Here is a 113,439-nt window from a genome sequence, read left to right on the forward strand (position 1 = left end):
ACCGAATGCGGCACATCTCGCCAACGTCGAGCAACCGGACGTCGTGGGCCGGCTGATCATGGATCATGTCACGGACTGATAGATCGCCACGGTACGGTCGGCGACGGCGGCCCAGGAGAAGTGCTCCACGGCCCGGCGCCGCCCGGCCCGGCCCAGCTCGGCGGCCCGGGCCGGATCCTCCAGCAGGGCGGTCATCGCGCCGGCCAGGTCGGCGACGAACCTCGCCTCGTCCAGCGGGGTGCCGGAGCCGTCGGTGAGCTGCTCGATCGGGACCAGCAGGCCGGTCTCCCGGTCGGCGACCACCTCGGGGATGCCGCCGGTCGCGGTCGCCACGACCGCGGTCCGGCAGGCCATCGCCTCCAGGTTGACGATGCCCATCGGCTCGTAGATCGACGGGCAGACGAACAGCGTGGCGTGGGTGAGGACCTGGATGACCTCGCGTTTGGGCAGCATCTCCTGGACCCAGACCACGCCGGAGCGGGTGGCCCGCAGCTCGCCGGCCAGCGCGGTGACCTCGGCGGCGATCTCGGGGGTGTCGGGTGCGCCGGCGAGCAGCACCAGCTGGGTGTCGGGCGGCAGGCCGCGGGCGGCGCGCAGCAGATACGGCAGGCCCTTCTGCCGCGTGATCCGCCCGACGTAGACGACGCTGGGCCGGTCCGGGTCGATGCCGAGGCGCTGCAGGACGTCGGTCCCGGGGTCGGGCGAATACTGCTCCGTGTCGATGCCGTTGTAGACGACGTGCACCTTGTCCGGATCGACGGACGGATAGGCCCGCAGCACGTCGGCCTTCATGCCGGCGGAGACGGCGATGACCGCGTCGGCGGCCTCGATCGCCGTGCGCTCGCACCACGAGGACAGCGCGTAGCCGCCGCCGAGCTGCTCGGCCTTCCACGGGCGCAGCGGCTCCAGGCTGTGGCTGGTCACCACGTGCGGGACGCCGTAGAGCAACTTGGCGGTGTGGCCGGCGAGGTTGGCGTACCACGTGTGACTGTGCACGACGTCCGTCCCCGAGCAGCCGGCGGCCATCTCCAGGTCGACGCCCATCGTGCGCAGCGCCGCGTTGGCGCCGGCCAGCCCGGGCGGGTCCGGATAGCCGGTGACCCCGGGCTCGTCGCGAGGCCCCCCGAAGCAGTGCACGCGCACGTCGACCAGGGCCCGAAGCTCCCGGGCCAGGTACTCCAGGTGCACGCCCGCGCCGCCGTACACATCCGGCGGGTACTCTCGACTGAGCAGGTCTACTCGCACGTCCCAACCCTAATTGCCGTTCGTCTGGCGCAACACGCCGGACACGTTTAGCGTCTGCGCCATGGCTGCCAAGAAGGTCCTCGCGATCGTCCTCGCCGGAGGCGAGGGCAAGCGGCTCATGCCCTTGACCACCGACCGGGCGAAGCCGGCGGTGCCGTTCGGCGGCATCTACCGGCTGATCGACTTCGTGCTGTCCAACCTGGCCAACGGCGGCTATCTGAAGATGGTCGTGCTGACCCAGTACAAGTCGCACTCGCTGGACCGGCACGTGACGAAGACCTGGCGGATGTCCACGCTGCTCGGCAACTACGTGACGCCGGTCCCCGCGCAGCAGCGCCTCGGGCCGCGCTGGTTCGCCGGCTCCGCGGACGCCATCTACCAGAGCCTCAACCTGATCAACGACGAGCGGCCGGACTACGTCATCGTGTTCGGCGCCGACCACATCTACCGCATGGACCCCGAGCAGATGGTCCGCCAGCACATCGAGTCGGGGGCGGGTGCGACGGTGGCCGGCATCCGCCAGCCGCTGGCCCTCGCCGACCAGTTCGGGGTGATCGAGGTCGGCGACGACGGGCAGCAGATCAGTGCCTTCCGGGAGAAGCCGAAGGACGCCAAGGGCCTGCCGGACGCCCCCGGCGAGATCTTCGCCTCGATGGGCAACTACGTGTTCACCGCCGACGCGCTCATCGACGCCGTGACCCGCGACGCGCAGGACGCTGCCAGCAAGCACGACATGGGCGGCAACATCATTCCGTACTTCGTGGAGAAGAACGACGCCGCCGTGTACGACTTCGCGAAGAACGTGGTGCCGGGCAGCTCCGAACGCGACCGCGGCTACTGGCGCGACGTAGGGACGCTCGACTCCTACTACGAGGCGAACATGGACCTCATCGCCGTGCAGCCGGTCTTCAACCTGTACAACTTCGAATGGCCGATCTTCACCGGCAACAGCCCCTGGCCGCCGGCCAAGTTCGTGCACGGCTGGGGCGAGCGGGTCGGCCGGGCGGTCGGCTCGATGATCTCCCCCGGCGCGGTCATCTCCGGCTCGCTGGTGGAGAACTCGGTGGTGTCGCCGAACGTCAAGGTGCACTCCTGGGCCCACGTCGAGGGCTCGGTGCTCATGGAGGGCGTCGACATCGGGCGGCACGCCGTGGTGCGCAACGCCATCCTGGACAAGAACGTGATCGTCCCCGAGGGTGCCGAGATCGGCGTCGACCTCGAGCGTGACCGGCGCCGCTTCACCGTGTCCGACGCCGGCGTGGTCGTCGTCGGCAAGGGCCAGCGCGTCGAGCCCTGAGCAGTCCGGAACTACCCAAAAGGCCCTGATCGGGCAACGCGGATTCGATACGGTGAGGATCATGGGTAACCCCGTGGAGCAGCACGCCCCCGAAGCCCTGAAGACCGAGATCGCCACCACGGCGCAGACCGAGACGGAGCTGGCACTGGCCGCGGACCCGGTGGAACCCCAGGAGAGCCCCGACTCGCCGGCGGCGGCGTTCAGCGCCCCGGCGGACGGTGTCGGCCAGCGGTTCCCGATCGAGAGCGTGACCCCGCAGATCGAGGGCGGCCGCTTCCCGGCCAAGGCGGTCGCCGGCGAGCTGGTGCCGGTCTCCGCCGTGTCCTACCGCGAGGGCCACGCGATGATGGGCGCCAACGTGGTGCTCACCGGCCCCGACGGGCGGGAGGGGCCGTTCAACCGGCTGCGCCCGGGCCCGCCCGGCACCGACCGCTGGTTCGGCGAGATCCGGCCGGACGCGGTCGGCGCGTGGACGTTCGCCGTCGAGGCGTTCAGCGACCCGTACCTGACCTGGCACAGCGCCGTGTCGAAGAAGATCGCGGCCGGGCAGGGGCTGGAGGACCTGGCCAACGACCTCACCGAGGGCGCGGCGCTGCTGCGGGACGCGGCGGCCGGGGTACCGGACGATGACGAGCGCCGGCGCGTGCTCGGCGCGGCCGGGGCCCTCGCGGACGCCGCCATCCCGCTGTTCGCCCGGGTGTCGCCGGCGCTGGGGCTGACCGACGTGCTGTGGCGGCACCCGCTGCGCCAGCAGGTGACCCGCGGCGAGGCGCTGCCGCTGTGGTGCGACCGGGAGCGGGCGCTGTTCTCCGCCTGGTACGAGTTCTTCCCCCGCTCCGAGGGCGCGGTCGTCGACGAGAACGGCCGGCCGGTCAAGCACGGCACGTTCGCGTCCGCCGCGCCGCGCCTGGCCCAGGTCGCCGAGATGGGCTTCGACGTGGTGTACCTCCCGCCGATCCACCCGATCGGCCGGGTCAACCGCAAGGGCCCGAACAACACGCTGGTCGCCGGCCCCGACGACGTCGGCTCGCCGTGGGCGATCGGCGCCGCCGAGGGCGGCCACGACGCCATCCACCCGGAGCTGGGCACGCTGGAGGACTTCCGGGCGTTCGTCGCCGAGGGCCGCCGGGTCGGCGTGGAGATCGCGCTGGACCTGGCGCTGCAGTGCGCGCCGGACCATCCGTGGGTCACCGAGCACCCGGAGTGGTTCACCACCCGCGCCGACGGCAGCATCGCCTACGCCGAGAACCCGCCCAAGAAGTACCAGGACATCTATCCGCTGAACTTCGACAACGACCCCGAGGGCATCCGGGCCGAGGTGCTGCGGATCGTGCTGCACTGGGTGGCTCAGGGCGTCAAGGCGTTCCGGGTGGACAACCCGCACACCAAGCCGGTCGGCTTCTGGCACTGGCTGATCGGCGAGGTCAAGGCGGTCGACCCCGACGTGCTGTTCCTGGCCGAGGCGTTCACCCGCCCGGCGATGATGCACGGGCTGGCCAAGGCCGGCTTCACCCAGTCGTACACCTACTTCACCTGGCGCGTGCAGGGCTGGGAACTGCGCGAATACGTGCAGGAGCTGATCGCCGCGGCCGACTACATGCGGCCCAACTTCTGGCCCAACACCCCGGACATCCTGCCCGAGCACCTGCAGCACGGCGGCCCGCCGATGTTCAAGATCCGCGCGGTGCTGGCGTCGATGCTCAGCCCGTCCTGGGGCATGTACGCGGGCTACGAGCTCTACGAGCACCTGCCGCGGCCGGGCTCCGAGGAATACCTGGACAACGAGAAGTACCAGTTGCGCCCCCGCGACTGGGCCGCGGCGGAGGCGGCCGGCGAGTCGCTCGCCCCGCTCCTGCGCAAGCTCAACACCACGCGGCGCGAGCACCCGGCGCTGCAGCGGCTGCGCAACACGGTCTTCCACGGCATCGACAACGAACAGATCCTGTGCTTCTCCAAGCGCGACCCGCAGACCGACGACACCGTGCTGGTGGTGGTGTCGCTGGATTCGCACAACGTGCAGTGGGGTAACACGACGCTGGACATGCCCGCGCTGGGTTTCGACTGGCACGAGCGGTTCACGGTGCGCGACGAGATCACCGGTGCGATGTTCGACTGGGGACAGCACAACGCGGTACGGCTCGACCCCTACTACGAGCCGGCTCACGTGTTCACGGTGCATCGCCACCGGTGAGGCAAGGCAGGCAGGTGGGTAGAGCATGAGCGAAACGGTCCAGCCGGCGGGTGCCGAGCACGCAGCCGTCGAGCACCCGTCCTCGAGCGACTTCGGCCAGGCCCGGGTACTACCCGCGGAGGAGCGCTGGTTCCAGCGGGCCGTGTTCTACGAGGTGCTGGTGCGCGCGTTCGCCGACTCCAACGCCGACGGCTCGGGCGACCTGAAGGGCCTCATCGGCCAGCTGGACTATCTGCAGTGGCTCGGCGTCGACTGCCTGTGGCTGCCGCCGTTCTACGACTCCCCGCTGCGTGACGGGGGGTACGACATCCGGGACTTCTACAAGGTGCTGCCCGACTTCGGCACGGTCGAGGACTTCGTCGACCTGCTCGACGCGGCACACAAGCGCGGCATCCGGGTGATCACGGACCTGGTCATGAACCACACCTCCGACTCGCACCTGTGGTTCCAGGAGTCGCGGCGGGATCCGGCCGGGCCGTACGGCGACTACTACGTGTGGTCCGACAGCGACAAGGCCTACGCCGACGCGCGGGTCATCTTCGTCGACACCGAGGAGTCGAACTGGACCTTCGACCCGGTGCGGCGGCAGTTCTACTGGCACCGGTTCTTCTCCCACCAGCCGGACCTCAACTACGCCAACCCCGAGGTCCAGCGCGAGATGATCGATGTGCTGCGGTTCTGGCTGGACCTGGGCATCGACGGGTTCCGGCTGGACGCGGTGCCGTACCTCTTTGAGTCCGAGGGCACCAACTGCGAGAACCTGCCGGAGACGCACGAGTTCCTGCGCCGCTGCCGCAAGGTGATCGACGACGAGTTCCCGGGCCGGGTCCTGCTCGCCGAGGCCAACCAGTGGCCGGCCGACGTGGTGGAGTACTTCGGCGACGGCGACGAGTGCCACATGGCCTTCCACTTCCCGCTCATGCCGCGCATCTTCATGGCGGTCCGCCGCGAGTCGCGCTTCCCGATCTCGGAGATCCTGGCGCACACCCCGCAGATCCCGGCGAACTGCCAGTGGGGCATCTTCCTGCGCAACCACGACGAGCTGACCCTGGAGATGGTCACCGACGAGGAGCGCGACTACATGTACGCGGAGTACGCCAAGGACCCGCGTATGCGCGCCAACGTCGGCATCCGCCGCCGGCTCGCCCCGCTGCTGGAGAACGACCGCAACCAGATCGAGCTGTTCACCGCGTTACTGCTGTCGCTGCCCGGCTCGCCGGTGCTGTACTACGGCGACGAGATCGGCATGGGCGACAACATCTGGCTCGGCGACCGCGACGGGGTGCGCACCCCGATGCAGTGGACGCCGGACCGCAACGCCGGCTTCTCCCAGTCCAACCCCGGCCGGCTGTATCTGCCGGTCATCCAGGACCATGTGTACGGGTACCAGTCGGTCAACGTGGAGGCGCAGAAGGAGAGCTCCACGTCGGTGCTCAACTGGACCCGCACGATGCTGCAGGTGCGCCGCCGGCACGAGGCGTTCGCCGCCGGCGAGCTGCGCGAGCTGGGCGGTTCCAACCCGTCGATCCTGGCGTTCGTGCGCGTCCACGAAGAGGACGTGGTGCTGTGCGTGAACAACCTGTCCCGCTTCCCGCAGCCGATCGAGCTCAACCTGCAGCAGTGGGCGGGGTACACCCCGATCGAGCTGACCGGGCACGTGCAGTTCCCCGCCATCGGCCAGCTGCCCTACCTGCTGACCCTGCCGGGGCACGGTTTCTACTGGTTCCAGCTGAGCGGATCCCAGCCTGGCGGGCAACCAGAGCAGAGCTGAGGAGTGCCATGACGTCCCTGCCGTTCACCGAGTGGCTGCCGCATCAGCGGTGGTACGCGGGGCGCACCCGCGCCCTGACCCACGTCGAGCCGGCGGCGGTGACGCACCTGCCCGACAACCTGGACCACGTGCTGCTCGACGCGCACTACGCCGACGGCGGCACCGAGCGGTACCAGGTCTTCGTCGGCTGGAACCTCAACATCGCCGCCGAGCTGTCGGCGGCGGCGCTGATCGGCGCCGACGGGGACGGGGCCGCCTCCGACGCGCTCTACGACGAGCACTCCGCGCAGCGGCTGCTGGCGCTGATCGACACCGGCGCCGTCGTCGACGGGGTGCGGTTCTCCCCCGAGCCGGGGGTGGCGCTGCCGGTCGACGCGCCGGCCCGCATCAGCGGAGCGGAGCAGAGCAACACCAGCGTGGTGTTCGACACCTCGGCGATCCTCAAGGTGTTCCGCCGGATCCACGCCGGCATCAACGCCGACCTGGAGCTCAACCGGGTGCTGGCCCGGGCCGGCTGCCCCAACGTGGCCCGCCTGCTCGGCGCCGTGGAGAGCGAGACGCCGGACGGGGAGCACCTGGACCTGGCGATGGTGACCGAGTACGCGCAGAACTCGGCCGAGGGCTGGGCGATGGCCGCCACCAGCGCCCGGGACCTGTTCGCCGAGCACGACCTCAACCCCGACGAGGTCGGCGGGGACCTCGCCGCGGAGTCGGCGCGGCTGGGCGAGGCGGTCGCGCAGGTGCACCGCACGCTCGCCGCCGAGCTCGGCACGCAGACCGCCGCCGCGCCCGTGGCCGCCATGCTCGGCCGGCTCGACGCGGCGGTCGCCACCGTTCCCGAGCTGGCGGAGGCATCGGACGGGATCGCCGCGGTGTTCCGCGCGGCCGGCGACGAACCGATCCAGAGCCAGCGCATCCACGGCGACCTGCACCTCGGCCAGGTGCTGCGCACCCCGGAGGCGTGGCTGCTGATCGACTTCGAGGGCGAGCCCGGCGCGCCCTTCGAGGACCGGCGCAAGCCCGATTCGGTACTGCGGGACGTCGCCGGCATGCTGCGCTCCTACGAGTACGCCGCCTACCAGCTGCTGCTCGATCAGGACGACGCGGACCTGGCCCGGCGGGCCCGGCAGTGGGCGGAGCGTAACCGGGACGCCTTCTGCGAGGGCTATGCTGCGGCCGCCGGTTACGACCCGCGGAAGGACCCGGCGCTGCTGCGGGCGTATGAGCTGGACAAGGCGGTCTACGAGGCCACGTACGAGGCGCGCTACCGGCCGGGCTGGCTGCGGATCCCCCTGCAGTCGATCGAGCGCATCGTGAACGGTTCGGACCTGACGACAAGGTGAGCAGCCACATGAATCTCGACGACCTCATCGCCGGTCGGTCACACGACCCGCACGGCATCCTGGGTGCCCATCCGCAGCCGCGGAAGGACACCGACACCACCCTCATCCGGGTGCTGCGCCGCGGCGCGCGCGAGGTGGCGGCGGTGGCCGGGGGCGAGCGCCACCCGATGACCCAGGTGCACGGTGACGGCGTGTTCGAGGTCGAGGTGCCCGGCATCGTCACCGACTACCGCGTCGACGCCGACGGGACCCTCACCGACGACCCCTACCGGCACCTGCCCACCCTCGGCGACCTGGACCTGCACCTCATCCGGGAGGGCCGGCACGAGCGGCTGTGGACCGTCCTGGGCGCGCAGGTGCGCGCCGACGGCGTCGCCTTCGCCGTGTGGGCGCCCAACGCCCGCGGGGTGCGGGTGGTCGGCGACTTCACCGGCTGGGGCGCGCACGACGGCTGGCCGATGCGGTCGCTGGGCGGCAGCGGCGTCTGGGAGCTGTACGTGCCGGGGGCCAAGGCCGGGCAGAAGTACAAGTTCCGCCTCCTGACTCCGGACAACGACTGGGTGGAGAAGGCCGATCCGCTCGCCCAGCACACCGAGAAGCCGCCGGCGACCGCCAGCGTGATCTACGCCTCCGGCCACGACTGGAAGGACGCGGACTGGATCGCCGCCCGGGCCGACCGGCGGCCGCACGAGGAGCCGATGAGCATCTACGAGGTGCACCTCGGCTCGTGGCGGCCCGGACTGTCCTATGTGGAGCTGGCCGACCAGCTGACCGAGTACGTCACCGAGCTCGGCTTCACCCACGTGGAGTTCCTGCCGGTCATGGAGCACCCGTTCGGCGGCTCGTGGGGCTACCAGGTCACCGGCTACTACGCCCCGACCGCGCGCTTCGGCTCCCCCGACGAGTTCCGCTACCTGGTCGACCGGCTCCACCAGGCCGACATCGGGGTGATCCTGGACTGGGTGCCGGCCCACTTCCCCAAGGACTCCTGGGCCCTGGCCCGCTTCGACGGCACGCCGCTCTACGAGCACGGCGACTGGCGCCGCGGCGAGCACCCCGACTGGGGCACGCTCATCTTCGACTTCGGCCGCAAGGAGGTGCGCAACTTCCTGGTGGCCAACGCGCTCTACTGGTGCGACGAGTTCCACGCCGACGCGCTGCGGGTCGACGCCGTCGCCTCGATGCTGTATCTGGACTACTCGCGCGAGCAGGGCGAGTGGACGCCGAACCAGTACGGCGGCCGGGAGAACCTCGACGCGATCTCCTTCCTGCAGGAGGCCAACGCCACCGTCTACAAGTACCACCCCGGCATCATGATGATCGCCGAGGAGTCCACCGCCTGGCTGGGCGTGACCCGCCCCACCGACTCCGGCGGCCTGGGCTTCGGCTTCAAGTGGAACATGGGCTGGATGCACGACACGCTCACCTACGTGGGCAAGGATCCCATTTATCGCCAGTACCACCACAACCAGATGACGTTCGCCACGGTGTACGCCTGGAGCGAGAACTACGTCCTGCCGATCAGCCACGACGAGGTCGTGCACGGCAAGGGCTCGCTGGTCGGCAAGATGCCCGGCGACCTGTGGAAGAAGGTGGCCAACGCCCGCGCGCTGCTGGGCTACATGTGGTCGTTCCCCGGCAAGCAGCTGCTGTTCATGGGCTGCGAGCTCGGCGACGAGCAGGAGTGGAGCGAGGAGCGCGGGCTGAACTGGGGCCTGCTGGAGGACCCGTTCCGCTCCGGGCTGCAGCGGCTGGTCCACGACCTCAACGCGGTCTACCGGCGCACCCCGGCCCTGTGGAGCCAGGACACCACGCCGGACGGGTTCCGCTGGATCAACAACGAGGACTCCGGCGGCAACGTGTTCTCGTACCTGCGCTGGGGTGCCGACGGCTCGGTGGTCGCGGTGGTGGTCAACTTCAACAGCCACCCGCACGAGGGTTATCGGATCGGCCTGCCCTTCACCGGCCGCTGGTCGGAGGTCGTCAACACCGACGCCGAGGTCTACGGCGGCTCGGGCGTGGGCAACTTCGGCACGGTCGAGGCGGTCGGCGAGGGTTACAACGGCCTGCCCGCCTCCGCGGTGCTGCGGGTCCCCCCGCTCGGCGCCCTCTGGCTCCGCCTCGGCTAGCTTCTTCGGCATGACCGTGCGGTTTCGCGACACGATCACGATCGCCGCTCCGGCGGCCGTGGCCGGCGACGTCATGAAGGCGGTCCGGGAGTGGCCCTCCTGGACCGCCTCCGTGTCCACCGTGGACCGCCCGGCGACCGGCCCGCTCACCCCGGGCGAGACGATCGTCGTCACCCAGCCGAAGCTGCGCCCCGCGACCTGGACCGTCACCCGGGTCGACGCCAACGGCTTCGAGTGGACCTCGGCCTCCACCCCCGGCGTGCGCAACGTGGCCGGCCACTGGGCCATCGACAACGGCGACGGCACCTGCACCGCGGAGCTGACCCTGTCCTTCGCCGGCCCCCTCGCCCGCGTCGTGACCCTGTTCTACGCCGGCCTGATCCGCCGCTACATCCGCACCGAGGCCGAGGGCCTGCGCCGGGCCGCCGAGGCCCGCGCCGCCGGTTGAGCTTCTTCGACGGTGTCCCGGCCGACCTGGCGCTGAGCCCGCCGCCGGGCATTTACCGATTGGCCGGTGCGCGCCGGGAACAGGGGGCCCGGGTGCGGGCAGTCATCGGTATGTTGCACACCATGGCCGACCCGCCGCGGCGGCCGCCCGACGTGGCGGACCTGTTCGACCGCTACGGGGGCGAGCTGTATCGCTACTGCGCCGCCCGGGTCGGCCCGGTGGTCGCGGAGGACATCGTGGCCGACACGTTCCTGGTCGCGCACCGGCGGCGGGACCGGCTGGCGGAGGGGCCGGAGCGCGCGTGGCTGTACGGGGTCGCGACGAACCTGGTGCGCCGGCACCACCGTAGCGAGACGCGTGCGCTGCGGGCGCTCGCCCGGACCGGCGAGGACCCGTTCCTGGCCGACATCGCCGAGCGGGCGGTCGACCGCGCCGACGCGGCGGTGCTCCAGCGCCGCCTGGCCGCGGCCCTGGCGGCCCTGCCGGCCCGGCAGCGCGACGTGCTGCTGCTGTTCGCGCTCGCCGACCTCGACTACGACACGATCGGCCGCACGCTGGGCATCCCGCTCGGCTCGGTGCAGTCGTCGCTGCACCGGGCGCGCGCCAAGGTCCGCGCCGCCCTGGCCGACGTCCGGGCGGATCTTCCGGGGACGGAGGCACAGCGATGAGCGACGATCTGCGCGCCGTGCGGGACTTCATGAACGGGCGGGTGGCCACGGTACCGTCGCCGCGGCTGCGGAACCGGGTGCTCGCCGGCCCTCGGCCCCGCCGGCGGTGGTACCTCTGGGCGGTCCCGCTCACCGCCGCCGCGGTCGCCCTCGCCACGATCGCCGCCGTGGGGCTGCTCGCCCGGCACGACGAACCGCCGCCGGCCGGCTTCACCCGCGGACCGGAGCTCGACGTCGCCGCGGTCTTCGCCGAGCTGGAGGCGGCGGCGCCGAAGACGCGGGTGCCGCGCCTGCCCGCCGGCGGCTACCTGTACTCCCGGCGGGAGACGGTGGACGAGCCCGGCCCTCGGGTGTTCGAGTACTGGGAGGAGCTCAACGGCCTCGTCCCGGTCAAGCAGCGCGTGGACGGCCAGGATGTCGACAGCCGGCCCAGCATTGCCGAGATCGCCCGGTCCGCGCGCGAGCGGCTGGCCCAGGAGGGGCCGGACCTGCTGCACCCCACGCCGGCGTGGCTGGCCGCCCTGCCCACGGACCCGGACCGGCTGGTCGCGGTGCTGCGGGCCGGCGTCCCGGAGTCCGACCCGACGGCCTCCCGGTGCGCCGCCGTGTTCTCCCTCGCGGATCCGCTGCTGCCGGGGCCGCTCCGGCTCGCGCTGCTCAAGATCCTCGCGGCCACCCCCGGCGTGCGCGCGAGCGAGGTCACGATCGGCGGCAAGCGGCAGTACGCCGTGCGCTATGCCGGCGTCAGCGGCCCCACGGAACTGTTCTTCGACCCCGCGACCGCGCACGCCGTCGGCTACGCGGCGCTGCTCTCGCAGTCGGATCCCGGGCCGTCGGCGGGGCCGCAGCCCGACAGCGTGCGCCTGTGGACGTTCAAGGTCGTGTCGAAGCTGCCCTGATCAACCGTGTTCGTCCGCTGTCGCCGGGTGGCGTGGCCAGACCGTGACCGCGCCGACCTGGTCGCGGATGGCGATGTCGAGGTCGGTGGCGGTCGGGTGGTGTCCGGCCTGCGGGTCCCAACGCGCTGGACGGGGCGCGGTCGGCGAGCACGTCCCACCCGCCGGGCGCCGGGCCGCCACGAAGCACGGCGCAGTGACCGGAAGTCTCCGCGATCATGCACAACCCGGTGTCGACACCAACGGTTTTTCATGATCACGGAGTGGTGATGTACCCCTGTGTACCGAAAGGTTCCGGGATCATGGCAAACCCGTGGTGCGGCCACCGCACGCTCACAGATCACGGAGACATACGGCCGCCTCCGCCCCGGCGCAGGTCGCATGGTGCGCCCGGCGGGTGCGACAGCCGCACCGTCCGCCCTGCCGCGCCGCCCCGGGGTCGGCGCCGATGATCGCCGTGCCCCCGACCGGCGGCCATCGACGGCCCTGCTCGCGGCGGCCGCCCGGCATGGACCACCACGAGCAGGCGCTGCGTGCCGCGGCGGACCTCCGCCGCGGCCCCGAGCCGGTGGAGCGCCCTCATTCCGTAAGGCGGTCGAGCCATTCCAGCTCCCCGGCGTTGTCCACGGCCGCCCAGACGCGGGTGTCGTGGGTGAAGCCGAGGGCCCGGCGCCGGTCGGTGTAGTCGGCCAGGGCGGGTCCGCCTGACTCCAGGGCGCCGGCGATGTCGGCGAGCATCACGGCGACGCTGCGCCAGCGCGGTGCGTCCAGGAAGCCCTGCTCGTGGTCCCACTCGCTGACGCAGCCGTGCCACGGGCCCGGCCGGAGGTCGACGAAGAGGACCTGGCCGCAGTTGTCCGTGGAGATCGGTACGAAGGCCGGTTGGTACCCATGGCTGAAGCGGCCGGCCTCGGCGTCGTGGGGCTGGGCGGCGGTGGACGAGATGGCCAGCCGGGACCGGAGCTCCGCGGGGACCGCGGCGGTGGTCAGCGGCGTGTGGAGGGCCGGGATCAGCGCCTCGACCGTCCCCGGCGGGAAACCGTCGGTGCAGGCCCACCAGGCGCGCAGGTCGGCCGGCAGCGGGGTACCGACGTCACGTTCGACGGCGTCGACCGCCGCGGCGCCGGCCGGACCGCGGATCAGCGCCGCGGTGGCCGGCGCGTGGCCGTGCAACCACCGGGTGATCCGCTGCCACGTGTGGCCGACCGGGTCGCGCATGTCCCCATCATGCGACGGCGGCGGGGTAATGCTGGGATTACCCGGAAGTCTCGCTCCAGCGTCATGGTTCGCGCCGGCCGGCGGCGCCAGGCTCTGGGCCTATGAAATCAACCCGTGCGCTCGCCGCCATCGCCGCAGCGCTCGTCGTCGCCTTCGTCGTCGCACCGGGGCCGCTGGCGGCGATCCCCGCCACCGGCGACCTCGCCGATGAGCGGCGGCTCAACGCCGCCTTCCGCAAGGGCTTCGTCGAGTACTGGAACTCCGGCGGCGACCGGTTCCCCGCGGACCTGCAGCGGGTCGTCGACTACTGGCTTCGCTACCACGTGGTCAAGGCCGCGATCAGCGCGATCCTGCTGATCGTCCTGATCGCGCTGATCGTCCGGCTGTGCCGGGCCTTCCTGGGCGCCGGCGGGGCGGGCCGGCGGGTCGCCCTCGCGGCGGCGGGCGGCGCGGTCACGATGCTCGCGGTGCTGTCGCTGGTCACGGCGATGGCCAACGCCCACGGCGCGGTGGCGCCCTTCGCGTCGCTGGGGCCGATGCTGATGGACGGGCCGGCCGACGGAGCGCTCGCCGGCACGCTGGCGCAGATCAGGGACCAGCTGGCGGGCGGCGGGACCGAGCCGGCCCTCACGGCGATGATCGACGACTTCGCGGTGTACCACCTGGCCCTGGCCGTGATCGCGACGATCGTGGCGGTCGCCCTCGCCGGCCTGAGCGTGGTGCTGTGGCGGAGGTTCGCCGGCGCCGCGAAGGCCGGCGGGGCCCGGGCGGTGTTCGGGTCCTACGGCGTGCTGTCGGCGGTGCTGGCGCTGGCCGTGACGGTCGTCGCGCTGGCGAACGCGAGCACCGCGGCCGACCCGGCGCCGGCGCTGCTGGCCTTCTACGACGGCGGATGGTGATCCCCCGGCAGCGTCATCGGTTCGAGGGTGTACCCGTCCAGCGGCTCCGTGTGGGCGGGCGCGGGGCGGTGGGAGCTCGCCGCGTGCGAGTGCACGCGGGCGCCGGACGGCCCGCGGCGGGAGATGACCGGGAACGGCACCAGGCGGACCGGGGCCGGCGGCGCGGTCAGGCGGCCGGCGCCCCAGCGGACCCACAGCGCCACCCGGCCCGCGGCGGCCTCGGCGGCCAGCTTGTCCAGGGTGCGGCGGCGGTCGGCGTGGTCGATCTCGACCACGACCGGGGCGAGGCCGGGGCGGGCGATGCCGACGTCGACGACGGAGAACTGCGCCTCATACGGCGCCGGCAGCGGCACCACGCTCGCCGCCCGGCGGTAGGCCCGCCAGCCCGAACCGACCGCCCAGTCGACGACGGCGGCGATGAGCAGCTCGGTGACGTCGTCGGTGCCGCGGTCGGCGAACGCGAGCCGGTCCAGGTGCGCGCCGAGGGCCGCGGCGAGGTGTTCGCCATCCATGCCGCAGGACTCTAGTTCTGGCGCGGGAGCAGCTCGGTGACGAACCGGTCGATGAACTCGATCGGTGCGGGGCCGGCCACAGTGCGGATGACGAACTTCGACAGGCCCGCGGCGATGTACTCGTCGAGGAGCCGGTGCAGGTGCGGCCAGTCGCGGGCGACGAGCTCGGCCGGGTCGAGGTCCGGGCGGCGCTGGCGCAGCGTCGCGGCGAGGGCGTCGGGGAGGTCGCCGCCGGCGACGACGAGGCTGATGCCGTAGTGGTCCGGCTCGATCTCCCGCCCGGCGTCGGCGGCGGCCGCGCGGATGGTGTCCACGGCCGCGCGGGCCTCGGCCGGGGTGACGAAGCTGCCGAGCCACCCGTCGCCGAGCCGGCCGATGCGGCGCAGCCCGGCGGGGGCGCTGCCGCCCAGCCAGATGTCCAGCGGCCGGGCCGGCCGCGGGCCGATCCGCGCGCCCTGCACGGTGAAGAACTCGCCGGAGAAGCTGACCTCGTCCTCGGTGAGCAGGCGGCGCAGCAGGACGAGCGACTCGTCGAAGACCGCCGCCCGGCGCCCCTCCGGCACGGCGAACAGCGCGACCTCGCCGCTGCGGGCCGGGCGCAGGCCGAACACCGGCAGCACCCGCCGGGGCGCGAGCGCCGCCAGCGAGGCGAGCTGCTTGGCGACGAGGGCCGGGTGCCGGCCGGGCAGCACCGCGACCGACGTGCCGACCTTGAGCCGGCGGGTGCGGGCGAGGGCGTAGGCCAGGCCGACGACCGGTTCGACGGCGCTCGAATACACCTGCTCCGACAGCCACAGCGAGTCGACGCCCGAGGCCTCCAGGTGCTCGACGATCTCCGCCAGCTCCGCCGGAGCGGTGTCCGCGCCGAGCCCGACGCCGAACCTGATTTTCAGCACCCCTCAACCGTAGCCGGGGTAGCGTGGGCCCGTTGAGCGCGAAGCTGTCACCCGTCACGCGGATCCGCCGGGCGTACTCGCGGCACACCGCCCGGGCCGGCGGTGACTGGCACGGCCTGGTGACCCTCGCCGGGCACGGTGTCGTCGTCGAGGACGACGCCGACCGCCTCGTCAAGGCGTACAGCATCCAAAAACTGGCGATCGCCGTCGCCGTGCTCGACAAGGTCGACCGCGGCGAACTGGACCTGGCCCGGCGGGTGCGGCTGGCGGCCGGGGACGTGCTCGGCGGCAGCGGCACCTACCACCTGCAGCCGGTGCACGGCGACGAGCTGACCGTGGCCGGCGTGCTCACCGCGCTGCTGCTGGTGTCGGACAACACGGCGGTGCGGCTGTGCGGGCGGCTCGTGCCGGCCGCCGAGATCAACGCGACCCTCGCCGCGAAGGGGTTCGCGCGCACCCGGGTGGAGCCCGCCGCCGACCCGGCCCGGTTCTGGCTCGGCGACACCACCCCGCGCGAGACGCACGACCTGCTGTCCCGGCTGGCCGGCGGCACCCTGCTCGCCCCGGCGTCGGGCGCGTTCCTGCTCGGCGTGCTGCGCGCCGCCGCCGGTCATCACGATGGGGTACGCCGTGATCTGACCTCCGCGCAGCGCGCCCGGGTCGCCACGAAGCACGGCGCCGACCGCGACGAGCGCGGCGCGGCCCGGCACGAGGCCGGCGTGATGTTCGCCCCCGGCGGCGCGCCCGCGCTCGTCTACAGCCTGTTCGCCGACGGGCTCGGCCACGCCGAGGACTACGCCGGCACGCACCCGGCAAATTTGGCGTATGCGGCGCTCGGCCGGAGCATGCTGGACGCCACCGAATGTTGCTAGGTTCGATGAATGATGCAGCGGTACCGCGAGCAGACCCGCTTCAGCACTCCCGGCCCGTTGGCGGCGCTCCTCGACGATCTGCCCGAGGACCTGCCGTCGCTGATGGCGACGGTGCGTAACGTGGTCGTGCCCTTCCGGGCCGCCGGCATCACGTTCGCCGGCCCGCGCCTGGCCGAGATCGACTCCCGCTGGCTGACCCGCATCCTGCAGCTGGACCAGGAGCGCTTCCCGGCGCCGCTGGCCGAGCCCCGCCCCGAGGCCGAGCGGGTCGTCGGCTGCTGCCGCGACTTCACGCTGCTGACCATCGCCGCGCTGCGCCACCGCGGAGTGCCGGCCCGCAGCCGGGTGGGGTTCGCGCCGTATTTCGCCGAGGACTGGAACTACGACCACGTCGTCGCCGAGTATTGGAACGGCCGCCGCTGGGTGTTCGCCGACGCCCAGCTCGACCCGGCGCAGTATCCGTTCGACACCGCCGACGTCCCCCAGTTCATCACCGCCGCCCAGGCCTGGACGGCGCACCGCCGCGGCCTGATCGACGCCGACCGCTACGGCTTCGACCCGGCCCTGCCGTTCCACGGCCACCAGTTCCTGCTCGACGAGGTCCTGCTGGAGCTCGCCCACCGCCAGGGCGACGAGGTCCTGCTGTGGGACCAGTGGGGCGCCATCACCGACCGCACCGCCGACGAGCTGGCCGAGCTGCTGCTCTCCGCCGACCGCGGCGACTTCGACGCCGAGCGCGAGCTGACCAAGCGCTACGAGTCCGACCCGTCCCTGCGCCTCGGCGGCCGCGTGCGCTGCATGTCGCCGAGCGGCTTCGACGGCTGGGTCGCCGTCTGATCCGGTTTTGCGGTCCTGGCAAAGAACGTTGCCCGCTCGGCGCCGTTGGGGGAGGTTGACCCCATGGACACCGAGTTCTGGGAGACGAGGTACCGCGGCAGCGAGCGGTTGTTCAGCGGCAACCCCAACGGGGTGCTGGTCACCGAGGTCGCGGACCTGCCGCCCGGCCGGGCCCTCGACGTGGGCTGCGGCGAGGGCGGCGACGCGCTGTGGCTGGCCCGGCGCGGCTGGGAGGTCACCGCGATGGACATCTCCGCGACCGCCCTGGAGCGCGGCGCCGCCGCCGGCCCCGACGTCGCCGGCCGGGTGAGGTGGACCCGGGCCGACCTGTCGGTCACGCCGCCGCCGGCCGGCGCCTTCGACCTGGTGTCGGCGCAGTACTTCCCGCTGCTACGCCGGCCCGGCCACGCCGCGCTGCGCGGCCTGCTGGCCGCCGTCGCCCCCGGCGGCACCCTGCTCGTCGCCGGCCACGACCTCGCCGACCTCCCGCCGGGCGGCGTGCACGACCTCGACCCGAACGACTTCTACCGGCCCGCCGAGATCGCCGCCCTCCTCGGCGACGGCTGGACGGTCCTGATCGACGAGACCCGCCCCCGCACGGCCCCGGCTCCGCCCGGTACCCACCACAGCCACGACACCGTCCTGCGGGCACGACGTTCCGCCGAGGCGGGTCCGCCGATGCTGTAGATACTCGCGCTCGGCGTGGTCGTGGGTCAGGCCGATGGCGGTGTCATAGGCGGCTACGGCCTCGTCGCCGCGGCCGAGCCGCTCCAGCAGGTGCGCGCGGGTCGCGGCGGCGGGCTGGAAGCGGCGGGCCGGCTCACCGGCATCGGCCAGCACGGCGTCGAGCCGGGCGAGCCCGGCCGCCGGACCGTCGACCTCGGCGGTGACCGCGGCGAGCGCGACGTCGCCGCCGAGCGACGGCGCGACCGAGCGCAGCAGCCGGTGCAGGTCCAGCAGCGTCGGCCAGTCGGTCGTGCCGGTCCGGGCCCGGGCGCCGTGTACCGCCTGAATGGCCGCCTCGATCTGGAAGCGCCCCAGCCGTCCGCGGGCGTGCGCGGCCCGCAGGTGCTCGTGCGCCCGGGCGATCAGGCGCTGATCCCACGCCGCCGGGTCCTGCTCGCTCAGCGGCACGAACCGCCCCCGCGCGTCGGTGCCCGCCCCGGCCCGGGCCGCCGAGAGCTGGACCAGGGCGGCGAGCCCGTGCGCTTCGGGATCGTCGGGCACCAGCGTCGTGAGCAGCTCGGCGAGCTGCAGACCTGCGGAGGGCAGGCGGCCCCGGTCGATGGCATGGACGCCGTAGACCGCCTCGAGTACCGCCACCATCCGGGCCGGCAGGTCGGCCCGGTCCGGGAGGCGGAACGGGATGCCGGCGATCTTGATCCGCCGCTTGGCCCGGACCAGCCGGGTGGCCATCGTCGAGGCCGGCGTCGAGAAGGCCCGGCCGATCTGCTCGGCGGTGCGGCCCAGCACGGTGTTGAGCATCAGCGGCGTGTGCATCGCCCGGTCGATCGCCGGGTGCACACAGACGAGCATCAGCTCCAGCCGCCGGTCCGGGATCGCGTCCACGTCGACGTCGTCGACGTGGACCGGCGCGTCCCGCTCGACGTCGAGGACGACGGTCCGGCGGAATTCGGCCGACCGCCACCGGTCCCGCAGCCGGTTGCGCGCCACCGTCAGCAGCCAGGCGTCGGGATTGGCCGGCACGCCCTCGTCCGGCCAGGTCCGCACGGCCCGCTCGAACGCGTCGGCCAGCGCGTCCTCGGCGGCGGCGAGGTCGCTGGTCGCCGCGGACAGCAGGGCGAGCAGCTTGCCGTAGCTGTCGCGGGCGGCGTCGGTCAGCGCCGCCATGCGCCGTCGATGAAGGCCGTCGCGACCGGGCGGATCTCCACCGCGCCCCATTGGGCGCCGGGGCACCGCTCGGCCCAGCCGATGGCCGCGTCCAGATCCGCCACGTCGACCAGGAACACCCCGGCCAGCGCCTCCTTGGTCTCGGCGAAGGGACCGTCCTGCACGCGCGGCGCCCCTTCCCGGCGGGTCACGGTGGTCGTCGCCTCCGTCGGGTGCAGCACGTCCGCCGACAGCAGCACCCCGGCCCGCTCCAGCGCCTTGGCGTACGTGTCGAACGCCAGCATCGCGTCGGCGATCACCTCCTCGCTCAGCTCTCCCTCGCCCGGCTCGCGGTAGTGCATCAGCAGTGCGTAGCGCATCGCTCTCTCCTTCGCTCCCAGTGTGACGCCCCGGCGGCGTCGTCACCGGGATGACGAACCAGGCGGCGCCGAATCGTCACGCGCACAATGGGTGCTCGGCTCTCAGCCTTTGGAAGGTGCGTGTTCCAGGTGGGCGGTCGCCGGGGCCGTCGCACTCGGCGCCTCGGTCGCGACCCACCAGCCGCAGGACAACGTCCGGGTCCTGTTCGACCCGGCCGGCCACCCCTTCTGCCTCTGCCGCGACGACGGCTGACCGCGCGATCGCTCACCGGCAGGCCGCGCGCCGGGCCGCCGGCGACGCCGTCACCCCCCGGTCCGCCAGCCGAGGAGGATCGCGCCGAGCGCCTGCTCGGCCAGGCGTTGTGCGCGCTCGGTCCCGACCGTGCCGAGGTAGCCGATCGAGGCCATGCCGTAGAGCGTGCCCCACACGATCTCGCAGGCCTCGGCGCGGTCGGCCAGAACCACGCCGTGCGCGTCCGACCAGGTCGTGAGCAGCTCCTTCAGGACGTCGATGGCCGGCTCGGCGGCGCGCCGGCGCTCGTCCGCGTCGACCTCGGTGCCGTTCATGGCCTCGAAGAGGTACGGGTGCTCGCGGGCGAACCGCACGTACTCGGACGCGACCCGCAGCATGCGCCGGTCGATGTCCGGCTCCTCGGCGACCCGCTTGAGCTCGGCCAGCATCAGGCCGTAGCCGTGTGCGACCAACTCCAGCACGAGCGCGTCCTTGTTGGCGAAGTGCTGGTAGACGACCGGCGCCGTGTACTCCACGTCGGCCGCGATGCGCCGGATCGTCAACGCAGCGGCGCCCTCGGTCTCGAGGACGCGCAACGCGGCCTCGATGATCCGCTCGCGCGTGCTCGCCCGCTCGCGGGCGCGTCGTGTGCTGCTCGGCATGTCCCGTCACTTCGCTTCCATGGTGTCCCCGGACACTAGCCGCCCCCTCTTGACAGCGCCGTCACGGTGTAGCTAACTTAACGGCGTTAGAAAATCTAACAACGTTATGAACTGGGGTGCAAGGCATGATCTACCACATCAATCGCGCCACCATGAAGGCGAGCGCGAGCCCGGAGCAGATCGAGGCGGCGCTGGAGAGCTGGCGTAACCAGGGCCGGTCGATTCCCGCGGTGAAGTCCTTCATCGTCGGCCGCGACCACGGGGGCGACTTCGAGTACAGCTCGGTGTTCGCCGTCGAGGACCTCGACGGCCTCTTCGAGTACCTGACGCACCCGACAACCTTCGAGACCGACCACCTCGGGCTGAACCTGGTCCAGGATCTCACCATCTTCGACGTCAGCGACGACGACGATCCCGAGCTGAACGCGAAGATCCAGGAACTGCACCGCCGCCGCAACGAGCTCAACCCCGGCGTGGCCGCGATGCTGGCCGAGGTACCCACCTACTCCGGCGCCGGCGTGGACGACTGACGGCATCCGGCCGGCCTGCGGCGCCGAGCGGTGAGACAGGCCGGCCCGGCCGCTCAGGCGGCGGACGAATGCGGTCGATCAGGGCAGCTTCGACACGACCTTGAAACGTCCGCAGGCGCACGCTGTCGGGCTGTGGCCCCGCCGACGGCCCGACGCCCTGGAGCCAGGCGGACCCACCCTGACCGACTACACCGACCGGCGCCGGGCCCTCGGCCTCACTCACGGCACCCGCGTCTGGGCCGCCGTGGACAACGCGGCCGCCGCGGGCAGGGTGTCGATGGCCGCCGGTCGGGGGCGCGGCGATCATCGGCGCCGGCCCCGGGGCGGCGCGACGGGGCGAATGGTGCGGCTGTCGCACCCGCCGGGCGCACCATGCGATCTGCGCGGGGGCGGGGGCGGCCGTATGTCTCCGTGATCATGAGCGTGCGGTGGCCGCACCACGGGTTTGCCATGATCCCGGAACCTTTCGGTACACGGGGGTACATCACCACTCCGTGATCATGAAAAACCGTTGGTGTCGACGCCGGGTTGTGCATGATCGCGGAGACTTCCGGTCGCTGCGCCGTGCTTCGTGGCGGCCCGGCGCCCGGCGGGTGGGACGTGCTCGCCGACCGCGCCCCGCCCAGCGCGTCGGGACCCGCGGCCGGGCACCACTCGACCGCCATACCCACCGGCGGCCGGCGGTGCCGGATCCCGGGTGACACCGGGCGATGCGGGGCTCGGCGGTGCCTCCGCCGACCGCGCCCGCACATCCGGGCCCGGACCCTCCACCAGGTCCCGCGGTGCCGGCGGGATACCGGCGCGGTCACGGTCTGGCCGCGCCACCCGGTGACGGCGGACGAACACGGTTGATCAGGGCAGCTGGAATGGCTCGACCGCCTTACGGAATGAGGGCGTTGCACCAGCTGGCGGCCGCGGCGGAGATCCGCCGCAGCACGCGCCCCTCGCCCAGCACCGCGAACCCGTCATTGCCACCCGGCCAGAACAGCGCGACACGGCGGCTGCTTCCGGCCGCTTCCAGCAGGCGGTTCACCTCGGCGGCGGGCCGGACGGAGCAGTCCATCCACGGGTCTTCGGTCGCCGGACGTGCGGGCTCGCCCTCGACGAACGTGTACAGATCGAGCGTCGTGCCGTTCACACACACCGAGTAGCCCGCCGAGCCGGCATCCCAGGGACCGATGACCGTAGCGACTCGCAGGTCCACGCCGCAGTCGTGCAGGGGGCCGGCCATGCTGCCCAGCCAGGCCTCGACGTCTCCCTCGGCCAGGTCCTCGCCGTCCGCCCGCCAGGCGCCGCCGGCGGGCCACGTCACGCCGTCGCCGGACGCCAGGGCCCGCTGCGCCGCGCGCTTGTGATCTTCGGGGAGGTGCGACCACAGCCCGGCGTCGTCGAGCGCGTCAAGGAGGTCCTCGAACGCCGTCATGGCGGCCATGGTGACACGCAAAGGGCTAGGCGCCGAGGGGGGCGTGGACGACGCGGCCCTTGCCGCCGGTCTTGGCGGCGTACATGGCCTGGTCGGCGTCGTGCATCAGGGCGTCGATCGGGATCTCGCCGTCCCACAGGCTCACGCCGATGCTCGCCCGCGGGGTGATCACGGCGCCGCGGAACTCCGTTGGCTGCTGCAGAGCGGCGAGCAGGCGGTCGGCGACCGTGTAGACGTCGTCGGCGGCGTCCATGCCGTCCAGGAGTACCGCGAACTCGTCACCGCCGAGGCGGGCCACCGTGTCGTCGGCGCGCACGCCGGCCAGCAGGCGGCCGGCGACGACGGTCAGCAGGTGGTCGCCGGCGGCGTGGCCGTGGGCGTCGTTGACCGCCTTGAAGCCGTCGAGGTCGATGAGCAGCATCGCGACCGGGGCGCCGGCGTTGGCGTTGGGGCGGGCGGCGGCGATCCGTTCGCGCAGCAGGGCGCGGTTGGCCAGGCCGGTGAGGCCGTCGTGGGAGGCCCTGTGGTGTACCTCCTCGAAAGCGTGGCGCAGCACGCCCAGCGTGTCGTTGAGCGACCGGCTCATCTGGCCGAGCTCGTCGCCCCGGTCGAGCTCCACGCGCCGGCTCAGGTCGCCGCGGGCCACCCGGGCGAGCACGTCGACGACCTCGCGCAGCGGGCGGGAGATGGCCCGGGCGGTGAGCCCCGACAGCAGCACGGCGGTGAGCACGCCCGCGGCCAGCAGGGCCTCGGTGAGCTGGGCGGTGCGGGCGCTGTTGGCCTTGGCCCGGCGGGCGCCGTCGCGCACCGCCTCGACCAGCTGCTCGAGGAACGAGTCGGCGCGGTCCTTCACGGCGCGGGCGATCGACTCGGAGCGGACCAGCACGACCGAGGCGGCCTTCTGCTGGTCGCCGGCCTTGGCCGCGTCCAGGGCCGAGTCGCGGGCGGTGCGCCACATGGTGATGGTGGCCGCGAACGCGCGCAGGCCGGTCTGCTCGCTCTGCGGCAGGCCGATGGTGCGCAGCTGCTCGATCTGGGCGTCGATCTGGCGGTCCGACTCGGAGATGACCTGGGTGTAGGTGTCGCGGTAGAAGCCGGGGTCGGACAGGATGTAGGCGAGCACGGCCTCCAGCTGGTTGCTCACGGCCGAGCGGACGCTGGTCATGCGGTCCAGGGCGACGATGTTGACGCGGTACTCGCGGTCCTGCTCGGCCACGAGCAGGCGCAGGTTGATCAGGCCGGCGACGCCGGAGGCGGTGAAGATCGCGGTGACGACGAGCGACACGCTGATGATCTTCGTGGCGATCCGCAGATCCGCCAGCCAGCGCCGCACCCGCTTGTACACGGTTCGAACATCGGCACTTCGCGAAGCGGATCAAGCGGGCCAGCCCGTCTCGATGCGGTGCAAGACAGTAGCGGTGTCGGCGCGCTTGATCCAGCCGGTCATGCCGGCCCAGAACGTGCCGGCGCCGACGGACGCCGGCATCATGTCGGAGCCGTCGAAGCGCAGCGTGACGGTCGGATCGGTGAGGATCGTCGTCTGGAAGGCGTCCCAGGCCTTGATCAGCCGGTCGGCCTCGACGTCGCGGATCGACGAGGAGATGGTCACGCTCGCGCCGTCGTGGCCGCGGTACGCCGCATATCGGGCACAGGACGGGTCGGCGGCGGGCCCTGCGCATCGGTCGCGGCACATGCGCACAGCAGTGCCACGGTCACGCACAGCACGGCAATGCGCGGTACCCACGCAAAACCCATGAACGCAGCATATGCGCTCAAAATCCCTCGAATTGCCCGCCGGAAAAATGGCGCACCGGGACGTCCTAACGGCCAGAAAAGGTTGTCCGGGTGGGATGGACATATCGGTCGATACCCGCACAGTTGCGGGTGAGATGGCTGGTGAGGAACGTCACGACCCTCGGCAGCCGGCTTGCATCCGGCCTAACGTCGCCGACGGCCCCCTCGCGGGGCCGGAAAGCGAGATTGTCCGTTTCGCCCGGTACTTCGGGTCAGCTCCGGCCTCCACGGCGGTGCTCCCACCCGAGACACGCGTGAGAGCACCGGGCCGACCGTGGAGCCGACCTGAACGCACGCCAGCCGCTGCACCGGATCGCAGCAGGCACCGCAGCCCTTGCCATCTCCGCCGTCTGGCTCGGCCCCTCCGCCGCCGCGGCCCAACCACAACCCGCGACACCGCCCGCGAACGCCGAAGGCTCGCCCGCCCTGTCGCTCTCCGAGCAGGAGGCCCTGCTCACCGCCTACGAACACGCCGATCGCGCCTACCGCGAGCACCGGTTCGCGTTCGTGGCGAGATCCCGGCCCGACGCGGCGGTCGCTCCGGCGCCGCCGGCGCCACCGGCCCCCGCCCAGCCGAAGGCGGCGTCGAAGCCGGCCGCGAAGAAGACCACCACGTCGGGCAAGACCACGAAGTCCACCACGAAGAGCACGTCGGGCAAGGCCCCGGCGACCAATGTCGCTCCCCCGTCCGGAGCCGCGGGCACGGTGGTGAACTTCGCGCTGGCGCAGGTGGGCAAGCCGTACGTGTACGCCAAGTCCGGCCCGAACGCCTACGACTGCAGCGGCCTGGTGATGGCCGCCTACGCCCGGGTCGGCATCAGCCTGCCGCACCAGAGCGAGCAGATCGCGGCCCGCGGCCGGCAGGTGCCGTCCGGGCAGTGGATGCCCGGCGATGTCATCCACACCTCGGGCCACGTCGCGATCTACATCGGCGGCGGCAAGATGGTCGAGGCGGCCAACCCGTCGGCCGGGGTGCGCGTCGCACCGGTGCGCGGCGGCACGGCGTACCGGTTCCTGTAGCGAGTTCCCTCAGCAACTCCCGATCGGCCCGGGCGAGGCCCAAATTCCTCAGGTTGGTACCCGCCCGGGTCGATCAGCCCGATATGAGCGGATCCCGGCGTCCCGCGCTGCTCGTTCCGGTCCTGTGGCTGGCCGACCGGATGCGCACGAGCACGCGGCTCGCGGTACTGGTCGTCGTCCTGCTGGTGCCGGGGCTGGGCGCGACCTACGCGTACAGCAGCTCCATCGGCGGCCAGGTGGACTTCACCGGCGCCGAGCGCGACGGCAACGACGTGGTGCGCCCGGCCCTCGCCGCGATGGCCGACGCGGCGGCCGGGCGGTCGCCCGACCTGACCGACCTGCGCGCCGCGGTCGGCCGGCATCCGGGGCTGGGCCTGCGCGACCGGCTGGCCGCGGTGCCGTCCGGCGGCGGGGCGGGCACCACGACCGCGCTCGCGGCGCTGATCACCGACGCCGGCAACAACTCCAACCTGATCCTCGACCCCGACCTGGACTCCTTCTACGTGATGGACATCCTGATCGTGGAGCTGCCCAAGGCGCTCACCTCGGCGGCCGAGGCGGCGGCCCCGGACGCGTCGGCGCCGCTGCCGAAGCGGGTCGCCGCCCAGGCCGTCGACGCCGGCCTGCTGGACAGCGCCGCCGCGGCCATCCGCACCGGCGTGCAGACCGCGGTCGCGCACACCGCCGACACCCGGCTCAGTGGCGACCTGTCGGTGCTCGGGGGTACCGCCGACGCGCTCTCCGCGCTCGCCGGCAAGCTCACCGACACCCTGGACAGCCCCGGCCCGGCCGACGTGAGCGTCGCGACCGATGCGGTACGCCAGGCGGCCGGGCCGGCCGGGGCGGTGCTGCAGCGGCTCCTCGACGCGCGGTACCACCGGCTCTCCCGGGACCGCGCGACCAACCTCACCGTCACCGCGGTCACCGCGATCGCCGCGATCTGGTTCGCCGCCGCCGTGTGGTGGCGCACCCGCCACGACGTGCGGCTCGCCGTCGCCGCGGTGACCGCCGCCGCGGCCGGCGACCTCGCCGAGCGGGAGGTGCCCGCCGGCCGCGACGAGCTCGGCGACATCGGCCGGGCCCTCGAACGGTCCCGGCGGCGCCTGGCCGAGCAGGACGACCAGCTGCGCGACGGCCAGCGGATCCGCGAGGAGCAGCTGCACGCGAGCTTCGAGCAGCAGCGGGAGGGCCAGCGGCAGCTGCGCGAGCGGGCCCAGGGCGTGGTCGACGAGTCCATCGGCGCCATCTCCGCCGAGCTGCACGACGTCGTGGCCCAGGTCGGCGAGGTGCGCGAGGCCGCCCGGACCATCGAGGAGCGGGTCACCGAGGCCGACCGGGCCACCGCGTCCGTGGTCGAGCGGGCGGGCGAGGCCGAGCGGGTCGTCGCCGCCCTCGGCGACAGCCTCCGCCAGGTCGACGGGACCACCCAGCTCATCGCCGGCATCGCCGCGCAGACCCGGCTGCTGGCGCTCAACGCGACCATCGAGGCGGCCCGGGCCGGCGAGGCCGGGCGCGGCTTCACCGTCGTGGCCAACGAGGTGAAGGATCTGGCCGGCAGTACCGCCGAATCGACCGAACGGATCGCCGCGACCATCGCCGAGCTGGAGCGCACGGCCGCGCAGATGACCGGCACCATCCGGGCCATGGTGGCCGGGGTCGGCGGCATCGGCGAGGCCACCACGGTGCTGCACACCGTCGCGCAGGACCAGCACGCCACGGTCGAGCGGCTCACCGGCCGGGTCGGGCAGACGATGGAGCGGATCAACGGCATGTCGGCGCTGGCCGAGAAGCTGGAGCGGCGCCACACCGAGCGGATCGCCGCGACCGGCCCGGTGCGCTTCAGCGACGGCGACGGCGCCGAGCTCGCCGTCGGCTCGCTGATGGACCTCAGCGCGGGCGGGCTGCGCTGCGAGGCCGAGGGCGAGGCGCCGATCCGCGCCGGCGACACCGTGACGGTGGATCTCACCCTGGACGCCGCGCCGCTGCGGCTGCGCGGCCAGGTCGTGCACAGCGTCCAGCGGGCCGGGCTGACCGAGATCGGGGTGCAGTTCCTGGCCCCGCCCCCGGCCGCCGTCGAGCGGATCGGGCGGTTCGTCAGCGCCGCCGCCTGAGCGGGTACGTTGCAAGACATGCGTCGATCAGCGTTCCTCGCCGCCGCGCTGCTGGCAGGGCTCACCGCGTGCACCCACGCCCCGGCGCCGGTGCCCACGCCGACGCAGACCGTCACCGACGGGGACTGGCCGACGTACCATCGCGACAACCGGCGAACCGGCAACGGCTCCGCGCAGCCCACGGCCACCACGCTGACCAAGGCGTGGTCGGCCGACCTCGGCGGCGCCGTCTACGGCCAGCCGCTCGTCATCGGCGACCGGGTGCTCGCCGCGACCGAGCGGGACACCATCCACGCCCTCGACGCCCGCACCGGCGCGCCGCTGTGGAAGGTGGACGCCGGCGATCCGGTGCCGCGCTCGGACCTGCCCTGCGGCAACATCGACCCGCTCGGCATCACCGGCACGATGGCCTACGACGAGCAGACCGGCCTGGTCTTCGCCGTCGCCGAGACCACCGGCGGCGCGCACACCCTCCTCGGCGTCGACGTCGCGACCGGCACGGTGAAGCTGCGCCGGGCGGTGGAGCCGCCGCTCGGCGACCCGATCGCCCACCAGCAGCGGGCCGCGCTGACCGTGTACGCCGGGCGGGTCTACATCGCCTACGGCGGGCTGGCCGGGGACTGCGCGAAGTACATCGGATCGGTCGTGTCGGCCCCGACCTCCGGCGACGGGCCGCTGCAGAGCTACGCCGTGCCCACCCCGCGCGAGGGCGGCATCTGGTCACCGGCCGGCGGCATGGTCGTGGGCCAGCAGCTGTACTTCGCGGTCGGCAACGGCGAGTCCACGAGCGGCTTCGACGGCAGCGACACGGTGATCGCGCTGGACCACAACCTGCAGCGCACCGGCTTCTTCGCCCCCTCCACCTGGGCCGACGACAACGCCCGCGACCTCGACCTCGGCTCGATGACCCCGGCCGAGGTGGGCGACCGGCTGTTCATCGCCGGCAAGCGCGGCGTCGGCTACGTCCTCGACCCGGCCAACCTCGGCGGCATCGGCGGGCAGCGGGCCCAGGCCGACGTGTGCAAGCCGTTCGGCGGCGCCGCGACCGCCGGCACGACGCTGTACCTACCGTGCGGCGACGGCATCCGGGCCGCCGTCGTCGACCCGGCGTCGGGCAAGATCACCATCGGCTGGCACGGGCCACGCGGCGCCACCGGCTCCCCCGTCCTGGCCGGCGGCGCGGTCTGGGTCGTCGACGTCGAGTCCGGTGTGCTCTACCTGCTCGACCCGGCCGACGGCCACGAGCGAGCCCGCCTCGGCATCGGCCGCTCACCGCACTTCGCCTCGCCCACCGTCGCCCGCGGCCGCGGCTACGTCGGCACCCTCACGGGGGTCACCGCCGTCGGCTACTGAACCGTCTTCGCACTTCGGGGGTACCGCAAGACATGACCGTACATCGACGCGTGACAGTCGTGCTGACCCTGGCCGCCGCGATCACGGCCACGCTGCTGGCCACCCCGGCCGCGGCATCGGCTTCGGGCCCCGGCCGCCCGCTGCCCACCACCCTGCGGTTGCCCGACGGCTTCCAGCCCGAGGGCATCGCCATCGGCCCCGGCGCGTTCGCCTACTTCGGCTCCCGGGCCGACGGCCGGATCTGGCGGATCAACCTGATCAGCGGCAAAGGCACCCAGCTCAGCCCGCCGGTCGGCACGGCGTCGCTGGGCCTGAAGGTCGACCACCACGGCCGCCTGTTCGTCGCCGGCGGTGGCGGCGGCGACGGCCGGGTGATCGACACCCGCAACGGCAAGGTCCTCGCCTCCTACAAGTTCACCACCGACACCACGTTCGTCAATGACGTGGTACTGCTCGACGGCGCCGCGTACTTCACCGACTCCCGCCGCGCGGTGCTCTACAAGGTCGCCAGCGGCCTGCCCCGCACGTTCACCACACTGCCGCTGACCGGCGACTTCGTCCTCACGCCGGGCGTGAACAACCTCAACGGCATCGCCGCCACACCCGACGGCCGGGCGCTGATCGCCGTGCAGTCCAACACCGGGTTCCTGTTCCGCATCGACCCGGCGACGGGCGCCACCAAGCGCCTCGACACCGCCGGCCGCACCTTCGTCAACGGCGACGGCCTGTGGCCGAGCGGCCGCACGCTCTACGTGGTGCAGAACCGCGACAACACCGTGGTCGCGCTCCGGCTCGACCGCGCCGGCACCGCGGGCGAGGTCCGGGCCACCCGCACCGACCCGCGCTTCGACGTGCCGACGACGATCGCGCAGTTCGGACACCGGCTGTACCTGCCCAACGCCCGCTTCACCACGACGCCGGCCCCGGACACGCCCTACACGGCCGTGGCCATCCCGGCGTTCTGATCCTCGGCGGCGGGCAGCCGGGCGGCATGGCGGACGGGACGCGGTTCGGCGAGGTGGCCGAGGTCTACGAGCACGTGCCGCCCGGCTACCCGCCGGAGCTGGCCGGGGAGATCGCCGCCTGCACCGGCAAGGGCATCGCGGTGCTGCGGTGCTGCGGCTCCTCGGCGGGACCCTGACCTGCGTCGAGCCCGACCCGCGGATGGCGGCCGTGCTGCGGTCGCGGTTACCCGGACGCCACCGTGGCCGGGTGCGCGATGGCCTGGCACTGGCTGGACCCGGCACGTCTTGGCCGGCGAGCGGGGATGGCCGCGGGGTCCGACAATTGACGTATGTATGTCATCAAGGAGCGCTTCTTCGACATCGGCGACGACTTCGACGTCACCGACGACCACGGCCGCAAGGTGCTGCACGTGGACGGCAAGGTGCTGAGCCTGCGCGACCGCCTCGTGATCGAGGACCCTTCGGGCAACGAGGTAGCGTCGGTGCACCGGCGGCTGGTGTCGCTCCGCCCGACGTACGAGATCGAGATCGGCGGCGAGGAGGCCGCGACGGTCCGCAAGAAGCTGTTCACGCCGTTCCACGACAAGTTCACCATCGACGTGCCGGGCCCGGACGACCTGGAGATGTCCGGCAACCTCTTCGACCGCGAGTTCACCGTCGAGCGAGGCGGCCGCGAGGTCGCGACGGTGTCGAAGCGCTGGCTGAGCATCCGCGACAGCTACGCCGTCAACATCGCCGACGGCGAGAACCACCTCCTGATCCTGTGCGCCGTCCTCGCCCTGGAACTGGCCCTCCAACGCGAACACAACCACGACTGACGCCGCCGGCCCGCCCCGACGCGAGACGGCGCTCCGTAGTCCCGCCCGCTCACCGCACATCGAAAAGTCGGGCGCTCCGCGCCACGACTTTTCGGACTTATACCCCGACAGGCGAAAAATCCGTTACGGGCGAACTTCAATCGGCTCATTTGCACCGTCGGGTGGTCGGCCGGCCGTGTGTCCGTGCTGCTACTGAGGCCGAAACGTCGAGGTGAGTCGATGTTGGCTCGGCGTGTCGGCGTGACCCAGGCCTGGCGGGGATCTATACCGACAGTGTGAGGTACGCCGATGGCGGCGGGCTGAGCGCGAAGGGCCGGGCCCGCCGCGAGATGGTACGGATGCAGGCTGTTGACCTGTTCGAGGAGCAGGTGCCGGCCGGTCGGGTCGCCTCGGTGTTGCGGGTGTCGGCGAAGTCGGCCTACCAGTGGCAGCAGACCTGGCGGCGGGCCGGGCGCGATGGGTTGCGGTCCAAGGGGCCCAGCGGGAGCCGGTGCCGGCTGGACCCGGTCCGGCTGGCCAGGTTGCAGGCCGAGCTGGACCTGGGGCCGGCCGCGCACGGCTGGGTCGAGGACCAGCGGTGGACGCTGCCGCGGATCACCGTGCTGGTCGGCCGGCTGTTCCATGTGCGCTACACCGAGCGGGGCGTGTCGTATCTGCTGCACCGCATCGGCTGGACCCCGCAGGTGCCGGTCCATCGGGCCGTCGAACGCGATGAGCGAGCGGTCGCCGTGTGGCGGGAGGAGACGTGGTCGCGGGTCAGATGACGGCCCGGGCCCTCGGGGCGTGGGTGTGCTTCGAGGACGAGGCCGGGCAGTCGTTGCGGCCGCCGAAGGCCAGCACCTGGTCGCGGTGCGGGGTGACCCCGGTGGTGCCGGTGTCGGGTAAGGGATCGGGCCGGGTGTCGATGGCCGGGCTGATCGCCGCCCGGCCGGGGCTGCGCACCCGGCTGTTCTTCCGCATCCGCGTGTATCACGGCCGCAAACGTGAGCCGAAGGGCCTGGCCGAGGCCGACTACATCCGGCTGCTCGGCGCGGTCCACGCCCAGCTGCGCGCGCCGGTCGTGCTCATCTGGGACAACCTCAATCACCATGTCAGCGCGGCGATGCGGGCATTCGTCGAGGCCCACGACTGGCTGACTGTGGTCCAACTGCCCGCGTACACACCGGAACTGAACCCGACCGAGGGAGTGTGGTCGAACCTCAAGCGCGGGCTGGGCAACCTCGCCGCCTGCAGCACCGACCAACTCGCCACGATCGTGCGCACGCGGCTCAAGAGCATGCAGTATCGGCCGCGACTCCTCGACGCCTTCATCGCTGAAACGGGCCTCGCTCTGCAACCCCAACCGCCGTGATCACCCCGACCTTTCAGCCTCGGTAGTCGGCCATCGCGACCAAAAGTCTCCGCGATCATGCACGAATCGCCTTGCACACCACGGGTTTTTCATGATCGCGGAAAGGCGATGTACCCCGGGGTACCTTAAGGTTCCGCGATCATGAGAAACCCGCTGCGCGTCGGTGGGAGCCGCATGATCACGGAGAGATTCGTTCGCTCCGGCCGCAGCCGGGCCGACGCGGCATTGCCCGCGGCCGCCGCGGGCCGGTAGCTCGCCGTCCGCTCACCGCACGTCGAAAAGTCGGGCGCTCCGCGCCACGACTTTTCGGACTTATGCCCTGTCAGGCGAAAAATCCGTTAAGTCGCGGCGCGGAGCGCCCGACTAACGGACTTGCGTGAGGCGCCCGACTTCACCGACCACGCGGGTCAGGCCGCCGGCTTAACCAGCCGCGCGGCGCGGAGCGCCCGACTTAGCCGACCACGCGGCGCCAGAGCGCCCGACTTAGCGGACCACGCGGCGCGGAGCGTTCGGCTTGACGGAACGACGTGGGCGAGGCGCCCGGCTTGACGGACCGCGCGGCGCAGGGCGCCCTACTGGACGGACCGCGCGGCGGGGGCTCGAGTTGACGGAGCGCGCGGGGCGGGGCAGGGCGGTGGCGGGTCAGGGGGTTTGGCGGAGGCCGTCCATCAGGAGGTCCAAGACTCGGCCGGCCTGGGCGCGGCGGGCCGGGTCGCCGGCGGCGAGGGATACGCCGCTGAGGGCGACCAGCACGTCCTCAGGCTCCACGTCCGGGCGCAGGCCCGCGCCCGCGCCGGCCTGGAGTAGCTCGGTGATCGCGCCGACCAGGCGGGCGCGGCTTTGGGCGAAGGGCTGGCCGCCGGCCGCGATGACCACGCGCAGCGCGTCGGCCAGGCCGTGCTTGGCGGCCATGTAGTCGATGTAGCCGTCCATCCAGGCGCGCAGGGCCTCGACCGGTGGCAGGTCCGCCAGCAGGCGCGGGGCGGCGTCGCACAGGCGGGCCAGCTCCGTGCGGTACACCTCCTCGATCAAAACCTCGCGGGTGGGGAAGTGCCGGTAGAGCGTGCCGATGCCGACGCCGGCGTCGCGGGCCACTCGGTCCAGGGTCACCTCGGCGGCGGCCTCCGTCGAGAAGGCTTTCAGGGCGGCGTCGAGCAGGCGTTCGCGGTTGCGCCGGGCGTCGGCGCGTAACGGGCGCTGTGGGTGGGTCACGTCACACTCCAACTTCGGACATCTGGAGGCTCCTCCGGTTATGGTTTAGGTTATCTGGAGGCTCCTCCGTTTCAAATGGTACCGCCGGCTTCGCTTTGGAGGCGATTATGCCGATCACCACACCGTTCAGCTGGGATTCGACCGCCGAGGAGGTCATCGAGGGCGTCGACCTGGCCGGCCGGCGCGCGGTCGTCACCGGCGGCGCGTCCGGCATCGGCGTCGAGACGGCGCGGGCCCTCGCCGGCGCGGGCGCCGAGGTCACCCTTGCGGTGCGCGACACCGTGGCGGGCGAGCGCACCGCCGAGGAGATCGTCGCGACCACGGGCAACAAGCAGATCCACGTCGCCTCGCTGGACCTCGCCGACCAGGCCTCGGTCCGCGCGTTCACGGCCGCGTGGGAGGGCCCGCTGCACATCCTGGTCAACAACGCCGGGGTCATGGCCTCGCCGCTGTGGCGTACCGCCGAGGGCTGGGAGATGCAGTTCGCCACCAACCACCTCGGCCACTTCACGCTCGCCAGCGGCCTGCTGCCGGCGCTGCGCGCGGCCGGCGGCGCGCGGGTCGTCGCGGTGAGTTCCAGCGCCCATCGGTACTCCGGGATCGTCTTCGACGACATCCACTTCGAGCGGCGGGAGTACGAGCCCTGGTCGGCCTACGGCCAGTCCAAGACCGCCAACATCCTCTTCGCCGTCGAGGCGGACCGCCGCTGGTCCGGCGACGGCATCCGGGTCAACTCGCTGCACCCGGGCAGCATCGCCACCAACCTCCAGCGCCACGTCGACCCGGCCGAGCTGCAGCGGCGCCGGGACAGCGCCGGCGCGGCGGCGATCCCGCGCAAGACCACCGAGCAGGGCGCCTCGACCTCCGTCCTGCTGGCCGCCTCTCCCCTGCTCGACGGCGTCGGCGGCCGCTACTTCGAGGACTGCGACGAGGCCGGCCCGCTGCGGGCGGACACGCCGCGCGGCGTCGCCGACTACGCGCTCGACCCGCAGGCGGCCGCCCGCTTGTGGGACGTCACCCTTCAACACGTTGGGAGCACGGCAGCATGAGCTTCGGATTCGAGACCACCGCCGCGGAAGTGATCGACGGCGTCGACCTGACCGGCAAACGGGCCATCGTCACCGGCGGGGCCTCCGGCATCGGCGTCGAGACCGCGCGGGCCCTGGCCGGCGCGGGCGCCGAGGTGACCATCGCGGTGCGCGACGCCGCGGCGGGCGAGACCACCGCCGCCGATCTGATCGAGCGCACCGGCAACAAGCAGATCCGGGTCGGCCGGCTGGACCTCGCCGACCAGGCCAGCGTCCGCGCGTTCGCGGAGGCGTGGGAGGGCCCGCTGCACATCCTGGTCAACAACGCCGGGGTCATGGCCTCGCCGCTGTGGCGTACCGCCGAAGGCTGGGAGATGCAGTTCGCCACCAACCACCTCGGCCACTTCACGCTCGCCACCGGCCTGCTGCCGGCACTGCGCGCGGCCGGCGGTGCGCGGGTTGTGGCGGTCAGCTCGGCCGCGCACCTGCGCTCCCCCGTGGTGTTCGACGACGTTCATTTCGAGCGCCGGGAGTACGACCCGTGGCTGGCCTACGGTCAGTCCAAGACCGCCAACGTCCTGTTCGCCGTCGAGGCGGACCGCCGCTGGTCCGGCGACGGGATCCGGGTCAATGCCCTGCACCCCGGCGGCATCCACACCAACCTCCAGCGCCACGTCGACGTGGAAGAGCTGCGGCGGACCGCCGCGGCGGCGGGCGCGCAGGCCCGCTGGAAGAGCGTGGAGCAGGGCGCCGCGACCTCGGTGCTGCTGGCCGCGTCGCCGCTGACCGAGGGCGTGGGCGGCCGCTACTACGAGGACTGCAACGAGGCCGGCCCCAACCAGCCGGGCACCCGCACCGGCGTCGCCGCCTACGCGCTCGACCCCGAGTCGGCCGCCCGGCTCTGGGACGTCACGCTCGCTTCGGTTCAGAGCACGTTGTAGCGGCTCAGCGGCTCGACCAGCTCGCGCTCCTCGTAGGACAGGTGCGACAGCAGCGTGTCGCTGAGCAGGTCGACCGCTCCCCGCACCGCGGCGATGCCGTCCGGATCGGACACCATCGCCACCAGGGCGGCGTCCACCCGCTCGAGCACCTCGGCGATCACGTGGTGCTCCGCCTCGAGGCGGTCGACCACCGGCACCAGCCGGGGGTCGGCCGCCCGCAACTGCGGGAACAGGCTGACGTCCTCGATCGTGTGGTGCGTGGTGACGACCCGGCAGTAGCTCTCGCAGTAGGTGCCCAGCGTCCAGTTGTTCTGCCGCATCGCCATCGTGTTGATCATCGAGCGCGCCCGCCCGAGGTCGATCGCCCCGGCCGCGACCTGCTCGACGAGGTCGTGGACCTGGGCGAGCTCCTGCCGCAGATGATCGTGCACCTGGATGAGATGCTCGCCGGACGCCCGCTGCCGGGCCGAGAAGCGCACGGTGAGGTCGCTGTCGGGGCCGGCCGGGCGCTCGCTCTCGTCCCACAGCCGGACGCTCGACAGCCGCGTCCCGTCGTCGGGCGTCGGCGTGGCCAGGGACTCGTTGCGGACCCGCCCGTCGGGATCGAGCCGCCCGCCGGCCGGGACGATGACCACACCGCCAGCACCGCCTCCCGTAGCCGAAATATCCGGCAAGCCGGATATTTCGGATTTATCGCCCGACGGGGCATGCAATGCGACCTGGCCGGATTCCGCGCGGCTTAGCGCCGCGCGCTCCGCCTCGACCGGCTCGCGTGAGACCTGGCCGGATTCGCCGCGGCGCGGGGCCGCCCGCTCCGCGGCGACCAGCTCGCGGACGGCGGGGACCACCTCCAGCGCGAAGCGCGACAGGTCCGCGTCGCCGCCCGGCTGTGTCATCAGCACGAACGCGCTCATGCCCTCGGTCACCGCCAGCTCCGCGAGCTGCTCGACCCAGATCTTCGGCGGCCCCTGCAGGAACTCCCGCCCGTCGCCGCGGAACGCCCCGCCGATGTTGTACAGCCGCCGGATGTCCTCCGGCCGGCGCCCCGCCGCCACCGCGGCCTCGTCGATGCGCCGGTTGGACTCCGCGAGCCGGTCCGGTGGCACATACGGCGCGCTGGGCAGCCATCCGTCGGCGACCCGGCCGATGAGCGACAGCATGCGCGGCCGGACCCCGCCGATCCAGATCGCGATGTCGTGCGCCGCCTCCGGCCCGGGATGTGCGCCCTGCAGCCGGTAGTGCTCGCCGGCCACCCGGGCGGAGCGGTCGTCGCTCCACAGCGCCCGCAGCACGGCGACCGCCTCCTCCAGGGCCTGGAGCGCCTCCGGGGCGCTGCGCCGCTGCCCGCCGAAGCCGGCGATCGCGTCCCAGAACGCGCCGGCGCCCAGGCCGAGCTCGACCCGGCCGCCGCTGATCGCGTCCAGGCTCGCCGCGGCGCGGGCCAGCACCGCCGGCGGGCGCAACGGCAGGTTGGCGACGTTGGGGAACACCGAGATGCGCTCGGTCCGCGCGGCGATGACCGACAGCAGGGTCCAGGCATCGATCAGGCGGCCGTTATACGGATGGTCCTGGACGCTGGTGAGGTCCAGCCCCAGCTCCTCGGTCCGCGCGGCGAGCCGCAACGCCTCTGCGACGCCGGCGGCCTCGGCCGGCAGGAACGTACCGAAGAGCAGGTCGTGCCCATAGTCGGTCATGTAGATAATATTCCACACAGATCGTTCGTGGGCAAAGTGGCCGCCGTCACGACGTGCCGCGCGCCAGGCCGTGGCGGGGCAGCAGGTGGTCGCGGAGCAGGGGGGCCAGGGATACGTCGCCCGCGTCGGACGGGTCGAGCCAGAGAATCTCCTCGATCTCGGCCAGCGGCTCGACCGGGCCGGTCAGCGGGGCGGTGAAGACCTCGGCGTCGACGGTGAAGCCGGGCTCGTTCGCCGCGGGTGCGGTGAACCGGCCGACGTGGCCGAGCCGGTCGGCGGCGACCCGCAGGCCCAGCTCCTCATCCAGCTCGCGGACCAGGGCGGCCGGGGCGGCCTCGCCCGGTTCGAGCTTGCCGCCGGGCTGCATGTACACGGTCGTCCCGCGCTTGCGCACGAGGAGCCATCGGCCGCCGGAATCCAGGATCACGGCGGCGACGATGTGGATCGTGGTCACCGGCCGAGGGTATTGCCTGGGCCTCGGGCCGGGCCACGCGGGTGGCGAAGCTCCACAGTGGATGGCGACGCGGGAAGAGACCGCAGCCGGATTCGAACCGGCGTAGACCGCTTTGCAGACGGCTCCCTCACCACTCGGGCATGCGGTCGCGACGGCAGTGCCCCCGGCTGGACTCGAACCAGCGACCCTCAGACTCGGATCCTGATGCTCTCTCCACTGAGCTACAAGGGCGTGCGGGCGGAGGGATTCGAACCCCCTCAGACAAAGCAACTGGTTTACAGCCAGCCCCGACTCTCCGACGTCGGCGCACCCGCGAGGCGGGTCGATCCACCCCCGTGGCCGACCGACCCGCGTCGAACGAGAAACCTGGTGGCAGGAGTGGGATTCGAACCCACGATCTCCGGCTTATGAGACCGGCAAGGACGACCGAACTCCTCTACCCTGCTACGTGCCGCGAAGCGGCCGGCGCCACGTGCCGCGAAGCGGCCGGCGCCACGTGCCGCGAAGCGGCCGGTGCTGCGAAGCGCGGACGGGACTCGAACCCGCACATGTCCTGGGTGAAAACCAGGCGACTCTCCCCAATTCGTCCACCGCGCCACGATCCGAACCAGTGCCCCCGGCGCGATTCGAACGCGCACCGTCGACGTCCTCAACGTCGTGCCTCTGCCGTTGGGCTACGAGGGCGTGAAGAGCGGCAGCCGGGATTCGAACCCGGGACCTTCGCCATGGCAAGGCGACGCTCTGACCTGACTGAGCTACAACCGCGTCGCCCGTCCGGGGGTTGAACCCGGTCTGCCGGATTGAGAGTCCGGCGGTCTACCTTCCTCAGCCTCACGGGCGGTGCGGGGCGCCTCCCCCCAGGGGCTCCCCTTGTGGACCTGAGCGGATTTGAACCGCTGACCCTCGGTCTGCCAGACCGATGCGCTACCAGCTGCGCCACAGGCCCATTTCAAAATGCGTGCCATCCACTGTGGAGTTATCAATGTGCGAATCCGCCGGCGAATTGCCGGGGCGCTTTTTCCGCCAACGACGGAAATGAGCAAAGAAAAGCCGCCCGGTCCCCGGTTGGGGTGGGCGGCGGAGACGTCGCTAGCCGGCCGCTAGCCGCTCCACCCACCCAGGGCGTAACCGCCGCCGAGACAGGCGTCACCCGCACCCAGCGGCATCAGCCGCTGCGGTTCGAGCTCGAGGCGCCGCATCATGGCGATCTCCTGGTCCGTGTCGGTGTGAGTTCTTCTTCCGTGGTACTGATGAATAGAGTACGCATTCGCCGGCACCCGCACAATGCATTTATTGCGACGCTAGGCGGGCGGGGCATTCCAGGCGCGCAGCGACGGGACGCCGTGCTCGTGGCCGAGCACCGAAACGGTGGCCGTGCCGAGGGTGAGGTGCGCGCCGAAGGTCAGCGGCTGCTCCAGCCAGCGGGCGGCCAGCGCCCGGGCGGCGTGGCCGTGGCTGACGACGGCCACGTCGCCAAGCACGAGCGTCGGGCGCATCCGGGAGAGGAACCGGTCGATCCGGTCGCCGACCTGCCCGGGCGTCTCGCCGCCGGGGCCGCCGTCGGTCCACAGGTCCCAGCCGGGGTGCTGGGCGTGGATCTCGGTGCTGGTGAGGCCCTCGTAGTCGCCGTAGTTCCACTCGGCGACGTCCTCGTCGATCGCGGTCACGGTGAGGCCGGCCAGCTGCGCGGTGCGCCGGGCGCGCACCCGGGGGCTGCTGACGACCGCGACGAAGCGGCGGTTGGCCAGCGCGCGGCTGAGGGACTTGGCGCCCGCCACACCCATGGGGGTGAGGTCCAGCTCCGTGGTTGACGTGTGCCGCCCGTTGGCGCTCCACTCGGTCTGTCCGTGCCGTACCACCACGATCTCGCCCATCGTCTCATTGTGCCGGTTGCGGATAGGCTGCACCGCGTGGACGGGGTGTTGGTGCTCTGGGACGTGGACCACACGCTGGTCGACGTCGATGGCCTGGGCCGTGAGGCCTTCGATCTGGCGTTCCTGCGGCGGTTCGGCGCGCCGGTGGTGCACCAGCCGCCGATGGCCGGGCGCACGGACCGGGCGATCGCGATGGACATGCTACGGCTCAACGGCGTGCCGGTGACGCCGGCGCACCTGGAGGAGCTGCGGGCGGAGGCGGAGGCGGCCCTGGACGAGCTGGCGCACCTGCTGCCCACCCGCGGGCGGGCGCTGCCCGGGGCGGCCGACGCGCTGGCCGCGGTCGGCGCGCGCACGGTGCAGTCGCTGCTGACCGGCAACGTGCGCCGCTTCGCCGAGGTGAAGCTGGGGCCGTTCGGGCTGATCGGGCACCTGGACCTGGAGGCGGGCGCCTACGGCTGGAGCCACGAGGTGCGCGCAGAGCTGGTCGGCATCGCCCGGCAGAATGCCCGGAGCCGATACGACCGGCCCTTCACCAAGACGGTGCTGGTCGGCGACACGCCCGAGGACGTCGGGGCGGCGCTGGCCAGCGGGGCGGGCGTGGTCGGGGTCGCGACCGGGCGGTACACCCCGGCCGAACTGGACCGCGCGGGCGCCCACGTGACGCTGCCGAGCCTCGCCGACACGGGCCGGGTCGAGGACGCGATCAGGGCTGCCGCGCGGTAGGCCGCTGCTCGTAGGGCGTGGACAGCACGACCGTCGTGCGGGTGGTCACGTTGGCCGCCGAGCGGATCTCCTGCAGCAGCCGCTCCAGCGCGAGCGGGCTCTCGACCCGGACCAGCAGCATGTAGAAGTCCTCGCCGGCCACCGAGTAGCACGACTCGATCTGCGGGAGCTTGGCCAGCCGCTCGGGGGCGTCGTCGGGCTGGGACGGGTCGAGCGGCCGGATCGCGACGAACGCGGTCAGCGACAGGCCGAGCGCGTCGTGGTCGACCCGCGCCGCATAGCCCTTGATGACGCCCCGCTGCTCGAGCCGGCGCACCCGCTGGTGCACCGCCGACACCGACAGCCCGACCCGCTCGGCCAGGTCGGTGTAGGACAGGCGGCCGTCGACGGCCAGGGCCGCCACGATCGCGCGATCGGTCTCTTCCACGGTCAAGAACCCTAGCCTGCCGCGCAAATCGGTTACAGCGACCGGGCGATCACCACCCGCTGGATCTGGTTGGTGCCCTCGAAGATCTGCAGGACCTTGGCCTCGCGCATGTACCGCTCGACGGGGTGGTCGGACACGTAGCCGGCGCCGCCGAGCACCTGGACCGCGTCGGTGGTGACCCGCATCGCGGTGTCGGTGCAGAACAGCTTGGCCTTGGCCGCCTCGGCGCCGTGCGGCAGGCCGGCGTCGCGCAGCCGGGCGGCGTGCAGATACAGCGCGCGGGCGGCGGCGATCTGGGTGGCCATGTCGGCGAGCATGAACCCGACGCCCTGGAAGTCCGCGACCGGCCGGCCGAACTGCTGCCGCTCGCGGGCGTAGCCGGCGGCGTAGTCCAGCGCCGCCTGGGCCAGGCCCACGGCGCACGCGGCGATGCCGAGCCGGCCGCCGTCCAGGGCGCTCATCGCGATCCGGAAGCCGCCGCCGGGCTCGCCGATCAGCCGGTCGGCGCCGACCGTGGCGCCGTCGAGGACGATCTGGGCGACGACGGAGGAGCGCAGGCCCATGGTCTGCTCGGGCGCCTGCGGCAGCACGCCCGGGGTGGCGGCGTCGACGAGCAGGCAGGAGATGCCGCGGGCGCCTGCGCCGCCGGTGCGCGCGAACACGTTGTAGAAGTCGGCCTGTCCGCCGTGGGTGATCCAGGCCTTGGTACCGCGCAGCTCGTACCCGTCGGGGCCGGGCACCGCGCGGGTGGTCAGCGACGCCGCGTCGGAGCCGCTCTGCGGCTCGGACAGGCAGTAGGCGCCGAGCAGCTCGCCGCCGAGCATGTCGCCGAGGAACTTCTTGCGCTGCAGGTCGGTGCCGTAGCGGGCGATCGGGTAGCAGGACAGCGTGTGCACGGAGACGCCCTCGGCGACGGCCAGCCAGCGCGCCGCGAGCTCCTCCAGCACCTGCAGGTACAGCTCGTAGGGCACCCCGCCGCCGCCGTGCTCCTCCGGATACGGCAGGCCGAGCAGCCCGGCCCGGCCGAGCAGCCGGAACAGCTCGCGCGGGAACCGGCGCTGGGCCTCGAACTCCGCCACCCGCGGCGCCAGCTCGCCGTCGGCGATGTCGCGGACGAGGCCGATGAGGGCGGCGCCCTCCTCGCTCAGGAACGGCCGATCGACGGTCATAGGATCACCAGCTCCGTGTCGATGGTGTTGAGCCGCTCGGCACCGTCGCCGGTGCACACCACGATGTCCTCGATCCGGGCGCCGTGCCGGCCGGCGAGGTAGATGCCGGGCTCGACGGAGAACGCCATGCCGGGCTCGAGCGGGGTGTCGTTGCCGGACACGAGGTACGGGTCCTCGTGCACGTCGAGGCCGATGCCGTGGCCGGTGCGGTGCAGGAACCGCGGGCCGAACCCGGCCGCGGCGATGCGGTCACGGGCGGCGGCGTCGACGGCCTGGGCGGTGACGCCCGGCCGCACGGCGGCGACCGCGGCGCGCTGGGCGTCCCGGAGTACCGCGAAATAATCGGCGAAATCGGCCGGCGGCTCGCCGATGCAGTAGGTGCGGGTCGAGTCGGAGCAGTAGCCGTCGGGCATCTTGCCGCCGATGTCGACCACGACCGGCTCCCCCGCGGCGATCACCCGGTCGGACACCCCGTGGTGCGGGCTCGCGCCGTTGGGCCCGGCCGCGACGATGGTGAACTCGACGGTGGCGTGGCCAGCCTCGCGGATCCCGGTCGCGATGTCCGCGGCCACGTCGGCCTCGGTGCGCCCGGGCCGCAGCCACTCGGCCATCCGCTCGTGCACGGCGTCGATCGCCCGCCCGGCCCGGCGCAGCGCCGCGATCTCGGCCGGGGTCTTGCGCAGCCGCAGGCCGCGCAGCACGGCGCCGGCGAGGCGCTGGGTGGCGTCGGGCAGGGTGTCGCGCAGCGCGAGGACCTGCTCGGCCCACAGGCGGTCCCCGAGCCCGACGGTCTTGGCCCGGTCGCCGATGAGATCCTGCACGATATGGTACGGATCGGTGCCGTCCTCGTGGTCGACCAGCCGCACGCCCATGCCGGGCGCGGGCGAGGCCTCGGCGGCGGGGCGCTCCAGCCGCGGGACGATGAGGGTCGCCTCGCCGTCGGCCGGCAGCACGAGCAGGGTGAGCCGCTCCAGCGCGTGGGCGTCGTAGCCGGTCAGGTATCGCAGGTCGGCGCTCGGCCCGATGAGCAGCGCGCCGAGGCCGGCCTCGGCGGCGGCGCGCCGGGCGGCGGCCAGCCGTTCGGGGGTATACAGCTCCACCGCATCAGCTTAACGTTCGTTCGGTTTCCGGCGGGAGCCCTGACGTCGGGTACCGGCGGGTAAGTGCCGGCCGGACGGCGGTGGCGTAATCTGACCCCCGACGATAAGTAAAGACCCGAACTAAGGTCTCCGATTCCCATGAGCCCCACCGGTCCGTTCGTGCACGAGGCGCTGCTCTACGCGGACACCTCGGCGTTCCTCGACGGCACCATGAAGTTCATCTACGAGGGCTTCTCCCTCGACGAGCCCACCGCGGTCGCGGTGCCCCCGGGCAACCTGGCGCTGCTGCGGGAGCGGCTTGGCGCCTTCGCCGACGGGGTGCGGTTCATCGACATGACCGTCGCCGGGCGCAACCCCGGCCGGATCATCCCGTGGGTGCTCAGCCGGTTCATGGACGAGCACCCCGGCCGGCGGGTGCGGATCATCGGCGAGCCGATCTGGGCCGGGCGCACCGCCGATGAGTATCCGGCCTGCGTGCAGCACGAGGCGATGATCAACGTGGCGTTCGCCGGGCGCGAGGCGGCCATCCTGTGCCCGTATGACGTGGGCCGGCTCCACCGGCGGGCCGTCGCCGACGCGCACGCCACCCACCCGGTGATGGCCGGCGACGACGGCCGGTTCCCCAGCCGGTCCTACGACCCGCACGGCATCGCCGAGGCCTGGAACGTGCCGCTGTCCGAGCCGCCCTCCGGCGCGAGCACGCTGCGCTTCGAGCTGTCCGGGCTGGTGCAGGTGCGCCGCCTGGTGGCCGAGGTGGGGCTGGCCGCCGACCTGCCGCCGGACCGGATCGTCGACCTGCAGAGCGCCGTCAACGAGCTGGCCACCAACAGCGTCCAGCACGGCGGCGGCTCCGGCACGCTGCGCACCTGGTACGACGACGACCGCGTGGTGTGCGAGGTCCGCGACTTCGGCCACGTCACCGACGCGATGACCGGCCGGCTCCGCCCGCCCTTCGGCCGCGGGCACGGCCTGGTGATGGTCCACTTTCTCGCCGACCTGGTGCAGCGACACGCGAGCCCGACCGGCACCACCACGCGCATTCACGTGTTGCGCTGAGTAATCTTTGCCGGATGGACCGCCCCCTGCTGCTGATCGACTCCGCCAGCCTCTACTTCCGTGCGTTCTTCGGCGTGCCCGAAGCCGCCGCGAAGGCCCCCGACGGCACGCCGGTCAACGCCGTGCGCGGCTTCCTGGACATGCTCGCCACCCTCATCCGCGGCCGCGGCCCCGACCGCATGGTGTGCTGCCTCGACGCGAGCTGGCGCCCGGCGTGGCGGGTGGCGCTGCTGCCCTCTTACAAGGCGCACCGGCTCACCCCGGCCGGCGGCGAGGAGGTGCCGGCCGCCCTCGAGGCGCAGGTACCCATCATCCTCGACTTCCTCGCCGCGCTCGGCATCACCGCCGTCGGCGCCGCCGACTTCGAGGCCGACGACGTCATCGGCACGCTCGCCTTCCGTGAGCCCGGCCCGGTCGAGGTCGCCACCGGCGACCGGGACCTCTTCCAGGTCATCGACGACGCCAAGCCGGTCCGGGTGCTGTACTGCGGGCGCGGCGTCGCCAAGCTCGAGGTCCTCGACGACGCCGCGCTGCACGCGAAGTACGGCGTGCCGGCCGCCGGCTACGCCGACCTCGCCGCCCTGCGCGGCGACCCCAGCGACGGGCTGCCCGGCGTGGCCGGCGTCGGCGAGAAGACCGCCGCCCGGCTGGTCGACCGCTACGGCGGCCTCGACGCGATCCTGACCGCCGTCGACGACCCGCAGTCGGGCTTCGCGCCGGGGCTGCGGGCGAAGCTGGTGGCCGGCCGGGAGTACCTGGCCAGCGCCCGCGACGTCGTCGCCGTCTCGCGCACCGTGCCGATCCCGGCGCTGGACACCAAGCTGCCCGCCGTCCCGGCCGATCCCGACCGGCTCATCGAGCTGGCCCAGCGCTGGGGATTGGCCGGGGCGGGCAAGCGGATCGTCGACGCCCTGTCCTCAGTGTGAGACCCTGACCGGCTCCACCCGCCAGATCAGGTCGCAGTAGTCGCGCACGGTGCGGTCGGAGGAGAAGAAGCCGCTCCGGGCCGCGTTGAGCACCGACATGCGGGCCCACCCGTCCTGGTCGCGCCACGCCCGCTCGACCCGCTCCTGGGCCTCGATGTAGGGGCGGTAGTCGGCCAGGGCGAGGTACTCGTCGCGGCCCAGCATCGACTCCACGATCGGCGCGAACAGCGTGCGGTCGCCCTTGGCGAACTGGCCGCTCGCGATCGCGTCGACGGCGGCGCGCAGCTCCGGGTCGCTCTCGTAATACGCCCGCGGGTGGTAGTCGCGGCGCAGATCGGCGGCCCGCTGCGCGTCGAGGCCGAACAGGAAGAAGTTCTCCTCCCCCACCCGCTCGCGGATCTCGATGTTCGCCCCGTCCAGCGTGCCGATGGTGACCGCGCCGTTGAGCGCGAGCTTCATGTTGCCCGTGCCCGACGCCTCCTTGCCGGCCAGCGAGATCTGCTCCGACAGGTCCGCCGCCGGGATGATCACCTGCGCCCGGGTCACGTTGTAGTCGGGCGGCAGCACGACCTTGAGGCAGCGCGACACCACCGGGTCGGTGTTGACCGCGTCCGCGACGCCGTTCACCAGCCGCATCAGCAGTTTCATCGCGTGGTACCCCGGCGCCGCCTTGCCGCCGAACAACACCGTGCGCGGCACCACGTCGAGCCCGGGGTTGTCCCGGATGCGGTTGAACAGCGTGATGACGTGCAGCAGTTTCAAGTGCTGGCGTTTGTACTCGTGGAAGCGCTTGATCATCACGTCGCACAGCGCGCCCGGGTCGATGACCACACCCGTGGACCGCTCCACCTGCCCGGCGAGGTCGGCCTTGTTGGCCCGCTTGATCTCGCGCCAGCGCGCCAGGAACTCAGGGTCGTCCGCCGCCGCGGCCAGCTCCTGCAGCCGGTCCAGGTCGGTGATCCAGCCCTCGTCGCCGAGCCGCCGCGTGATCAGCCCCGACAGCCGCGGGTTGGCCAGCCGGACGAACCGCCGCGGGGTGACGCCGTTGGTGACGTTGTGGAACTTCTGCGGCCACAGCTCGGCGAAGTCGCGCAGGGTCGTCTCGGTGAGCAGCTTGGTGTGCAGCTCCGCCACGCCGTTGACCGCGGTGCTGGCCACCACCGCCAGGTGCGCCATGCGGACCCGCTTCTCCGGCTCCTCCTGGATGATCGACAGGCGCCGCACGCGGTCCAGGTCGCCCGGGTACGTCGCCTCGACCTCCTGCAGGAAGAAGTAGTTGATCGAGTAGATGATCTCCATGTGCCGCGGCAGCAGCCGCTCCAGCAGCGCCACCGGCCAGGTCTCGAGGGCCTCCGGCAGCAGCGTGTGGCAGGTGTAGTTGAACGTGCGCCGGGTGATCGACCAGGCCAGGTCCCAGTCCACCTTGTACTCGTCGACCAGCAGCCGCATCAGCTCGGTCACCGCCATGACCGGGTGCGTGTCGTTGAGCTGGATGACCACCTTCGCCGGGAACGCGTCCCAGCCGGAGTTGCGCAGCCGGTACCGCCGGATGATGTCCCGCAGCGAGCAGGCGACGAGGAAGTACTGCTGCTTGAGCCGCAGCTCACGCCCCTGCTCGGTGCTGTCGTCCGGATACAGCACCTTGCTGATGTTCTCGGCCCGCACGATGTCCTCGACGGCCTCCTTGTACTGCCCGGCCCCGAACCGCGACAGGTCGAACGACTCGCGGCTGGCCCGGGCCTGCCACAGCCGGATGATGTTGACCGTCTGCGTGGCGTACCCCGGCACGAGCATGTGGCTGGGCTCGCCCCGCACCGTCTCGCCCGGGGTCCACTGCCGGCGCAGCCCGCTCGGGTCGTCCAGCGCCGGCCCGGTCGTGCCGTAGAAGCCGACCACCTGCCGGTCGTCGGGCGCCGGGAACTCCCAGGGGTTGCCGTAGAAGGTCCAGTCGTCGGGCCGCTCGACCTGCGCGCCGTCGCGGAACGCCTGCTTGAAGATGCCGAACTCGTAACGGATGCCGTAGCCCACGGCGGGGATGTCGAGCGTCGCCATGGAGTCCAGCAGGCAGGCGGCGAGCCGCCCGAGCCCGCCGTTGCCGAGCCCCGGCTCGACGTCGTAGCTTTCCAGGTCCTCGAGGCTCACCCCGAGCTCTTCGGCGATCGGCCGGGCGAACTTCTCGGTGTCGGTGTAGAGCAGGTTCTGCCGCAGCTGCCGCCCGAGCAGATACTCGGCGGACAGGTAGTAGACGAACCGCGGGTTGGCGGCGTAGTGCGCGGCCGCGGTGCGCGCATACCGCTCGACCAGCCGGTCGCGCACGGTCAGGGCGAGCGTCTGATACCCGTCGGATCCGCTGGCGGACTCCAGCGTGGTCCCGCGCTGGTAATACAGGTTGCTGATGAGGTCCCGCTCGAAGTCTTCCGGCGTGTTGCCGACGGAACGCATGTGGGCCCGGGGCCGAGGATCGGTCACCCCTTCAGTATCTCGCGCGCCCCGCTCCGCTTCGCCCCTTCACCCCCTTCATCCGGCTCCCCTACACCGACTAAATCGCGCTATGCCCGATAAATCCGGCGACTCCGTCGCCGGATTTATCGCCTATTTCGTAATAAAGTGCGCGGTGTCCGTTTCGGCCCGACCCGCCGCCCGTTTCTCGCACCGCGCCGCTGCCTTCGCGCTTCAGCCGGACCTCGAGCACTCAGCGCGCCGGACCGCCGACGGCTCCCCGCCCGCCGCCCGCAAGGCGCGTCCGGCCAGACGACCAAAAAACGACCAAAACTCTCCGCGATCATGCATGCGGCCACTCGAATACCGCGGTTTTCCATGATCGTGGAGATATATGGTACCAATAGGTACATTTTCTCTCCGCGATCACGAAAAACTCATGGTGCCGGTGCAGATTGCGCATGATCACGGAGACTTAATGCCACTGCGTGATCGGCTACAGGGGCCACGACTCTGGTCGGCCACCGTCAGCCGGATCAGCCTACGACCCGGATCGCCCAGAACGGGCAGGCGGCACCCATTACCGGCCGAATCGCACAGACCACCCAGAACGGTTCATACCGGTCGCCATAGGCTGGGTCGTCCGCGGCCGGGCCCGGCGTGATCGGGTCGGCGGTGCGCCACCGGATCAGGCGTCGTGGGCCAGAGGTGCTCGACCGGGCCAACCGGAGGCCGAGCCGAGCAGGGACCGGGCCCAGGAGCGGATGTGGCCGGGCGGGGTGAGAGCCGGGGGCACGGGGGCTAGTGGGGCCGGGCGCCCGGGGGCGGGAGGTGGAGGCCGGAGGTGGAGGGTCAGCGGCCGCGCTGGCGGCGGGCGTCGGCGATGCCGTTGGCGGCGCGGGCGGCGAAGGCCTGGCCGGGCGGCTGGGTGGCGGGCGTCACGGCGGAGTTGGAGCCGCCGCCGAAGACCGGGCCGGCGGAGGTCGCGCGCAGGGCCTGGCCGGCGGCGATCTTGTCGCGGACCGCTTCGGCCTCGGCCTGCTCGCGCTCGGACGGGACGGCCATCACGGCGCTGGCCAGGGCGATGACGACGACCAGGACGAACAGCACGATCGGGGCGAGGAACCAGTTGACATCCACGCCCGGCACGGTGGAGACGTCGTGGTCGAGGTGGACGCGCATCGAGTACATGCCGGTGTAGTGCATGCCGCAGACCGCGACCCCCATCACCGCGGCCGCGGCGATCGTGGCCACGATGCCGCGGACGACGACCGTGAACCACAGGGCGACGGTGGCGGCGACGACGGCGATGGCGTAGGAGGCGTAGAAGAGACCCGGCTGGTACTCGAAGGAGCCGTTGACGTGCATCGCCGCCATGCCGGTGTAGTGCATGAACGCGACCGAGATGCCGGTGATCGGGCCGCCGACGAGGACCTTCCACAGCTTCGGCTCGCCCAGACCGACGATGAATAAGCCGATACCCACGGTCACCACGGCGATGAAGAAGCTCGCGACGGTGATCGGCACGTCGTAGCGCAGCGGGCTGTCCTTCACGCTGAAACCGACCATCGCCATGAAATGCATGACCCAGATGCCGGTGCCGCCGATTGCCCACGCGGCGAGGACGAGCAGCCACGCGCGGCGGCGGGTATTGGTCGCGCTGCGGGCGCGGGCCGTGCTGACCAGGCCGAGCAATGAGCCCAAAAAGGACATCGCGAAAGCGAAGATAGGGGTGATCGCTCCATACGTGAAATGGTCAAGCTGGCCCACGAATGTTCCTCCAACCAAGCACGCGCGCCGCCCACGGCGAACCGGCCAGAGCATCATCACGGATCCGAACGATTTTTGCTAATCAGCATCACCCGAAAGAACGGAAAAATCGCAACGTGATCAAGCCATGACGCTGTAGGCGAGCACGCCGCGGGTGATGGCCGCCATCGCCTGCCGGGCGGTGCGCCGCACGGAATCCGGCGCGCCGGAGGCCTCGGCGAGCTGGCCGAGCAGGTCGAGCACCTGGCGCGACCAGCGCACGAAGTCGCCGGCCGGCATGTCGCCGTCGATGCCGTGGACGCTGCCGAGCACCTTGGTGAGGCTTTCGCCGCGGGCCCAGCGGTACATCGGCCAGACGAAGCCCAGGTCCAGCTCCCGGGTCAGCTGCAGGCCCCGCGAATCCTCGTCGTCGCGGAGGTCCGTCCAGAGCTTGAGCGTCGCGTCGATGGCGTCGGTGACCTCGCCCCGCGGTACCGAAGCGCGGTCTTCGGCTTCCCGGCGGGCCTCGTAGACCAGCACACTGGCGGCGGCGGCGAGCTCGGCCGGGTCGAGCTTGTCCCACACCCCGCGGCGCAGGCACTCGGCGACGAGCAGGTCGGTCTCCGACCAGATCCGGGCGAGCATCCGGCCGGCGTCGGTGACCCCGCCGGCCTCGGTGAGGTAGCCGCGGTCGGTCAGCAGCCCGCAGACCCGGTCGAAGGTGCGCGCGAGCGACCCGGTCCGGCTGGCCACCTTGCCGCGCAGCCCCTCGGTGTCGCGCTCCAGGCGCCAGCGCCGCTCGGCCCAGCGGGCGTGCTCCTCGCGGTCGGGGCAGCGGTGGCAGGCGTGGTGGCGCAGGGACGCGCGCAGCGTCTCCAGCTCGTGGTCGTCGGCCGCGGCGGCGTTGCGGGACCGGCCCGGCCGGCCGCGCTCGGCCGGGATCAGCTCCAGGCGGCGCAGCTGGGCGGCGAGGTCGCGGCGGTCCTGGGCGGAGCGGTAGTTGAACTGGCGCGGCACCCGGACGCGGCCGAGCGGCTCGACCGGGGCGGTGAAGTCGGCGCCGGAGATGCGCCCGGCCCAGCGGTCCTCGGTGAGCACGAGCGGGCGCGGCTCGCCGAAGCCACCCGTACCCGGATCGATGACGATGGCCAGGCCCGAGCGGCGGCCGGCCGGAACCCGGATGACGTCGCCGGGGCGCAGGCGCTCCAGGGACTCCAGGGCCGCGGCGCGGCGCTGCTGCACGCCCTGGCGGGCGATCGCCTTCTCGCGGTCGGCGATGGCGACGCGGATGGCGAAGTACTCCGCGAAGTCGCCGAGGTGGCAGGTCATCTCCCCGGCGTAGGTGGCCATGGTGTCGGTGTTGCGCTGCACCTGCCGGGCCAGGCCGACGACCGAGCGGTCGGCCTGGAACTGCGCGAACGAGCTCTCCAGCAGCTCGCGGGCGGCCGCGAAGCCGACGCCGCCGACGAGGTTGACCGCCATGTTGTACGACGGGCGGAAGCTCGACTTGAGCGGGTACGTGCGGGTGGAGGCGAGCCCGGCCACGTGCCGCGGGTCGACCTCGGGCGCCCACACCACGACGGCGTGGCCCTCCACGTCGATCCCGCGCCGCCCGGCCCGGCCGGTGAGCTGGGTGTACTCGCCGGGGGTCAGGTCGACGTGCGCCTCGCCGTTGAACTTGACCAGCCGCTCCAGGACCACGCAGCGGGCCGGCATGTTGATGCCCAGCGCGAGGGTCTCGGTGGCGAAGACGGCCTTGACCAGGCCGCGCACGAACAGCTCCTCGACCACCTCCTTGAACGCGGGCAGCATGCCGGCGTGGTGGGCGGCGAGGCCGCGCTCGAGGCCGTCGAGCCATTCCCAGTACCCGAGCACCTGCAGGTCTTCGCTCGGGATGTGCCGGGTGCGCTCCTCGACGATGCTGCGGATCTCGGTCCGCTCGTCGGGCCCGGTCAGCCGCAGCCCGGCGGCCAGGCACTGCTGCACCGCGGCGTCGCAGCCGGCCCGGCTGAAGATGAACAGGATGGCGGGCAGCAGACCCTCACGGTCGAGCCGCTCGACGATCTCGGGCCGGTGCGGGCCGGTCCACCGGCCCCGCTTGCCGCGGCGCAGATCGCCGCCGGCGAGCTCGACCCGGCGGAGCATCTCCCGGTGGTACCGCAGCAGCTCTGGATGCACGTCGTGCTTCTGCGCCGCCTCGACGTCGTGGAACAGGTCGAACATCCGCCGGCCGACGAGCATGTGCTGCCACAGCGGCACCGGCCGGTGCTCGCTGACCACGACCGAGGTCTCCCCGCGCACGGTGACGAGCCAGTCGGCGAACTCCTCCGCGTTGGACACCGTCGCCGACAGTGACACGAGCGTCACGGACTCGGGCAGGTGGATGATCACCTCCTCCCACACCGCGCCGCGGAACCGGTCGGCGAGGTAGTGCACCTCGTCCATGACGACGTACGACAGGCCCTCCAGCGTGGCCGAGCCGGCATACAGCATGTTGCGCAGCACCTCGGTGGTCATGACCACCACGGGCGCGTCGCCGTTGATCGCGTTGTCGCCGGTCAGCAGCCCGACCCGGTCGGGACCGTAGCGGCGCACGAGGTCGTTGTACTTCTGGTTGGACAGCGCCTTGATCGGCGTCGTGTAGAAGCACTTGCGCCCCTGCCGCAGCGCCAGGTGCACGGCGAACTCGCCGACCACGGTCTTGCCGGCCCCGGTCGGCGCGCACACCAGGACCCCGGTGCCCCGCTCGAGGGCCTCGCAGGCCTCGGCCTGGAAGGGATCGAGCGCGAAGTCCAGCTCCTCGGCGAACTCCGTGAGCGCCGGGCGCCGGGTGGCTTCCTCGGCCCGCTCACGGGCGGCCTGGTAGCGGTCTGCGGGGCTCTGTTGCGTGTCCTCGGTGCCGCTCACGCCCCCAAGGCTAGGCGAAGGATGCCCGGATCCGCTCCTAGGTATCGTGCTGGCGTGCCGGAAAGCGATGAGTCCCTCACTTCCAGACGACCGATTGAGGCGGTGCTGCTGGACTTTCACGGCACGCTCGCGCAGGTGGAGGACCCGGTGCGCTGGGTGAATCTCGCGGCGGAGAGCGTCGGGACGACGCTGGACCGGGGCCGGGCGACCGTCCTCGCCGACCGGCTCACCACGGCCGGGCGCGCCGGCGGCCCGAGGCCGCACCGGGTGCCGGCCCACCTGGCCGAGGTGTGGGCCGAGCGCGACCTGTCCACGGCCGCGCACCGGGCCTGCTACACCGGCCTGGCGGCGACCGTCGACGAGTCGCTGGCCACGGCGCTCTACGACCGGCTGCTGCTCGCCGACGGCTGGGAGCTCTACGCCGACACGGTACCCACGCTGCGCGCCCTGCGGGAGGCCGGCGTGCCCGTCGCGGTGGTCAGCAACATCGGCTTCGACCTGCGCGCCCTCGCCGCCGACCTGGGCTTCGCCGACCTCGTCGACGCGTTCGTGCTGTCCTACGAGGTCGGGCGCACCAAGCCGGACCCGGCGATCTTCTGGCAGGCCTGCGCGACGCTGCGGGTCGATCCGGAACGCGCCCTGATGGTCGGCGACTCCCCCGCCGACGCGGGCGCCGCGGCGGCCGGCTGCAGCGTGCTTGTCCTCCCGGAGAGTGAACCGGGCAAGGTTCATGGCCTGGGAGGGGTACTGCGGCTGATCTGAGCCGGGTGTGGAAAGTGCGCCGGCCGGGAAACACTGTCGCAACATCGGCTCTGCGCTTGTCGCGCCCTGCCCCAAAGGCGACAGTGCAGGCAACGACACGAATCTTCCGGAGGTACACCATGCCGCTCAACCGCTGGGACCCGACCAACGCCCTGGCCCGCCTCCAGGACGACCTGGGCAGCGCCGCGCACCACGCCCACTCCGCGTCGGTCCACACCGCCACCGAAGGCGACGACCTGGTCATCACGGTCGAGGGCATCGACCCGTCGGACGTGCACGTCCAGGTCTCCGGCGGCCGCCTGACGATCTCGGGCAAGGGCGGCAGCAGCTCCTCGTCGAGCAGCGACTCCGGCGGCGCGCACTTCTCCTCGACGTCGTCGAGCTCGAGCTCGTTCACCCGCAGCTTCTCGGTCCCGGCCGAGGTGGACCAGTCCGACGTCTCCACCGAGTCCACCGCCAGCGGCGTCAAGATCCGCATCCACAACGCCGCCTGACCCGCACCGGTGCGCGGCCTGATTCGTGCGCGGCTTGATTCGTGCGCGGTGTGCGGGCCTGCGGGAGCCGGGCCTGCGGGAGCCGGGCCTGCGGGAGCCGGGCCTGCGGGAGCCGGGCCTGCGGGAGCCGGATAAGTCATGACACCTCCGGCGTCACGACTTATCCGATTTATCGGTTATTTCCGGGCAGCGGGACATATCGGGCTCGCTGGGGACAAAACGGTGCGTTCCCAGCGACTCAGCCCAGGAGGGTCAGCGCGCCCGGGACGCAGGTGATGGCGACCGGCAGCGGCGAGATCCGCTCCCCGTCTGCGTACGCGGTCACGCCGGCGCTGTCCAGCTCGACCGTCCGCGCCCGGTGCACGGTCACCCGGCGGTCGTGCACGTGGGTACCCTTGAGCACCCTCGGCCGCAGCCGCATGAGCGTGAGCCGCCCGAGCGGCTCGGCCACCACGACGTCGAGCAGGCCGTCGGTCGGGTCGGCGCCCGGCGCGATCCGGAACCCGCCGCCGTAGCTCTCCGTGTTGCCGACCGCCACGAGCACGGAGTCGAACTCGCTTTTGACGCCGTCGAGGCACATGGTGTACCGCCGGGGCCGCAGCGTCAGCAGCTCCTCCACGATGGCCCGGTTGTACCGCTGCGCCCCGCGCGGCCACCGCATCCGGTTCGCCCGCTCGTTGACGAACGCGTCGAACCCGGCGGCGAGCACCGCCCCGAACCACACGGCGGTGCCATCGGCCCCGACCGCCCGCGCCAGGTCGATCGCCCGGCGGCCACCGTCGCGCAGCGCGTCGGCGGCGACCCCGGCCGCGGCCACCGGCGAGGCGGGCAGCCCGAGCCGCACGGCGAAGTCGTTGCCGGTGCCGGCCGGCACGATCCCGAACGGCACACCCGTCCCGGCCACGGCCTGCAGCCCGAGGTGGACCGTCCCGTCGCCGCCCATGGCCACGAGCGCGTCGCACCCCTCGTCGACGGCCCGGCGCGCCGCGTCACGGGCCTCGTCGACGGCCCGGCGCGCCCCGTCGAGCGTCCCGGGCAGCACCGTCACGGCCGCGCCACCTTCCCGGAGCCGCTCCACGACGGCCGGCAGCAGCCCGGCCCGGCGCCCTTTGCCGGCGGTCGGATTGGCGAGCAACGCGATGTTCACGGCGGAGACTGTAAACGTTCAGCCCCGCCAACGCGATCACCGGAGCCTGCGGCCGGTTTATCCCCGATCGGGCGACATATCCGAAATGTCGCCCGGGACTTCGCCCCGACGCGTGCCCGGCCGGTGGGTTCACGGGCTCGCGGCCCGGCGGACGAACGTTGCGGATGTGGCACCCGGCCAGCGCGATCTCCGATTTGCGCGGCCGGAGCGGATGTATGTCTCCGTGATCATGATGCCCGCGCTGGCCGTTCTGCGGGTTTGCCATGATCCCGGAGACTTTCGGTACACGGGGGTACATCAGCGCTCCGTGATCATGAAAAACCGTTGGTGTCGGTGCTCGATGCGCATGATCACGGAGACTTCCGGTCGCTGCGCCGGGCTTCGCGGTGTGCAGCGTCCGGCGTGTGGGTCCAGTCGCCGACCGCGCCCGGACCAGGCGGGAGCGTGGTCGGCCGCGCGAGCCGGGGCAGACGGCCGCGCGAGTCGGGGGCAGGCGGACAGGCGAGCCGGGGCAGGCGGGCGGACAGGCGAGTCGGGGCGGGCGGACAGGCGAGTGCCCTGGGAGAGGACTCCCGGGGCACTGGATGCCGGAGGTGGGCGCTACGTGATGTCGTCGTAGCCGCGGTCCAGCGGCTGGGGGCGCTCGATCGCCGTTGGCGCGGCGACCGGGGTCGGGGCGGCGATCGGGTCGTAGCCGTCGATCGGGGTGGCCGCCTCCACCGGCTCGACGTCGTAGTCGAGGGAGGAGATCTCGTCGTCATCGATGTTGGCATACGACGGGCGGTTGCGGCCGCGGCGCTTGTCGTTGAGGAGCGCGAAGATCACGGCGCCGAAGTACAGCAGCGACATGCACGCCGCCAGGAACGACATGCCGAACGGGTCGGCGGTCGGGGTGGCGATGGCGGCGAAGACGAAGAAGATGAAGACCGCGATCCGCCACCAGCCCAGCAGGCGCTTGCCGGTCGCGATGCCGGCGATGTTGGCCAGCATGATGCCGAGCGGGAACTCGAAGGCCACACCGAAGACGAGCATCATGCCGGTGACGAAGTCGATGTACGCCATCGCCTCGAGCATGATCGACGTGTTCGGGTTGATGAAGCTGATCAGGAACTCGAGGCCCTTGGAGACCACGATGAACGCGAGCACCGCGCCGCCGGCGAACAGTGGGGCGGCGAGGCCGGCGAACACGTAGGCCCACCGGCGCTCGTTGCGGTGCAGGCCGGGGGCGACGAAGGCCCACAGCTGGTACATCCAGAAGGGCGAGGCCACGATGAGCCCGGTCCACAGCGAGATCTTCAGTGTGAGCAGCAGCGGGTCGGTGACCTTGAGGGCCACGAACTCACACCGGTAGCCGGGGGGCAGCACGCCGTTGTTGGCGTTCATCGCGTTCTTGGCCGCGATCTGACAATACGGATCCTGCAGGATCTCCAGGATCTTCGTGTGCAGCAGATACCCGATGACGATGCCGATGACGATCGCCACGGAGGCGCGGAAAAGCCGGGTGCGCAGCTCGCGCAGATGCTCCAGGAGCGTCATGGAGCCATCTGCGGCGCGCTGGAAGTTCGACGGCTGCTTGTTACGCCGCCGTGCGATGATGCTCACGACGGGAGCGCGCCTCAGCGCTCACGTGCGTGGTCTACGGGGTCCACCTGCGGCTTCGGCGACGGCTGGTTGTCGGCGATCTGGCCGCTGAGCGGCTGACGGCCCGACTGCGCCTCGGCCTTGGCGTCGACGTCGTCATCGGCGAGGCCCTTGGTCTCCGCCTTGATGATGCGCATCGAGCGACCCAGCGCGCGCGCCGCGTCAGGGAGTCGCTTGGCGCCGAACAGCAGGATCAGCACCACCACCAGAACGATGATGTGCCACGGCCTAACTGCACCCATGTGAAGCCACCTCACTGTATTTGAGCTGCCGGACCCATCCTACTGACCACCGACGGGTGAAGGCAGTGGCCGGGTCAGCGGGAATGGTCCGGCCGCTGAAGTCCTGACGAGTGTTGACGCTGTTCGGCCTGATCGTCAACTGTCCGACCGGACAAAGGTGCGCTTTGCCCGGTTCATCCGCCAGGATTGTTAACTGTTCTCCGGGTCGACGCCGCGCCGGGCCTGCAATGCGAGGGACTGCTCCTGCATGGCCTCCAGCTGGGGCAGCATCGTCTCGACGGTCTGCTGGAGCGCGGCGAGCCGGGGCTCCACCCGCTGCTGGCCGTCGACCAGGCGGGCCTGCATCGCGCGGGCGGCGTTGTCGAACGCGCGCAGCCGCGCCAGGACGCTCATGGCCACCGCGATCAGGACGATGAGCGCGACGACGACGATTCCGCCCGAGATCCACCACAGCACGTGATCGACCTTAATGCACGTGGCCGCTCACCGCAGGTAGGGCCGCCAGCGCGCCACCGGCCGCTATGCCCGTGGGCGCCTCACTGCAGGTAAGCCGCGAGCGCCGTGTTGGCCTCGGCGGCGACGGACTCGGCCAGGGCGGGCGGGGCGAGCACGGTCACCTCGGCGCCGAGACCGAGCACGAACCGGCGGGCCCAGGCCAGGTCGGAGGCGCGCAGCGAGACGGTCCAATGCTCGCCCGGGCCGCGCACGACCTCTTCGCACGGGTACTGCTCGGTGATCCACCGCGCGCCCCGCCCGACCCGCAACGTGACCAGGGGCAGGTCCGGGGTCGGCGTGAACAGGCTGCCGGTGCGGGTGTCGGTCGGGCGGGCCTGGCGCGGCACCTGGGCGGGCTCGTCGAGCTCGGTGGAGGCGTCGATGCGGTCGACCCGGAACAGCCGGACCGCCTCGGCGCGCCGGCACCACGCCTCCAGATACGCCCACCGGCCGACGACCAGCACCCGCATCGGGTCGACGATCCGCTCGGTGGTCTCGTCACGGGTGGCGGTGTAGTACGTGATACGCAGCGCGTGCCGGCGGTCGACCGCGCCGCGCAGCTCCTCCAGCCGGTCGGTGTTACCCGGCAGCCGCACCTCGACCGGCGCGTCGGCGAGGTCGCCGGCCGCGCGCTCGATCTTGGCCAGCGCGCGGTGCACGCCGTCGCCCGCGGTCACGCCCGGCGTCTCGGCGAGCATCCGCAGCGCCACGATGAGGGCCAGCGCCTCGTCGGGCGTCAGCCGCAGCGGGCGGTCGATGCCGGCGTCGTAGGTGAGGGTCACGCTGTCGCCGACGAGTGCCATGTCGATGAGGTCGCCCGGACCGTACCCCGGAAGACCACACATCCACAGCAGTTCGAGATCTTCGCGCAGCTGACGGTCGGTGATGCCCTGGTCCGCGGCCGCCTCGGCGATCGTGATACCGGGCCGGGCCTGCAGATACGGCACCAGGTTGAGCAACCGGCCGAGCCGGTCGGCGGAGTTGGTCAAGCGGGCACCCCGATCCCGGCGGCGGCCGAGTCGTAGGCGGCCGCGACCGCGCGGAGCCGGCGAACCACCTCGTCGCGCACCTCGGGCGGGTCGAGCACGACCACGTCGGCGCCGTAGCCGACCAGCCAGGCCGCGAACTGGTCGACGTCGGCGTAGCTCAGCGTGAGCCGGTCGCCGTCGGGGCCGCCGACGCTGCGCTCCGCCCAGCGCCGCACCCCCGCCGCCTTGCCCGGCCGCACCAGCACGGTCGCCCGGCCGGTGCGCTCGACCGGGCCGCTGGAGCTGGCCACATAGCCGATCAGGTCGGCCTTGGGCGGCTCGTAGGCCCCGCGGCGGCCGATCCGGCGCACCCCGCTGACGATCCGCGAGAGGCGGAAGCAGCGCTCGGCGCCCCGGTCGAGGTCGTGGCCGACGACATACCACCGCCCGCGCCAGCAGACCACACCCCACGGCTGCAGCCGCCGCACACCGGCGCCGTCGCGCTCGGGGACCCGGTAGGAGAACGTGACCGCCTGCCGGTCGCGCACCGCCGCCGTCAGCGGCTCGAACGCCGGGTCGACCGTCACCACGGCCTCGACGCCGAGGGTGGCGTGCGGGTCGACGTCGATGCCGCCGGCGCGCAGCTTCGCCAGCCCCGACGACGCCGCCGCGGCCAGCCCGGTCTGCTGCCACAGCCGCGCGGCGATGCCGACCGCGGCCGCCTCGTCGGGCGCGAGCGGGATGTCGGGCAGCGCATACTCCCGGCGCGCGATGCGATAACCCTGCTCGTTGTCGAAGATGCTCGCCGTGCCCATTTCGAGCGGTACGCCGAGTTCGCGCAGCTCCGACTTGTCCCGCTCGAACTTGCGCTGGAACGCCTCGTGGTCACGCTCGTCGTTGGGGTCGTGCTCATAGCCGGGCACGATCGCGGCGATCTGCTCGGCGGTCAGGAAGCGGCGCGTAGCGAGCAGGCAGATGACCAGATTCACCAGGCGCTCGGTTCGGGTCCGCGACACGGAGCGAACCTACCAGCCCGAACGCCTGTTCTGCGCCACCCACGCGGTGAGCGTTCACACGGTCACGGGGGATGCGCGCTGCGTCGCTGCGTTACGGTATGCGCCGTGATCCGCTGGCGCTGGGGTACCGTCGTCGCCGCCCGCCGCGAGTGGCGCGGCAGCCTGGAGCTCGACGTCACCGTCGAAACCCGAAGAGCAGAAGATCCCGATTCGGTACGCGCACTGGCGTACCCCGCGCTCGTCGGCACCCCGCGCCCCGGCGACCGGGTGCTGCTCAACCTCAACGCGCTCGCGCTGGGCCTGGGCACCGGCGGGTACGCGCTGGTCGTGGCCCTCCCCGACCGCCTGCCCGAGGACGTCGACGCCCCCGGCCACGTGGTCAAGGCCCGCTACACGCCGCTGCAGGCGATCGTCCTGGCCGCCGACGAGGAGGCCTCGCCGCTGCGCGCCGCCCTGGCCGGCGCCAGCGACCTGGCCGCCATGCCGGTCGTCGTGGCCGACCTGCACTCGGCCCTCCCGGCCGTCGTGGCCGGCGCGCTGGCCACCCGCCCGGACGCGCGCATCGCCTACGTCATGACCGACGGCGGCGCCCTGCCCGCCTGGTTCTCCCGGACCTTGGACGCCCTGCGCCCGCTGCTCGCCGGCACGGTCACCGCGGGCCAGGCCTTCGGCGGCGACCTCGAGTCGACGAACGTCCACAGCGCCCTGCTCGCCGCCCGGCACGGCCTGGGCGCCGACCTGGCCGTCGTCACGCAGGGCCCGGGAAACCTCGGCACCGGTACGAGCTGGGGCTTCTCCGGCGTCGCCGCCGGCGAGGCGGTGAACGCGGTGGCAGCCCTGGGCGGCCACCCGGTCGCCGCACCCCGCATCTCCGACGCCGACCCGCGCCCCCGCCACCGGGGCGTGTCGCACCACAGCCTGACCGCGTTCGGCCGGGTCGCCCTGGCCCCGGCGGACCTGGTGATGCCTGCGGACCTCTCCCCCGCCCTGGCCGCCGTGGTCCGCCCGGCCCTGTCCGCCCTGTGCCCGCCCCATACCCTGGTCGAGGTGCCCTCGACGGACCTCGCCGAGGCCCTGGCCGCGCTGCCGGTGAAGCTCTCGACGATGGGCCGCGACTTCACCCAGGACACGGCCTACTTCCTCTCCGCCGCCGCCGCCGGCCGCCACGCCGCCACATCGACCACCCCCCACCCCTGACCCACCCAACCCACCGCCACCCCACGTCCCCGCACCGCAGCGCCCCACACCGCCCGGCCGCGGGTTAACTTGACAGCCCCCAGCCCCCAGCCGCAGCACGCTGCGGACGGGGCACGCTACGGACGGGGCACGCTACGGACGGGATATGTCGCCACTTCGTGGCGGACATATCCGATATTTCGGTTACGCACCGGAACACTCAGCGGCGAAAAGACTCCGCGATCATGACGAACACGGTCGGCGCACCGCGGTTTTTCATGATCGTGGAGCCAAAATGTACCTATGAGTACCATATGTCTCCGCGATCATCGAAAACTGGCGTGACGAGCCGATCGCATGCAGGATCACGGAGACTTATGGTCGCCGCATCGGCCAATCCCGGGGCAATCAGCGCATAACCGAAATGTCGGAAATGTCCGTCACGGAGTGGCGAACATTTCCGGAAAGTCGGGCATCGACGCCGGCGGCGGAGCGGGTCAGGCCTTGGAGAGGGCCGTGTTCGCGACCGAGCGGAGTTGAGCCAGATGGTCGGCGTCCGGGGCGGCGGCCGCGACCAGGTAGACGGCGACGATGGCCTTGCCGCGGCGGGCCAGCAGCGTCTTCGACCTGTCGCTCAAGGCCGCCTCCCCCACCCCGCCGACCGCCTCGAGCGAGGCGATCGTCGTCCACAGCTTCTGGGCCTGGCCCGCGTCGGGGAAGGTCAGGGCGACCACCGTCACCTGGTCGCCGGCCGGGCTGCCGAACGGGCACATCCGGGCCCGCGCGGACAGGCCCAGGCTCTGCACCGCCTGGCCGTACTGCGCCACCGCCGCCGCCCCGTCCCCCTGGCTGGGCTGGACGGGCAGCCCGGTGGCCTGCTGGACCTGCGCGGCGGCGATGAGGCCCTGGCAGCCGTCGGAGTTCACCGCGGGCGGCAGGCTCGGCGACGGTATCGCCGGATGGGACGCCTCGGCCGCGGGCGGCGATGCCGCCGGCAAGGGTGAGCGGCGGGGGCCGTCGTCGGTGCAGCCGGCGAGCAGGGTCGAGACGGCGAAGGCGACGAGGGCGGCGCGCCTCACGCGTAGATCACGATGAGGGTGAAGCCGGCGATGATGACGACGAGGATCAGGGCGAGCAGCCAGGTCGGATACTTCGGGCCCTCGGTCCGGTTGCGCTCGATCTCCTCGCGGATGCGCTGCAGCCGCCGGCCCTGCCGGCTCCGGGCAGGGCGGTCCGGGTTGAAGTCGGCGGTGAGCTTGGGCGGGGGCGGCTGGTCCGGCGCGTCGTACATAGCGCGGGCCAGCCTAACCCCCGGATGCCCGGTTCGTCACATGCTCGCGATGAGCCGGTCGACCCGCTCGTCGTAGGCGCGGAACGGGTCCTTGCACAGCACGGTGCGCTGGGCCTGGTCGTTGAGCTTCAGGTGCACCCAGTCCACGGTGAAGTCGCGGCGGCGCTCCTGGGCGTGGCGGATGAACTCGCCGCGCAGCCGGGCCCGGGTGGTCTGCGGCGGGGTCTCCTTCGCCTCGAAGATCTCCAGGTCGGTGGCCACGCGGTCGACCTGCCCGCGCTTCTCCAGCAGACCGTAGAGGCCCCGGCCCCGGCGCAGGTCGTGGTAGGCGAGGTCCATCTGCGCCACCCGGGGGTGAGACAGCGGCAGGTCATGTTTGGCCTGGTACCGCTCGATCAGGCCGAGCTTGGTCACCCAGTCGACCTCGCGCTCGACCTCCTTGTGGTTGCCCGTCTCGACCGCGTTGAGCACCCGGCCCCACAGGTCCATGACCCGCTTGGTGGCCGCGTCGGCGCCGCGGCGGTCCAGGAACTCGCTGGCCTTGTCGAAGTACTCCTGCTGGATCTCCAGCGCCGAGATCTCCTTGCCGCTGGCCAGGCGCACCCGGCGGCGGCCGGTGATGTCGTGCGAGACCTCCCGGATGGCCCGGATCGGGTTCTCCAGCGACAGGTCGCGCATGGCGACGCCGGCCTCGATCATCCGCAGCACGATGTCGGCGGTGCCGACCTTGAGCAGCGTGGTGACCTCGTTCATGTTGGAGTCGCCGACGATCACGTGCAGGCGGCGGTACCGCTCGGCGTCGGCGTGCGGCTCGTCGCGGGTGTTGATGATCGGGCGGGACCGGGTGGTCGCCGACGACACGCCCTCCCAGATGTGCTCGGCGCGCTGGGACAGGCAGTAGACGGCGCCGCGCGGGGTCTGCAGCACCTTGCCGGCGCCGCAGATGAGCTGGCGGGTGACCAGGAACGGGATCAGGATGTCGGCCAGGCGGCCGAACTCGCCGTGCCGGCTGACCAGGTAGTTCTCGTGGCAGCCGTAGGAGTTGCCGGCGGAGTCGGTGTTGTTCTTGAACAGGTAGATCTCGCCCGCGATCCCCTCGTCGTGCAGCCGGCGCTCGGCGTCGACCAGCAGTCCCTCGAGGATGCGCTCGCCGGCCCGGTCGTGGACGACCAGATCGGGCACCGAGTCGCATTCGGGCGTGGCGTATTCCGGGTGTGAGCCCACATCCAGGTAGAGGCGCGCGCCGTTGCGCAGGAACACGTTGCTGGAACGGCCCCACGAAACGACACGCCGGAACAGGTAGCGGGCGACCTCGTCCGGCGACAGGCGGCGCTGCCCCCGGTAGGTGCACGTGACACCGTATTCGGTCTCAAGGCCGAAAATTCGCCGGTCCATGTAAAGACATTAGCCGCCGCGGGGCGGATCTAGCCCTTTTGGGAGCGCAGAGTTTCGGTATACCTCTGGCAGGTGGCGTAGTCGGGTAGCCCGCCCGAGGCGAGCACCTCCGCCAGCGTCGGGGCGGCCGCGTCGCGGGCCGACAGGATCGGCTCCGCGGCAGGCCAGGCGATGTCCAGCTCGGGGTCGAGCGGGTGGATGCCGTGCTCACCCAGCGGGTTGTAACTCTCCGAGCAGAGGTACGTCAGGGTCGCGTCGTCGCTGAGCGCGCAGAAGCCGTGGCCGAGCCCCTCGGAGAGGTAGACCGCGCGCCGGTCGACGTCGTCGAGCTGGACGCCCTCCCAGCGGCCGAATGTCGGGGATCCGACCCTGAGGTCGACGACCACGTCGAGCACAGCACCGCGGGTACACGTCACATATTTGGCCTGGCCCGGCGGCACGTCGGCGAAGTGGATGCCGCGCACCACCCCGCGCGCGGAGACCGACAGGTTGCCCTGTGCCAGCCGCAGGGGGTGGCCGACCTCGGCGGCCAGGTGGTCGAAGCGGTAGAACTCCGAGAACAGGCCCCGGGGGTCCCCATGCAGCACCGGGGTGATCTCCCAGGCGTCGCCGATCGAGAGCTGTCGGATCTTCACGTGCCGCTCCGTAGCGTGTCGGTCTTGGTGGCGGGTGCGATTCTGCCCCGCTCCCCTAGTTCTCCCAATCCAGCAGGTGGAGGAGGTATTCGCCGTATCCGCTCTTGCGCAGCGGCTCGGCGAGGTCCCGTAGCTGGTCGTCGGTGATCAGGCCGGCCCGCCAGCAGACCTCCTCGACGCAGCCGATCTTGAAGCCCTGCCGCTCCTCGATCACCCGGACGAACTCGGCGGCCTGCACCATCGTGTGGAAGGTACCCGTGTCGAGCCAGGCAGTGCCACGGTCGAGCACGACCACGTGCAGCTCGTCACGCTCCAGGTAGGCGGCGTTGACGGCGGTGATCTCCAGCTCGCCGCGGTCGCTGGGCTTGAGCTCGCGGGCGATCTGCACGACGCGGTTGTCGTAGAAGTACAACCCCGGCACCGCGTAGCGGGACTTGGGGCGGACGGGCTTCTCCTCGATCGAGAGCACGCGCCCGTCCGCGGCGAACTCGACGACACCGTAGTCCTGGGGGTTGGCGACCGGGTAGGCGAAGACCCGGCCGCCCGCGACCCCGGCGTTGTCGGCGAGGCGCTGGCCGAGGGCCGCGCCGTGGAAGATGTTGTCGCCGAGGACCAGCGCCACGCTCTGGTCGCCGATGAAGTCCGCGCCGATGATGAACGCCTGGGCCAGGCCCTCGGGGCGGGGCTGCTCCGCGTAGCTGATCCGCAGGCCCCACTGGCCGCCGTCGCCGAGCAGCCGGTGGAACTGGTCGGCGTCCTCGGGAGTGGTGATCACGAGGATCTCGTGAATGCCCGCCATCACCAGCGTGGTGAGCGGGTAGTAGATCATCGGCTTGTCGAAGACGGGCATCAGCTGCTTCGACACGGCCTTGGTCAGGGGCCACAGACGCGAGCCGGTCCCGCCGGCAAGGATGATGCCACGCACGCGGCCACCTTACGGGCTGTGCGCGGGCGGGGTCGACCCGGACACGAGGGGGTTCGACTAGACTCCCGATCCCGTGAGAATCCTCGTCACCGGCGGCGCCGGTTTCATCGGCTCGCACTATGTGCGAACCATGCTGAGCGGCGGTTATCCCGCGTATGCCGGTGCGGCCGTGACCGTCCTGGACAAGCTCACCTACTCCGGCAACCGGGAGAATCTCACCCCGGTCGCCACCGACCCGGCCCTCACGTTCGTGCAGGGCGACATCTGCGACGCCGGCCTCGTCGGCGAGCTGATGCCGGGCCACGACGCGGTCGTGCACTTCGCCGCCGAGTCGCACGTGGACCGCTCGATCCTGGGCGCCGGGCCGTTCGTGACGACCAACATCCTGGGCACGCAGGTGCTGCTCGACGCGGCCCGGGCGGCCGGGGTCGGGCGTTTCCTGCACGTGTCGACCGATGAGGTGTACGGCTCGATCCAGGAAGGGTCCTGGACCGAGGACTGGCCGCTGTCGCCCAACTCGCCCTACTCGGCGTCGAAGGCCGGCTCCGACCTGCTGGCCCTGGCGTACCACCGCACCCACGGCATGGAGGTGGTGGTGACCCGTTGCTCGAACAACTACGGCCACTACCAGTTCCCCGAAAAGGTGATTCCGCTGTTCGTCACCAATCTGATCGACGGCGGGACGGTCCCGCTCTACGGCGACGGGGGCAACATCCGCGACTGGCTGCACGTGTCGGACCACTGCGCCGGCATCCAGCTCGCCCTGGAGAAGGGCCGGCCCGGCGAGGTCTACAACATCGGCGGCGGCCGGGAGCTGACCAACCGGGAGCTCACCGAGACCCTGCTCGCCGCCACCGGCCGTGACTGGGAGAGCTCGGTGCGCTACGTCGAGGACCGCAAGGGCCATGACCGGCGGTACTCGCTGAACATCGACAAGATCAGCAACGAGCTCGGCTACACCCCCCAGGTGACGTTCGAGCAGGGCATCGCCGAGACGGTGGCCTGGTACCAGGCCAACCGGTCCTGGTGGGAGCCGCTCAAGGCCCGGGCGGCGCTGGGCTCATGACCCGATACCTGGTCACCGGGGCTGGCGGCATGCTCGGGCACGACCTGCTGGCGGTGCTCGACGGGCGCGACGTCACCGCCGCCACCCGCGCCGAGCTGGACATCACCGACGCGGCCAAGGTCCGCGACGTCGTCGAGGGCCACGACGTGGTCCTCAACGCCGCCGCCTGGACCGACGTCGACGGCGCCGAGTCCGACGAGGCGGGCGCGACCGCGGTCAACGGCACGGGCGTGGCCACCCTCGCCACCGCCTGCGCCGCGACCGGCGCCCGGCTGCTGCACGTCTCCACCGACTACGTCTTCGCCGGCGACGCCACCGAGCCCTACGCCGAGGACGCGCCGACCGCGCCGCTGAACGCCTACGGCCGCAGCAAGCTGGCCGGCGAGCGGGCCGTGCTGCGGACGCTGCCCGAGACCGGCTACGTCGTGCGCACGGCGTGGCTGTACGGCACCCACGGCAACAACTTCGTGCGCACCATGCTGCGCCTCGCGCGCGAACGCGACTTCGTCGAGGTCGTCGACGACCAGGTCGGGCAGCCCACCTGGTCGCGCGACCTGGCCGAGCGGCTCGTCGCGCTCGCCGGCGCGGGCGCCCCCGCCGGGGTCTACCACGGCACGGCGTCGGGCCAGACCTCCTGGCACGGGCTGGCCGAGGCGGTCTTCGAGGGCGCCGGCCACGACCCGGCGCGGGTGCACCGCACCACCAGCGCCGCCTTCGTGCGCCCGGCCCCCCGCCCCTCCTACAGCGTGCTGGGCCACGCCCGGTGGGCCGCGGCCGGCCTGGCGCCGCTGCGGCCCTGGCCCGAGATGCTGCGTGACATGCTGGCAGCGACGTCCGAGGGAGGTGCCCGGTGAAGCTGACGATCGTCACCGGCCTGACGGCGCTGGCGGTGCTCGCCTTCATGGTCGAGCTGCTGCGCCGGCGGCAGCTGCAGGAGAAGTACGCCATCCTGTGGCTCCTCGTGAGCATCGTGATCGTGCCGCTGGCGTTCTTCCCGTTCATCACCGACAATCTCGCCAAGCTGCTCGGCATCGTGTCCGGCGTGAGCCTGGTGCTGTTCCTCGGCATCGTCTTCCTGCTGCTGGTGACCGTCCATCTGAGCTGGGAGGTCAGCCGGTTGGAGGAGGAGACGCGCACCCTGGCCGAGGATCTGGCACTGCTGCGCAGCGAGCTGGGCCGGCCCCGACCCGGGCAGCCGGTGCCGCAGGAGCTGCCCGCCCAGGAGGTGGTCCCGGATGATCAACGGTAAGCGCGTCCTCATCATCATCCCGGCCTGGAACGAGGCCGCCTCGATCGCCGACGTCGTGCGCGAGGTCCACGGCGAGCTGCCGACCGTCGACGTCATCGTCGTCGACGACGGCTCCTCCGACGACACCGCGGCCCGGGCCGCCGCGGCCGGCGCGATCGTCGCCAAGCTGCCGTTCAACCTGGGCGTGGGCGGCGCGATGCGCACCGGCTACCGGTATGCCCGCGACCACGGCTACGACGTGGCCATCCAGGTCGACGCGGACGGCCAGCACGACCCGCGGTACATCCCGAAACTCGTCGACGCCCTCGAGGAGCACGACCTGGTCATCGGGGCCCGCTTCGCCGGCGAGGGCGGCTACTCGGTCAAGGGCCCGCGCAAGTGGGCGATGCGGATGCTCTCGGCCGTCATCTCGCGGATCTCGCACACCCGCCTCACGGACACGACGTCGGGCCACCGGGCATGCAACCGGCGCGTGATCGAGTTCTTTGCGCACTGGTACCCGGCCGAGTACCTCGGCGACACGATCGAGGTCCTGGTCCGGCTCGCGCGCAACAACTACAAGATCACGCAGATCCCGGTCGCGATGCGCCCCCGGATGGCGGGCACGCCGAGCAACTCGCCGGTGAAGGCCACCATCTACCTGGGCCGCGCCTTCGTGATCCTGCTACTGGCGCTCATCCGCGCCTGACCGTCACCCCGCCCCGCCGCGGCCCCACCGCGGCGGGCGGCGTCAACCAGGTCCCGGCCGGATATTTCGGACATGCCGGATATGTGTCGCGAGGGTTTCACCAACGGGCGCGCAGCGGGGCCTGCGCCACGGCGCAGCGACCGGAACTCTCCGCGATCATGCACAACCCGGCACCGACACCAACGGTTTTTCATGATCACGGAGTGCTGATGTACCCCCGTGTACCACAAGTCTCCGGGATCATGGCAAACCCGTGGTGCGCCACTGCGGACAGCATGATCACGGAGACATACGTCCGGCTCGGCCGCGCAGGTCGGCGGTTGCGCCCGACGGGTGCGACATCCGCACCGGTCCGCCCTGCCGCGCCGCCCAGGGGTCGACGCCGCTGACCGCTCACGCCCCACCGGCGGCCACCGGCTCCCGGCCTGCGACGGCGCTGGACGTCAACCAGCGCAATCAAGGGCACTGGCCTCACACACCACGCCAGCGGACGTGACCCCTGAGGGCCATTGGGCGGCACGCTGGAGTTCCTGGACCACACGGTGGAACCCCCGGGCCATGGGCCACCGCCGGACCGCTGGCTGCCGGAGCTGGCGCGCTGCCGAAGCCCCCGGGCCCTGGGCCGCCGCCGCGCCGCAGGCCGGAGCTGGGGCGCGGGCTGCCAGAGGTGGGCCTGCCGAAGCCCCGCCCCCGCGCCGCGGGCCGCCGCCGCGCCGCGGGCCGCCGCCGCGCCGCGGGCCGCCGCCGCCCCCGCCGCCGCGCGTGGGCCGCCGCCGCGCGTGGGCCGCCGCCGCGCGCGGGCCGCCGCCGCGCGTGGGCCGCCGCCGCGCCGCAGCCCCGCCGCGGGCCGCCGCTGGGGCGCGGGCCGCCGGAACTGGGCGCTGCCGAAGCCACCCGCCGCGCGCGGGCCGCCGGAGCTGGGGCGCTGCCAGAGCCCTGCCGCCGGGCCCCCGCAGCCGCGCGTGGGCCGCCGGAGCTGGGGCGCTGCCGAAGCCACCCGCTGCCGGGCCGCGGGCCCGCGGGCCGCCGGAGCCGGGGGCCGCGGGCGGTGCTACTCGGCCTCGGGGGCCTCGGGCTCGTCGGGGGTTGGCTCGGCCGGGGCGGGGCCGGAGGCGTTGTCGGCCGGGGTGCTCGGCGAGGCGGGCGGCTGGGGCTTGTCCTCCAGGCCGTCCTCGACGTCCTCGGTCTTGGCCGGGGACTGCTCCTCCAGGATCGCGGTCAGCGCGAGGCCGGTGAGGCGCCGGAAGGTGCGGCCCGGGCGGTGGCGGTCCAGGACCGCGACCTCCAGCTGGTTGGCCGCCAGCTTGCGGGGCTGGCCGCCCTCGCCGCCGACGCTGCCCAGACCCTCCACGGCCAGCTTCAGGGCCTCTGCGAGCGTCTGGTCGGGCCGCAGGCGGGTTTTCACGGCGCCGGAGATGGTGTCGGACTGGCCGCCCATGGTGACGAGTCCGGGCTCGTCCTGGACGGAGCCGTCGTAGGTGATCCGGTACAGCTCGTCCTGGGCGGCGGTGGGGCCGGCCTCGGCGACGCAGATCTCCACCTCGTAGGGCTTCTGCTCCTGGGTGAAGATCGCGCCGAGGGTGCGGGCGTAGGCGTTGGCGATCTGGCGGCCGGTGACGTCGCGGCGGCCGTAGGAGTAGCCGTGGAGGTCGGCCAGGCGCACGCCGGCGGAGCGGAGGTTTTCGAACTCCGGGTAGCGGCCGACCGCGGCGAAGCCGATGCGGTCGTAGATCTCGCTGACCTTGTGCAGGGCGGTCGACAGGTTCTCGGCGACGAAGAGCACGCCGCCCTCGTAGCTGAGCACCACGACACTGCGACCACGGGCGATGCCCTTGCGCGCGTATTCCGAGCGGTCCCGCATGATCTGCTCGGGCGAGGCGTAGAACTGCATGGCCACGGTGGCGAGTTCTCCTTCTGCTGGTGGGGAGGTCTACGGTCAGACGCCGGGGTTGTCGGTGCGCTCGGCGATGATCTGCTCGGCGAGCGCGCGGGTCTCGTCGTCGGTATACCGCCGGGTGCCCTCGGCGGTGGCGGTCATCACCACCGGGAAAATGCCCCGCAGCAGGTCGGGGCCGCCGGTCGCGGTGTCGTCGTCGGCGGCGTCGTAGAGCGCCTCGATGGCGAGCTTGACGGCCTCCTCGGTGGTCACGCCCGGGCGGTAGCGCTTCTTGAGGGACGACTTGGCGAACAGCGAGCCCGAGCCGATCGAGTCGTAGCCGCGCTCCTCGTAGACGCCGCCGGCGACGTCGAAGCTGAAGATGCGCCCGGCCTTGTCGACGCTCTTGGCGTCGAGGTCGAAGCCCGCGAACAGCGGCACGACGGCGAGGCCCTGCATCGCGGCGCCGAGGTTGTTGCGGACCATGCTGGCCAGCCGGTTGGCCTTGCCCTCGAGGGAGAGCATGCTGCTCTCGATCTTCTCGTAGTGCTCCAGCTCGACCTGGAACAGCCGCATCATCTCGAGCCCGAAGCCGGCCGTGCCGGCCATGCCGACCAGCGAATACGCGTCGGCGGCGAAGACCTTCTCGATGTCGCGCTGTGCGATGAGGTTGCCCATCGTCGCGCGCCGGTCGCCGCCCATCAGGACCCCGTCGGCGCAGCTGATCGCGACGATCGTGGTGGCGTGTGCGCTCACGTCGACCGCCATTCCCGGCGGCAGCGGCCGCCGGCCCGGGAGCATCTCGGGCGCCACCGAGGAGAGGAACTCGCTGAACGACGAGGTCCCGGCGGCGTGAAACGCGGCGGGCAGGCGCCCTGAGTGGTCAAGACCCGTCGGCAACGGAGCTCCTCCTTCGTGGCAGTGATCGACTCTGGTGCGCCAACAATACGCCGCGGAACGTCCCGCAAGCGGCGCGCCACAACGCTGTGGGCGAACAAGCGCCGCCCGCCCGGCGAGCGCCGGACGGGCGGGCTGGACTTCGCCCGGTGGCCCGCGAACGCCACGCTACCGGTGCCGGGCAGCGGGCTTCACGGGACACCGCCCGGCACCGGGCCGGGCCGGCTTGTCGCGGGTGCCTCGCGCGGCCCCGCGTCGGTCAGGAACAGACGACGAGGGTTACTCGCCGCCCTTTTGCACGTATCCGCGGACGAACTCTTCGGCGTTCTCCTCGAGCACGGAGTCGATCTCGTCGAGGAGGTCGTCGACGTCCTCGCCCAGCTGCTCGACCCGCTCGGCCGTCTCCGGGTTGACCTCGGGCGCGACGGCTTCCTGCTCGTCTTCGCGCCGAGACTTGCCGGACTGGGACTGCCCGCCCGTATCCCTCGTAGCCATGCCTCATCCTCCTCGGGGGGACCACCAAACGAACCGCTGCATCGAACTTACCCGGAAGTGATCGCTTCGAGCAGATCCTTCGCACTCGGGCACTTGTCGAACAGCGCGCCGACGTGCTTCTTGGTCCCTCGCTCGGGCTCCATCATCGGCACCCGCACGAGCGACTCGCGGCCCACGTCGAAGATGACCGAGTCCCAGCTGGCCGCCACCACCTCGGCCGGGTACTTGGCCAGGCAGCGCCCGCGGAAATACGCCCGGGTGTCGTCCGGCGGCTCGACGATCGCCCGCTGGACCTCATCCTCGGAGAACAGCGTGGCCATCGAGCCGCGGGCCACCAGCCGCTGGTACAACCCCTTCTCCGGCCGGACGTCGGAATACTGCAGGTCGACGAGCTGCAGCTTGTGCGAGGACCAGCCGAGCGACTCCCGCTCCCGGTAGCCCTCCAGCAGCCGCAGCTTGGCCACCCAGTCCAGCTCGCCGGCGCACAGCATGGGGTCGCGGCCGAGCTTGTCCAGCGCGTCCTCCCACCGGTCGAGCACGTCGAGGGTGATCTCGTCGGCGTCGGCGCCCTGCCGCTCCTCGACGAAGGCGCGGGCCCGCTCGTAGAAGGCCCACTGGATGTCCAGCGCGGTGAGCCGCCGCCCATCCCGCATGCGGATGAGGTGCTTGAGCGCCGGGTCGTGACTGACCGACTTGAGCTCGGTGACCGGGTCGGCGATGCCCAGGTCACCCGCGAGCACCTTGTCCTCGATCATCGCGAGCACGAGCGAGGTCGTTCCGACTTTGAGGTACGTCGAAATCTCCGACAAGTTGGCGTCGCCGATGATCACGTGGAGCCGGCGATACTTGTCCGCGTCGGCGTGCGGCTCGTCGCGGGTGTTGATGATGGGACGCTTGAGCGTCGTCTCCAGCCCGACCTCGACCTCGAAGAAGTCGGCCCGCTGGGAGAGCTGGAACCCCGGCCCCGAGCCGTCCTGCCCGATGCCGACCCGGCCGGCGCCGCAGACGATCTGGCGGGTGACGAAGAACGGGGTGAGGTGCATGACGATGTCGGCGAACGGTGTCTGCCGGCGCATCAGGTAGTTCTCGTGGGCGCCGTAGCTGGCGCCCTTGTTGTCGGTGTTGTTCTTGTACAGGTGGATCGGCAGCGTGCCGGGAATCGTCGCGGCCCGCCGGGCGGCCTCGGCCATGACCCGCTCGCCGGCCTTGTCCCACAGCACCACGTCGCGCGGGTTGGTCACCTCGGGCGTGGAATACTCCGGGTGAGCGTGGTCGACGTAGAGCCGGGCGCCATTGGTCAGTATCACGTTGGCCAGCCCGAGATCCTCGTCGGCGAGCGCCTCCGCGGGATCGTAGAGCGCGCCCGAGTAGGTGAACCCACGCGCGTCGCGCAGCGGCGACTCCTCTTCGTAGTCCCAGCGGGCCCGCCCACCCTTGGTGAGCTCGGGCCGTGCCCCGTAGGCGTTGACCACTTGCGAGGAGGTCACCATCGGGTTCGCACCTGGCTGGCCGGGCACCGACACGCCGTACTCGACCTCGGTCCCCATCACGCGCCGCACACTCATGCCACAACCCTAGTCGTATGGACCGTCACTCGGCCCACACCGGGCGGGCCAGTTTGGGCTTCGGTGTCTCATGCTCCAGCGCTGCATGCCCGCTCGGCGGGCGTTTCTACCACGCCCGGCGGCCCCGTGTCGCGCCCGCGGGTGTAGGCGGTAAGGGTCCGCGATCATGCACGAACGGGGTCGGACACCGACGGTTTTCATGATCGTGGAGCGGTAATGTACCTATCTGTACGGTTTCTTTCCGTGATCATGTGAAACGCGCCGTTTGGGAGGTTGCGTCAGCATGATCGCGGAGACTTTTCGCCGGGGGTCTTGGCACCGCGGGCCTGGCAGGGCCAGGGCCAGCGGATGCTGGGCCCCGGCCCGGTGTCTCACGGGAGGAACGGTCCGGTGTTGCACGGACCGGAGCCATGAGCCCTTGGGGTGTCCGGAACCCCGGGCGCCCCAAACAGCGGCGGGCGGGACCTGGTGGTCGCCGCCCGCCGGAGATTTGTCGGATTTACAGGTATTGGCCGGTGTTGGTGGCGGTTTCGATGGAGCGGCCGGCCTCGGCGCCCTTGCCGCCGGAGACGAGCGTGCGGATGTAGACGATCCGCTCGCCCTTCTTGCCGGAGATGCGGGCCCAGTCGTCCGGGTTGGTGGTGTTGGGCAGGTCCTCGTTCTCGCGGAACTCGTCGACGCAGGAGTCCAGGAGGTGCTGCAGGCGCACGCCCTTCTGGCCGCTGCTGAGGAAGTCCTTGATGGCCATCTTCTTGGCGCGGTCGACGATGTTCTGGATCATGGCGCCGGAGTTGAAGTCCTTGAAGTACAGGACCTCCTTGTCGCCGTTGGCGTAGGTCACCTCGAGGAAGCGGTTCTCCTCGGTCTCGGAGTACATCCGCAGGACGACCGCGTCGATCATGGCCGCGACCGTCGCGTCCGCCGAACCGCCGTGCTCGGTGATGTCGTCACTGTGCAGCGGTACGTCGGTCAGGATGTACTTCGAGAAGATGTCCTTGGCCGCCTCGGCGTCCGGACGCTCGATCTTGATCTTCACGTCGAGCCGGCCCGGGCGCAGGATCGCCGGGTCGATCATGTCTTCCCGGTTGGACGCGCCGATGACGATGACGTTCTCCAGCCCCTCCACGCCGTCGATCTCGCTGAGCAGCTGCGGAACGATCGTGTTCTCCACGTCGGAGGAGACGCCGGAGCCGCGGGTGCGGAACACGGAGTCCATCTCGTCGAAGAACACGATGACCGGCGTACCCTCGCTGGCCTTCTCCCTGGCCCGCTGGAAGATCAGCCGGATGTGCCGCTCGGTCTCGCCGACATACTTGTTGAGCAGCTCCGGACCCTTGATGTTGAGGAAGTAGCTGGTCCGCTTCTCCTCGCCGCGCCGCTCGGCGATCTTCTTCGCCAGCGAGTTGGCCACCGCCTTGGCGATGAGGGTCTTGCCGCAGCCGGGCGGGCCGTAGAGCAGCACGCCCTTCGGCGGGCGCAGCTTGTGCTCGCGGAACAGCTCGGCGTGCAGGAACGGCAGTTCCACCGCGTCGCGGATCTGCTCGATCTGCGGAGACAGGCCGCCGATGTCGTGGTAGTCGACGTCGGGCACCTCCTCCAGGACCAGCTCCTCGACCTCGCTCTTCGGGATCCGCTCGTACGCATACGCCGAGCGGGGCTCGATCATGAGCGAGTCGCCGGCGCGCAGTGGCGCGTCGGCGAGCGTGTGTGCCAGGTGGACGATCCGTTCCTCGTCGGCGTGCGAGATGACGAGTGCCCGATCGCCGCCCTCGAGGATCTCCTTCAGCATGACGACCTCGCCGACCTGCTCGAACCCGAGCGCGTCGACGATGTTGAGGGCGTCGTTGAGCAGGACCTCCTGGCCTCGGCGCAGCTCCTCGGTCTCGATCGCCGGGGAGACCGCCACGCGCAGTTTGCGCCCGCCGGTGAACACGTCGACGGTGCCGTCGTCGTGGCGGGCGAGGAAGATGCCGTAGCCGCTCGGCGGCTGTGCCAGGCGGTCGACCTCCTCCTTCAGCGTCACGATCTGGGCTCGGGCCTCCTTGAGGGTGGCCACGAGCCGCTCGTTGTTTTCGGTCAGCCGGGCAATCTGCGCCTGCGCTGCGGCGAGCCGCTCCTCGAGCTGTCGCACGTGTCGCGGTGTCTCCGTCAGCTTGCGCCGCACCAGGGCGAGTTCCTCCTGAAGAAACGCGACCTGCGTGGAGAGATCGTGGGCGTCCTTCTCCCATCGTGCGGCGCGCGTCTCCGCGTCGTCGCTGCGTGCCACGTCCCACCTCCCCGGGGGCTTTGAACGTTGTGCTCTAACACTAACTGCTGATCGCCGGTTCGGGCCCCCTCGAACACGTGCGCCACAGGGTGTTTACAAAACCGGCGAGCTCAAAGGGCCCTATCCAGTACCCTTTCCGGTCTCCTGCGGCGTGTGTCACGGCCCCCTGCATGGTTGCGGGCCTGTCGGGTAGCGTCATGGATGTGAGCGTCGAGACTACCGAGGACACCCTGCAGGTCTGGGTCGACCAGGACCTGTGCACCGGCGATGGCCTGTGTGTGCAGTATGCCCCGGAGGTCTTCGAGTTCGACGTCGACGGCCTCGCCTATGTCAAAGGCCCCGGCGGCGAGTTGCTGCTGGCGCCCGGCAGCCGGGTTGACGTGCCCTCCCACCTGCGGCTCGAGGTCATCGACGCGGCGAAGGAGTGCCCCGGCGAGTGTATCCACGTGCGCCGCCAGCGCGACGACGCGCCGGTCGCCGGGCCCGGCGCCGAGGATTGATCCCACGTCCTACAACTAGAGCATGGGCTTGCCGACCAGGGAGCTCACCAGCCGGGCGAACTCCTCCAGCCGGGCGATCTGGCCCGCCCCGCCGTCGTCGAGCGTCTTGCCGAAGCGCAGGGCGTCGTGCCGGATCACCGAACCGGCCTCCTCGGCCGCCACGTTGGCCTCGTCCAGCGACGTGAGCAGCAGATATACGTCGACGCTGTCGACCCGGTGGGTGCCGTTGGGGTTGCGGCTGATCCGGCGCCGGCAGCCGACCTCGGTCACCGCCGAGAGCGCGACCACCCGCAGCGACGAGGTCATCGAGCCCGGCGGCGCCTCCTCCGGCGGGATGTCCTCGCCGTGCCAGAGGATCAGCCGCGTGCCGTCGCAGACGACGACCTCCTGCCACACGCCGTTGACGTCGTTGACGAACCGTTCGAGGGTGAAACCCAGCACACTCTGACCTCGGAGTACCCCTGCCATGGCATCGAGCGCGATGTCCGGATCGCGCAGGTATGCCCGGGCCGCCGACTCGAGGTCCGGGTACGGCGACCAGTCCGGAAAGACCGCGGGTAGGTCACTGAAGCTCGGTCGGCTCATGGCCTTCGGCCTCCTCGTCTGCCCGAGCGGCCGCGGCGGCCGCCAACCGCCGTGCCGCGTACGCCTCGGCCCCCTTGCTCGGCTTGCGCCGGCGTGGCGGCGCGGTCACCCCCGGAGCGAGCTTCCGGGCGCTGACCAGGAACGCCGTGTGCGCGATCATGCGGTGGTCCGGCCGCACGGCCAGGCCTTCGGCATGCCAGTCGCGCACGAGACTCTCCCACGCTCGAGGTTCCGTGTACCCACCATCCTCGCGCAAGGCCTCCACCAACTCCGACAATTGCGGCGTAGTCGCCACATAGCCGATGAAGACCCCGCCGGGGATCAGGGCGCGCGAGACGAGCGGGAGGATCTCCCACGGGGTCAGCATGTCCAGAATGATCCGATCAAACCCGACATCTTCACATCCTGCCACGTCACCGACCCGCAAGGTCCACCCGGGCATGGGGCCGCCGAAGAACGCCTCCACGTTGCGCCGGGCGATCTCGGCGAAGTCCGCGCGCTGCTCGTATGACGTCACCGAACCGTGCGGGCCGACCGCGCGCAGCAGCGAGCAGGTCAGCGCCCCGGAGCCGGCCCCGGCCTCGAGCACCCGCGCGCCGGGGAAGATGTCCCCCATCGCCACGATCTGGGCGGCGTCCTTCGGGTAGATGACCTGGGCGCCGCGGGGCATGGACAGCACGTAGTCACTCAGCAGCGGGCGCAGCGCCAGGTAGGCGGTGCCGCCGGTGGAGGTGACCACGCTGCCGTCCGGCGCGCCGATGAGCTCGTCGTGGGCCAGCCGGCCACGGTGGGTGTGGAACTCCTTGCCCGCCTCCAGCACGATGGTGTGCATCCGCCCCTTCGGGTCGGTGAGCTGGACCCGGTCGCCCGGGCGGAAGGGACCGCGCCGCACGGCGGACGGGGTCTGGACGGGGCTTTCCACGGTCACGTGCTGTTCCTCCGGACGGTCGGCCTGCGCGGCCGCCGGGAGGGGGCCACCAGGGAGACGAGCTCGGCGCCGCGCAGGACGCCGTGGACATCCTCCCCGGTGACCACCAGGTAGTCGCCGCCCGGGTCGTCCCTGATCGCCATCAGCAGGTCGGTGCCGCGCAGGTCGCCGGCGAGCACGTGATCACGGTCGATGCGCCGGGTCACGTCGCCGATCGGCACCCAGGGCCGCCGCTCGGCGGGCACCGCCCGGGCCGAGGCGCCGTGCACGAAGCCGATCAGGCTGCCGCCCCGGTCGACGACGGCCACCACCGGCTGGCGCTCCTCGCCGCCGGCCGCCGCGATCCGGTCCGCCTCCGACAGCGGTGTGTCGGCGGTCACCGCGACCACCGGCCGGGCCAGCTCGCGGGCGCTGAACGGGGGCAGGTTGGCCGCCGCCCGGGCGTGGCGGATCGACTGGCTCGCGCCGACCCACATCGTGATGGCGACGAGCAGGGTGAACAGCACGCCGAAGTACCCGTGGACGATCCCGGACCGGGCCAGCGCCAGCGCGGCGAGCGCGGTCCCGACGGCCAGCAGCCGCCCCGCCCACCCGGCGACCAGCCGCCCGGTGTTGGCATCGCCGCTGAGCTTCCACACCAGCGCCTGCAGCGCCCGGCCGCCGTCCAGCGGCAGCCCCGGCAGCGCGTTGAACACGGCGACCACGATGTTGGACAGCGCGAGCTGGAAGGCGAACGTCGCCGCGATGCCGCCGGGCGGCAGCACGGCCGAGGCGCCGGCCGCGGCCAGGCCGATCACCAGCGACACCACCGGCCCGGACAGCGACACGAACAGCTCGACGCCGGGGCTCGGCGCCTCGCGCTCCATCTCGGTGTACCCACCGAGCATCTCCAGCGTGATGCCGCGCACACCGATGCCGCTGCGCCGGCTGGTCACCGCGTGGCCGAGCTCGTGCAGCAGCACCGAGACGAGCAGGCAGACGACGAACCCGAACCCGATGGCGAGCCCGGTGGTCACGTCCAGCGCCGCCGACCGGCTCGACAGGAACTGGCCATACGTCAGCGTGATCAGGGCGGCCAGCAGCAGCCAGGAGGGCGCCAGGTAGATCGGGACGCCGGCGAGCCGGCCCAGGGGGATGCCCGCCCCGCGCTCCCGGGGCCGCTGGCGGGTGGCCTGGGACGGCGGCGCCGATGCCGTGCGGTAGTCGTCCATCGTCACCGATGCTACGGGTTTTTTGTCGTACCCCCCGTCTAACCTCATCCCCATGACGGTGCCCGCAACCTCCACCCTCCCCACCCTGTCGCCGTCGCGCGCCGCGGACTTCAAGACCTGCCCCCTGCTCTACCGCTTCCGCACCATCGACCGCCTGCCCGAGCGCGCGACCCCCGACCAGGCCCGCGGCACCCTCGTCCACGCCGTGCTCGAGGCCCTCTTCGACGCCCCGGCCGGCGAGCGCACCCCGCAGCGCGCCGCCGCCCTGGTCGCCCCCCAGTGGCAGCGCCTGCTGGAGCAGGAGCCGGAGCTGGCCGCGATCTTCGACGGCAGCCCGCTGACCCCCGAGGAGTTCCAGGCCGGCGCGGCGGAGCTGCTCTCGGGCTACTTCACCGTCGAGGACCCCAACCGGCTGGAGCCGGCCGAGCGGGAGACCTACGTCGAGGCCGAGGTCGACGGCCGCCTGGTGATCCGGGGCATCATCGACCGCCTCGACGTGTCCCCGGCCGGCGAGCTGCGGGTGGTCGACTACAAGACCGGCGGCGCACCGCGGGAGGCGTTCGAGGCCCGCGCCATGTTCCAGCTGAAGTTCTACGCCCTGGTGCTGTGGCGGACACGCGGCGTGGTGCCCCGGGTGCTGCGCCTGATGTATCTGCGGGACCAGGAGGTCTGTGACTTTGCCCCGGACGCGGAGGATCTGACCCGATTCGAGCGGACGCTGCTGGCCCTGTGGGAGGCGATCGAGCTCGCCACGCAGACCCGCGACTTCCGCGCCAAGCCGAGCCGCTTGTGCGGATGGTGCGCCCACCAGGCACTGTGCCCCGCCTACGGCGGCACCCCACCGCCATTCCCGGTCGCCGCCGCCGAGCTGGACGAGCTGGTGGTGGAGCGCGACTAGCCACTTTGCCGAAACCTTCCGGGCCGGGGCCGGGGGCCGGGGCGGGCGGGAGCTGCCTGGACGCGGGGTTCGACGTTGGTGCTGGCCGCGGGTCGGGCGCCCGGTTCGACGGGGCTTGGGCGCGAGGTCCGAGCCGCGTGACGCCGCTACGGTCGGGCGCCGGGTTAAGGCGGATGGCTCCGGTTCGCGCAACACCGGACCGTTCCTCCCGTGAGACACCGGGCCGGGGCCCAGCATCCGCTGGCCCTGGCCCTGCCGGGTCCGCGGCGCCAAGGTCTTCGGCGTGTCCACGATGCGCGCATTCCGCGATGTGGACGACCTTCGATCGACCCGGCGCCGGCCCGGGCTGAGGCTGGAGCCGGGCTGAGGCCCGCGACGAGCTAAAGCCAGCGACTGATGTCGCCGAGCGGGCGCCCGCAGCCGGTGACCGTGCGACGGCTAAGGCCGGTGACGAGCAGAGGCCGGTGACGGCGCGCCCATAAGTCTCCGTGATCATGCAGGACCAGTCGCCCATACCATGCGTTTCTCATGATCACGGAATGAAAGTGTACACATAGGTACATTAAGTCTCCGGGATCATGGCAAACCGGTGGTGTCGGACCGGCCTCATGCATGATCGCGGAGACTTACGGCCGGACCGCGCCCGGCAGCGGTTGGAGATCGAGTCCACGGCCGAGCGGAGCAGAACCCGGGGCCGCGGAGAGCGGCCCGGCACCCGGCGCGGCGGGCACCTCGCCCCGCCTCGCGCCGCGTCACCTGGCGCGCCACGCCTGGCGCCCCGCCTCGCCCCGCCTCGCGCCCCGCCCCTCCGCGCGCCGCGTCGCCCCGCCTCGCGCCTCGCCCCGCCCCGCGCCGCGCCTCGCGCCCCGCCCCGCCTGGCGCCGCGTCACCTGCCGCGCCACGCCTGGCGCCCCGCCTCGCCGGGCGCCCCGCCCCTCCGCGCGCCGCGTCGCCCCCGCCTCACGCCTCGCGCCCCGCCTGGCGCCGCGTCACCTGCCGCGCCACGCCTGGCGCCCCGCCCCTCCGCGCGCCGCGTCGCCCCGCCTCGCGCCTCGCCCCGCGCCGCCCCGCGCCTCGCCCCGCGCCGCCCCGCGCCTCGCCCCGCGCCCCGCCCCGCCCCGCGCCCCGCGCCGCCCCGCGCCGCCCCGCGCCGCCCCGCGCCGCCCCGCGCCGCCCCGCGCCGCCCCGCGCCGCCCCGCGCCGCCCCGGCCCCACCCCGCTCCGGGCGTCGCGCCGCGCCGCGGCTCGTGGCGCCGGGCCGCACCACTCCGCTCCGCGGGCCGCCTTGGTCCGGCTCGCCCCCGCCGCGGGGTGGGCGGGTCGTTCTTGGGGTGAAGGGGGTCATCCCTGAGGAGGAGGGCGGGTCGGGCGCGGCGATGAACGGGGCGGGTCGGGCAGCCGATACCGTCGAAGCGTGGCGGCAGGCAGCGAGCGGGTCGGGCGGCGGTGGCATCAGTGGCGGCCGCTGGCCCAGGATGCCGTGTTCGCCGTCGGGCTGATGGTGTTCATGGCGCTGGTCGAGGTGGTTGGACAGCGGGCGCTGGGGATTCGGGATCTGCCGCTGCAGCTGGTGTACGACTCGATCGGGCTCGTGGCGGTGGCGCTGCGCCGGCAGTGGTTGTGGGCCGGGGTCGGGTGGACGGCGGTGCACGGGCTCGTGCCGTTCGCCGCCGGGGTGTCGCTGGTGCAGGGCGGGCTCGGGCTCGTGGTCATGACCTATACGGCGGCCGCGCACCTGCCGGTTCGGCGGGCGGTCGGGGCGGCGGTGCTCATGTGGGTGCCGGGGATGGTGCTCGGGTCGCTGCTCGGACGGGCCGATGAGGCGTTGTTCTACCCGGACACGCAGGTGTTTCTGGCGTTCAACGCGATGAGTGCGCTGGTCTGCTTCACGGTCGGGCGGACGGTGGCGACGCGGCGGGCGTACATCGCGGCGCTGGAGGATCGGGCCCGGACCGCCGAGACCAGCCAGCGGGCGCTGACCGAGAAAGCGGTGGCCGAGGAGCGGCGGCGGATCGCGCGGGAGCTGCATGACGTGGTGGCGCACCACGTCAGCGTCATGGGGGTGCTGGCCACCGGGTCGCGGCGGATGCTCAAGCGGGACCCGGACGCGGCCGACGAGGCCCTCGCCACGATCGAGGAGACCGGGCGGACGGCGCTGCGGGAGATGCGGCGGATGCTCAGTGTGCTGCGGACCGAGGCCGAGCCGGCCGGGGAGCTGGCGCCGCAGCCGGGGCTGGCGGGGATCGAGGGGCTGGTCGAGCAGATCCGCGAGGCGGGACTGCCGGCGGTCCTGCGGGTGGACGGCGAGCCGGGGCCGCTGGAGCCGGGCGTGTCGCTGACGCTGTACCGGATCGTGCAGGAGGCGCTCACCAACGCCCTCAAGCATGCCGGGGCGGCGACCGTCGACGTCCACCTGGTGTTCGGGCGGGCGGACGTCACCGTGGAGATCTGCGACACCGGGCGGGGGCCGCAGCTGGGCACCGCGGCGGTCGGGCACGGGCTGCTGGGGATGCGGGAGCGGGTGATGCTCTTCGGCGGGACCCTGCGCACCGGGCCGCGGCCCGGCGGCGGATACCGTGTGCACGCGAGGATCCCCATCGAGGCGCCGGCAGAGAGGCAGTTGGCGAGTTGACCGACGCGCTGCGCCCGGGCTCGGGTCCCGGCTCCCAACCGGGCGACGACCGCAATACCGCGGCGCGCCCGGGCTCACAACCGGCCGAGGACCGCAGCACCGCGGCGCGGCCGGGCTCACAGCCGGGCGAGGGCCGCGACGGTGCGCTGCGGGGCGAGGACCGGGCCGGTGCGGCGCGGCCGATCCGGCTGCTGCTCGCCGACGACCAGCCGCTGCTGCGTACCGGGTTCCGGATGGTGCTCGGTGGCGAGCCCGATCTCGACATCGTGGCCGAGGCCGGTGACGGGGTGGAGGCCGTGGAGCTGGCCCGGCGGCTGCTGCCGGACGTGGTGCTCATGGACATCCGGATGCCGCGGATGGACGGCGTGGCCGCCACGAAGATCATTGTGGACGCGAAGCTGCCGGTGCGGGTGCTGATCCTGACCACGTTCGACCTGGACGAGTACGTCGTCGGTGCGCTGCGGGCCGGGGCCAGCGGGTTCCTGGCCAAGGACGTGCCGGCCGACGACCTAGTCATCGCGATCCGCACGGTGGCGGCCGGCGAGGCGGTGGTCGCGCCGCGGATCCTCAAGCGGCTGCTGGACAAGTTCGCCGTCGCGCTGCCCGACCCGGACGCGGCGCCGCCGCGGGACCTGCGGGTGCTCACCGACCGGGAGCGGGAGGTGCTGGTGCAGCTGGCCCGGGGGCTGTCCAACGCCGAGATCGCGCGGGCGCTGTCGGTGAGCGAGACGACGGTCAAGACGCACGTGGGTCACGTGCTGACCAAGCTCGGTCTCCGCGACCGGGTGCAGGCCGTCGTCCTCGCGTACGAGACCGGACTGGTCCGCCCCGGGTCGTGACGTCCTCCTCGGGAACGACGGCCGGGGTGACGGCGCGCCTTAGCGTGAAGTGGACGACATAGGCGTACCACTTCGAGGGGGAGCTGAGCGTGACCACGACTGTCACGACCGGGGACGGCGCGGCCGCCGCCCGCGCGGTTGACGTGTGGAAGGTGTACGGCAGCGGCGAGGCCCAGGTCATCGCGCTGCACGGGGTGAGCGTCGAGCTCGAGCGGGGGCACTTCACCGCGATCATGGGGCCGTCCGGCTCGGGCAAGTCGACGCTGATGCACACGCTGGCGGGGCTCGACTCGGTCACCCGCGGGGAGATCTTCATCGGCGGCACCCGGCTGACCGGGATGTCGGACAAGGCGCTGACCAACCTGCGGCGGACCAAGGTCGGCTTCATCTTCCAGCAGTTCAACCTGCTGCCGACGCTGACCGCGGAGGAGAACATCCTGCTGCCGCTGTCGATCGCGGGGCGCAAGCCGGATTCGGCGTGGTACGACACCGTGATCAAGACGGTCGGGTTGGCCGACCGGCTCGGGCACCGGCCCAGCCAGCTCTCCGGCGGCCAGCAGCAGCGCGTCGCGTGCGCGCGGGCCCTGGTGTCCCGGCCCGAGGTCATCTTCGCCGACGAGCCCACCGGCAACCTCGACTCGCGCTCCGGCGCCGAGGTGCTGTCGTTCCTGCGCAACTCGGTCCGGGAGCACGGCCAGACGATCGTCATGGTCACCCACGACCCCAACGCCGCCTCCTACGCCGACCGGGTCATCTTCCTGGCCGACGGGCAGATCGTCGACGAGCTGCGCGATCCGACCGCCGAGGCGGTGCTGGACAAGCTCAAGGGCCTGGACAAGGTGCCCGGGGACGTGCCGGGCAGCCTGGCCGGCGAGGTGGCCTGACCGCCATGCTGAAGGCGACGCTGAAGAGCCTGCTGGCGCGCAAGCTGCGGCTGGCGCTGTCGACCCTGGCGGTCGTGCTGTCGGTCATGTTCGTGTCCGGCTCGCTGGTGCTCACCGACACGCTCGGGCGCACGTTCGACAACCTGTTCGCCAACATCTACACGTACACCGACGTCCAGGTCACGGCGAAGTCCCAGCTGGCACAGGCGGGTGACGGCAGCACGCCGTTCCCGGCCGCGACGGTGGACCGGGTGGCGAAGGCCGACGGCGTGGCGAAGGCGACCGGCCAGGTGTTCCTCACCGGGGCGCTGCCGATCGGCAAGAACCACAAGGTCGCGATCAACCCGACCGGGCAGCAGTTCGGCGGCAACTGGACCGGCGAGGACGAGCTGGTCCACCTCGCCGCGGGCCGCGGGCCGACCGCCGACGACGAGGTCGTGATCAACAAGGGTCTGGCCACGACGACCGGCTACACGGTCGGCGACACGATGGACATCATCACCCGCGACCAGAAACGGGCGGGCTACACGATCGTCGGGCTGATGCAGTACGCCGGCGGCCGCGACTCGATGGCGGGCGAGAGCGCGATCTTCTTCACCACGCCCAAGGCGCAGCAGGCGATGCTCGGCGCCCCGGACGAGTTCAACGTCATCGACGTCAGGGCGGCGCCCGGCGTCAGCGACGACACGCTGCGTGACAACGTCAAGGCGCAGCTGGGCGACCAGTTCGTGGTGAAGACCGGCAAGGAGCTCTCCGACGAGTCCAGCGAGGCGATCAAGGGCCTGCTGAAGTACTTCAACTACGTGCTGCTCGGCTTCGGCGCGGTGGCCCTGCTGGTGGGCGTGTTCCTGATCCTCAACACGTTCTCGATCATCGTCGCGCAGCGCACGCAGGAGCTGGCGCTGCTGCGGGCGATGGGTGCCGGGCGCGGGCAGATCATGCGGTCGGTACTGCTGGAGGCGCTCATCATCGGCGTCGTCGGCTCGGTGTTCGGCTTCCTGGTCGGTCTCGGCGTCGGGGCGGCCGGCGCGGCGGGGATGTCGAGCCTGGTCGGCGGCCTGCAGGTGGCGAGCCTCGGCGCGCCGGTCTCGGCCATCGTCGCGTCGTTCGTCATCGGCATCGGCGTGACCATGATCGCGGCGCTGTCCCCGGCGTTGAAGGCGTCCCGGGTGCCCCCGATCGCCGCGATGCGCGAGTCGGCGGCCCCGGACCGGCCGCTGACCCGGCTGACCATCGTCGGCGGGGTGATCACCGCGCTCGGGATCGGCGCGCTGAGCTGGGGCCTGGCCGGCGCCGGCGGGTCGACGCTGGCGCTGGTCTTCGGCGGCGTGCTGGGCGTGCTCGTCGGCGTGGCGCTGCTCACCCCGATGCTCGGCCGGCCGCTGGTGGCGGCGCTGGGCTCGGCGTTCTCCTGGTTCGTCTCGGGCAAGCTGGGCAAGCGCAACTCGGCCCGTAACCCGCGGCGTACCGCGATCACGGCCGGCGCGGTGATGGTCGGCATCGCCATCGTCACCGCGATCAGCACGATCTTCACCTCGCTGTCCGCGGCGCTGGGCGCCACGATCGACGAGGGCCTGCAGGCCGACATCATCGTCTTCGGCCAGCAGACCTCCCAGCTGCCGCCGACGATCAGCGCCGACGAGGTGCGGCGGATCGCGGCCCTGCCCGACGCGCAGACGGTGGCGTCGGTGACCGCCGACATTGTCCAGGTCAACGGCAAGACGGCCTACATCAGCTCGTACGCGGACCCGGCGGCCGCCGCGACGGTGCTCAAGCGCACCGTCACGGCCGGCCGGATCGACCGGATCGACAGCGGCGAGTTCGTGGTGGACCAGAAGACCGCCGAGGACGACAACTACCACCTCGGCGACACGATCACGGTGACGTTCGCGAAGGGGCCGCAGAAGACGCTGAAGCTGGTCGGGATCTCCGGCCGGTCGGCGGTGGCCTCCGGGATCGTGGTCAGCTACGCCGACGCGCAGCAGGGCTTCAACTTCCCGCAGGCGTGGGACGTGTTCGTCGATGTGCGCGACGGCGCCTCGGTGAGCGCGACCAAGGACGCGGTGAACGACGTGATCAAGGACAATCCGCAGGTCACGGCATACACCAAGGACGAGTACGTGCACAACAGCCAGCTCCAGTTCGACGTGGTGCTCGGCATCGTGCAGGTGCTGCTGCTGGTGGCGCTGGCCATCTCGGTGCTCGGCGTGATCAACACCCTGCTGCTGTCGGTCATCGAGCGGACCCGGGAGCTGGGCATGCTGCGGGCGGTCGGGCTGCGACGGGGGCAGACCTGGCTGATGGTGACCACGGAGTCGATCGTGATCACGGTGTTCGGCACGGTGCTCGGCCTGGCCGTCGGCGCCGCGCTGGGGGCCGCGATCGTCACCGCGCTGAAGGACGTGCTCGGCTTCGGCTCGGTCACCCTGCCGTGGGTGCTGATGGTGGTGTACTTCATCGCGGCGGTCATCGTCGGCGCCGTCGCCGGGTTCATCCCGTCGCTGCGGGCGGTGCGGCTCAACGTGCTGCGCGCCATCGCCTACGAGTAGGACCCCGAGCGGCCCGGGCCGCGGCCGCCTGCGGCGGTCGCGGCCCGGCTCGGGGAAGACCCTGAGTGCGGATCCGGGACGCTCCCCCAGCACAATATCCGTGCCGGGTACCCCCGCGGGCTGACGTTTCGGCGTCGTTCCGGCCCGACGATGAGGACACATCGTTCACCAGGGGGAATGAGAATCATGACTGCATCGGTTGCGACGCGCACCGAGGTGGCCGCGCGGGCGGTCGACGTGTGGAAGGTCTACGGCTCGGGCGAGGCGCAGGTCAACGCGCTCGCCGGGGTGTCGGTGGAGCTGGAGAAGGGCCGCTTCACCGCGATCATGGGCCCGTCGGGCTCCGGCAAGTCCACGCTCATGCACTGCCTCGCCGGGCTCGACGCCGTGACGCGGGGCGAGGTCTTCGTCGGCGACACCCAGATCACCAACCTGTCCGACCGGGGGCTGACCAACCTGCGCCGCAACAAGGTCGGCTTCATCTTCCAGCAGTTCAACCTGCTGCCGACGCTGACCGCGGAGGAGAACATCCTGCTGCCGCTGTCGATCGGCGGGCGCAAGGCGGATCCCGCGTGGTACCAGACGGTGATCGACACCGTCGGGTTGCGCGACCGGCTCCAGCACCGGCCCAGCCAGCTCTCCGGCGGCCAGCAGCAGCGCGTCGCGTGCGCGCGGGCCCTGGTGTCCCGGCCCGAGGTCGTCTTCGCCGACGAGCCCACCGGCAACCTCGACTCGCGCTCCGGCGCCGAGGTGCTGTCGTTCCTGCGCAACTCGGTCCGCGACTTCGGCCAGACCATCGTCATGGTCACCCACGACCCGAACGCCGCCTCCTACGCCGACCGCGTGGTGTTCCTCGCCGACGGCCACATCGTCGACGAGCTCTACGCGCCGACCGCCGACGCGGTCCTGGACCGGCTCAAGCGGCTCGACACGCACGGCGACAAGGCGGCCTGAGTCCGATGCTGAAGGCAACGCTCAAGAGCCTGCTGTCACGCAATCTGCGGCTGATCCTGTCCGGGCTGGCGGTCGTGCTCGGCGTGATGTTCGTGTCGGGCGCGTTCGTGCTCACCGACACCCTCAGCCGCTCCTTCGACAGCCTGTTCGCCTCCGTGTACTCCGGCATCGACGTCCAGGTGACCCACAAGCCCAAGGTCCAGGCCGACCAGATGGACGGGCCGCCGACCAGCGCCAGCATCCCGGCCTCCGTGGTCGAGCAGATCAAGGCCGTGCCCGGCGTGGCCGGCGTGACCGCGCAGGCGTCCGCCGACGGCGCCCGGGTGGTCGGCAAGAACGGCAAGGTCGTCACCACCTTCGGCCCGCCCCGGATCGGCGAGAACTGGACCGGCACCAACGACCTGCTGCAGCTGCGCGAGGGCCGCGGGCCGAGCGCCGACGACGAGATCGCGGTCAACGTCACCACCGCCAGCGACGCGGGGCTGAAGGTCGGCGACGAGGTCGGGGTGCTCACCCTGCAGCCGAAGCGCACGTTCAAGCTCGTCGGCATCTTCGGGTACAGCGGAAATCGTGACTCGCTCGGTGGCGCGCTGGAGGTGGCGTTCACCACGCCGGTCGCGCAGGAGCTGATGCTCGGCGAGCAGGACGTGTACAGCAGCATCGACGTGCACCGCCAGCCCGGCGTCACCGAGGAGCAGCTGCGCGACCGCGTCGCCGCGGCCGTCGGCGCCGACTACAAGGTGCAGACCAACGCCGAGCTGCAGGCCGCGACCAGCCAGTCCTTCAAGCAGGGCCTGGGCTTCTTCAACAACGTCCTGATCGGCTTCGCCGGCGTGGCCCTGTTCGTCGGCACGTTCCTCATCCTCAACACGTTCTCGATCATCGTGGCGCAGCGGACCCGGGAGCTCGCGCTGATGCGGGCGATGGGCGCCAGCCGCGGCCAGACGCTGGGCTCGGTGCTCACCGAGGCGGTGGCCATCGGGCTCATCGCGTCGGTGTTCGGCCTGCTGGCCGGGATCGGCGTCGGGGTACTGCTGGCCTGGGTCTTCGGCAACCTCACCGGGGTGGCGCTGGCCTCCGTCGGCGTGCCCGCCTCGGCCGTGATCAGCGCGTTCGTGGTCGGCCTGCTGGTCACCGTGGTCGCCGCGGTCATGCCGGCGCTGCGGGCCAGCCGCATCCCGCCGATCGCCGCGCTGCAGGAGGTGTCGACGCCCGACCGGCCGCTGACGAAGCTCACGGTCAGCGGCGCGGTGGTCGGCGCGGTCGGCGGCACCCTGCTGGGCCTGGGCCTGTCCGGCGCGGGCAGCGGCAACACCACCCTGTGGCTGATCCTCGGCGGCGTGCTCGTCACCTTCATCGGCGTCGCGCTGCTCACCCCGCTGCTGGCCCGCCCGGTCGTCAACCTGCTGGGCCGGCTGTTCTCCTGGTCGGTGCCGGGCAAGCTGGGCCGGCTCAACTCGGGCCGCAACCCGCGGCGCACCGCGATCACCGCGGCCGCGCTCATGGTCGGCCTGGCGCTCATCACCGGCGTCAACGTCATCCTCGCCTCGGCGAAGCAGACCCTGCAGAACCAGGCCGACACGCAGGTGACCGTCGACCTGATCATCCGCGGCGACGGCGACCAGAACGGCCCGGCGACCTTCGACCCGCAGGTGATGACCGCCGCGGCGAAGATCCCCGGGGTCAGCAGCGTGGCGAGCGAGTACTGGGAGTACGCCCAGATCGGCGACCGCCGCGACGGGGTCTCGGCGGTGCCCGACGCGGCCGCCTGGGCGTCGATGTTCAAGTTCAAGGCCGAGCAGGGCACGCTGCAGTGGACCGGCCCCGACCAGGCGGTCGTCGACCCCGACACCGCCAAGGACCTGCACCTCGCGCTGGGCCAGACGGTCGACATGCAATTCAGCCGGGGCGACCCGCACCACGTCACGATCGTCGGGATCTACACCCAGAGCGACGTCACGTCCGGCGTGGTCGTCTCGCCCGACCTGGTGAAGGACTTCCGGGTCCAGCAGCCCGCTTGGGGGTACGTCAAGGTCACCCCCGGCACGTCCGTCACCGACGTCGAGCGGCAGGTCGACACCCTGCTCAAGGACAACCCGGAGGTCTCGGTCGCCAACCGGGCCGAGTACGTCGCGGCCCAGTCGGCCCAGTTCGACCAGCTGCTCACGATGATCCAGGTGCTGCTGGCCCTGGCGATCCTCATCGCGGTCCTCGGCATCGTCAACACGCTGGCGCTGTCGGTGCTGGAGCGGACCCGGGAGCTGGGCCTGCTGCGGGCGATCGGCATGCGCCGGGCCCAGACCATGCGGATGGTCACCGTCGAGGCGGTCGTCATCTCGGTCTTCGGCGCGCTGCTCGGCCTGGGCGTGGGCGTGGGCCTGGGCGCCGCGGTGGTGCGGGCCCTGAAGAGCCAGGGCTTCACCGAGATGGCCTTCCCGTGGACCCAGATGGCCACCTACCTGCTGCTCGCCGCGCTGGTCGGGGTCGTCGCCGCGGTGCTGCCGTCGATCCGCGCGGCGCGGGTCAACGTGCTGCAGGCCATCGCGCACGACTGAACGAACGTTCCACCCCTGGGGAACGGCGGCGCCCGCGGTCCTGGTGACCGCGGGCACCCGCCGCTACCCCACCAGCTTGCGCAGGTAGTCCACGTCGACGTCGAGCAGCGATCCCACCAGGGTCACACCGTCGGGATCGAGCTCGACCTCGCACGGCACGGCGAGCACCGCACAACCGGCCGCCCGCGCGCTGCGAATCCCGTTCGGCGAGTCCTCGACCGCCACGCACTGCCCCGGCTCGGCCCCGACCAGCCGCGCCGCGGTCAGATAGGGCATCGGATGCGGCTTGGTCTCGTCCACCTCATCCCCCGCGACCACCGCGTCGAAGTTCTCCGCCCCGATGGTCAGCAGCGCCACGTCGACCAGATGCCGGCTCGTGGCCGTGACCAGCGCCAGCGGCACCCCTTCGGCCCGCAGCGCGGCGAGCAGCTCCCGCGCACCGGGCCGCCACGGCACGCCCCCCTGGAGGAACAGCTCCTTGACCCGCTCCTCCAGCCAGACGACGCTGTCGTCCATGGCCTCCCGGCTGAGCGGCAGCCCGAGGTCGGCGTGCAGGATCCGCATCGAGTCGGACATGTTGGTGCCGACCATGTCCCGCCGCGCCTGATCGGACAACGGCTGGTTGTGATGGGCGGCGAGCTCGGCCAGCCCGACCTCCCAGACCTTCTCGCTGTCCACGAGGGTCCCGTCCATATCGAAGAGCACCGCCTGCATCGCCACGCTGAGGATCCTGCCAAGCTCCGCCCCTGCCACGGCCCGCGCACAGCCCGACGTGCTGAACCTCACGGCCCCGCCGCCCGCCAGCCCAGCCACTCCACCCGGACTTTCGGTCTTGGCGACTCGGACAATCGGGCAAATACACTCAAACAGGACGTCCCAGAGCAGCCCGGCCCGGCACAACCCGGTGCGGCGCGGGCGGGCGTGGCTGGGGCGGCTGTGGTGAAGGGTCAGGCGGTCGCTTTGGCCTCGGCGACGGCGGTCAGGAAGGCGGACGGGGTCAGCGTGCCGGGGCCGGTGCGGCGGTGGGCGGCGTCCACGACCAGGCGGCGGGCCGTCTCGTTGGCCGGGGTCGGCACGCCGTGCAGGCGGCCCAGGAGCACGATCTCGCCGTTGAGGTAGTCGGCCTCGACCGCGCCGGTGGAGCGGGCCAGGCTCTGCCAGGTCGAGCCGCCGGTGCGGTGCTCGCCGGCGACGGTGCGCAGTTGCAGGATGTCGCCGCGGCGTTCGGCGTCCTCCTCGAACGAAGCGTAGGGGATGCCGGCGGCGCGCAGGACCGCCTCGCCCTCCTCGCGGAGCGGGGTCACCGCCTCGCCGAGGCCGTCGACCTGGCCGCACAGGGCTTCGACGGCATTGCCCAGGTTGAACAACAGCTTGGTGTACTTGCGGCGCATGACGTCCGGGCGCGGCTCGCTGTGGAAGCCGGCGTCGACGAGATGTCCGGAAATTTCGTGGCATGCCCCGTCGGTGCCGGTCGGGAAGCGGCCGATGTCCAGGATGCCGGGGACGGGGGCGCACTGGGCGACGACCACGCCCGGGGCGAGGTGGGCGGACGGCAGCATGACGCACACACCGTAGACGTCGGCGGAGAAGCGCAGCGCGGCGCGTTCGTTGGCCACGCCGTTCTGCAGGCAGACCACCGGTAGCCAGCGTGGGAGCTGGGGCAGTACCCCCTCCGTGTCATTGCTCTTGACGGCCAGCACGGCCACGTCGCCCGGGCGCCAGTCCACCTCGGCGGCGGAGGCGTGGGCGGGCAGGTGGTGCCGGGAGTCGCCGCCGGCCTCGCGCAGCAGCAGGCCGTCGCGGCGGATGGCTTCCAGATGCCGGCCCCGGGCGACCAGCGCCACGTCCTGCCCCGCGCCGGCCAGGCGGGCGGCCACGACCCCGCCGACCGCGCCGGCGCCCACGATCACGAATCGCACGGGACGACCGTACCGATTCCGGGCGCTGCGAGCCACATCGTGGGAAGTGGTTACTGGACTCCGGGACGGCGGGCCGTAAGGTTGCCTGCCATGCAGGTGACTCAGTCCGCGAAGCTGGCCAACGTCTGTTACGACATCCGCGGACCGGTGATGGCCGCCGCGAAGCGCATGGAGGCCGACGGCCACCACATCCTGAAGCTCAACATCGGCAACCCGGCGCCGTTCGGGTTCGAGGCGCCGGAAGAGATCCTGCAGGACGTCATCCTCAACCTGCCCGCCGCGCACGGCTACGGCGACTCCAAGGGGCTGCTGTCGGCCCGCCGGGCGGTCGTGCAGTACTACCAGCAGAAGGACGTGACCGGCGTCGACATCGAGGACGTGTACCTCGGCAACGGCGTCTCCGAGCTCATCGTCATGTCGCTGCAGGCGCTGCTCGACAACGGCGACGAGGTGCTCATCCCCTCCCCCGACTACCCGCTGTGGACGGCGTCGGTGTCGCTGTGCGGCGGGCGGGCGGTGCACTACGTGTGCGACGAGAGCAACGACTGGCTGCCCGACATCGCCGACATCGAGGCCAAGGTCACGCCCCGCACCAAGGCGATCGTCGTCATCAACCCCAACAACCCGACCGGCGCCGTGTACCACCGGGCGCTGCTGGAGCGCATCGCCGAGGTCGCCCGCCGCCACCAGCTGCTGATCTTCTCCGACGAGATCTACGACAAGATCCTCTACGACGGCGCCGAGCACACCTCGACCGCCGCGGTCGCGCCCGACCTGCTGACGATCACGTTCAACGGGCTGTCGAAGGCCTACCGGGTGGCCGGCTTCCGCACCGGCTGGATGGTCCTCGCCGGGCCCAAGCAGCACGCGTCGAGCTACATCGAGGGCCTGGACATCCTGGCCAACATGCGGCTGTGCCCCAACGTGCCCACCCAGCACGCGGTGCAGACCGCTCTGGGCGGGTACCAGAGCATCAACGACCTGATCCTGCCGGGCGGCCGCCTGCTGGAACAGCGCGACATCGCCTGGAAGATGCTCAACGACATCCCCGGCGTGTCGTGCGTCAAGCCGCAGGGCGCGCTCTACATGTTCCCCCGGCTCGATCCGGAGGTGTATCCGATCAAGGACGACCTGCGCTTCGCCCTCGACCTGCTGCAGGCGGAGAAGGTGCTGGTCGTGCAGGGCACCGGGTTCAACTGGCACCAGCCGGACCACTTCCGGATCGTGACCCTGCCGCGCGTGGCCGACCTGGAGGACGCGGTGACCCGGCTCGGCCGGTTCCTCTCCACCTACATCCAGGACTGAGCACTCGGGCGGCAGGGCCGCGAACCGGCTATTTCGCGTTGAAGTAGGACGCGTCCGGGTGGTGGACGATGATGGCGTCGGTCGACTGCTCCGGCGCCAGCTGGAACTCCTCGGACAGGGTCACGCCGATGCGGGCCGGGTCGAGCAGCGCGACCGTCTTGGCCCGGTCCTCCAGGTCGGGGCAGGCCGGGTAGCCGAAGCTGTACCGGCAGCCGCGGAACTCGGTGCGCAGCAGGCCGTCGAGGTCCTTCGGGTCCTCGTCGGCGACGGCGTGGCCGCCGGGCAGCACGAGCTCCTCGCGGACCCGGCGGTGCCAGTACTCCGCCAGAGCCTCGGTCAGCTGCACCGACAGGCCGTGAACCTCGAGGTAGTCGCGGTAGGCGTTGCCGGCGAACAGCTTGGCCGTGTAGTCCGACACCGGCTGGCCGACGGTCACCAGCTGCAGGCCGATCACGTCGAGGCGGCCCGAGTCGCGGGGCTTGAAGAAGTCGGCGATGCACAGGCGGCGGTCGCGGCGCTGGCGCGGGAACGAGAACCGCGCCCGCTCGCTGTGCGCGTTCTCGTCGAGCACGACCAGGTCGTTGCCCTCCGAGTAGCACGGGAAGTAGCCGTAGACCACCGCCGCCTCCAGGACGCGGTCGGCGGCCAGCCGGTCCATCCAGTAGCGCAGCCGCGGGCGGCCCTCGGTCTCCACCAGCTCCTCGTAGGACGGGCCCTTGCCGCCGCGGGCGCCGCGCAGGCCCCACTGGCCCAGGAACGTGGCGCGCTCGTCGAGCAGGGCCGCGTAGTCCGCCAGGGGGATGCCCTTCACGACCCGGGTGCCGAAGAACGGCGCCTCCGGGACCGGAACGCCGTGGTCGACATCGGAGCGGACCGAGGCGTCGTCGAGCGGGGGCAGGTCCTCGCGGACCTCGACGGTGCGGGCGCGGCGCTCGCGGCGGGCGGCCAGGGCCGCCTCCCGGTCCGCGTCGACGACCGGCGCGCCGCCGCGCTTGGCGGTCATCACCCGATCCATCAGGGCGAGGCCCTCGAAGGCGTCGCGGGCGTAGTGCACGTCGCCGTGGTAGAGGGCACGCAGGTCGTCCTCGACGTAGGCGCGGGTCAGCGCGGCGCCGCCGAGCAGCACCGGCCAGCGCTCCGCCACGCCGCGGGTGTTCATCTCCTCCAGGTTCTCCTTCATGATCACCGTGGACTTGACGAGCAGGCCGGACATGCCGATCGCGTCGGCCTGGCGGGTCTCGGCCGCCTCGATGATCGCCGAGATCGGCTGCTTGATGCCGATGTTGACGACCTCGTAGCCGTTGTTGGACAGGATGATGTCGACCAGGTTCTTGCCGATGTCGTGCACGTCGCCCTTGACCGTGGCCAGCACGATGCGGCCCTTGCCGGCGTCGTCGGCGGACTTCTCCATGTGCGGCTCGAGGTAGGCGACGGCGGCCTTCATCACCTCGGCCGACTGCAGCACGAACGGCAGCTGCATCTGCCCGGAACCGAACAGCTCGCCGACCGTCTTCATGCCGTCGAGCAGCACGTCGTTGATGATGGCCAGGGCCGTCAGGCCGGTCAGCGCCTCGTCGAGATCGGCCTCGAGACCGGCCCGCTCGCCGTCGATGATCCGCCGCTTGAGCCGCTCGTCGAGGGGCAGCGCGGCCAGCTCCTCGGCGCGGGACGCGCGGGCCGAGGCGACGTCGACGCCCTCGAACAGCGAGATGAACCTCTGCAGCGGGTCGTAGCCCTCGCGCCGCCGGTCGTAGACCAGGTCGAGCGCGACCTCCCGCTGCTCGTCCGGGATCCGGCTCATCGGCAGAATCTTCGAGGCGTGCACGATCGCGCTGGTCAGCCCGGCCTGCTGGCACTCGTGCAGGAAGACCGAGTTCAGCACCTGCCGCGCCGCGGGGTTGATCCCGAACGAGACGTTGGAGATGCCGAGCGTGAAGTTGATGCCCGGGTACCGCCGGGAAATCTCGCGAATCGCCCCGATCGTCTCGATGCCGTCCCGGCGCACCTCCTCCTGACCCGTGGTGATCGGGAAGGTCAGGCAGTCGACCAGGATGTCCTCGACCGCCATACCCCACTTCGTGGTCAGGTCCTCGATCAGGCGGCCCGCGACCCGCACCTTCCACTCGGCGGTGCGGGCCTGGCCCTCCTCGTCGATGGTGAGCGCGACCACCGCGGCACCGTGCTCCTTGACCAGCGGCATCATCCGGGCGAACCGGGAGCCGGGACCGTCGCCGTCCTCGAAGTTGACCGAGTTGACGATGCAGCGCCCGCCGAGCATCTCCAGACCGGCGGCGATGACCTCCGGCTCGGTCGAGTCCAGCATGATCGGCAGGGTGGAGGCGGTGGCGAACCGGCCGGCCAGCTCCCGCATGTCCTGCGCGCCGTCGCGGCCGACGTAGTCGACGTTGAGGTCGAGCATGTGCGAGCCGTCGCGGGCCTGCTGCCGGGCGATCTCCAGGCAGGTCTGGTAGTCCCCGGCGAGCATCGCCTCCCGGAACGCCTTCGAGCCGTTGGCGTTGGTCCGCTCGCCAACCATGAGCACGCTGGCGTCCTGGTGGAACGGCACATGGTGGTAGATGCTGGCCACACCGGGCTCGACCTGCGGAGCGCGGCCGACCGGCAGGTGCGTGCCGAGCTTCCGCGCGACCGCGCGGATGTGTGCCGGAGTGGTACCGCAACAGCCGCCGACCAGGGCCGCGCCGTAGTCGGCCACGAACCGCTGCAGGGCCTCGGCGAGCTCGTCCGGGGTCAGCGGATAGTAGGCCCCGTTCGCGGTGAGCTGCGGCAGGCCCGCGTTGGGCATGACCGAGACCGGCACCTTCGCGTGCTGGGAGAGATACCGCAGATGCTCGCTCATCTCGGCCGGCCCGGTGGCGCAGTTGAGCCCGATGAGGTCGATGCCCAGCGGCTCGAGCGCGGTCAGCGCGGCGCCGATCTCCGAGCCGAGCAGCATCGTGCCGGTCGTCTCGACGGTGACGTGGGTGATGACCGGCACGACCCGCCCGGCGGCGGACATGGCCCGCTGGGCGCCGATGATCGCCGCCTTGGTCTGCAGCAGGTCCTGACAGGTCTCGATGATCAGCGCGTCGGCGCCGCCGTCGATCAGGCCCGCGGCGTTGTCGAAATACGCGTCGCGCAGCGTGCCGAACGGCGCGTGGCCGAGCGTCGGCAGCTTGGTGCCGGGGCCGATCGAGCCGAGCACGAACCGCGGCCGCTCCGGCGTGCTGTGCGCGTCGGCGGCCGCCCGGGCCAGCCGGGCCCCCGCCTCGGACAGCTCCCGGATGCGCGACTCGATACCGTACTCGCCGAGGTTGCCGAGGTTGGCGCCGAAGGTGTTGGTCTCCACCGCGTCGGAGCCGGCCGCGAAATACTCCTCGTGGACGGTGCGGACCACATCGGGCCGCGTCACGTTGAGCACCTCGTTACAGCCCTCGTGCCCCTCGAAGTCGTCGAGGGTGACGTCGGCCGCCTGCAACATGGTGCCCATCGCGCCGTCGGCGAGCAGCACGCGCTCGGCGAGCGTCTTCAGTAGGTCCGGCATAACCCAAAGGCTATCGGGACGTGGTTGCCGTATCCGCCCCCGGCACGCGCGATCCTTGCCACGTATCCGTCGTGGGCGGCCCGTCGCCGCGCGGCCCCGGCGCGCCGGCGGCGGCGTCGGACAGCAGCTCCCGCTGGTTGGGCACGTCGCCGGCCGGCTGCTCCGGCGGGGCGGGCGGCGCGACCGGGGCCCCGTCCCGCGGTACCAGCCAGAAGACGACAGCCGTGAACACCAGGCCCACCCCCATGATCACCAGCGGCGTCAACGAGCCGGTCGGCGGGTGCCACTTGCCCACCAGGGGGTTGAAATAGCCCAGGCCGGCGCTCGTGGGCAGCCCCCGCTGCCAGCGCACCATCGCCCACACCAGCAGCACCAGGTGTACCGGCAACAGGAAAATGACGAACGTGCGCGCCAAGGCACGGCTCTGCCCCGCGTCGAACAGCCGCCGCTCCAGCGTCCACGCCGCCAGCAACGGCAGCCCGGCCAGCAGCGGCAACATGTACCGCCCGTTGATGATGAAACCGGTCATGTTCACCTGGCTGACCTGCAGCACGCCGGGCAGCACCACGCCGCCGGCCAGGATGACCGCATACCGCCAGCGGGTGGTCCAGTCGCCGAAGATCGCCCCCAGGAACACCAGCCCGCCCACCAGCATCGCCCACACCAGGTAGAACGGCGTCCACATGGTCACGTCGAACCAGCCGGCGACACCGATCATCCCCTCGATGTACACCCACCAGCTGTTGATGTAGATCGCCAACGCCTCGCCGAACTTGTAGTCCCACAGCCCGGGCGGCGGCGGCACCAGCTCACCGGTCTTCATGCCCACGATCCACGCCGCCGACAGCACCGCGGCCAGCGCCACGCCGGCGGTCCACAGCTTCACCCGCAGCAGCCGCCAGTACTCCCGCAGCCACCGCCAGCGCACCGGCACCGCCAGGGCGAAGAAGCCGAACGCGAACCACGCCGGCCCCGCCGAACGCAGGGTCAGCAGCAGTACCGCGCAGATGCCCAGCAACGTCACCAGCGAGCGCTTCCGCACCGGGTCCGGCGGCTCCAGCAGCAGCGGAATGCCCGCCGCGAACAGCCCGATCCCGGCCGCGATCTCCACCGAGTTGGGGTTCACCCCGCCGGCCAGGTGCGCCAGCATCGGCGTGGCCACCGCCAGCAGCGCCGCGGCCGTCAGCCCGAAGCGCGACCAGCGCAGCAGCGACACGAACGCCGAGGCCAGCAGCGCGGCACAGATCGCCGAGCTGATCAGCCGGGCCAGGACCAGCCCACCCCACCCCGGCCACCAGCGCAGCGGCGGCCCGACGACGAAGTAGTAGAGCGGGTTGTACCGTCCGGCGCTGGTGCTGACCTCCGTGATCGGCCCGCCGTGCAGCCCCGCCGCGCACTTGGCCGAAACGTTCTGCTTGGACCCGAAGCACACCGCATGCGCGTCCAGCCCGGCCGGCACCCGCTGATAGGCACCCATACCGGGTCGGCCGAACGCGTCCGGGACGACCTCCGGGCGGGCGAAGATCTGCCCCGGGTCGAGCGAGGCCACCCCGGCCGCCCGGATGGTGTGCTGGACCTCGTCGGCCGGCCCGTCGAACGGCGCAGCGAAGCACCACGCCCCGAAAATCAGGAAAAACGCCGTGAACGCCACGAGCCAGGACCTGCGTCCGTTTCGCATTCCCGGATGCTACCGAGGGATCTTGTGCCGCTTTGTACGGGGCGTAACAGATCACCCAGCGCCCGTAGCCCAGCGTATTCACCCGGATATGGTCCGTCCCCGCGCGGCCGGCAAGCCATCTCGCGACGCTGCACGTAGGCTGGGACCGTGACCGAGTTCGACGGCCTGCCCGTGTTGCGCTCCCCTGTCGCGATTGCCGCGTTCGAAGGGTGGAACGACGCTGCCGATGCGTCCACCGCCGTCGTCGAACACCTCGAGCAGGAGTGGGGCGCCGAGACCATCGCCTCGCTCGACCCCGAGGACTTCTACGACTTCCAGGTCAACCGCCCGACGGTGCTCATGTCGGACGGCGAGACCCGGCGCATCGAGTGGCCGACGACCCGCTTCGCGGTGGCCAGCCCGCCCGACGCGGAGCGCGACATCGTCCTGATCCGCGGCATCGAGCCGAGCATGCGCTGGCGCACCTTCTGCGACGAGATCCTCGAGGTCTGCCACAGCCTGGAGGTCAACCGGATCGTCCTGCTGGGCGCCCTGCTGGCCGACGTGCCCTACACCCGCCCGCTGCCGGTGTCCGGCTCGGCCCCGGCCCGCTCCACCGCCGAGACGGTCGAGCGGCTGGGCCTGATCCCGACCCGCTACGAGGGCCCGACCGGCATCGTGGGCGTGCTGCACGACGCCTGCCTGCGCGCCGACCTCGACGCCGTGTCGTTCTGGGTCCACGTGCCGCACTACGCCAACAACCCCCCGTGCCCCAAGGCGACCCTGGCCCTGCTACACAGGGTCGAGGAGATCCTCGACCTGCCCGTGCCCACCGGCGACCTGGCCAAACAGTCGGCGGAGTGGGAGGAGCGGCTCAAGCAGGCCGCCGAGCAGGACGCGGAGCTGGCCGAGTATGTGCGCGAGCTGGAGGAACGCTCCGGCGACGCCGGCCTGCAGCCGCTGACCGGCGACGAGATCGCCCAGGAGTTCGAGAAGTACCTCCGCCGCCGCGGCGGCCAGGCCGGCCCCTCCGCCACCGGCGCCTGGTAGCCGGCTCGCCCGGTATCGCGCGGCCGCTCCACTTCCGCGTTTGTCCGGGTGGGCATCCCGCCCCGCGGATGGGCACGGCGCATCGACCCGGCACGGGCCGGAGCCGCCGGCCTCCGACGCGCGTCTGGGAACGGCCGCGACTGGCGCTGTTTGTGGCATTTGTCCGTTGTTCCCACGCGTCGGCGCGGCGGGTTCTCGCGCGCCCGACGGGCTCCGGGCTGGGTTGCGCCGGTCTGAGCCGGGCCGGGGCGGGGCGGGCTGGCCCGGGCTGATCGCCGGCCTGTGGCTGCGCGATGAGCTGGGCCGGGGCTGAGCTGGGCTAGGCCGAGGCAGGCCAGGCCAGGCCAGGCCAGGCCAGACTGGGCTGGGGCGGGCTGGGCCGGGCTGGGCTGGGGCGGGCTGGGCTGGGGCGGGCCGTGCTGGGGCGGGCCGTGCTGGGGCGGGCCGTGCTGGGGCGGGCCGTGCTGGGGCGGGCGCGGGCGGGTCGAGCTGAGCTGGGACGGGCCGGACTGGGATGGGATGGGATGGGATGGGCCGGACAGCGCCGGGCTGGGCCGGGACCGCGACGGGCTCGGGCGGGCGGCGCGACCGTAAGTCTCCGTGATCATGGCCGACGTGGCGCCGTTCTGCCAGTTTCTCGTGATCACGGAGTGTCTATGTACACATAGGTACACTATGTCTCCACGATCATGGCAAACCGGTGTTTTCGGGGCGGGCGCTGCATGATCACGGAGAGAAAGCGTCGCCTGGGGCCGCAAAACGGACGGCACGAGTGAGGCCGAAGGCGTTGCGCTTGGCTTCCTAGGAGGCTAGGTTTGGCCCTATGACCATCAATCCGGGGGCGGCGGAGTTTCCGCATCGGCAGATCGGGGCGCAACTGCGGGCGCAGATTCAGCGCGGGGACTGGGGGCCCGGGGAGCGGCTACCGTCCATTCCGGCGCTCGCGGCGCAGTTCGGCGTGGCCAAGCAGACCGTGCAGCGCACCATCGACCAGCTGCGGATCGAGGGGCTACTGATCACGAGGCCCGGGTCGGGGACTTATGTGCGCGGTACCAAGCGGCGGATGAACCGGCTCTCCCGGGGGCGCTATGGGGCGCAGCGCGGATACCACGCGGAGCTCGCCGCGCGGTACCGGCAGCATTTGATGATCGTGGCGCAGATGCCGGCGCCCGCTGACGTCGCCGAGGCGTTCGGACTGGAGGCGGGGGCGCCGCTGCTGGTGCGGCGGCATCTAGTGCGCACCGGCGACGCGCCGGTCGAGGTCGGGGCATCCTGGTTCCGGCCCAACGACGTGCGCGGGACGTCGATCGAGCGGGCCGACGTGTTCGACCGGCCGCTGTACCAGGAGGTCGAGGAAGAGCTCGGCCGCCGCTACACCAGCGCCCGGGACCAGGTGACCGCCCGGCTGCCCACCCGCGAGGAGGCAGAGTTGCTGCAGATCCGGCCCGACACGCCGGTACTGGTGCTGCTGCACGTCGCCTACGACGACGACCACAAGCCGATCGAGGTCGCCCAGGCCGCTTGGCCGGGCCCGATGACAGCGCTCACCGAGGAGTACCGCATCCCGGCGCCCCGGCCCGGGCTGCCCGACGACGAGCCAGGGCTGGCGCTGGGCTAGCCGCCCGCCCGCTCGCTTCCCTCGCAAGGCGCCCTCGTTCCGCGGCCCAAGACCGGACATCGGCGGCGGCCCGCCGCCCTGGCGACCTACGGCGCAGTAACCGTGACACTGTCACGATCCCCCACCGTGACAGTGTCAGCGTTCCCACCGTGACAGTGCCAGCAGCACGACCCCACGCCGCCCCGCCGCACCCCAAGGGTGACACTGTCATCGTCCCCACCGTGACAGTGTCACCATTCACCACCGTGACAGTGTCAGCGTCACCACCGTGACAGTGTCAGCGTTCACCACCGTGACAGTGACAGTGGCAGCGGCTGCGCCGTGGCAGTGTCGCGGTCGGCCGCCCATGCCCGGGCCGGGACAGCGGCGAACGGCCGCCGTCCCGGGCGACGGTGGTCAGGTGATGGGATCGGGGGCGGCGGCCGCGGGGGCCGGCGAGGTCGGGGCCGCGGTCAGGCGCGGGTCGCCCTCGTCGGCGAGGTAGTCCTCCGGCGTGGTGGCGTCGCCGCCGTCGGTGACGGAGGTGGCGCGCAGGATCAGGGTCAGGATTGCCGCCACGACGAGGTTGACCACCACGGAGACGAAGCCGACGTAGATGGTCTTCTTCGTGTCGAGGCCCCACTCGCTCAGCGCGAACGCCGAGCCGCCGAAGTGGGCGTGGTTCGTGGCCGGGTTGGGGATCTGGTAGAGCATCCACATTCCCAGGCCCATGCCGGCGACCCAGCCCGCGATGAGCGCGCTGCGGTGGAACCAGCGGGTGAACAGGCCCAGGCCGACGGCGGGGAGCGTCTGCAGGATGATCACGCCGCCGATGAGTTGCAGGTCGATGGAGAACTGCGGGTCGACGAAGACCACGAAGATCAGCGCCCCGAATTTTACCAGCAGGCTCATCAGCTTCGATACCGTGGCCTCCTGGGCCGGGGTGGCGTCGCGTTTGAGGTACTCCCGGTAAATGTTGCGGGTGAAGAGGTTCGCGGCGGCGATGGACATGATGGCCGCGGGGACCAGCGCGCCGATGCCGATGGCGGCGTAGGCGATGCCGGCGAACCAGTCCGGGAACAGCTTGTCGAACAGGAGTGGTACCACGGTGTTGGTGTCATTGGTGCCGCTGGGGTTCTTCAGGGGTACCACGCCCGCGGCGATGGCGGCGTAGCCGAGCAGGGCGATGAGGCCCAGCAGCAACGAGTACGCCGGCAGGGCCGACATGTTGCGCTTGATGACGTCGCGGTTCTTGCTGGCCAGCACGCCGGTGATGCTGTGCGGGTACAGGAAGAGCGCCAAGGCCGAGCCCAGTGCGAGAGTGAAGTACTGCACCTGATTGTTCGCGTTGAGCAGGATGCCGTCGGCGACCGCCGGTGTCTTGTCGAACTTCGCGTCGGCGGCGTCGAAGATCGCGCCCCAGCCGCCGAGCTTGGCCGGCAGGTAGAAGACCGCGACCAGGATGACGATGTAGATCAGCGAGTCCTTGACGAACGCGATGAGGGCCGGAGCGCGCAGGCCGCTGGAGTACGTGTACGCGGCCAGGATCGCGAAGGCGATGATGATCGGCAGGTGCCGGGCCAGGGTGCCGGAGCCGGTGACGCCCATCGTCTTGAGCACGGCCTCGATGCCGACGAGTTGCAGGGCGATGTACGGCATGGTCGCCACGATGCCGGTGATCGCGATCAGCAGTGCCAGGGTCGGCGACTGGAACCGCGCCCGCACGAAGTCGGCCGGGGTGACGAACCCGTGCCGGTGCGACACCGACCACAACCGGGCCAGCACGAGGAACACCAGCGGGTAGATGATGACGGTGTACGGCACGGCGAAGAACCCGGCGGCGCCGGAGGCGAACAGCAGCGCCGGCACGGCGACGAAGGTGTAGGCGGTGTACAGGTCGCCGCCGACGAGGAACCAGGTGATCCAGCCGCCGAAGCTGCGCCCGCCGAGGCCCCACTCGTCGAGGTGGGCCAGGGTGTCGGGCCGGCGCCAGCGGGCGGCGATGAAGCCGACCGCGCTGACAGCGGCGAAGAGCACGACGAAGATGGTGATCTCGAGTCCGTGGTCACGCCACATGGATGCTCACCGCCGCTTCGTCATCTGGTAGACCAGCGTGGTGGTGCCGACGCCGAGGATGATCATGGCCAGCTGCAGCCAGTAGAACCGCGGGAAGCCGAGGAACCGGGGGCTGTCGGCGTTGTAGATGAACGTGAGCAGCGGCACGACGATGGGGATGATCAGCAGCCAGTTCCAGGGGCTGCGGTCACCCGCCCGCCGGGTGTTCGGCTCTTCAGGACCGGTCACGGCAGACCTCTCCTTCGAAGGGGGTGTCGTCGGGACCTGGGCGGCAGGTCCCTGGTGATCGACGTAACCTGATCCCTGCCGACCGGCCGAGCCCCGCCGCCGGCGAATCGGCGAGCGGTAGAAACCAAGCGCTGAACGGGCAAGCTCCAATTCGGTGGCGCTGGCCCCCGGCCCGCGCGGCGGATCGCCACGGCCCCGGCCGGGCACCGCGGCAAGCTCGGAGCCCGGGCCCAGCGCTCGGTCTGGGCGGGCCGTGTCGGCCGGCAGGGCCTGCGGCGCGGCCACCGCGGCAAACCCGGCGGCGGTCACGGCGGCCACGTTGGTGCGCGGCCTGCGCGTCCCACACGCCGGGCCCCGCCCGTCGCGGAGCGCGGCCCAGCGACCGGAAGTCTCCGCGATCATGCGTAACTGGCACCGACACCAACGGTTTTTCTTGATCACGGAGTGTTGATGTACACCCGTGTACCACAAGTCTCCGGGATCATGAAAAACCGTGGTGCGGCCACGACGCGCATCATGATCACGGAGACATACGTCTGCCCCGGCCGCCAAACGGAGGCGCCGCCAAACGGAGGCTGGAGGGTTGCGGACCACCCGGCCGGCTACCGCCGGTTGGGCCGCGGGGCGGGACGGTGGGGGCGACAATGGGCCGATGGAGACCTGGGACGCCATCCGGGCGCGCCGCGATGTGCGGCAGTTCGCCGATCGGCCGGTACCGCCGGCAGACCTCGATCGCATCCTCGACGCGGGGCGCCGGGCGCCCTCGTCGCAGAATACTCAGCCGTGGGACTTCGTCGTGGTCACCGAGCGGGACCGGCTGGCGAAGCTGGCCACGGTCTGGCGGGGGGCCGGGCACGTGGCCGGGTCGGCGGCCACGGTGGCGCTCGTCGCGCCCGTCCCGGCGGAGGGGCGGCGCGGGCAGGTCATGTTCGACCTCGGTCAGGCCGCGATGAGCCTGCAGATCGCCGCCGCCGACCTGGGTGTGGCGTCGGGCCACTCGGCGGTCGGCGACCAGGAGCTGGCCCGGGAGGTGCTGGGCTTCCCCGAGGACCGCTTCTGCGGGTACCTCATCCCCTTGGGCTATCCGGCCGACCGGCCGCTGCGGCCGATCGAGCGGCCCGACCGGCGGGCGGCGGCGGACGTCGTACACCGCGAGCGCTGGTGAGGCGGTCCGGTCAGTCCCAGATCCCGTCGCAGCAGATGTGTTCCATGGACACCATTGCGCCGCATGCGGGCCGGGCGGCGGATCCGCCGTGCTACTCAGCGGGCTCTGAGCCGTACCTAGGTAGCTTCGCCGCCGGCCACCGTCCGACGGGTGGCCGGCGCCGAAGAGCCGGTGGGGTTAGAGCTTGATGCCGAGGAGGGCGTCGACCGCGGTGGCCATCAGGGCCGGGGCCTCGCGGTCGTCGCCGGCGTCGGCGAGGGTGGCGTCGACCCAGGCGTCGACGGCGGCGAGGGCGCCGGGGGTGTCGAGGTCGTCGGCGAGCCGCTCGCGCAGCTGGGCGAGCAGTTCGGGGCCGGACGGGCCGATGCCGGCGCGGGCCGCCGCCCGCCAGCGGATGAGTCGCTGCTGGCCGGTCTTGAGCGTGTCGTCGGTCCACTGCCGGTCGTTGCGGTAGTGGTCGGCGAGCAGGCCCAGGCGCACCGCCATCGGGTCGATGCCGTCGCCGCGCAGGCGGGAGACGAAGACCAGGTTGCCCCGGCTCTTGGACATCTTCTCGCCGTCGAGGCCGATCATGCCGGCGTGCACGTAGTGGGTGGCGAACGGGACCTTGCCGGAGAGCGCCTCGGCGTGCGCGGCGGAGCACTCGTGGTGCGGGAACAGCAGGTCGTTGCCGCCGCCCTGCACGTCGATGGTGTCGCCGAGCAGGCTCTGGGCGATGACCGCGCACTCGATGTGCCAGCCGGGGCGGCCGGGGCCGAGGTCGCCGCCGTCCCAGGCCGGCTCGCCCTCGCGCAGGCCCCGCCACAGCAGCGGGTCGAGCGGGTCGCGTTTGCCGGGCCGCTGCGGGTCGCCGCCGCGCTCCGCGGCGAGGCGGAGCATCTCGGTGCGGGACAGGTTGGACTCGCTGCCGAAGCCGGGCGCGGTGGCCACGGAGAAGTACACGTCGCCGGTGCCGTCGTCCAACGGGTACGCGTGCCCGGAGGCGAGCAGCGCCGACACCTTGCGGGCGATCTGCGGGATCGACTCGACCGCGCCGACGTAGCGCTTCGGCGGGATGATCCGCAGCGCCTCCATGTCCTCGCGGAACAGTGCCGTCTCCCGCATGGCCAGGACCACCCAGTCCTCGCCGTCGCGGGCGGCGCGCTCCAGCAGCGGGTCGTCGACGTCGGTCACGTTTTGCACGTAGTCGACCTCGTGCCCGGCGTCGCGCCAGACGCGGTTGGCCTGGTCGAAGGCGATCATGGTGGCGGCGTGGCCGAGGTGGGTGGCGTCGTACGGGGTGATGCCGCAGACATACATGGTGGCGGGCCGCCCGGCCAGCTCCACCGGGGCGATCTCCCGGCGTGCCGAGTCGAAGAGGGCGAGCGGCGCGGCGCCGGCTCCGGGGCGGGGCAGCGTGGGCAACGCCGGTGCGGTCCAGGACTCCATGACCAACAGCGTATCTGCGAGCACCGTTCGCGGGGGATGTGACGATGCCCGCCTTGTTCTTGGCACCGCGGGCCTGGCAGGGAGGGCCGCCAGGCCCGAGCGGTGTCTGACGGGAGCAACGGTCGTGCGTCGCACGGACCGGAGTCATGCATGTGATCTTTAGATCGGGGGCCAGGGGATGGCGTGGCGGTCCTCGTCGGGCTCGGGGAACTTCCGGGACTGCAGCAGGGCGCCGATGCGCACGGACACCATCGCCACCTCGGCCGGGGTCAGGTGCTGCGACAACGTCTCGGCGAGGCCGGCGGCATACTGCGCGCGCAGCTTCTCCAGCACCTCCAGGCACTCGTCCGGGATCGGCTCGCCGGCCCAGCCCCAGATGATGGTGCGCAGCTTGTCCTCGGTGTGGAAGCAGATGCCGTGGTCGACGCCGTGGACGTGGCCGTCGACGGTGTCGATCACGTGGCCGCCCTTGCGGTCGGCGTTGTTGGCGACCGCGTCGAAGACGGCGAGCCGGGCCAGGCGGGGGTCGTCGGCGTGGGCGAGCACATACGGCCGGCCGTTCTCGTCGCGGGCGGACATGATCCGCCGCCAGTTGCGGGGCACCTTGTTGGCCGGGACGAAGCCGAGCAGCAGCTCGTCGCTCTGCAGCTCGTCGTCGATCCACAGCTGGCACATGCCGGGGCCGAGCGGGCCCTCGCGCAGCACGGTGGGCGGGACGATGCCCCAGCCGGTGGCCTGGGAGAGCAGCCAGGCGGAGTACTCCCGGCCGGCGAGGGTGCCGTCGGGGAAGTCCCACAGCGGCCGCTCGCCGCTGACCGGCTTGTAGACGCACCGGGCGACGGTGTCGCCGCGGGTGATGACGGCGCGGAGGGTGGCGTTGGAGGCGTCCATGATGCGGCCCTCCAGCTCCATGGTGCCGTGGCGCAGCAGCTCGAGCGCCTCGTCCTCGGGCAGGGCCGGCACGCGGGGCTACCGGCGGTAGCCGTTGTGCCGCGGGCAGAGGTGGCCGCGGGTGTCCAGCGGCTGCCCGCACAGCGGGCAGGGCGGGCGGCCGGAGGCGACGACCCGCTTGGCCCGCTCGATGAAGGCGCGGGTGGCCGCGGGGGTGAGCCGCACCCGGAGCCGGTCGCGGTCGGCGGTGATGAGCTCGTCGTCCTCGTCCTCGTCGGCGGGCTCCTCGGTCTCGTCCTCGCCGACCGCGATGGCCTCGATGACGACCGTGGCGGTGTCGACGTCGAACTGCAGGCCGAGGGTGCCGACCCGGAACTCCTCGTCGAGCGGCGTGTCCAGGGGCTCGTTGTCGGCGGTCTCGGTGACGGTCTCCGCGGCCAGGTCCACCCCGAAGCGGCGGTGGGCCTCCTGCAGCAGCTCCTCGAGCTTCTCGGCCAGCAGGGAGACCTGCACCTTTTCCAGGGCGACGCTGATCAGCCGGCCCCCGCCGCGCGCCTGCAAGAAGAAGGTCCGCTCCCCCGGCGCACCTACGGTGCCGGCAACGAACCGCTCCGGCGGCTCGAATGCGTACACGTGGTGGCTCATGCTCAGAACTCTATCCACTCTCGGCGGCGGCTGCCGCAGCCGGGCGGCAAGATCACACAGAACCGCCCGAACCGCCTCCGACCGCGGCATCCGAGGTCGGTTCGCCCTCCGGCTGCTCCGGCGGCTGAAACCCGGACAGATCACCGCCGGTGTCGTTGAGGCGCAGGACGAACGAGCGCAGCGGCGTGTAGCGGATGACGGTGACCGAGGCCGGCTCCACCGCGATGCGCTGGAACAGGTCGAGGTGCATGCCGAGGGCGTCGGCGACGACGGCCTTGATGATGTCGCCGTGGCTGCAGGCCAGCCACACCGCCTCGGCCCCGTGCGACTGGGTGATCCTGGCGTCCCACCCGCGGATGGCGGCGATCGCCCGGGCCGACATCTCGGCCATGGACTCGCCGTCGGGGCCGGGGAACACCGCCGCGGACGGGTGCGCCTGGACCGTGGTCCACAGCGGCTCCTTGGCCAGATCCTTGAGCGGCCGGCCGGTCCAGTCGCCGTACCGGCACTCGATGATGCCCTCGTCGTCGACCACGGAGGTGACCTCGGGCAGGGCCAGGGCCAGGGTCTCCCGGCAGCGCGGCAGCGGGCTGCTGACGACGGCCGCCAGGGGCAGCTTGGCGGCGGCGAGGCGCTCGCCGACGGCGACCGCCTGGCCCCGGCCGACCTCGTCGAGGGCGACCGGCTGGTGCCCGGCGAGCACGCCGGTGGCGTTGGTGGTGGTGCGGCCGTGCCGCAGCAGCAGTACGGTCGTCACCCCTACAGGCCCGCCTTCTCCCACGCGCCGGCCAGCTGCCGGATGGTGTTGATCGAGTACTCCGCGTCGCCGAACACCAGGGTGGAGATCTCGGTCACACCAGCTTCCTGGTAGGCCTGCAGCCGCTCGGCGACCCGCTCGACCGGTCCGAGCAGCGAGGTGCGGTCGATGAACTCCAGCGGCACCGCGGCGGCCGCGTCCCGCTGGCGCTTGGCCAGGTAGAGGTCCTGGACCTCGCGGGCGGCGTCGGCGTAGCCCATGCGCACGGCGAGGGCGTTGTAGAAGTTCTGCTCCCGCGAGCCCATGCCGCCGACGTAGAGGGCGGCGTACATCCGGACGAGCTCGGCGCACATCTCGACGTCGTCGCCGAACACCACCGGTACACTCGCGGCGACCTCGAAGCCGTCGAGCGTCTTGCCGGCCTTGGCCCGCCCGGCGGCGATCGGCGCGAGCGACTCCTCGCCGAACTCGGGCGAGAAGAACACCGACAGCCAGCCGTCGGCGATCTCCCCGGCGAGCTCGAGGTTCTTCGGGCCGACCGCGGCGAGGTAGATCGGCACGTGGTCGCGGACGGGGTGCAGGATCAGCTTGAGCGCCTTGCCCGGGCCGCCGGGCAGCGGCAGCTGGTAGTGCTCGCCGTCGTACTCGACGACCTTGCGGGTCAGGGCGAGGTTGACGATGTCGATGTACTCCCGGGTGCGGGCGAGGGGCTTGGCGAAGCGCACGCCGTGCCAGCCCTCGGACACCTGCGGCCCCGACACGCCGAGGCCGAGCCGGAACCGCCCGCCGGAGAGCTTGTCGATCGTGGCGGCGGTCATGGCGGCCATGGCCGGGGTCCGGGCGGGGATCTGGAACACGGCGGAGCCGAGCTCGATGCGCTCGGTCTGCCCGGCCAGCCAGGCGAGCATCGACGGCGCGTCGGAGCCGTAGGCCTCGGCCACCCACACGCAGGAGAAGCCGAGGCGGTCGGCCTCCCGGGCGACGGCCAGGTGACCGGCGGGGTCGTTCCACGACGACAGGTATCCGAGATTCAGCGCAAGCCGCATAACCGCCTCCAGAGGTACCCCCGCGCGACCCTGCACGGGCGGCACCAGGGTAGCCCGGGGCACGCCTACCGGACGAAGGCGCCGTCCGGCCGTATCGTTCCATGCATGCAGCAGCGACCGCTCGGCCGTAGCGGGCTGGCGGTATCCCGGCTGGCCCTCGGCACCATGACCTGGGGCCGTGACACCGACGCCGACGACGCCGCGGCCCAGCTCAAGACGTTCCGCGACGCCGGCGGCACGCTGCTGGACACCGCCGACGTCTACGCCGACGGCGAGGCCGAGTCCGTCATCGGCGCGCTGGTGGGTCGCCTGGTGCCCCGCGACGAGCTGGTGATCGCCACGAAGGCGGGCCTGCGCCCGGGCATGGCGCGGCGGCGGGACGGCTCCCGCGGGCACCTCGTGCGCGCCCTGGACACGTCCCTGCAGCGGCTCGGCACCGACTACGTGGACCTGTGGCAGGTCCACGGCTACGACCCGGACACGCCGCTGGACGAGACGCTCTCGGCGATCGACACGGCGGTGAGCAGCGGCCGGGCCCGCTACGCCGGCGTGTCGAACTTCTCCGGCTGGCAGACCGCCCGGGCGGCCACCTGGCAGGGGGCGTGGCCGGGCCGGGCGCCGCTGGTGTCGACGCAGGTGGAGTACTCGCTGCTGGAGCGGGGCATCGAGCGCGAGGTCGTGCCCGCCTGCGCCGCCCTCGGCCTGGGCATCCTGCCCTGGTCACCGCTGGGCCGCGGGGTGCTGACCGGCAAGTACCGCACGGGCGTGCCGGCCGACTCGCGGGCCGCGTCGCCGCACTTCGAGCGGTTCGTGGCGCCTTACCTCGACGAGCGCTGCGCCGGGATCGTGGAGGCGGTGGCCACGGCCGCGGGCGGCCTCGGCGTGTCGCCGCTGGAGGTGGCGCTGGCCTGGGTCCGCGACCGGCCGGGCGTGGTGGCGCCGGTGCTGGGGGCGCGCACGGTCGGGCAGCTGCTCGGGGCGCTGCAGACCGAGGAGATCACGCTGCCGCGGGAGATCCGGGCCGCGCTCGACGACGTATCGGCGCCGACCTCGGGTTATCCGGAGCGCCAGACCTGACGGTACCGCCCTGGAAGGGGTGGTGCGGCGGATACGGGCGTAGCAGTATCGGGACATGGACTACGAATACGTGCCGTTGCGGTTACCGTCGAATGTCGACCGGATGACCGCCAACGCACAGCTGACGATCCAGGCCGAGTACGGCGGCTGGGAGCTGGCCCGGGTCCGGCTCTACCCGGACGGCACCCGCCAGGTCATGCTCCGCCGCCGCGTCACCAGCGAGACGCTCCCCGGCCTCAGCACGTAGCCTCCGCCATTCGCCGGCGTGCTCGCCGAACGTAACCTTGTCGATGCTTGATGCGTTGGACAGTGTGCGCGAAACTCGCCTCAACCCCCGAGGACGAGCCTCGACCCCTCCGAGGAAAGAATCGCCGTGCTGTCCGTCGCCGTTACGCTCAGCGCCGTCGCGCTCACGGTGGCCCTGGCCGGGCTGATCCCGGCCGGCGCCGCGCTCACGGTCGTGGGCCTGGCGGCCGCCGCGCGGGCCGCGGTGCTGCTCGTGCGGGTCCGCGCGGGCCGGGGACGGGTGCCGGGCTGGCACCGGCCGGTCGCCGCCGGGCTGGTGCTGAGCGGCCTGTCGACCGCCGCGGCCGGGGCCGCCGACGTGGTGGCGCCGCACGTGCTGTTCCCCGACGTGCCGCTGGCCGCCGAGCTGCCGCTGATCGGGCTGTTCTTCGTGGCCGGCACGTTCCTCGCCGGGCTGTTCCACCTGCCCGGGCAGGCCGCCACCTACGTCGGGCGGATCCGCCGCCTCATCGACGGCGTCGGGATCGGCATCCTGCTGTTCTTCGTCGCCTGGCTGCTCGTGTTCGAGGCGGCCGGGCTCAAGGGCGCCGGCCTCACCGCCGTGCTGGTGGCCAGCGTCGCCGTCGGCGCCGCGGTCGTCGGCACGCTGCGCGCCGCCCCGCTGCAGCCCGGCGCCCTGCTGCGCGGCCTCGGCGTGCTCGTCACGATCATCGCCCAGACCGCGCTGATCCTCATCCTCGACTACCACCTCGCGCCGGGCTGGCTGCTGCTGGCCGGCGTGCCGCTGGCCGCCGGGCCGCTGCTGGCCGGCCGGGTGCTGCCGGCCGGGGTCGCGGTCGAGGCGCCCGGCACCGTCACCCCGGACGGCAGCTTCGCCCGCTACCCGCTGCTCGCCCTGCCGATGGCCGGCGCGCTCGTCGCCGCCGCCTACCATCTCGTGGTCGTCGGCCACCTCGACGAGCCCTCGGCGCTGCTGGCGATCGTGGGGGTACTGCTGGTGGCGGTGCGGGAGGGGCTCGCCGTCGCCGACATCCGGCAGTACACCCGCTGGCTCGCCGAACGCGAGGCCCGCTTCCGGGCCCTGGTGGCCGGCTCCGCCGACGTGACGATGATGCTCGACGACGCCTTCGTGGTGCGGTGGCAGTCCCCCGCCGCCGCCCGCCGCCTCGGCCTCGCCGACGCCGACGTGATCGGCCGGCCGCTGCTGGACCGGGTCCATCCCGACGACGCGCACGCGGCCGGCACGGCCCTCGCGGCCGGCGCCGTGCTGGTCGAGGCCCGCATCGGCGACGGCTTCGGCATCTGGCGGGAGACCGAGTGGAGCGTCAGCGACCAGCGCGGCGACCCGTCGGTGCGGGCCGTGGTCGTGCACGTGCGCGACATCAGCCAGCGCCGCCAGCTCGAGCACGCCCTGCGGCAGGCGGCCCGCAGCGACCACCTCACCGGCCTGGCCAACCGCACCGAGCTGGGCCGGCGGCTCGGCGAGCGCACCGCCCCCGGCGTGCTCATCGTCCTCGGCCTGGACGGGCTGAGCAGCGTCAACCAGCTGCGCGGCCACGAGATCGGCGACGCCGTGCTGGTCGAGGCCGCCCGCCGGCTGCGGGCCGCGCTCGGCCCCGGCGAGGTCGCGGCCCGGCTCACCGGCGACAAGTTCGCGGTGCTCACCGCGGGCGGCGCCGTGCACGCCCAGATGACCGCGAGCCGGCTGCTCACGCTGCTGTCCGATCCGTACCCCGTGCTCGGCGTCTCCTCGCATCTGTCCGCCTCGGCCGGGCTGGCCGAGCACACCGCCGGCGGCGGCGCCGACTCCGCGCTGGCCAAGGCCGAGCTCGCCCTGCAGCGGGCCCGGCAGCTCGGCCCGGCGCAGCCGCCGCAGTGGTACGACGAGGCGACGGCCGCCCTGCTGCGCCGCCGCCTGATGATCGAGCAGGACCTGCCGGGCGCCCTCGCCCGCGGCGAGCTCGACCTGGTGTACCAGCCGGTCGTCGAGCTGCCCTCGGGCCGCGTCGCGGGCGTGGAGGCCCGCCCGCGCTGGCGCCGGTCCGGCCTGGGCCCGGTCGCCGACGCCGAGTTCCTGCCCGTCGCCGACCAGCTCGGCCTGCACCTGGAGCTGGGTGCCTGGCTGCTCAGCGCGGCCGGCCGCCAGCTCGCCGCGTGGGGCGGCGCCGGCCCGGCCGGCTCCCCGCTGTGGCTGGCGCTGCCGGTGTCCCCGGCGCTGCTCGGCCAGGGCGGCCTCGTCGACCTCGTCGGCGCGACCGGGTTCCCGGCGTCGCGGCTCGTGGTGCAGTTCGCCGTCCCCGACCCGGAGCAGCCCGGATTGATCGATCATTTGGCGGCGGTACGCACACTGGGCGCCCGGACCGCACTGGAGGGCTTCGGCGTGCAGGCGGCGTCGCTGAGCCTGCTGCGCCGGCTGCCGCTGGACCTGGTCCGGGTGGACCGGCACACGTTCGCGGGCGCCGACACGGCGGTCGTCGCGGCGGTGGTCAACCTGGCCCGCCAGCTCGGCGTCGACGTGTCCGTGGACGGCGTACGCGACGACGACGAGCTGCGGACCGTCACCGCCGCGGGCTGCCGGCTCGCGCAGGGCCCGCTGTTCTGCGGCCCGTCGGTCGCGGAGCGCTTCGAGGCCTACCTCGACACCCAGCGGGCCGGCCGCTGAGCCGGTTCAGCGGCGGGTCGCCAGCAGGAACCCGCTGCCGGTGTTGATTGCCGTCGCGACGAGGCCGGGGTGGGTCAGCACCGTCCGCGTGATGCCCGAGACGATCTCCCGGTGCTCGGCCTGCGGGTACCGGCCCGGGTCCATGTCGTCCAGCAGCAGCACGCCGCCCGCCGCGAGGGCCGCGATCGTGCGCTCGAGCCCGGACCACTTGCCGCCCGGCGCGTCGGCGAAGATCAGGTCGAAGGCGCCCAGCCCCGGCAGCAGCGCCTCGGCGTCGCCGACCTCGAAGCGCAACCACCCGGGCCAGGCACCGGCCGCCGCGACGGCCGCGGTCGCCGGGTCGAGCTCGACGGACACGGCCGTGACGTCGCCGCGCTCCCCCACGCCGTGCACGATCCAGGCCGCGCCGACCCCCGCACCGGTACCGAGCTCCAGGATCCGCCCGCCCGGCGGGACGGCGGCGCTGAGCGCGGCGAGCAGGCGCCCCGCGTCGGGCTCGCACGAGTACCCGAACCCCGCCGCGGCCGCCCGCCGCTCCGCCTCGGCCACCCCGGCCGGCCGCTGCAGCATGTCGTCCCCGTCCTTTCAGGCGAACGCGGCGGCCAGCTTCGGCAGCGACGCCCGCGTGACCTCGACCAGCTTGTCGCGCTGGTCCCGCACCTCCGCCGCCGTCCAGCCCTTGGTGTCCGTGCGGCGGGTCGCGCTCAGCCGCAGCTGCCAGATCAGGTTGCCGTCCATGGCGCCGACGATCAGCGTCAGCTCGGTCTTGGCCTGCTGCGACGTGCCCTTGTTGGTGTACACGACGGCCTTGTCGCCGATCCCGGTCAGCTCCACCGGGTCCAGGTTGTTCTGGGCCGACCCGCTCACCAGCTGCTGGTAGGTGATCGGCATCGCCGCCGGGTCGGCGCGCACGGTGACGGAAACGACGAACAGGGCGAGGATCGCGCCCTTCTGGTGTACGAGGCGGATCTGGCAGTTCGCCGTGCTGATCTGGTCGGTGAGGTTGCGGTCGGCGCGAGGCTCCTCCTCCCGCGACTCGTACAGGGCCGCGAACGGCTTCAGGTCGACCGCGGCGCAGAGGTCGTCCGGAGCCTTGGCGAAGTCGTACTTCGTCGCCGCCAGGCTCGGCGTGGCACCGCCGCCCAGGTCGCCCCCGTCGTCCTGGTTGGTGCGGATCGTCACGTACGTGGCGAACGCCCCGAACGCCAGTACCAGCGCCGCGGCGGCCGCGACCACGCCCTTCCACCGCGCCCTTGTGGGACGGTCCGGTGTTGTGGCTCGGTCCGGCGGCGGCTGGATCGGCGGCCGGGCCGTTTCCGCCGCGAGCCGGGCGGCCGGCCGCAGCGCCGGCTGGTCGGCGACCGTCGGCTCGGCCTCGGCAGGGACGGTCAGCCGCAGCGCCGCTTGTTCGGCGACCGTCGGCGCGGCCTCGGCGGGGGCGGTCAGCCGCAGCGCGCCCTCGGCCACGACCAGCTCGGGCTGCTCGGCGACGGTCGGCGCGACGCCGAGCGCGTCGTGCAGCATCGTGGCGACCAGCGGAATCCGGCTCGACCCGCCGACCAGGAACAGCCCGCCGATGTCGCCCGTCCCGACCCCGGCCTCGCGCAGCAGCGCCACGGTCATCCCGATCGTCGTCCGCAGCACGGGCCGGGCCAGCGCCTCCAGCTCCTCCCGCCCGAGCGGCACCTCCCGGCGCAGCGCCGGCACCATAATCACCGTGCCGGCCGCCCGCGACAGCATCTCCTTCGCCGAGCGCACCTCGTCCCACAGCTGCCGGCGCGAGCCCGGATCGCTCCACAGCGCGCCGTACGTCCCCTGCAGTGCCGCCACGATCGCCGCGTCGACGTCGAGCCCGCCGACGTCGTTGAGCCCGTGCGAGGCGACCTGCCGGAACCCGCCGCTCTCCCGCCGCAGCAGCGTGATGTCGCAGGT

Annotated in this window: 100 protein-coding genes, 9 tRNA genes and 2 pseudogenes (2 of these 111 running past the window's edge); 50 read left to right on the plus strand and 61 right to left on the minus strand. The window is 72.2% G+C overall.

Annotated features, from left to right (window positions below; genetic code table 11):
- Window positions 1–79, plus strand: partial view of a 3-oxoadipate enol-lactonase gene (gene pcaD, locus ACQPXD_RS33630; RefSeq protein WP_432844064.1) — the end only. It extends 680 nt beyond the left edge of the window; only the last 79 of its 759 coding nucleotides appear in the window; its start codon lies beyond the left edge, outside the window; its stop codon occupies window positions 77–79.
- On the opposite strand, the gene glgA is transcribed toward pcaD, so the two are convergent.
- A complete protein-coding gene (glgA, locus tag ACQPXD_RS33635) occupies window positions 64–1,245 on the minus strand; it encodes a glycogen synthase (protein WP_432825355.1) in 1,182 nt (393 codons plus the stop codon). The two genes, pcaD and glgA, sit on opposite strands and share 16 nt — an antisense overlap.
- Before the next feature lie 61 nt (window positions 1,246–1,306).
- Between glgA and glgC the strand changes: the two genes are divergently transcribed.
- The 8 genes from glgC (at window position 1,307) to ACQPXD_RS33675 (ending at window position 11,991) form a co-directional block, all read left to right on the plus strand.
- Entirely contained in the window at window positions 1,307–2,542 is a 1,236-nt protein-coding gene (gene glgC / locus ACQPXD_RS33640; RefSeq protein WP_432825356.1) for a glucose-1-phosphate adenylyltransferase, read from the plus strand.
- A 61-nt stretch (window positions 2,543–2,603) separates the two neighbouring features.
- Window positions 2,604–4,733 carry a maltotransferase domain-containing protein gene (locus ACQPXD_RS33645; RefSeq protein WP_432825357.1) on the plus strand — a complete coding sequence of 710 codons (2,130 nt, stop codon included), beginning with the start codon at window positions 2,604–2,606 and terminating at the stop codon, window positions 4,731–4,733.
- A 25-nt stretch (window positions 4,734–4,758) separates the two neighbouring features.
- Window positions 4,759–6,504, plus strand: coding sequence for a maltose alpha-D-glucosyltransferase (gene treS / locus ACQPXD_RS33650; protein WP_432825358.1), 1,746 nt, complete (start codon window positions 4,759–4,761; stop codon window positions 6,502–6,504).
- An 8-nt stretch (window positions 6,505–6,512) separates the two neighbouring features.
- Window positions 6,513–7,847, plus strand: a complete 1,335-nt coding sequence (locus ACQPXD_RS33655) for a maltokinase N-terminal cap-like domain-containing protein (protein WP_432825359.1) — start codon at window positions 6,513–6,515, stop codon at window positions 7,845–7,847.
- A gap of 8 nt (window positions 7,848–7,855) precedes the next feature.
- Window positions 7,856–9,976: a 1,4-alpha-glucan branching protein GlgB gene (gene glgB / locus ACQPXD_RS33660; protein ID WP_432825360.1), complete on the plus strand. Its 2,121-nt coding sequence runs from the start codon at window positions 7,856–7,858 to the stop codon at window positions 9,974–9,976.
- Window positions 9,977–9,986: 10 nt separating this feature from the next.
- Complete coding sequence (locus tag ACQPXD_RS33665; protein ID WP_432825361.1) at window positions 9,987–10,424, plus strand: SRPBCC family protein; 438 nt, start codon at window positions 9,987–9,989, stop codon at window positions 10,422–10,424.
- Between the two features lie 122 nt (window positions 10,425–10,546).
- Window positions 10,547–11,092 carry an RNA polymerase sigma factor gene (locus ACQPXD_RS33670; protein ID WP_432825362.1) on the plus strand — a complete coding sequence of 182 codons (546 nt, stop codon included), beginning with the start codon at window positions 10,547–10,549 and terminating at the stop codon, window positions 11,090–11,092.
- Window positions 11,089–11,991, plus strand: a complete 903-nt coding sequence (locus tag ACQPXD_RS33675) for a hypothetical protein (RefSeq protein ID WP_432825363.1) — start codon at window positions 11,089–11,091, stop codon at window positions 11,989–11,991. The genes ACQPXD_RS33670 and ACQPXD_RS33675 overlap by 4 nt, the downstream gene beginning before the upstream one ends.
- Window positions 11,992–12,567: 576 nt before the next feature.
- Here the strand turns inward: ACQPXD_RS33675 and ACQPXD_RS33680 are convergent.
- Window positions 12,568–13,206 (minus strand): SMI1/KNR4 family protein, encoded by a 639-nt coding sequence (locus ACQPXD_RS33680; RefSeq protein WP_432825364.1) that lies wholly within the window; start codon window positions 13,204–13,206, stop codon window positions 12,568–12,570.
- A 101-nt stretch (window positions 13,207–13,307) separates the two neighbouring features.
- Here ACQPXD_RS33680 and ACQPXD_RS33685 point away from each other — a divergent pair, with 101 nt between their 5' ends.
- The gene (locus ACQPXD_RS33685; protein ID WP_432825365.1) at window positions 13,308–14,105 is read left to right on the plus strand and encodes a hypothetical protein; all 798 of its coding nucleotides are present in this window, start codon (window positions 13,308–13,310) and stop codon (window positions 14,103–14,105) included.
- Here ACQPXD_RS33685 and ACQPXD_RS33690 read toward each other — a convergent pair.
- Window positions 14,087–14,617: a hypothetical protein gene (locus ACQPXD_RS33690; RefSeq protein ID WP_432825366.1), complete on the minus strand. Its 531-nt coding sequence runs from the start codon at window positions 14,615–14,617 to the stop codon at window positions 14,087–14,089. The two genes, ACQPXD_RS33685 and ACQPXD_RS33690, sit on opposite strands and share 19 nt — an antisense overlap.
- Before the next feature lie 11 nt (window positions 14,618–14,628).
- The gene (locus tag ACQPXD_RS33695; RefSeq protein WP_432825367.1) at window positions 14,629–15,513 is read right to left on the minus strand and encodes a TIGR03854 family LLM class F420-dependent oxidoreductase; all 885 of its coding nucleotides are present in this window, start codon (window positions 15,511–15,513) and stop codon (window positions 14,629–14,631) included.
- 32 nt (window positions 15,514–15,545) lie between these two features.
- Here ACQPXD_RS33695 and ACQPXD_RS33700 point away from each other — a divergent pair, with 32 nt between their 5' ends.
- The 3 genes and pseudogenes from ACQPXD_RS33700 to ACQPXD_RS33710 all read left to right on the plus strand — a co-directional run.
- Window positions 15,546–16,385, plus strand: a complete 840-nt coding sequence (locus ACQPXD_RS33700) for a serine hydrolase (RefSeq protein ID WP_432825368.1) — start codon at window positions 15,546–15,548, stop codon at window positions 16,383–16,385.
- A 9-nt stretch (window positions 16,386–16,394) separates the two neighbouring features.
- Window positions 16,395–17,222: a transglutaminase-like domain-containing protein gene (locus ACQPXD_RS33705; RefSeq protein ID WP_432825369.1), complete on the plus strand. Its 828-nt coding sequence runs from the start codon at window positions 16,395–16,397 to the stop codon at window positions 17,220–17,222.
- A gap of 63 nt (window positions 17,223–17,285) precedes the next feature.
- A pseudogene (locus ACQPXD_RS33710) lies at window positions 17,286–17,639 on the plus strand (class I SAM-dependent methyltransferase); the annotation flags it as partial.
- Here ACQPXD_RS33710 and ACQPXD_RS33715 read toward each other — a convergent pair.
- Together ACQPXD_RS33715 and ACQPXD_RS33720 are read right to left on the minus strand one after the other, a co-directional pair.
- Complete coding sequence (locus tag ACQPXD_RS33715) at window positions 17,613–19,073, minus strand: RNA polymerase sigma factor (protein ID WP_432825370.1); 1,461 nt, start codon at window positions 19,071–19,073, stop codon at window positions 17,613–17,615. The pseudogene ACQPXD_RS33710 and the gene ACQPXD_RS33715 sit on opposite strands and share 27 nt — an antisense overlap.
- Entirely contained in the window at window positions 19,061–19,432 is a 372-nt protein-coding gene (locus tag ACQPXD_RS33720; protein WP_432825371.1) for a YciI family protein, read from the minus strand. The genes ACQPXD_RS33715 and ACQPXD_RS33720 overlap by 13 nt, the downstream gene beginning before the upstream one ends.
- A 133-nt stretch (window positions 19,433–19,565) precedes the next feature.
- On the opposite strand from ACQPXD_RS33720, the pseudogene ACQPXD_RS33725 reads away from it, so the two are divergent.
- Window positions 19,566–19,685: pseudogene (locus ACQPXD_RS33725) on the plus strand (VOC family protein); the annotation flags it as partial.
- 50 nt (window positions 19,686–19,735) lie between these two features.
- Here ACQPXD_RS33725 and ACQPXD_RS33730 read toward each other — a convergent pair.
- A complete protein-coding gene (locus ACQPXD_RS33730) occupies window positions 19,736–20,326 on the minus strand; it encodes a TetR/AcrR family transcriptional regulator (protein ID WP_432825372.1) in 591 nt (196 codons plus the stop codon).
- 125 nt (window positions 20,327–20,451) lie between these two features.
- Between ACQPXD_RS33730 and ACQPXD_RS33735 the strand changes: the two genes are divergently transcribed.
- A complete protein-coding gene (locus tag ACQPXD_RS33735) occupies window positions 20,452–20,856 on the plus strand; it encodes a Dabb family protein (protein ID WP_432825373.1) in 405 nt (134 codons plus the stop codon).
- 880 nt (window positions 20,857–21,736) lie between these two features.
- Here ACQPXD_RS33735 and ACQPXD_RS33740 read toward each other — a convergent pair.
- The 3 genes from ACQPXD_RS33740 to ACQPXD_RS33750 are packed head-to-tail and all read right to left on the minus strand — an operon-like array spanning window position 21,737 to window position 23,888.
- A complete protein-coding gene (locus ACQPXD_RS33740; protein ID WP_432825374.1) occupies window positions 21,737–22,279 on the minus strand; it encodes a hypothetical protein in 543 nt (180 codons plus the stop codon).
- A 25-nt stretch (window positions 22,280–22,304) separates the two neighbouring features.
- On the minus strand, window positions 22,305–23,624 hold the full coding sequence (locus ACQPXD_RS33745; protein ID WP_432825375.1) for a diguanylate cyclase domain-containing protein: 1,320 nt from the start codon (window positions 23,622–23,624) through the stop codon (window positions 22,305–22,307).
- Window positions 23,625–23,654: 30 nt separating this feature from the next.
- Window positions 23,655–23,888, minus strand: coding sequence for a hypothetical protein (locus tag ACQPXD_RS33750; protein WP_432825376.1), 234 nt, complete (start codon window positions 23,886–23,888; stop codon window positions 23,655–23,657).
- Window positions 23,889–24,580: 692 nt separating this feature from the next.
- Here ACQPXD_RS33750 and ACQPXD_RS33755 point away from each other — a divergent pair.
- The 8 genes from ACQPXD_RS33755 to ACQPXD_RS33790 all read left to right on the plus strand — a co-directional run bounded on the left by ACQPXD_RS33755 (window position 24,581) and on the right by ACQPXD_RS33790 (window position 31,691).
- Window positions 24,581–25,093, plus strand: a complete 513-nt coding sequence (locus ACQPXD_RS33755; RefSeq protein ID WP_432825377.1) for a C40 family peptidase — start codon at window positions 24,581–24,583, stop codon at window positions 25,091–25,093.
- Window positions 25,094–25,176: 83 nt separating this feature from the next.
- Window positions 25,177–27,204 carry a methyl-accepting chemotaxis protein gene (locus tag ACQPXD_RS33760; RefSeq protein ID WP_432825378.1) on the plus strand — a complete coding sequence of 676 codons (2,028 nt, stop codon included), beginning with the start codon at window positions 25,177–25,179 and terminating at the stop codon, window positions 27,202–27,204.
- 18 nt (window positions 27,205–27,222) lie between these two features.
- Window positions 27,223–28,557 (plus strand): PQQ-binding-like beta-propeller repeat protein, encoded by a 1,335-nt coding sequence (locus ACQPXD_RS33765; RefSeq protein ID WP_432825379.1) that lies wholly within the window; start codon window positions 27,223–27,225, stop codon window positions 28,555–28,557.
- A gap of 50 nt (window positions 28,558–28,607) precedes the next feature.
- Window positions 28,608–29,522: a superoxide dismutase gene (locus ACQPXD_RS33770; protein ID WP_432825380.1), complete on the plus strand. Its 915-nt coding sequence runs from the start codon at window positions 28,608–28,610 to the stop codon at window positions 29,520–29,522.
- A 26-nt stretch (window positions 29,523–29,548) separates the two neighbouring features.
- Entirely contained in the window at window positions 29,549–29,698 is a 150-nt protein-coding gene (locus tag ACQPXD_RS33775; RefSeq protein WP_432825381.1) for a hypothetical protein, read from the plus strand.
- Between the two features lie 153 nt (window positions 29,699–29,851).
- Window positions 29,852–30,340, plus strand: a complete 489-nt coding sequence (locus ACQPXD_RS33780; protein WP_432825382.1) for an LURP-one-related/scramblase family protein — start codon at window positions 29,852–29,854, stop codon at window positions 30,338–30,340.
- 275 nt (window positions 30,341–30,615) lie between these two features.
- A complete protein-coding gene (locus ACQPXD_RS33785) occupies window positions 30,616–31,104 on the plus strand; it encodes a winged helix-turn-helix domain-containing protein (RefSeq protein ID WP_432825383.1) in 489 nt (162 codons plus the stop codon).
- Window positions 31,086–31,691, plus strand: coding sequence for a transposase (locus ACQPXD_RS33790; RefSeq protein WP_432825384.1), 606 nt, complete (start codon window positions 31,086–31,088; stop codon window positions 31,689–31,691). The genes ACQPXD_RS33785 and ACQPXD_RS33790 overlap by 19 nt, the downstream gene beginning before the upstream one ends.
- Window positions 31,692–32,333: 642 nt before the next feature.
- Here the strand turns inward: ACQPXD_RS33790 and ACQPXD_RS33795 are convergent.
- On the minus strand, window positions 32,334–32,903 hold the full coding sequence (locus ACQPXD_RS33795; RefSeq protein ID WP_432825385.1) for a TetR/AcrR family transcriptional regulator: 570 nt from the start codon (window positions 32,901–32,903) through the stop codon (window positions 32,334–32,336).
- A 107-nt stretch (window positions 32,904–33,010) separates the two neighbouring features.
- Here ACQPXD_RS33795 and ACQPXD_RS33800 point away from each other — a divergent pair, with 107 nt between their 5' ends.
- Complete coding sequence (locus ACQPXD_RS33800) at window positions 33,011–33,952, plus strand: SDR family NAD(P)-dependent oxidoreductase (protein ID WP_432825386.1); 942 nt, start codon at window positions 33,011–33,013, stop codon at window positions 33,950–33,952.
- Entirely contained in the window at window positions 33,949–34,872 is a 924-nt protein-coding gene (locus tag ACQPXD_RS33805; RefSeq protein ID WP_432825387.1) for an SDR family NAD(P)-dependent oxidoreductase, read from the plus strand. The genes ACQPXD_RS33800 and ACQPXD_RS33805 overlap by 4 nt, the downstream gene beginning before the upstream one ends.
- On the opposite strand, the gene ACQPXD_RS33810 is transcribed toward ACQPXD_RS33805, so the two are convergent.
- The 12 genes from ACQPXD_RS33810 to ACQPXD_RS33865 all read right to left on the minus strand — a co-directional run bounded on the left by ACQPXD_RS33810 (window position 34,857) and on the right by ACQPXD_RS33865 (window position 38,894).
- Complete coding sequence (locus ACQPXD_RS33810; RefSeq protein ID WP_432825388.1) at window positions 34,857–36,566, minus strand: LLM class flavin-dependent oxidoreductase; 1,710 nt, start codon at window positions 36,564–36,566, stop codon at window positions 34,857–34,859. The two genes, ACQPXD_RS33805 and ACQPXD_RS33810, sit on opposite strands and share 16 nt — an antisense overlap.
- Window positions 36,567–36,612: 46 nt before the next feature.
- Complete coding sequence (locus ACQPXD_RS33815) at window positions 36,613–37,020, minus strand: NUDIX hydrolase (RefSeq protein ID WP_432825389.1); 408 nt, start codon at window positions 37,018–37,020, stop codon at window positions 36,613–36,615.
- A gap of 77 nt (window positions 37,021–37,097) precedes the next feature.
- Window positions 37,098–37,168: transfer RNA gene (locus tag ACQPXD_RS33820), tRNA-Cys, on the minus strand.
- Window positions 37,169–37,178: 10 nt separating this feature from the next.
- Window positions 37,179–37,251: transfer RNA gene (locus ACQPXD_RS33825), tRNA-Arg, on the minus strand.
- A gap of 1 nt (window position 37,252) precedes the next feature.
- A tRNA-Tyr gene (locus ACQPXD_RS33830) sits at window positions 37,253–37,334 on the minus strand.
- Window positions 37,335–37,387: 53 nt separating this feature from the next.
- Window positions 37,388–37,466, minus strand: a tRNA-Met gene (locus ACQPXD_RS33835).
- 75 nt (window positions 37,467–37,541) lie between these two features.
- Window positions 37,542–37,617, minus strand: a tRNA-Glu gene (locus ACQPXD_RS33840).
- Window positions 37,618–37,631: 14 nt separating this feature from the next.
- Window positions 37,632–37,704: transfer RNA gene (locus ACQPXD_RS33845), tRNA-Leu, on the minus strand.
- Between the two features lie 6 nt (window positions 37,705–37,710).
- Window positions 37,711–37,785 (minus strand) — tRNA-Gly (locus tag ACQPXD_RS33850).
- A 1-nt stretch (window position 37,786) separates the two neighbouring features.
- Window positions 37,787–37,860: transfer RNA gene (locus ACQPXD_RS33855), tRNA-Glu, on the minus strand.
- 33 nt (window positions 37,861–37,893) lie between these two features.
- Window positions 37,894–37,966, minus strand: a tRNA-Ala gene (locus tag ACQPXD_RS33860).
- Window positions 37,967–38,321: 355 nt separating this feature from the next.
- The gene (locus ACQPXD_RS33865; protein WP_432825390.1) at window positions 38,322–38,894 is read right to left on the minus strand and encodes a histidine phosphatase family protein; all 573 of its coding nucleotides are present in this window, start codon (window positions 38,892–38,894) and stop codon (window positions 38,322–38,324) included.
- Window positions 38,895–38,930: 36 nt separating this feature from the next.
- Between ACQPXD_RS33865 and ACQPXD_RS33870 the strand changes: the two genes are divergently transcribed.
- The gene (locus tag ACQPXD_RS33870) at window positions 38,931–39,620 is read left to right on the plus strand and encodes an HAD family hydrolase (RefSeq protein ID WP_432825391.1); all 690 of its coding nucleotides are present in this window, start codon (window positions 38,931–38,933) and stop codon (window positions 39,618–39,620) included.
- On the opposite strand, the gene ACQPXD_RS33875 is transcribed toward ACQPXD_RS33870, so the two are convergent.
- From ACQPXD_RS33875 to ACQPXD_RS33885, 3 genes are read right to left on the minus strand one after another with little or no spacing between them, the layout of a single operon-like run.
- Window positions 39,601–40,047: an Lrp/AsnC family transcriptional regulator gene (locus ACQPXD_RS33875; protein WP_432825392.1), complete on the minus strand. Its 447-nt coding sequence runs from the start codon at window positions 40,045–40,047 to the stop codon at window positions 39,601–39,603. The two genes, ACQPXD_RS33870 and ACQPXD_RS33875, sit on opposite strands and share 20 nt — an antisense overlap.
- 32 nt (window positions 40,048–40,079) lie before the next feature.
- Window positions 40,080–41,216: an acyl-CoA dehydrogenase family protein gene (locus ACQPXD_RS33880; protein ID WP_432825393.1), complete on the minus strand. Its 1,137-nt coding sequence runs from the start codon at window positions 41,214–41,216 to the stop codon at window positions 40,080–40,082.
- Window positions 41,213–42,316, minus strand: coding sequence for a M24 family metallopeptidase (locus ACQPXD_RS33885; RefSeq protein WP_432825394.1), 1,104 nt, complete (start codon window positions 42,314–42,316; stop codon window positions 41,213–41,215). Before ACQPXD_RS33885 ends, ACQPXD_RS33880 begins: the two co-directional genes overlap by 4 nt.
- 138 nt (window positions 42,317–42,454) lie before the next feature.
- On the opposite strand from ACQPXD_RS33885, the gene ACQPXD_RS33890 reads away from it, so the two are divergent.
- Window positions 42,455–43,372: an anti-sigma factor RsbA family regulatory protein gene (locus ACQPXD_RS33890; RefSeq protein ID WP_432825395.1), complete on the plus strand. Its 918-nt coding sequence runs from the start codon at window positions 42,455–42,457 to the stop codon at window positions 43,370–43,372.
- Between the two features lie 14 nt (window positions 43,373–43,386).
- On the plus strand, window positions 43,387–44,298 hold the full coding sequence (locus ACQPXD_RS33895; protein ID WP_432825396.1) for a 5'-3' exonuclease: 912 nt from the start codon (window positions 43,387–43,389) through the stop codon (window positions 44,296–44,298).
- On the opposite strand, the gene ACQPXD_RS33900 is transcribed toward ACQPXD_RS33895, so the two are convergent.
- The 3 genes from ACQPXD_RS33900 to ACQPXD_RS33910 form a co-directional block, all read right to left on the minus strand.
- Window positions 44,290–46,767, minus strand: a complete 2,478-nt coding sequence (locus ACQPXD_RS33900) for a glycogen/starch/alpha-glucan phosphorylase (protein ID WP_432825397.1) — start codon at window positions 46,765–46,767, stop codon at window positions 44,290–44,292. The two genes, ACQPXD_RS33895 and ACQPXD_RS33900, sit on opposite strands and share 9 nt — an antisense overlap.
- Window positions 46,768–47,589: 822 nt before the next feature.
- Window positions 47,590–48,507: an MHYT domain-containing protein gene (locus ACQPXD_RS33905; protein WP_432825398.1), complete on the minus strand. Its 918-nt coding sequence runs from the start codon at window positions 48,505–48,507 to the stop codon at window positions 47,590–47,592.
- 120 nt (window positions 48,508–48,627) lie between these two features.
- Window positions 48,628–51,393, minus strand: coding sequence for a DEAD/DEAH box helicase (locus tag ACQPXD_RS33910; protein ID WP_432825399.1), 2,766 nt, complete (start codon window positions 51,391–51,393; stop codon window positions 48,628–48,630).
- 21 nt (window positions 51,394–51,414) lie between these two features.
- On the opposite strand from ACQPXD_RS33910, the gene ACQPXD_RS33915 reads away from it, so the two are divergent.
- Together ACQPXD_RS33915 and ACQPXD_RS33920 are read left to right on the plus strand one after the other, a co-directional pair.
- Complete coding sequence (locus ACQPXD_RS33915; protein WP_432825400.1) at window positions 51,415–52,155, plus strand: HAD family hydrolase; 741 nt, start codon at window positions 51,415–51,417, stop codon at window positions 52,153–52,155.
- Window positions 52,156–52,274: 119 nt separating this feature from the next.
- On the plus strand, window positions 52,275–52,649 hold the full coding sequence (locus ACQPXD_RS33920) for an Hsp20 family protein (protein WP_432825401.1): 375 nt from the start codon (window positions 52,275–52,277) through the stop codon (window positions 52,647–52,649).
- A 238-nt stretch (window positions 52,650–52,887) separates the two neighbouring features.
- Here ACQPXD_RS33920 and ACQPXD_RS33925 read toward each other — a convergent pair whose 3' ends face one another.
- From ACQPXD_RS33925 to ACQPXD_RS33950, 6 genes are all read right to left on the minus strand, one after another.
- On the minus strand, window positions 52,888–53,796 hold the full coding sequence (locus tag ACQPXD_RS33925) for a diacylglycerol kinase (protein WP_432825402.1): 909 nt from the start codon (window positions 53,794–53,796) through the stop codon (window positions 52,888–52,890).
- A gap of 600 nt (window positions 53,797–54,396) precedes the next feature.
- Window positions 54,397–55,332, minus strand: coding sequence for a twin-arginine translocase subunit TatC (tatC, locus tag ACQPXD_RS33930; protein WP_432844066.1), 936 nt, complete (start codon window positions 55,330–55,332; stop codon window positions 54,397–54,399).
- Window positions 55,333–55,412: 80 nt separating this feature from the next.
- Window positions 55,413–55,679 (minus strand): Sec-independent protein translocase subunit TatA, encoded by a 267-nt coding sequence (tatA, locus tag ACQPXD_RS33935; protein ID WP_432825403.1) that lies wholly within the window; start codon window positions 55,677–55,679, stop codon window positions 55,413–55,415.
- A gap of 189 nt (window positions 55,680–55,868) precedes the next feature.
- Window positions 55,869–56,135 carry a hypothetical protein gene (locus ACQPXD_RS33940; RefSeq protein WP_432825404.1) on the minus strand — a complete coding sequence of 89 codons (267 nt, stop codon included), beginning with the start codon at window positions 56,133–56,135 and terminating at the stop codon, window positions 55,869–55,871.
- Window positions 56,136–56,215: 80 nt separating this feature from the next.
- Complete coding sequence (locus ACQPXD_RS33945; protein WP_432825405.1) at window positions 56,216–57,163, minus strand: helix-turn-helix transcriptional regulator; 948 nt, start codon at window positions 57,161–57,163, stop codon at window positions 56,216–56,218.
- Window positions 57,160–58,158, minus strand: a complete 999-nt coding sequence (locus ACQPXD_RS33950; RefSeq protein ID WP_432825406.1) for a helix-turn-helix transcriptional regulator — start codon at window positions 58,156–58,158, stop codon at window positions 57,160–57,162. Before ACQPXD_RS33950 ends, ACQPXD_RS33945 begins: the two co-directional genes overlap by 4 nt.
- Window positions 58,159–58,263: 105 nt before the next feature.
- Here ACQPXD_RS33950 and ACQPXD_RS33955 point away from each other — a divergent pair, with 105 nt between their 5' ends.
- Complete coding sequence (locus tag ACQPXD_RS33955) at window positions 58,264–59,355, plus strand: DUF3866 family protein (protein ID WP_432825407.1); 1,092 nt, start codon at window positions 58,264–58,266, stop codon at window positions 59,353–59,355.
- A 476-nt stretch (window positions 59,356–59,831) separates the two neighbouring features.
- Here the strand turns inward: ACQPXD_RS33955 and ACQPXD_RS33960 are convergent, their stop codons facing one another.
- Genes ACQPXD_RS33960 through rfbA form a run of 5 tightly spaced genes read right to left on the minus strand, consistent with a single transcriptional unit; the run spans window position 59,832 to window position 63,580 of the window.
- The gene (locus ACQPXD_RS33960; RefSeq protein WP_432825408.1) at window positions 59,832–60,413 is read right to left on the minus strand and encodes a hypothetical protein; all 582 of its coding nucleotides are present in this window, start codon (window positions 60,411–60,413) and stop codon (window positions 59,832–59,834) included.
- Window positions 60,410–60,625, minus strand: coding sequence for a hypothetical protein (locus ACQPXD_RS33965; protein WP_432825409.1), 216 nt, complete (start codon window positions 60,623–60,625; stop codon window positions 60,410–60,412). The genes ACQPXD_RS33960 and ACQPXD_RS33965 overlap by 4 nt, the downstream gene beginning before the upstream one ends.
- Before the next feature lie 36 nt (window positions 60,626–60,661).
- Window positions 60,662–62,020: a Pup--protein ligase gene (pafA, locus tag ACQPXD_RS33970; protein ID WP_432825410.1), complete on the minus strand. Its 1,359-nt coding sequence runs from the start codon at window positions 62,018–62,020 to the stop codon at window positions 60,662–60,664.
- Window positions 62,021–62,049: 29 nt separating this feature from the next.
- Entirely contained in the window at window positions 62,050–62,655 is a 606-nt protein-coding gene (gene rfbC, locus ACQPXD_RS33975) for a dTDP-4-dehydrorhamnose 3,5-epimerase (protein ID WP_432825411.1), read from the minus strand.
- 55 nt (window positions 62,656–62,710) lie between these two features.
- Complete coding sequence (gene rfbA, locus ACQPXD_RS33980) at window positions 62,711–63,580, minus strand: glucose-1-phosphate thymidylyltransferase RfbA (RefSeq protein WP_432825412.1); 870 nt, start codon at window positions 63,578–63,580, stop codon at window positions 62,711–62,713.
- A gap of 73 nt (window positions 63,581–63,653) precedes the next feature.
- Here rfbA and rfbB point away from each other — a divergent pair, with 73 nt between their 5' ends.
- The 4 genes from rfbB to ACQPXD_RS34000 are packed head-to-tail and all read left to right on the plus strand — an operon-like array spanning window position 63,654 to window position 66,583.
- A complete protein-coding gene (gene rfbB, locus ACQPXD_RS33985; RefSeq protein ID WP_432825413.1) occupies window positions 63,654–64,646 on the plus strand; it encodes a dTDP-glucose 4,6-dehydratase in 993 nt (330 codons plus the stop codon).
- The gene (rfbD, locus tag ACQPXD_RS33990) at window positions 64,643–65,500 is read left to right on the plus strand and encodes a dTDP-4-dehydrorhamnose reductase (protein ID WP_432825414.1); all 858 of its coding nucleotides are present in this window, start codon (window positions 64,643–64,645) and stop codon (window positions 65,498–65,500) included. The genes rfbB and rfbD overlap by 4 nt, the downstream gene beginning before the upstream one ends.
- Complete coding sequence (locus tag ACQPXD_RS33995) at window positions 65,497–65,895, plus strand: DUF2304 domain-containing protein (protein ID WP_432825415.1); 399 nt, start codon at window positions 65,497–65,499, stop codon at window positions 65,893–65,895. Before rfbD ends, ACQPXD_RS33995 begins: the two co-directional genes overlap by 4 nt.
- Complete coding sequence (locus ACQPXD_RS34000; RefSeq protein WP_432825416.1) at window positions 65,882–66,583, plus strand: glycosyltransferase family 2 protein; 702 nt, start codon at window positions 65,882–65,884, stop codon at window positions 66,581–66,583. Before ACQPXD_RS33995 ends, ACQPXD_RS34000 begins: the two co-directional genes overlap by 14 nt.
- A 1,051-nt stretch (window positions 66,584–67,634) precedes the next feature.
- Here ACQPXD_RS34000 and prcA read toward each other — a convergent pair.
- From prcA to arc, 5 genes are all read right to left on the minus strand, one after another.
- Entirely contained in the window at window positions 67,635–68,480 is an 846-nt protein-coding gene (gene prcA / locus ACQPXD_RS34005; RefSeq protein ID WP_432825417.1) for a proteasome subunit alpha, read from the minus strand.
- A gap of 39 nt (window positions 68,481–68,519) precedes the next feature.
- Entirely contained in the window at window positions 68,520–69,359 is an 840-nt protein-coding gene (gene prcB / locus ACQPXD_RS34010; RefSeq protein ID WP_432825418.1) for a proteasome subunit beta, read from the minus strand.
- A gap of 276 nt (window positions 69,360–69,635) precedes the next feature.
- Window positions 69,636–69,851: a ubiquitin-like protein Pup gene (locus tag ACQPXD_RS34015; protein WP_432825419.1), complete on the minus strand. Its 216-nt coding sequence runs from the start codon at window positions 69,849–69,851 to the stop codon at window positions 69,636–69,638.
- A gap of 47 nt (window positions 69,852–69,898) precedes the next feature.
- On the minus strand, window positions 69,899–71,416 hold the full coding sequence (gene dop / locus ACQPXD_RS34020; RefSeq protein ID WP_432825420.1) for a depupylase/deamidase Dop: 1,518 nt from the start codon (window positions 71,414–71,416) through the stop codon (window positions 69,899–69,901).
- Between the two features lie 499 nt (window positions 71,417–71,915).
- On the minus strand, window positions 71,916–73,682 hold the full coding sequence (arc, locus tag ACQPXD_RS34025; protein WP_432825421.1) for a proteasome ATPase: 1,767 nt from the start codon (window positions 73,680–73,682) through the stop codon (window positions 71,916–71,918).
- Window positions 73,683–73,885: 203 nt separating this feature from the next.
- Here arc and ACQPXD_RS34030 point away from each other — a divergent pair, with 203 nt between their 5' ends.
- A complete protein-coding gene (locus tag ACQPXD_RS34030; RefSeq protein ID WP_432825422.1) occupies window positions 73,886–74,182 on the plus strand; it encodes a ferredoxin in 297 nt (98 codons plus the stop codon).
- Window positions 74,183–74,197: 15 nt separating this feature from the next.
- Here ACQPXD_RS34030 and ACQPXD_RS34035 read toward each other — a convergent pair whose 3' ends face one another.
- The 3 genes from ACQPXD_RS34035 to ACQPXD_RS34045 are packed head-to-tail and all read right to left on the minus strand — an operon-like array spanning window position 74,198 to window position 76,906.
- Window positions 74,198–74,767 (minus strand): hypothetical protein, encoded by a 570-nt coding sequence (locus tag ACQPXD_RS34035; RefSeq protein WP_432825423.1) that lies wholly within the window; start codon window positions 74,765–74,767, stop codon window positions 74,198–74,200.
- The gene (locus ACQPXD_RS34040; protein WP_432825424.1) at window positions 74,745–75,695 is read right to left on the minus strand and encodes a tRNA (adenine-N1)-methyltransferase; all 951 of its coding nucleotides are present in this window, start codon (window positions 75,693–75,695) and stop codon (window positions 74,745–74,747) included. Before ACQPXD_RS34040 ends, ACQPXD_RS34035 begins: the two co-directional genes overlap by 23 nt.
- Window positions 75,692–76,906 (minus strand): site-2 protease family protein, encoded by a 1,215-nt coding sequence (locus tag ACQPXD_RS34045; protein ID WP_432825425.1) that lies wholly within the window; start codon window positions 76,904–76,906, stop codon window positions 75,692–75,694. Before ACQPXD_RS34045 ends, ACQPXD_RS34040 begins: the two co-directional genes overlap by 4 nt.
- On the opposite strand from ACQPXD_RS34045, the gene ACQPXD_RS34050 reads away from it, so the two are divergent.
- The 7 genes from ACQPXD_RS34050 (at window position 76,905) to ACQPXD_RS34080 (ending at window position 88,217) form a co-directional block, all read left to right on the plus strand.
- On the plus strand, window positions 76,905–77,804 hold the full coding sequence (locus tag ACQPXD_RS34050; protein ID WP_432844068.1) for a RecB family exonuclease: 900 nt from the start codon (window positions 76,905–76,907) through the stop codon (window positions 77,802–77,804). The genes ACQPXD_RS34045 and ACQPXD_RS34050 overlap by 2 nt on opposite strands.
- Window positions 77,805–79,218: 1,414 nt before the next feature.
- Entirely contained in the window at window positions 79,219–80,436 is a 1,218-nt protein-coding gene (locus tag ACQPXD_RS34055) for a sensor histidine kinase (RefSeq protein WP_432825426.1), read from the plus strand.
- A 146-nt stretch (window positions 80,437–80,582) separates the two neighbouring features.
- The gene (locus ACQPXD_RS34060) at window positions 80,583–81,275 is read left to right on the plus strand and encodes a response regulator (protein ID WP_432844070.1); all 693 of its coding nucleotides are present in this window, start codon (window positions 80,583–80,585) and stop codon (window positions 81,273–81,275) included.
- 83 nt (window positions 81,276–81,358) lie between these two features.
- Window positions 81,359–82,159 carry an ABC transporter ATP-binding protein gene (locus ACQPXD_RS34065; protein ID WP_432844072.1) on the plus strand — a complete coding sequence of 267 codons (801 nt, stop codon included), beginning with the start codon at window positions 81,359–81,361 and terminating at the stop codon, window positions 82,157–82,159.
- A 5-nt stretch (window positions 82,160–82,164) separates the two neighbouring features.
- Entirely contained in the window at window positions 82,165–84,708 is a 2,544-nt protein-coding gene (locus tag ACQPXD_RS34070) for an ABC transporter permease (protein ID WP_432825427.1), read from the plus strand.
- A gap of 186 nt (window positions 84,709–84,894) precedes the next feature.
- Window positions 84,895–85,662: an ABC transporter ATP-binding protein gene (locus ACQPXD_RS34075; RefSeq protein WP_432825428.1), complete on the plus strand. Its 768-nt coding sequence runs from the start codon at window positions 84,895–84,897 to the stop codon at window positions 85,660–85,662.
- A gap of 5 nt (window positions 85,663–85,667) precedes the next feature.
- Window positions 85,668–88,217: an ABC transporter permease gene (locus tag ACQPXD_RS34080; RefSeq protein ID WP_432825429.1), complete on the plus strand. Its 2,550-nt coding sequence runs from the start codon at window positions 85,668–85,670 to the stop codon at window positions 88,215–88,217.
- Window positions 88,218–88,280: 63 nt separating this feature from the next.
- On the opposite strand, the gene ACQPXD_RS34085 is transcribed toward ACQPXD_RS34080, so the two are convergent.
- Window positions 88,281–88,922, minus strand: a complete 642-nt coding sequence (locus tag ACQPXD_RS34085; RefSeq protein ID WP_432844074.1) for an HAD family hydrolase — start codon at window positions 88,920–88,922, stop codon at window positions 88,281–88,283.
- A 242-nt stretch (window positions 88,923–89,164) separates the two neighbouring features.
- Window positions 89,165–90,136, minus strand: a complete 972-nt coding sequence (locus ACQPXD_RS34090; RefSeq protein ID WP_432825430.1) for a ketopantoate reductase family protein — start codon at window positions 90,134–90,136, stop codon at window positions 89,165–89,167.
- A 90-nt stretch (window positions 90,137–90,226) separates the two neighbouring features.
- Between ACQPXD_RS34090 and ACQPXD_RS34095 the strand changes: the two genes are divergently transcribed.
- Entirely contained in the window at window positions 90,227–91,441 is a 1,215-nt protein-coding gene (locus tag ACQPXD_RS34095) for a pyridoxal phosphate-dependent aminotransferase (RefSeq protein WP_432825431.1), read from the plus strand.
- A 28-nt stretch (window positions 91,442–91,469) separates the two neighbouring features.
- Here the strand turns inward: ACQPXD_RS34095 and metH are convergent, their stop codons facing one another.
- Both metH and ACQPXD_RS34105 read right to left on the minus strand, forming a co-directional pair.
- Window positions 91,470–94,982, minus strand: a complete 3,513-nt coding sequence (gene metH, locus ACQPXD_RS34100; protein ID WP_432825432.1) for a methionine synthase — start codon at window positions 94,980–94,982, stop codon at window positions 91,470–91,472.
- A 10-nt stretch (window positions 94,983–94,992) separates the two neighbouring features.
- Window positions 94,993–96,660 (minus strand): hypothetical protein, encoded by a 1,668-nt coding sequence (locus tag ACQPXD_RS34105; RefSeq protein WP_432825433.1) that lies wholly within the window; start codon window positions 96,658–96,660, stop codon window positions 94,993–94,995.
- 147 nt (window positions 96,661–96,807) lie between these two features.
- On the opposite strand from ACQPXD_RS34105, the gene ACQPXD_RS34110 reads away from it, so the two are divergent.
- Together ACQPXD_RS34110 and ACQPXD_RS34115 are read left to right on the plus strand one after the other, a co-directional pair.
- Entirely contained in the window at window positions 96,808–97,689 is an 882-nt protein-coding gene (locus ACQPXD_RS34110; protein WP_432825434.1) for a PAC2 family protein, read from the plus strand.
- 823 nt (window positions 97,690–98,512) lie between these two features.
- Window positions 98,513–99,307 carry a GntR family transcriptional regulator gene (locus ACQPXD_RS34115; protein ID WP_432825435.1) on the plus strand — a complete coding sequence of 265 codons (795 nt, stop codon included), beginning with the start codon at window positions 98,513–98,515 and terminating at the stop codon, window positions 99,305–99,307.
- Window positions 99,308–99,703: 396 nt separating this feature from the next.
- On the opposite strand, the gene mctP is transcribed toward ACQPXD_RS34115, so the two are convergent.
- On the minus strand, window positions 99,704–101,362 hold the full coding sequence (gene mctP / locus ACQPXD_RS34120) for a monocarboxylate uptake permease MctP (RefSeq protein WP_432825436.1): 1,659 nt from the start codon (window positions 101,360–101,362) through the stop codon (window positions 99,704–99,706).
- Window positions 101,363–101,368: 6 nt separating this feature from the next.
- Entirely contained in the window at window positions 101,369–101,590 is a 222-nt protein-coding gene (locus ACQPXD_RS34125) for a DUF3311 domain-containing protein (RefSeq protein WP_432825437.1), read from the minus strand.
- Between the two features lie 652 nt (window positions 101,591–102,242).
- Between ACQPXD_RS34125 and ACQPXD_RS34130 the strand changes: the two genes are divergently transcribed.
- Complete coding sequence (locus ACQPXD_RS34130) at window positions 102,243–102,755, plus strand: nitroreductase family protein (RefSeq protein ID WP_432825438.1); 513 nt, start codon at window positions 102,243–102,245, stop codon at window positions 102,753–102,755.
- Between the two features lie 177 nt (window positions 102,756–102,932).
- Here ACQPXD_RS34130 and mshC read toward each other — a convergent pair whose 3' ends face one another.
- The 5 genes from mshC to ACQPXD_RS34155 all read right to left on the minus strand — a co-directional run bounded on the left by mshC (window position 102,933) and on the right by ACQPXD_RS34155 (window position 107,522).
- Complete coding sequence (gene mshC / locus ACQPXD_RS34135; protein ID WP_432825439.1) at window positions 102,933–104,183, minus strand: cysteine--1-D-myo-inosityl 2-amino-2-deoxy-alpha-D-glucopyranoside ligase; 1,251 nt, start codon at window positions 104,181–104,183, stop codon at window positions 102,933–102,935.
- Between the two features lie 159 nt (window positions 104,184–104,342).
- Complete coding sequence (locus tag ACQPXD_RS34140; RefSeq protein ID WP_432844076.1) at window positions 104,343–105,095, minus strand: SCO1664 family protein; 753 nt, start codon at window positions 105,093–105,095, stop codon at window positions 104,343–104,345.
- Between the two features lie 57 nt (window positions 105,096–105,152).
- A complete protein-coding gene (locus tag ACQPXD_RS34145) occupies window positions 105,153–105,719 on the minus strand; it encodes a DUF3090 domain-containing protein (protein ID WP_432825440.1) in 567 nt (188 codons plus the stop codon).
- A 52-nt stretch (window positions 105,720–105,771) separates the two neighbouring features.
- Entirely contained in the window at window positions 105,772–106,476 is a 705-nt protein-coding gene (locus tag ACQPXD_RS34150) for an MSMEG_4193 family putative phosphomutase (RefSeq protein WP_432825441.1), read from the minus strand.
- A 2-nt stretch (window positions 106,477–106,478) separates the two neighbouring features.
- Window positions 106,479–107,522, minus strand: coding sequence for an LLM class F420-dependent oxidoreductase (locus ACQPXD_RS34155; RefSeq protein ID WP_432825442.1), 1,044 nt, complete (start codon window positions 107,520–107,522; stop codon window positions 106,479–106,481).
- 105 nt (window positions 107,523–107,627) lie between these two features.
- Here ACQPXD_RS34155 and ACQPXD_RS34160 point away from each other — a divergent pair, with 105 nt between their 5' ends.
- The 3 genes from ACQPXD_RS34160 to ACQPXD_RS34170 all read left to right on the plus strand — a co-directional run bounded on the left by ACQPXD_RS34160 (window position 107,628) and on the right by ACQPXD_RS34170 (window position 111,507).
- Complete coding sequence (locus ACQPXD_RS34160) at window positions 107,628–108,599, plus strand: aldo/keto reductase (RefSeq protein ID WP_432825443.1); 972 nt, start codon at window positions 107,628–107,630, stop codon at window positions 108,597–108,599.
- 55 nt (window positions 108,600–108,654) lie between these two features.
- A complete protein-coding gene (locus ACQPXD_RS34165) occupies window positions 108,655–108,846 on the plus strand; it encodes a DUF5703 family protein (RefSeq protein ID WP_350554007.1) in 192 nt (63 codons plus the stop codon).
- A gap of 126 nt (window positions 108,847–108,972) precedes the next feature.
- Window positions 108,973–111,507 carry an EAL domain-containing protein gene (locus ACQPXD_RS34170; protein WP_432825444.1) on the plus strand — a complete coding sequence of 845 codons (2,535 nt, stop codon included), beginning with the start codon at window positions 108,973–108,975 and terminating at the stop codon, window positions 111,505–111,507.
- A 6-nt stretch (window positions 111,508–111,513) separates the two neighbouring features.
- On the opposite strand, the gene ACQPXD_RS34175 is transcribed toward ACQPXD_RS34170, so the two are convergent.
- Both ACQPXD_RS34175 and ACQPXD_RS34180 read right to left on the minus strand, forming a co-directional pair.
- Window positions 111,514–112,077, minus strand: coding sequence for an O-methyltransferase (locus ACQPXD_RS34175; RefSeq protein ID WP_432825445.1), 564 nt, complete (start codon window positions 112,075–112,077; stop codon window positions 111,514–111,516).
- Between the two features lie 15 nt (window positions 112,078–112,092).
- Window positions 112,093–113,439 carry the 3' portion of an Hsp70 family protein gene (locus ACQPXD_RS34180; protein ID WP_432825446.1) on the minus strand. It continues 519 nt past the right edge of the window, so the window shows 1,347 of its 1,866 coding nt (coding positions 520–1,866); the start codon falls outside the window, past its right edge; the stop codon is at window positions 112,093–112,095.

This window comes from Dactylosporangium sp. CA-092794 (assembly GCF_050948465.1).
Classification (GTDB): Bacteria; Actinomycetota; Actinomycetes; order Mycobacteriales; family Micromonosporaceae; genus Dactylosporangium.

What these genes read in the sequence shown, in the direction of transcription:
- ACQPXD_RS34145 (WP_432825440.1), bottom strand. Translation starts at nt 105,719, where the DNA reads ATGAGCCACCACGTGTACGCATTCGAGCCGCCGGAGCGGTTCGTTGCC.
- ACQPXD_RS33780 (WP_432825382.1), top strand. Translation starts at nt 29,852, where the DNA reads ATGTATGTCATCAAGGAGCGCTTCTTCGACATCGGCGACGACTTCGAC.
- ACQPXD_RS34140 (WP_432844076.1), bottom strand. Translation starts at nt 105,095, where the DNA reads ATGGAGCTGGAGGGCCGCATCATGGACGCCTCCAACGCCACCCTCCGC.
- ACQPXD_RS34095 (WP_432825431.1), top strand. Translation starts at nt 90,227, where the DNA reads ATGCAGGTGACTCAGTCCGCGAAGCTGGCCAACGTCTGTTACGACATC.
- ACQPXD_RS33890 (WP_432825395.1), top strand. Translation starts at nt 42,455, where the DNA reads ATGAGCCCCACCGGTCCGTTCGTGCACGAGGCGCTGCTCTACGCGGAC.
- ACQPXD_RS34070 (WP_432825427.1), top strand. Translation starts at nt 82,165, where the DNA reads ATGCTGAAGGCGACGCTGAAGAGCCTGCTGGCGCGCAAGCTGCGGCTG.
- ACQPXD_RS33965 (WP_432825409.1), bottom strand. Translation starts at nt 60,625, where the DNA reads ATGTACGACGCGCCGGACCAGCCGCCCCCGCCCAAGCTCACCGCCGAC.
- ACQPXD_RS33685 (WP_432825365.1), top strand. Translation starts at nt 13,308, where the DNA reads ATGAAATCAACCCGTGCGCTCGCCGCCATCGCCGCAGCGCTCGTCGTC.
- ACQPXD_RS33665 (WP_432825361.1), top strand. Translation starts at nt 9,987, where the DNA reads ATGACCGTGCGGTTTCGCGACACGATCACGATCGCCGCTCCGGCGGCC.
- ACQPXD_RS33880 (WP_432825393.1), bottom strand. Translation starts at nt 41,216, where the DNA reads ATGACCGTCGATCGGCCGTTCCTGAGCGAGGAGGGCGCCGCCCTCATC.
- mctP (WP_432825436.1), bottom strand. Translation starts at nt 101,362, where the DNA reads ATGTGGCGTGACCACGGACTCGAGATCACCATCTTCGTCGTGCTCTTC.
- ACQPXD_RS33760 (WP_432825378.1), top strand. Translation starts at nt 25,177, where the DNA reads ATGAGCGGATCCCGGCGTCCCGCGCTGCTCGTTCCGGTCCTGTGGCTG.
- rfbD (WP_432825414.1), top strand. Translation starts at nt 64,643, where the DNA reads ATGACCCGATACCTGGTCACCGGGGCTGGCGGCATGCTCGGGCACGAC.
- ACQPXD_RS33715 (WP_432825370.1), bottom strand. Translation starts at nt 19,073, where the DNA reads ATGGCGGCGCTGACCGACGCCGCCCGCGACAGCTACGGCAAGCTGCTC.
- ACQPXD_RS33655 (WP_432825359.1), top strand. Translation starts at nt 6,513, where the DNA reads ATGACGTCCCTGCCGTTCACCGAGTGGCTGCCGCATCAGCGGTGGTAC.
- ACQPXD_RS33645 (WP_432825357.1), top strand. Translation starts at nt 2,604, where the DNA reads ATGGGTAACCCCGTGGAGCAGCACGCCCCCGAAGCCCTGAAGACCGAG.
- treS (WP_432825358.1), top strand. Translation starts at nt 4,759, where the DNA reads ATGAGCGAAACGGTCCAGCCGGCGGGTGCCGAGCACGCAGCCGTCGAG.
- pafA (WP_432825410.1), bottom strand. Translation starts at nt 62,020, where the DNA reads ATGGACCGGCGAATTTTCGGCCTTGAGACCGAATACGGTGTCACGTGC.
- ACQPXD_RS33765 (WP_432825379.1), top strand. Translation starts at nt 27,223, where the DNA reads ATGCGTCGATCAGCGTTCCTCGCCGCCGCGCTGCTGGCAGGGCTCACC.
- ACQPXD_RS34130 (WP_432825438.1), top strand. Translation starts at nt 102,243, where the DNA reads ATGGAGACCTGGGACGCCATCCGGGCGCGCCGCGATGTGCGGCAGTTC.
- ACQPXD_RS34155 (WP_432825442.1), bottom strand. Translation starts at nt 107,522, where the DNA reads ATGCGGCTTGCGCTGAATCTCGGATACCTGTCGTCGTGGAACGACCCC.
- ACQPXD_RS33805 (WP_432825387.1), top strand. Translation starts at nt 33,949, where the DNA reads ATGAGCTTCGGATTCGAGACCACCGCCGCGGAAGTGATCGACGGCGTC.
- ACQPXD_RS34015 (WP_432825419.1), bottom strand. Translation starts at nt 69,851, where the DNA reads ATGGCTACGAGGGATACGGGCGGGCAGTCCCAGTCCGGCAAGTCTCGG.
- ACQPXD_RS34035 (WP_432825423.1), bottom strand. Translation starts at nt 74,767, where the DNA reads ATGAGCCGACCGAGCTTCAGTGACCTACCCGCGGTCTTTCCGGACTGG.
- ACQPXD_RS33920 (WP_432825401.1), top strand. Translation starts at nt 52,275, where the DNA reads ATGCCGCTCAACCGCTGGGACCCGACCAACGCCCTGGCCCGCCTCCAG.
- metH (WP_432825432.1), bottom strand. Translation starts at nt 94,982, where the DNA reads ATGCCGGACCTACTGAAGACGCTCGCCGAGCGCGTGCTGCTCGCCGAC.
- ACQPXD_RS34075 (WP_432825428.1), top strand. Translation starts at nt 84,895, where the DNA reads ATGACTGCATCGGTTGCGACGCGCACCGAGGTGGCCGCGCGGGCGGTC.
- ACQPXD_RS34105 (WP_432825433.1), bottom strand. Translation starts at nt 96,660, where the DNA reads ATGCGAAACGGACGCAGGTCCTGGCTCGTGGCGTTCACGGCGTTTTTC.
- ACQPXD_RS33800 (WP_432825386.1), top strand. Translation starts at nt 33,011, where the DNA reads ATGCCGATCACCACACCGTTCAGCTGGGATTCGACCGCCGAGGAGGTC.
- ACQPXD_RS33810 (WP_432825388.1), bottom strand. Translation starts at nt 36,566, where the DNA reads ATGACCGACTATGGGCACGACCTGCTCTTCGGTACGTTCCTGCCGGCC.
- ACQPXD_RS33865 (WP_432825390.1), bottom strand. Translation starts at nt 38,894, where the DNA reads ATGGGCGAGATCGTGGTGGTACGGCACGGACAGACCGAGTGGAGCGCC.
- ACQPXD_RS33735 (WP_432825373.1), top strand. Translation starts at nt 20,452, where the DNA reads ATGATCTACCACATCAATCGCGCCACCATGAAGGCGAGCGCGAGCCCG.
- ACQPXD_RS33740 (WP_432825374.1), bottom strand. Translation starts at nt 22,279, where the DNA reads ATGACGGCGTTCGAGGACCTCCTTGACGCGCTCGACGACGCCGGGCTG.
- ACQPXD_RS33915 (WP_432825400.1), top strand. Translation starts at nt 51,415, where the DNA reads ATGCCCGGATCCGCTCCTAGGTATCGTGCTGGCGTGCCGGAAAGCGAT.
- ACQPXD_RS34165 (WP_350554007.1), top strand. Translation starts at nt 108,655, where the DNA reads ATGGACTACGAATACGTGCCGTTGCGGTTACCGTCGAATGTCGACCGG.
- ACQPXD_RS33895 (WP_432825396.1), top strand. Translation starts at nt 43,387, where the DNA reads ATGGACCGCCCCCTGCTGCTGATCGACTCCGCCAGCCTCTACTTCCGT.
- ACQPXD_RS34115 (WP_432825435.1), top strand. Translation starts at nt 98,513, where the DNA reads ATGACCATCAATCCGGGGGCGGCGGAGTTTCCGCATCGGCAGATCGGG.
- ACQPXD_RS33730 (WP_432825372.1), bottom strand. Translation starts at nt 20,326, where the DNA reads ATGCCGAGCAGCACACGACGCGCCCGCGAGCGGGCGAGCACGCGCGAG.
- ACQPXD_RS34000 (WP_432825416.1), top strand. Translation starts at nt 65,882, where the DNA reads ATGATCAACGGTAAGCGCGTCCTCATCATCATCCCGGCCTGGAACGAG.
- tatA (WP_432825403.1), bottom strand. Translation starts at nt 55,679, where the DNA reads ATGGGTGCAGTTAGGCCGTGGCACATCATCGTTCTGGTGGTGGTGCTG.
- ACQPXD_RS33690 (WP_432825366.1), bottom strand. Translation starts at nt 14,617, where the DNA reads ATGGATGGCGAACACCTCGCCGCGGCCCTCGGCGCGCACCTGGACCGG.
- ACQPXD_RS33775 (WP_432825381.1), top strand. Translation starts at nt 29,549, where the DNA reads ATGGCGGACGGGACGCGGTTCGGCGAGGTGGCCGAGGTCTACGAGCAC.
- tatC (WP_432844066.1), bottom strand. Translation starts at nt 55,332, where the DNA reads ATGACGCTCCTGGAGCATCTGCGCGAGCTGCGCACCCGGCTTTTCCGC.
- glgB (WP_432825360.1), top strand. Translation starts at nt 7,856, where the DNA reads ATGAATCTCGACGACCTCATCGCCGGTCGGTCACACGACCCGCACGGC.
- ACQPXD_RS34160 (WP_432825443.1), top strand. Translation starts at nt 107,628, where the DNA reads ATGCAGCAGCGACCGCTCGGCCGTAGCGGGCTGGCGGTATCCCGGCTG.
- ACQPXD_RS33720 (WP_432825371.1), bottom strand. Translation starts at nt 19,432, where the DNA reads ATGCGCTACGCACTGCTGATGCACTACCGCGAGCCGGGCGAGGGAGAG.
- ACQPXD_RS33680 (WP_432825364.1), bottom strand. Translation starts at nt 13,206, where the DNA reads ATGCGCGACCCGGTCGGCCACACGTGGCAGCGGATCACCCGGTGGTTG.
- ACQPXD_RS33675 (WP_432825363.1), top strand. Translation starts at nt 11,089, where the DNA reads ATGAGCGACGATCTGCGCGCCGTGCGGGACTTCATGAACGGGCGGGTG.
- ACQPXD_RS33705 (WP_432825369.1), top strand. Translation starts at nt 16,395, where the DNA reads ATGATGCAGCGGTACCGCGAGCAGACCCGCTTCAGCACTCCCGGCCCG.
- glgC (WP_432825356.1), top strand. Translation starts at nt 1,307, where the DNA reads ATGGCTGCCAAGAAGGTCCTCGCGATCGTCCTCGCCGGAGGCGAGGGC.
- ACQPXD_RS33670 (WP_432825362.1), top strand. Translation starts at nt 10,547, where the DNA reads ATGGCCGACCCGCCGCGGCGGCCGCCCGACGTGGCGGACCTGTTCGAC.
- ACQPXD_RS34175 (WP_432825445.1), bottom strand. Translation starts at nt 112,077, where the DNA reads ATGCTGCAGCGGCCGGCCGGGGTGGCCGAGGCGGAGCGGCGGGCGGCC.
- ACQPXD_RS34045 (WP_432825425.1), bottom strand. Translation starts at nt 76,906, where the DNA reads ATGGACGACTACCGCACGGCATCGGCGCCGCCGTCCCAGGCCACCCGC.
- ACQPXD_RS34080 (WP_432825429.1), top strand. Translation starts at nt 85,668, where the DNA reads ATGCTGAAGGCAACGCTCAAGAGCCTGCTGTCACGCAATCTGCGGCTG.
- mshC (WP_432825439.1), bottom strand. Translation starts at nt 104,183, where the DNA reads ATGGAGTCCTGGACCGCACCGGCGTTGCCCACGCTGCCCCGCCCCGGA.
- dop (WP_432825420.1), bottom strand. Translation starts at nt 71,416, where the DNA reads ATGAGTGTGCGGCGCGTGATGGGGACCGAGGTCGAGTACGGCGTGTCG.